Annotated in this window: 103 protein-coding genes, 3 tRNA genes and 2 pseudogenes (1 of these 108 running past the window's edge); 40 read left to right on the top strand and 68 right to left on the bottom strand. The window is 63.5% G+C overall.

All coding sequences use genetic code 11. The features are described 5' to 3' along the window. The 19 genes and pseudogenes from nuoL to tet all read right to left on the bottom strand — a co-directional run. Nucleotides 1–1,212: pseudogene (nuoL, locus tag NVV79_RS14585) on the bottom strand (NADH-quinone oxidoreductase subunit L) (it extends 838 nt beyond the left edge of the window). Between the two features lie 11 nt (nt 1,213–1,223). Further along, nucleotides 1,224–1,532 carry an NADH-quinone oxidoreductase subunit NuoK gene (nuoK, locus tag NVV79_RS14580; protein WP_303992685.1) on the bottom strand — a complete coding sequence of 103 codons (309 nt, stop codon included), beginning with the start codon at nt 1,530–1,532 and terminating at the stop codon, nt 1,224–1,226. 15 nt (nt 1,533–1,547) lie between these two features. Then, nucleotides 1,548–2,156 (bottom strand): NADH-quinone oxidoreductase subunit J, encoded by a 609-nt coding sequence (locus tag NVV79_RS14575; RefSeq protein WP_303990987.1) that lies wholly within the window; start codon nt 2,154–2,156, stop codon nt 1,548–1,550. A gap of 11 nt (nt 2,157–2,167) precedes the next feature. Next, nucleotides 2,168–2,656 (bottom strand): NADH-quinone oxidoreductase subunit NuoI, encoded by a 489-nt coding sequence (gene nuoI / locus NVV79_RS14570; RefSeq protein WP_303990984.1) that lies wholly within the window; start codon nt 2,654–2,656, stop codon nt 2,168–2,170. Further along, nucleotides 2,656–3,753, bottom strand: a complete 1,098-nt coding sequence (nuoH, locus tag NVV79_RS14565; RefSeq protein WP_303990982.1) for an NADH-quinone oxidoreductase subunit NuoH — start codon at nt 3,751–3,753, stop codon at nt 2,656–2,658. Before nuoH ends, nuoI begins: the two co-directional genes overlap by 1 nt. A gap of 9 nt (nt 3,754–3,762) precedes the next feature. After that, the gene (nuoG, locus tag NVV79_RS14560; RefSeq protein WP_303990979.1) at nt 3,763–5,865 is read right to left on the bottom strand and encodes an NADH-quinone oxidoreductase subunit NuoG; all 2,103 of its coding nucleotides are present in this window, start codon (nt 5,863–5,865) and stop codon (nt 3,763–3,765) included. A 4-nt stretch (nt 5,866–5,869) separates the two neighbouring features. Beyond that, nucleotides 5,870–7,177, bottom strand: coding sequence for an NADH-quinone oxidoreductase subunit NuoF (gene nuoF / locus NVV79_RS14555; RefSeq protein WP_056234053.1), 1,308 nt, complete (start codon nt 7,175–7,177; stop codon nt 5,870–5,872). A gap of 11 nt (nt 7,178–7,188) precedes the next feature. Then, complete coding sequence (gene nuoE, locus NVV79_RS14550) at nt 7,189–8,493, bottom strand: NADH-quinone oxidoreductase subunit NuoE (RefSeq protein WP_303990974.1); 1,305 nt, start codon at nt 8,491–8,493, stop codon at nt 7,189–7,191. Further along, entirely contained in the window at nt 8,493–9,686 is a 1,194-nt protein-coding gene (locus NVV79_RS14545) for an NADH-quinone oxidoreductase subunit D (RefSeq protein WP_303990971.1), read from the bottom strand. The genes nuoE and NVV79_RS14545 overlap by 1 nt, the downstream gene beginning before the upstream one ends. Continuing rightward, nucleotides 9,683–10,300: an NADH-quinone oxidoreductase subunit C gene (locus NVV79_RS14540; RefSeq protein WP_303990968.1), complete on the bottom strand. Its 618-nt coding sequence runs from the start codon at nt 10,298–10,300 to the stop codon at nt 9,683–9,685. The genes NVV79_RS14545 and NVV79_RS14540 overlap by 4 nt, the downstream gene beginning before the upstream one ends. A gap of 11 nt (nt 10,301–10,311) precedes the next feature. Beyond that, on the bottom strand, nt 10,312–10,893 hold the full coding sequence (locus tag NVV79_RS14535) for an NADH-quinone oxidoreductase subunit B family protein (protein ID WP_146289136.1): 582 nt from the start codon (nt 10,891–10,893) through the stop codon (nt 10,312–10,314). Continuing rightward, complete coding sequence (locus tag NVV79_RS14530) at nt 10,884–11,249, bottom strand: NADH-quinone oxidoreductase subunit A (protein WP_146289137.1); 366 nt, start codon at nt 11,247–11,249, stop codon at nt 10,884–10,886. The genes NVV79_RS14535 and NVV79_RS14530 overlap by 10 nt, the downstream gene beginning before the upstream one ends. A 366-nt stretch (nt 11,250–11,615) precedes the next feature. Beyond that, nucleotides 11,616–12,194: an outer membrane protein gene (locus tag NVV79_RS14525; protein ID WP_303990961.1), complete on the bottom strand. Its 579-nt coding sequence runs from the start codon at nt 12,192–12,194 to the stop codon at nt 11,616–11,618. A 308-nt stretch (nt 12,195–12,502) separates the two neighbouring features. Beyond that, nucleotides 12,503–13,057: an outer membrane protein gene (locus NVV79_RS14520; protein ID WP_303990958.1), complete on the bottom strand. Its 555-nt coding sequence runs from the start codon at nt 13,055–13,057 to the stop codon at nt 12,503–12,505. 235 nt (nt 13,058–13,292) lie between these two features. Further along, nucleotides 13,293–14,006, bottom strand: a complete 714-nt coding sequence (msrA, locus tag NVV79_RS14515; RefSeq protein ID WP_303990955.1) for a peptide-methionine (S)-S-oxide reductase MsrA — start codon at nt 14,004–14,006, stop codon at nt 13,293–13,295. 166 nt (nt 14,007–14,172) lie between these two features. After that, nucleotides 14,173–14,249, bottom strand: a tRNA-Asp gene (locus tag NVV79_RS14510). Nucleotides 14,250–14,475: 226 nt separating this feature from the next. Beyond that, nucleotides 14,476–14,551: transfer RNA gene (locus NVV79_RS14505), tRNA-Val, on the bottom strand. Nucleotides 14,552–14,699: 148 nt separating this feature from the next. Next, the gene (locus NVV79_RS14500) at nt 14,700–14,972 is read right to left on the bottom strand and encodes an HU family DNA-binding protein (protein ID WP_056234092.1); all 273 of its coding nucleotides are present in this window, start codon (nt 14,970–14,972) and stop codon (nt 14,700–14,702) included. Nucleotides 14,973–15,180: 208 nt separating this feature from the next. Next, nucleotides 15,181–16,380 (bottom strand): Tet(A)/Tet(B)/Tet(C) family tetracycline efflux MFS transporter, encoded by a 1,200-nt coding sequence (gene tet / locus NVV79_RS14495; RefSeq protein ID WP_303990946.1) that lies wholly within the window; start codon nt 16,378–16,380, stop codon nt 15,181–15,183. Between the two features lie 175 nt (nt 16,381–16,555). On the opposite strand from tet, the gene NVV79_RS14490 reads away from it, so the two are divergent. After that, nucleotides 16,556–16,789, top strand: a complete 234-nt coding sequence (locus NVV79_RS14490; protein ID WP_303990944.1) for a hypothetical protein — start codon at nt 16,556–16,558, stop codon at nt 16,787–16,789. Between the two features lie 138 nt (nt 16,790–16,927). Here the strand turns inward: NVV79_RS14490 and lon are convergent, their stop codons facing one another. Then, a complete protein-coding gene (gene lon, locus NVV79_RS14485) occupies nt 16,928–19,360 on the bottom strand; it encodes an endopeptidase La (RefSeq protein WP_303990941.1) in 2,433 nt (810 codons plus the stop codon). 238 nt (nt 19,361–19,598) lie between these two features. After that, complete coding sequence (locus NVV79_RS14480; protein ID WP_303990938.1) at nt 19,599–20,030, bottom strand: Lrp/AsnC family transcriptional regulator; 432 nt, start codon at nt 20,028–20,030, stop codon at nt 19,599–19,601. 117 nt (nt 20,031–20,147) lie between these two features. Between NVV79_RS14480 and rocF the strand changes: the two genes are divergently transcribed. Together rocF and NVV79_RS14470 are read left to right on the top strand one after the other, a co-directional pair. Then, nucleotides 20,148–21,119: an arginase gene (gene rocF / locus NVV79_RS14475; protein WP_303990936.1), complete on the top strand. Its 972-nt coding sequence runs from the start codon at nt 20,148–20,150 to the stop codon at nt 21,117–21,119. 28 nt (nt 21,120–21,147) lie between these two features. Continuing rightward, the gene (locus NVV79_RS14470) at nt 21,148–22,152 is read left to right on the top strand and encodes an ornithine cyclodeaminase (protein WP_303992682.1); all 1,005 of its coding nucleotides are present in this window, start codon (nt 21,148–21,150) and stop codon (nt 22,150–22,152) included. Between the two features lie 116 nt (nt 22,153–22,268). Here the strand turns inward: NVV79_RS14470 and NVV79_RS14465 are convergent, their stop codons facing one another. Then, complete coding sequence (locus NVV79_RS14465) at nt 22,269–23,381, bottom strand: citrate synthase (protein ID WP_303992681.1); 1,113 nt, start codon at nt 23,379–23,381, stop codon at nt 22,269–22,271. Between the two features lie 78 nt (nt 23,382–23,459). On the opposite strand from NVV79_RS14465, the gene NVV79_RS14460 reads away from it, so the two are divergent. After that, nucleotides 23,460–24,539, top strand: coding sequence for a citrate synthase/methylcitrate synthase (locus NVV79_RS14460; RefSeq protein ID WP_303990934.1), 1,080 nt, complete (start codon nt 23,460–23,462; stop codon nt 24,537–24,539). 193 nt (nt 24,540–24,732) lie between these two features. On the opposite strand, the gene clpX is transcribed toward NVV79_RS14460, so the two are convergent. The 7 genes from clpX to NVV79_RS14425 all read right to left on the bottom strand — a co-directional run bounded on the left by clpX (nt 24,733) and on the right by NVV79_RS14425 (nt 31,024). Continuing rightward, nucleotides 24,733–26,010, bottom strand: coding sequence for an ATP-dependent Clp protease ATP-binding subunit ClpX (gene clpX, locus NVV79_RS14455; RefSeq protein WP_303990932.1), 1,278 nt, complete (start codon nt 26,008–26,010; stop codon nt 24,733–24,735). Between the two features lie 173 nt (nt 26,011–26,183). Further along, on the bottom strand, nt 26,184–26,813 hold the full coding sequence (locus NVV79_RS14450) for an ATP-dependent Clp protease proteolytic subunit (RefSeq protein ID WP_303990930.1): 630 nt from the start codon (nt 26,811–26,813) through the stop codon (nt 26,184–26,186). A 235-nt stretch (nt 26,814–27,048) separates the two neighbouring features. Further along, entirely contained in the window at nt 27,049–27,279 is a 231-nt protein-coding gene (locus NVV79_RS14445; RefSeq protein ID WP_303990927.1) for a hypothetical protein, read from the bottom strand. Between the two features lie 124 nt (nt 27,280–27,403). Next, on the bottom strand, nt 27,404–27,799 hold the full coding sequence (locus NVV79_RS14440) for a YciI family protein (RefSeq protein ID WP_303990924.1): 396 nt from the start codon (nt 27,797–27,799) through the stop codon (nt 27,404–27,406). Nucleotides 27,800–27,880: 81 nt separating this feature from the next. Then, nucleotides 27,881–29,353, bottom strand: a complete 1,473-nt coding sequence (locus NVV79_RS14435) for an NAD(P)H-hydrate epimerase (RefSeq protein WP_303990921.1) — start codon at nt 29,351–29,353, stop codon at nt 27,881–27,883. Between the two features lie 157 nt (nt 29,354–29,510). Further along, nucleotides 29,511–30,890, bottom strand: a complete 1,380-nt coding sequence (tig, locus tag NVV79_RS14430; protein WP_303990917.1) for a trigger factor — start codon at nt 30,888–30,890, stop codon at nt 29,511–29,513. Between the two features lie 49 nt (nt 30,891–30,939). Continuing rightward, a tRNA-Leu gene (locus NVV79_RS14425) sits at nt 30,940–31,024 on the bottom strand. 385 nt (nt 31,025–31,409) lie between these two features. On the opposite strand from NVV79_RS14425, the gene NVV79_RS14420 reads away from it, so the two are divergent. The 4 genes from NVV79_RS14420 to NVV79_RS14405 all read left to right on the top strand — a co-directional run bounded on the left by NVV79_RS14420 (nt 31,410) and on the right by NVV79_RS14405 (nt 33,994). Next, nucleotides 31,410–31,748 (top strand): P-II family nitrogen regulator, encoded by a 339-nt coding sequence (locus NVV79_RS14420; RefSeq protein WP_303990914.1) that lies wholly within the window; start codon nt 31,410–31,412, stop codon nt 31,746–31,748. 71 nt (nt 31,749–31,819) lie between these two features. Continuing rightward, nucleotides 31,820–33,229: a type I glutamate--ammonia ligase gene (gene glnA / locus NVV79_RS14415; protein ID WP_303990911.1), complete on the top strand. Its 1,410-nt coding sequence runs from the start codon at nt 31,820–31,822 to the stop codon at nt 33,227–33,229. Between the two features lie 141 nt (nt 33,230–33,370). Further along, a complete protein-coding gene (locus NVV79_RS14410) occupies nt 33,371–33,652 on the top strand; it encodes a type II toxin-antitoxin system RelE/ParE family toxin (RefSeq protein ID WP_303990909.1) in 282 nt (93 codons plus the stop codon). Between the two features lie 45 nt (nt 33,653–33,697). Further along, a complete protein-coding gene (locus NVV79_RS14405) occupies nt 33,698–33,994 on the top strand; it encodes a HigA family addiction module antitoxin (protein ID WP_303990907.1) in 297 nt (98 codons plus the stop codon). A 23-nt stretch (nt 33,995–34,017) separates the two neighbouring features. On the opposite strand, the gene NVV79_RS14400 is transcribed toward NVV79_RS14405, so the two are convergent. The 3 genes from NVV79_RS14400 to NVV79_RS14390 form a co-directional block, all read right to left on the bottom strand. Continuing rightward, complete coding sequence (locus tag NVV79_RS14400) at nt 34,018–34,665, bottom strand: PilZ domain-containing protein (RefSeq protein WP_303990903.1); 648 nt, start codon at nt 34,663–34,665, stop codon at nt 34,018–34,020. Between the two features lie 138 nt (nt 34,666–34,803). Then, nucleotides 34,804–35,460, bottom strand: coding sequence for a PilZ domain-containing protein (locus NVV79_RS14395; RefSeq protein WP_303990900.1), 657 nt, complete (start codon nt 35,458–35,460; stop codon nt 34,804–34,806). A gap of 132 nt (nt 35,461–35,592) precedes the next feature. After that, complete coding sequence (locus NVV79_RS14390; protein WP_303990897.1) at nt 35,593–37,113, bottom strand: ABC-F family ATP-binding cassette domain-containing protein; 1,521 nt, start codon at nt 37,111–37,113, stop codon at nt 35,593–35,595. 484 nt (nt 37,114–37,597) lie between these two features. Between NVV79_RS14390 and NVV79_RS14385 the strand changes: the two genes are divergently transcribed. Both NVV79_RS14385 and NVV79_RS14380 read left to right on the top strand, forming a co-directional pair. Then, entirely contained in the window at nt 37,598–38,617 is a 1,020-nt protein-coding gene (locus NVV79_RS14385) for a hypothetical protein (RefSeq protein WP_303990895.1), read from the top strand. Next, complete coding sequence (locus NVV79_RS14380; protein WP_303990893.1) at nt 38,617–39,228, top strand: hypothetical protein; 612 nt, start codon at nt 38,617–38,619, stop codon at nt 39,226–39,228. The genes NVV79_RS14385 and NVV79_RS14380 overlap by 1 nt, the downstream gene beginning before the upstream one ends. A 395-nt stretch (nt 39,229–39,623) precedes the next feature. Here the strand turns inward: NVV79_RS14380 and NVV79_RS14375 are convergent, their stop codons facing one another. Continuing rightward, complete coding sequence (locus NVV79_RS14375) at nt 39,624–39,947, bottom strand: hypothetical protein (RefSeq protein WP_303990891.1); 324 nt, start codon at nt 39,945–39,947, stop codon at nt 39,624–39,626. A 196-nt stretch (nt 39,948–40,143) separates the two neighbouring features. Between NVV79_RS14375 and parE the strand changes: the two genes are divergently transcribed. The 5 genes from parE to NVV79_RS14350 all read left to right on the top strand — a co-directional run bounded on the left by parE (nt 40,144) and on the right by NVV79_RS14350 (nt 46,719). Next, nucleotides 40,144–42,168 carry a DNA topoisomerase IV subunit B gene (gene parE, locus NVV79_RS14370; protein WP_369684736.1) on the top strand — a complete coding sequence of 675 codons (2,025 nt, stop codon included), beginning with the start codon at nt 40,144–40,146 and terminating at the stop codon, nt 42,166–42,168. 494 nt (nt 42,169–42,662) lie between these two features. Next, nucleotides 42,663–44,156: a DEAD/DEAH box helicase gene (locus NVV79_RS14365; protein WP_303990888.1), complete on the top strand. Its 1,494-nt coding sequence runs from the start codon at nt 42,663–42,665 to the stop codon at nt 44,154–44,156. Between the two features lie 149 nt (nt 44,157–44,305). Next, nucleotides 44,306–45,379: a GGDEF domain-containing protein gene (locus NVV79_RS14360; RefSeq protein WP_303990884.1), complete on the top strand. Its 1,074-nt coding sequence runs from the start codon at nt 44,306–44,308 to the stop codon at nt 45,377–45,379. 89 nt (nt 45,380–45,468) lie between these two features. Continuing rightward, nucleotides 45,469–46,182 carry a transcriptional repressor LexA gene (lexA, locus tag NVV79_RS14355; RefSeq protein ID WP_146289165.1) on the top strand — a complete coding sequence of 238 codons (714 nt, stop codon included), beginning with the start codon at nt 45,469–45,471 and terminating at the stop codon, nt 46,180–46,182. Between the two features lie 324 nt (nt 46,183–46,506). Continuing rightward, on the top strand, nt 46,507–46,719 hold the full coding sequence (locus NVV79_RS14350) for a cold-shock protein (RefSeq protein ID WP_056230464.1): 213 nt from the start codon (nt 46,507–46,509) through the stop codon (nt 46,717–46,719). 250 nt (nt 46,720–46,969) lie between these two features. On the opposite strand, the gene NVV79_RS14345 is transcribed toward NVV79_RS14350, so the two are convergent. The 4 genes and pseudogenes from NVV79_RS14345 to NVV79_RS14330 all read right to left on the bottom strand — a co-directional run bounded on the left by NVV79_RS14345 (nt 46,970) and on the right by NVV79_RS14330 (nt 50,348). Continuing rightward, the gene (locus NVV79_RS14345; RefSeq protein ID WP_303990877.1) at nt 46,970–47,500 is read right to left on the bottom strand and encodes a putative immunity protein; all 531 of its coding nucleotides are present in this window, start codon (nt 47,498–47,500) and stop codon (nt 46,970–46,972) included. Nucleotides 47,501–47,520: 20 nt separating this feature from the next. Then, nucleotides 47,521–48,021 (bottom strand): putative immunity protein, encoded by a 501-nt coding sequence (locus tag NVV79_RS14340; protein ID WP_303990875.1) that lies wholly within the window; start codon nt 48,019–48,021, stop codon nt 47,521–47,523. A 15-nt stretch (nt 48,022–48,036) separates the two neighbouring features. After that, complete coding sequence (locus NVV79_RS14335; RefSeq protein WP_303990872.1) at nt 48,037–48,423, bottom strand: GFA family protein; 387 nt, start codon at nt 48,421–48,423, stop codon at nt 48,037–48,039. Between the two features lie 114 nt (nt 48,424–48,537). After that, nucleotides 48,538–50,348, bottom strand: a pseudogene (locus NVV79_RS14330) (IlvD/Edd family dehydratase). Between the two features lie 275 nt (nt 50,349–50,623). Here NVV79_RS14330 and NVV79_RS14325 point away from each other — a divergent pair. The 4 genes from NVV79_RS14325 to NVV79_RS14310 are packed head-to-tail and all read left to right on the top strand — an operon-like array spanning nt 50,624 to nt 55,004. Next, nucleotides 50,624–51,544 carry a 2-dehydro-3-deoxygalactonokinase gene (locus NVV79_RS14325; RefSeq protein ID WP_303990869.1) on the top strand — a complete coding sequence of 307 codons (921 nt, stop codon included), beginning with the start codon at nt 50,624–50,626 and terminating at the stop codon, nt 51,542–51,544. Between the two features lie 11 nt (nt 51,545–51,555). Continuing rightward, nucleotides 51,556–52,167 (top strand): 2-dehydro-3-deoxy-6-phosphogalactonate aldolase, encoded by a 612-nt coding sequence (locus NVV79_RS14320; protein ID WP_303990866.1) that lies wholly within the window; start codon nt 51,556–51,558, stop codon nt 52,165–52,167. Continuing rightward, on the top strand, nt 52,164–53,036 hold the full coding sequence (locus NVV79_RS14315) for an SMP-30/gluconolactonase/LRE family protein (protein WP_303990864.1): 873 nt from the start codon (nt 52,164–52,166) through the stop codon (nt 53,034–53,036). Before NVV79_RS14320 ends, NVV79_RS14315 begins: the two co-directional genes overlap by 4 nt. 9 nt (nt 53,037–53,045) lie before the next feature. Continuing rightward, complete coding sequence (locus NVV79_RS14310; RefSeq protein WP_303990860.1) at nt 53,046–55,004, top strand: beta-galactosidase; 1,959 nt, start codon at nt 53,046–53,048, stop codon at nt 55,002–55,004. Here NVV79_RS14310 and NVV79_RS14305 read toward each other — a convergent pair. Further along, nucleotides 54,973–55,545, bottom strand: a complete 573-nt coding sequence (locus NVV79_RS14305) for a hypothetical protein (protein WP_303990857.1) — start codon at nt 55,543–55,545, stop codon at nt 54,973–54,975. The two genes, NVV79_RS14310 and NVV79_RS14305, sit on opposite strands and share 32 nt — an antisense overlap. Continuing rightward, nucleotides 55,535–56,344: a ComEC/Rec2 family competence protein gene (locus NVV79_RS14300; protein WP_303990854.1), complete on the bottom strand. Its 810-nt coding sequence runs from the start codon at nt 56,342–56,344 to the stop codon at nt 55,535–55,537. Before NVV79_RS14300 ends, NVV79_RS14305 begins: the two co-directional genes overlap by 11 nt. 35 nt (nt 56,345–56,379) lie before the next feature. Between NVV79_RS14300 and gltX the strand changes: the two genes are divergently transcribed. Together gltX and gltA are read left to right on the top strand one after the other, a co-directional pair. Then, nucleotides 56,380–57,840: a glutamate--tRNA ligase gene (gene gltX, locus NVV79_RS14295; protein WP_303990852.1), complete on the top strand. Its 1,461-nt coding sequence runs from the start codon at nt 56,380–56,382 to the stop codon at nt 57,838–57,840. Nucleotides 57,841–57,987: 147 nt separating this feature from the next. Further along, nucleotides 57,988–59,277 (top strand): citrate synthase, encoded by a 1,290-nt coding sequence (gene gltA / locus NVV79_RS14290; protein ID WP_303990850.1) that lies wholly within the window; start codon nt 57,988–57,990, stop codon nt 59,275–59,277. Here gltA and NVV79_RS14285 read toward each other — a convergent pair. The 13 genes from NVV79_RS14285 to dnaE all read right to left on the bottom strand — a co-directional run bounded on the left by NVV79_RS14285 (nt 59,253) and on the right by dnaE (nt 75,338). After that, nucleotides 59,253–60,425, bottom strand: a complete 1,173-nt coding sequence (locus NVV79_RS14285) for a lipid-A-disaccharide synthase (RefSeq protein WP_303990848.1) — start codon at nt 60,423–60,425, stop codon at nt 59,253–59,255. The genes gltA and NVV79_RS14285 overlap by 25 nt on opposite strands. Continuing rightward, on the bottom strand, nt 60,426–61,235 hold the full coding sequence (lpxA, locus tag NVV79_RS14280) for an acyl-ACP--UDP-N-acetylglucosamine O-acyltransferase (RefSeq protein ID WP_303990846.1): 810 nt from the start codon (nt 61,233–61,235) through the stop codon (nt 60,426–60,428). Further along, nucleotides 61,232–61,708, bottom strand: coding sequence for a 3-hydroxyacyl-ACP dehydratase FabZ (gene fabZ, locus NVV79_RS14275; protein WP_303990842.1), 477 nt, complete (start codon nt 61,706–61,708; stop codon nt 61,232–61,234). Before fabZ ends, lpxA begins: the two co-directional genes overlap by 4 nt. Beyond that, entirely contained in the window at nt 61,705–62,733 is a 1,029-nt protein-coding gene (gene lpxD / locus NVV79_RS14270) for a UDP-3-O-(3-hydroxymyristoyl)glucosamine N-acyltransferase (protein ID WP_303990840.1), read from the bottom strand. Before lpxD ends, fabZ begins: the two co-directional genes overlap by 4 nt. 73 nt (nt 62,734–62,806) lie before the next feature. Next, nucleotides 62,807–64,936 carry an outer membrane protein assembly factor BamA gene (gene bamA, locus NVV79_RS14265; protein ID WP_303990838.1) on the bottom strand — a complete coding sequence of 710 codons (2,130 nt, stop codon included), beginning with the start codon at nt 64,934–64,936 and terminating at the stop codon, nt 62,807–62,809. A gap of 183 nt (nt 64,937–65,119) precedes the next feature. After that, nucleotides 65,120–66,256 carry an RIP metalloprotease RseP gene (gene rseP / locus NVV79_RS14260; protein WP_303990835.1) on the bottom strand — a complete coding sequence of 379 codons (1,137 nt, stop codon included), beginning with the start codon at nt 66,254–66,256 and terminating at the stop codon, nt 65,120–65,122. A gap of 42 nt (nt 66,257–66,298) precedes the next feature. Further along, the gene (locus tag NVV79_RS14255; RefSeq protein WP_303990833.1) at nt 66,299–66,814 is read right to left on the bottom strand and encodes a phosphatidate cytidylyltransferase; all 516 of its coding nucleotides are present in this window, start codon (nt 66,812–66,814) and stop codon (nt 66,299–66,301) included. A 342-nt stretch (nt 66,815–67,156) separates the two neighbouring features. Next, nucleotides 67,157–67,918, bottom strand: coding sequence for an isoprenyl transferase (locus NVV79_RS14250; protein ID WP_303990830.1), 762 nt, complete (start codon nt 67,916–67,918; stop codon nt 67,157–67,159). Nucleotides 67,919–67,947: 29 nt separating this feature from the next. Beyond that, complete coding sequence (gene frr / locus NVV79_RS14245; RefSeq protein WP_303990827.1) at nt 67,948–68,502, bottom strand: ribosome recycling factor; 555 nt, start codon at nt 68,500–68,502, stop codon at nt 67,948–67,950. A gap of 19 nt (nt 68,503–68,521) precedes the next feature. Continuing rightward, nucleotides 68,522–69,241 (bottom strand): UMP kinase, encoded by a 720-nt coding sequence (gene pyrH, locus NVV79_RS14240; RefSeq protein WP_303990825.1) that lies wholly within the window; start codon nt 69,239–69,241, stop codon nt 68,522–68,524. Nucleotides 69,242–69,446: 205 nt separating this feature from the next. After that, a complete protein-coding gene (gene tsf, locus NVV79_RS14235; RefSeq protein ID WP_303990822.1) occupies nt 69,447–70,373 on the bottom strand; it encodes a translation elongation factor Ts in 927 nt (308 codons plus the stop codon). A 72-nt stretch (nt 70,374–70,445) separates the two neighbouring features. Further along, entirely contained in the window at nt 70,446–71,237 is a 792-nt protein-coding gene (gene rpsB / locus NVV79_RS14230) for a 30S ribosomal protein S2 (RefSeq protein WP_303990819.1), read from the bottom strand. Nucleotides 71,238–71,879: 642 nt separating this feature from the next. Continuing rightward, nucleotides 71,880–75,338 carry a DNA polymerase III subunit alpha gene (gene dnaE, locus NVV79_RS14225; protein ID WP_303990816.1) on the bottom strand — a complete coding sequence of 1,153 codons (3,459 nt, stop codon included), beginning with the start codon at nt 75,336–75,338 and terminating at the stop codon, nt 71,880–71,882. 707 nt (nt 75,339–76,045) lie between these two features. Here dnaE and NVV79_RS14220 point away from each other — a divergent pair. The 4 genes from NVV79_RS14220 to NVV79_RS14205 all read left to right on the top strand — a co-directional run bounded on the left by NVV79_RS14220 (nt 76,046) and on the right by NVV79_RS14205 (nt 81,288). After that, entirely contained in the window at nt 76,046–77,776 is a 1,731-nt protein-coding gene (locus tag NVV79_RS14220; protein ID WP_303990814.1) for a SulP family inorganic anion transporter, read from the top strand. A gap of 244 nt (nt 77,777–78,020) precedes the next feature. Continuing rightward, nucleotides 78,021–78,740: a hypothetical protein gene (locus tag NVV79_RS14215; protein ID WP_303990811.1), complete on the top strand. Its 720-nt coding sequence runs from the start codon at nt 78,021–78,023 to the stop codon at nt 78,738–78,740. 66 nt (nt 78,741–78,806) lie between these two features. Next, the gene (locus NVV79_RS14210; protein WP_303990810.1) at nt 78,807–79,553 is read left to right on the top strand and encodes a CPBP family intramembrane glutamic endopeptidase; all 747 of its coding nucleotides are present in this window, start codon (nt 78,807–78,809) and stop codon (nt 79,551–79,553) included. Nucleotides 79,554–79,557: 4 nt separating this feature from the next. Beyond that, nucleotides 79,558–81,288, top strand: coding sequence for a molybdopterin-dependent oxidoreductase (locus NVV79_RS14205; protein WP_303990807.1), 1,731 nt, complete (start codon nt 79,558–79,560; stop codon nt 81,286–81,288). Between the two features lie 56 nt (nt 81,289–81,344). Here NVV79_RS14205 and NVV79_RS14200 read toward each other — a convergent pair whose 3' ends face one another. Genes NVV79_RS14200 through NVV79_RS14190 form a run of 3 tightly spaced genes read right to left on the bottom strand, consistent with a single transcriptional unit; the run spans nt 81,345 to nt 82,773 of the window. Beyond that, nucleotides 81,345–81,917: a dihydrofolate reductase family protein gene (locus NVV79_RS14200; protein WP_303990805.1), complete on the bottom strand. Its 573-nt coding sequence runs from the start codon at nt 81,915–81,917 to the stop codon at nt 81,345–81,347. Then, nucleotides 81,917–82,432: an SRPBCC domain-containing protein gene (locus NVV79_RS14195; RefSeq protein WP_303990803.1), complete on the bottom strand. Its 516-nt coding sequence runs from the start codon at nt 82,430–82,432 to the stop codon at nt 81,917–81,919. Before NVV79_RS14195 ends, NVV79_RS14200 begins: the two co-directional genes overlap by 1 nt. After that, nucleotides 82,432–82,773 (bottom strand): helix-turn-helix transcriptional regulator, encoded by a 342-nt coding sequence (locus NVV79_RS14190; protein WP_303990801.1) that lies wholly within the window; start codon nt 82,771–82,773, stop codon nt 82,432–82,434. The genes NVV79_RS14195 and NVV79_RS14190 overlap by 1 nt, the downstream gene beginning before the upstream one ends. A 251-nt stretch (nt 82,774–83,024) precedes the next feature. On the opposite strand from NVV79_RS14190, the gene NVV79_RS14185 reads away from it, so the two are divergent. From NVV79_RS14185 to NVV79_RS14160, 6 genes are all read left to right on the top strand, one after another. Then, nucleotides 83,025–84,389: an LLM class flavin-dependent oxidoreductase gene (locus NVV79_RS14185; RefSeq protein ID WP_303990798.1), complete on the top strand. Its 1,365-nt coding sequence runs from the start codon at nt 83,025–83,027 to the stop codon at nt 84,387–84,389. After that, nucleotides 84,386–84,952, top strand: a complete 567-nt coding sequence (gene msuE, locus NVV79_RS14180; protein WP_303990796.1) for an FMN reductase — start codon at nt 84,386–84,388, stop codon at nt 84,950–84,952. The genes NVV79_RS14185 and msuE overlap by 4 nt, the downstream gene beginning before the upstream one ends. 22 nt (nt 84,953–84,974) lie before the next feature. After that, entirely contained in the window at nt 84,975–85,940 is a 966-nt protein-coding gene (locus NVV79_RS14175) for an aliphatic sulfonate ABC transporter substrate-binding protein (protein ID WP_303990794.1), read from the top strand. Nucleotides 85,941–86,002: 62 nt separating this feature from the next. Beyond that, a complete protein-coding gene (locus tag NVV79_RS14170) occupies nt 86,003–86,854 on the top strand; it encodes an ABC transporter permease subunit (protein ID WP_303990792.1) in 852 nt (283 codons plus the stop codon). 3 nt (nt 86,855–86,857) lie between these two features. Then, nucleotides 86,858–87,673, top strand: coding sequence for an ATP-binding cassette domain-containing protein (locus tag NVV79_RS14165; protein WP_303990791.1), 816 nt, complete (start codon nt 86,858–86,860; stop codon nt 87,671–87,673). Nucleotides 87,674–87,681: 8 nt separating this feature from the next. Next, entirely contained in the window at nt 87,682–87,870 is a 189-nt protein-coding gene (locus NVV79_RS14160) for a hypothetical protein (RefSeq protein WP_303990790.1), read from the top strand. A gap of 12 nt (nt 87,871–87,882) precedes the next feature. Here the strand turns inward: NVV79_RS14160 and NVV79_RS14155 are convergent, their stop codons facing one another. From NVV79_RS14155 to NVV79_RS14135, 5 genes are all read right to left on the bottom strand, one after another. After that, complete coding sequence (locus tag NVV79_RS14155; RefSeq protein WP_303990787.1) at nt 87,883–88,911, bottom strand: MBL fold metallo-hydrolase; 1,029 nt, start codon at nt 88,909–88,911, stop codon at nt 87,883–87,885. A gap of 102 nt (nt 88,912–89,013) precedes the next feature. Beyond that, entirely contained in the window at nt 89,014–90,261 is a 1,248-nt protein-coding gene (locus NVV79_RS14150; RefSeq protein ID WP_303990784.1) for a multidrug effflux MFS transporter, read from the bottom strand. Nucleotides 90,262–90,297: 36 nt separating this feature from the next. After that, on the bottom strand, nt 90,298–91,791 hold the full coding sequence (locus tag NVV79_RS14145; RefSeq protein ID WP_303990781.1) for an acetyl-CoA acetyltransferase: 1,494 nt from the start codon (nt 91,789–91,791) through the stop codon (nt 90,298–90,300). Between the two features lie 2 nt (nt 91,792–91,793). Next, nucleotides 91,794–92,495: an enoyl-CoA hydratase-related protein gene (locus NVV79_RS14140; RefSeq protein WP_369684734.1), complete on the bottom strand. Its 702-nt coding sequence runs from the start codon at nt 92,493–92,495 to the stop codon at nt 91,794–91,796. A gap of 112 nt (nt 92,496–92,607) precedes the next feature. Then, nucleotides 92,608–94,974, bottom strand: a complete 2,367-nt coding sequence (locus tag NVV79_RS14135; RefSeq protein ID WP_303990779.1) for a CoA transferase — start codon at nt 94,972–94,974, stop codon at nt 92,608–92,610. On the opposite strand from NVV79_RS14135, the gene NVV79_RS14130 reads away from it, so the two are divergent. From NVV79_RS14130 to NVV79_RS14120, 3 genes are all read left to right on the top strand, one after another. Then, nucleotides 94,914–95,699, top strand: a complete 786-nt coding sequence (locus NVV79_RS14130; RefSeq protein ID WP_303990776.1) for a TetR/AcrR family transcriptional regulator — start codon at nt 94,914–94,916, stop codon at nt 95,697–95,699. The two genes, NVV79_RS14135 and NVV79_RS14130, sit on opposite strands and share 61 nt — an antisense overlap. A 180-nt stretch (nt 95,700–95,879) precedes the next feature. Then, nucleotides 95,880–97,139: a hypothetical protein gene (locus NVV79_RS14125; protein ID WP_303990774.1), complete on the top strand. Its 1,260-nt coding sequence runs from the start codon at nt 95,880–95,882 to the stop codon at nt 97,137–97,139. 5 nt (nt 97,140–97,144) lie between these two features. Continuing rightward, nucleotides 97,145–99,163 carry a TRAP transporter large permease subunit gene (locus NVV79_RS14120; RefSeq protein WP_303990772.1) on the top strand — a complete coding sequence of 673 codons (2,019 nt, stop codon included), beginning with the start codon at nt 97,145–97,147 and terminating at the stop codon, nt 99,161–99,163. 75 nt (nt 99,164–99,238) lie between these two features. On the opposite strand, the gene dgoD is transcribed toward NVV79_RS14120, so the two are convergent. From dgoD to NVV79_RS14080, 8 genes are all read right to left on the bottom strand, one after another. Then, nucleotides 99,239–100,387 (bottom strand): galactonate dehydratase, encoded by a 1,149-nt coding sequence (dgoD, locus tag NVV79_RS14115; RefSeq protein WP_303990768.1) that lies wholly within the window; start codon nt 100,385–100,387, stop codon nt 99,239–99,241. Further along, nucleotides 100,384–101,331: a dihydrodipicolinate synthase family protein gene (locus tag NVV79_RS14110; RefSeq protein ID WP_303990766.1), complete on the bottom strand. Its 948-nt coding sequence runs from the start codon at nt 101,329–101,331 to the stop codon at nt 100,384–100,386. The genes dgoD and NVV79_RS14110 overlap by 4 nt, the downstream gene beginning before the upstream one ends. 47 nt (nt 101,332–101,378) lie before the next feature. Next, entirely contained in the window at nt 101,379–102,395 is a 1,017-nt protein-coding gene (locus NVV79_RS14105; RefSeq protein WP_303990764.1) for an NAD(P)-dependent oxidoreductase, read from the bottom strand. Beyond that, nucleotides 102,385–103,062, bottom strand: coding sequence for a GntR family transcriptional regulator (locus tag NVV79_RS14100; RefSeq protein ID WP_303990761.1), 678 nt, complete (start codon nt 103,060–103,062; stop codon nt 102,385–102,387). The genes NVV79_RS14105 and NVV79_RS14100 overlap by 11 nt, the downstream gene beginning before the upstream one ends. Continuing rightward, a complete protein-coding gene (locus NVV79_RS14095; RefSeq protein ID WP_303990756.1) occupies nt 103,059–104,555 on the bottom strand; it encodes a tripartite tricarboxylate transporter permease in 1,497 nt (498 codons plus the stop codon). Before NVV79_RS14095 ends, NVV79_RS14100 begins: the two co-directional genes overlap by 4 nt. Then, complete coding sequence (locus NVV79_RS14090; protein WP_303990754.1) at nt 104,546–105,040, bottom strand: tripartite tricarboxylate transporter TctB family protein; 495 nt, start codon at nt 105,038–105,040, stop codon at nt 104,546–104,548. Before NVV79_RS14090 ends, NVV79_RS14095 begins: the two co-directional genes overlap by 10 nt. An 80-nt stretch (nt 105,041–105,120) precedes the next feature. Further along, nucleotides 105,121–106,089, bottom strand: a complete 969-nt coding sequence (locus NVV79_RS14085; protein WP_303990751.1) for a tripartite tricarboxylate transporter substrate binding protein — start codon at nt 106,087–106,089, stop codon at nt 105,121–105,123. 190 nt (nt 106,090–106,279) lie between these two features. Next, nucleotides 106,280–106,927: a DUF1028 domain-containing protein gene (locus NVV79_RS14080; RefSeq protein ID WP_303990748.1), complete on the bottom strand. Its 648-nt coding sequence runs from the start codon at nt 106,925–106,927 to the stop codon at nt 106,280–106,282. A gap of 129 nt (nt 106,928–107,056) precedes the next feature. Between NVV79_RS14080 and NVV79_RS14075 the strand changes: the two genes are divergently transcribed. The 6 genes from NVV79_RS14075 to NVV79_RS14050 all read left to right on the top strand — a co-directional run bounded on the left by NVV79_RS14075 (nt 107,057) and on the right by NVV79_RS14050 (nt 114,259). Continuing rightward, a complete protein-coding gene (locus tag NVV79_RS14075) occupies nt 107,057–108,625 on the top strand; it encodes an ABC transporter substrate-binding protein (protein ID WP_303990745.1) in 1,569 nt (522 codons plus the stop codon). A gap of 241 nt (nt 108,626–108,866) precedes the next feature. Next, nucleotides 108,867–109,814, top strand: a complete 948-nt coding sequence (locus tag NVV79_RS14070) for an ABC transporter permease (RefSeq protein ID WP_303990742.1) — start codon at nt 108,867–108,869, stop codon at nt 109,812–109,814. 5 nt (nt 109,815–109,819) lie between these two features. After that, nucleotides 109,820–111,598 (top strand): dipeptide/oligopeptide/nickel ABC transporter permease/ATP-binding protein, encoded by a 1,779-nt coding sequence (locus NVV79_RS14065; RefSeq protein ID WP_303992676.1) that lies wholly within the window; start codon nt 109,820–109,822, stop codon nt 111,596–111,598. Beyond that, nucleotides 111,595–112,404: an ATP-binding cassette domain-containing protein gene (locus NVV79_RS14060; RefSeq protein WP_303990739.1), complete on the top strand. Its 810-nt coding sequence runs from the start codon at nt 111,595–111,597 to the stop codon at nt 112,402–112,404. Before NVV79_RS14065 ends, NVV79_RS14060 begins: the two co-directional genes overlap by 4 nt. After that, entirely contained in the window at nt 112,401–113,216 is an 816-nt protein-coding gene (locus NVV79_RS14055; RefSeq protein ID WP_303990736.1) for a FadR/GntR family transcriptional regulator, read from the top strand. The genes NVV79_RS14060 and NVV79_RS14055 overlap by 4 nt, the downstream gene beginning before the upstream one ends. Next, nucleotides 113,213–114,259 carry an osmoprotectant NAGGN system M42 family peptidase gene (locus NVV79_RS14050; protein ID WP_303990733.1) on the top strand — a complete coding sequence of 349 codons (1,047 nt, stop codon included), beginning with the start codon at nt 113,213–113,215 and terminating at the stop codon, nt 114,257–114,259. Before NVV79_RS14055 ends, NVV79_RS14050 begins: the two co-directional genes overlap by 4 nt. Nucleotides 114,260–114,461 lie beyond the last annotated feature (202 nt).

Here is a 114,461-nt window from a genome sequence, read left to right as displayed (position 1 = left end):
CAGCGCCAGCGTACCAACAAGCATCATGGCATAGGTGATCGGGATCTTCTTGCGCAGGCCGCCCATGTTCCGCATGTCCTGCTCATGGTGCATGGCGTGAATGACTGCGCCGGCGCCCAGGAACAGCAGCGCCTTGAAGAAGGCGTGCGTGAAGAGGTGGAAAATGCCCGCCGAATAGGCCCCTGCCCCCAGAGCCACGAACATGTAGCCGAGCTGCGAGCAGGTCGAATAGGCGATGACGCGCTTGATGTCGTTCTGCACCAGGCCCACCGTCGCCGCGAAAAAGGCGGTGATGGCGCCGATGACCAGAACCACGGTCATGGCAAAAGGCGAGGTCTCGAACAGCGGCGACAGGCGCGCCACCATGAAGACGCCCGCCGTCACCATGGTCGCGGCATGGATCAGCGCCGACACCGGGGTCGGGCCTTCCATGGCGTCCGGCAGCCAGGTATGCAGCAGGAATTGCGCCGACTTGCCCATGGCGCCCATGAACAGCAGCAGGCAGACCACAGTCATGGCATCGAGCTGCCAGCCCAGGAACTGCATCACCGGTAAGCCTGATGTGGCGAATTCGCCCGCGGCGGCAAAGGCACCATCGAACGTGATCTGGCCCAGCACCATGAAGGCACCGAAAATGCCCAGCGCAAAACCGAAGTCACCAACGCGGTTGACGATGAAGGCCTTCATCGCCGCGGCATTGGCCGAAGGCCTGGTGTACCAGAAGCCGATCAGCAGATAGGACGCCAGGCCCACGCCTTCCCAGCCGAAGAACATCTGCAGGAAGTTGTCGGCCGTCACCAGCATCAGCATGGCGAAGGTGAAGAGCGAGAGATAGGCGAAGAACCGGCTGCGATGCGGATCGTCGGCCATGTAGCCGATGGAATAGACGTGCACCAGGCTGGACACGGTATTGACCACGACCAGCATGATGGCGGTCAGCGTATCGACGCGCAGGACCCAGCGCAGGTCCATGTCGCCGACCTGGATCCACCGCATGACCTCGACCTTGAGCACGGCGGTATGGCCGTCGACCTCGGCGCCCACCAGGCCGCCGCCAAAGGCGACCGGCAGGAAGACGACCCAACTCAGTACGGCCGAGATGAGCAGCAGCCCCGTGGTGATATACTCACTCGGACGGTGTCCGATGGTACGGCCCAGCAGCCCCGCTATCAGCGCGCCGATAAGGGGCAGGAAAACAATCGCTTGAATCATAGCGGTGGTTCTTAGCCCTTCATCATGTTGACGTCTTCAACCGCGATCGAGCCGCGGTTGCGGTAGAAGATTACGAGGATGGCGAGGCCGATGGCGGCCTCGGCAGCAGCCACGGTGAGGATCAGCAGCGCGAAAATCTGCCCCTGCAGATCGCCGAGCTCGGCACTGAACGCCACCATGTTGAGATTGACCGCGAGCAGGATCAGTTCCACCGACATCAGGATGACGATGACGTTCTTGCGGTTGATGAAGATGCCGAACACGCCGAGCGTGAACAGGATTGCTGCTACGGTCAGGTAGTGACCGAGCCCGATACCCAAGCCCATTTCTGCCTCCTACAACCCTTGACCGCTTTTGACTTTGACGACTTCCAGCGTTTCCGATGCCCGGCGAGCGACCTGATCGACCGGGTTCTGACGCTTCACGTTGCTCTTGTGCTTGAGGGTCAGCACGATGGCGCCGATCATGGCGACCAGCAGCACTGCCGCCGCACCCTGGAACAGGAAGACATAGCGCGTATAGAGCACCTGCCCGATGGCCCGCATATTGTCGACCGTGCCGTCGATCGGCAGTGCCGAACCGCCCGCTGCTTCGGGTGAAATCACGAAGCTGCCGGCCAGCAGCAGCAGTTCGAGCAGCAGCACAATACCGACAATGACGCCGACCGGCGCATATTGTAGGAAACCCTGCCGCATCGAGGCGAAGTCCACGTCGAGCATCATCACCACGAACAGGAACAGCACCGCCACGGCGCCCACATAGACGACGACCAGGATCAAGGCCAGGAACTCGGCGCCGGCCAGCATGAACAGCCCCGAGGCATTGAAGAAGGCCAGGATCAGGAACAGCACGGCATGCACTGGATTGCGCGCCGAAATGACCATCACGGCCGAGACGATCGCAACCGCCGAGAACAGATAGAAGAAGAATAGTGGAAGGGTCATGCTCTTCCCTCTCAGCGATACGGCGCGTCGGCGCTGAGGTTGGCCGCGATTTCGCGCTCCCAACGGTCGCCATTGGCAAGGAGCTTTTCCTTCGAAAAGTAGAGCTCTTCACGCGTTTCGGTTGCAAATTCGAAGTTCGGACCCTCGACGATGGCGTCGACCGGGCAGGCTTCCTGGCAGAAGCCGCAATAGATGCACTTCACCATGTCGATGTCGTAGCGCACCGTGCGGCGTGTGCCGTCATTCTGGCGCGGACCGGCCTCGATGGTGATGGCCTGGGCCGGGCAGATCGCTTCACACAGCTTGCAGGCAATGCAGCGTTCTTCTCCATTGGGATAGCGTCGCAAAGCGTGCTCACCGCGGAATCGCGGGCTCACATGCCCCTTTTCAAAGGGGTAGTTGATCGTCGGCTTGGGGGCGAAGAAATACCGCATAGTCAGGAAGAAGGCTTTCACCAGCTCCGTGAGCAGCAGCGTATTGACGAACTGGGCGGCGCGCATCAGGCCATCCCTCCATGCCAGCCCCAGCCGGTAAGCTGAAGAACGAAAGCAACAATGATGACCATGGCCAGCGACAGCGGCAGGAACAGCTTCCAGCCAATGCGCATCAACTGATCATAGCGGTAGCGCGGCACGATGGCCTTGGCCATGGCAAAGAAGAAGAAGACCACGCTCACCTTGATGAAGAACCAGACAAGGCCGGGAATCCAGGTGAAGGGCGGCAGGTCGATCGGCGAAGCCCAGCCACCCAGGAACAGCACGGTGGTCATGGCGCACATCAGCAGGATCGAGATATACTCACCCAGCATGAACAGCAGGTAGGGCGTGGCCGAATATTCGGTCATGAAGCCGGCAACCAGCTCGGATTCGCCTTCCACCAGGTCAAAAGGAGGCCGGTTCGTCTCGGCCAGGGCCGAGATGTAGAACACGATGAACATCGGGAACAGCGGCAGCCAGAACCAGTTGAGGAAGCTCAGCCACGGCACGCCCAGCAGATGGGCCAAGCCCATTTCCTGCTGCGCCACCACGATATCCGAAAGGTTCAACGAGCCCACGCAGAGCAGCACGGTGATGATGACGAGGCCTATGGAGACTTCGTAGGACACCATCTGCGCTGCCGAGCGGAGCGAACCGAGAAACGGATACTTCGAGTTCGAAGCCCAGCCGCCGATGATGACGCCGTAGACGCCGAGCGACGAGATGGCGAGCAGGTAGAGGATGCCCAGATTGATATCGGCAATGGCGAGCCCCGCATCGACCGGGATCACGGCCCAGCCGGCCAGCGCCAGCGTCGCGGTAATCAACGGCGCCAGCAGGAACAGCACCTTGTCGGCGCCACCGGGGATGATGGCTTCCTTGAGAGCAAATTTCAGCAGGTCGGCAAAACTCTGCAACAGGCCGAACGGCCCGACTACGTTGGGGCCACGGCGGATTTGCACGGCCGCCCAGATCTTGCGGTCGGCCAGCAGGATGAAAGCCGTGAAAATCAGCAGGCCAACGAGCAGCAGCAGCGCCTTGTAGATCAGCCCAACCTGCACGCCCCAGCCAAGGACCGGGATGCCGAGCAGGTAGTCGAGTGCGGAGAGAATAAAGTCCATTGGTCTCCCCTACTCCGCTGCCTGGCGCAAGCCGGCGGCCATCGCGGCGCATTCGCCCATGACGGCGGAGGCGCGGGCAATCGGGTTGCTGAGATAGAAATCTGACACGGCCGAGCCGAACGGCGCCGACTTGGTCTTGATAGCGGCCTTGCCCAGCTTGACCACATCGGCGACCGAACCGGCAGCGATCTGGTCGATCCGCGCCAGATGCGGGAATTCGGCATAGATTGCCGCGCGCAATTGGGTCAGCGAATTGAATGGCAGCGGCTTGCCCATGGCGCCGGAGAGCGCCCGGATGATCGCCCAATCTTCCTTGGCGTCACCAGGCGGGAACACGGCGCGGCTGGTCACCTGCACGCGACCCTCGGTGTTCACATAGGTGCCCGACTTCTCGGTATAGGTCGCGCCCGGCAGGATGACATCGGCGCGATGCGCGCCGGCATCGCCATGGCTGCCGATATAGACCACGAAAGCCTTGCCCATGGCGGGGGTGTCGTATTCGTCGGCGCCGAGCAGGAACAGCACATCGAGTTCGCCCTTGCCGGCCAGCGCGATCTGGTCGGCCGAGCAGACGCCGCCGTCATGCGGCACGAAGCCGATGTCGATGCCGCCGACGCGGCTGGCCGCGTTGTGCAACAGCGCAAAGCCGTTCCAGCCTTCGGCAACATTGGCGCCACTGGCCAGCTTGGCAGCGAGCGCAATCGTATCGCGACCGACCTGCTTGCCTAGCTTGGCATGCGAGACAGCGCCTTCGCCGACGATGATCAGCGGGTTCTTGGCATTGGCGAGAACCGAAGCGAATTCGCCCTTCCCTGCCGCCAGATCAGCCAGCGTCTCGAAGCCTTCGCCCAGATAGGTATAGTCATAGGTCAGGTCCGCACGCTCGCCGATAACGGCGATCGGCAAGCCCTTGGCGCGCCAGGTCTTGCGGATACGCGCATTGATCAGCGACGCTTCCTTGCGCGGATTGGCGCCGATGATGAGGATGGCGTCTGCCTGCTCGATGCCTGCAATACCAGGATTGAAGATATAAGCCGAGCGCGGCATGGACGGGTCGATCCCCGACATGGCCGGACGCACATCGGTCATGCCCGAACCAACAGAGGTCAGCAGCGCCTTGAGCGCATACATTTCCTCGACGGCCGACAGGTCACCGGCAATGGCGCCGACCTTGTTGCCGACCTTCTTGATGCGGGCGGCAACGACGGACAGGGCCTCTTCCCAGCTTGCGGGTTGCAGTTTGCCAGACCTGCGCACATAGGGGCGGTCGAGCCGTTGGCTCTTGAGGCCGTCCCAGATGAAGCGCGTCTTGTCGGAAATCCACTCTTCGTTGATCGCCTCGTTGATGCGCGGCAGGATGCGCATCACTTCGCGGCCACGGCTGTCCACGCGGATGGCCGAGCCGACAGCATCCATCACGTCCACGCTTTCGGTCTTCACCAGTTCCCACGGACGGGCGTTGAAGGCGTATGGCTTGGAGGTCAGCGCGCCGACCGGGCAGAGGTCGATCACATTGCCCTGCAACTCGCTGGTCAGCGCCTGCTCGAGATAGGTCGTGATCTCGGCATCTTCGCCGCGGCCCAAAAGACCCATTTCGGCAATGCCGGCAACCTCGGTGGTAAAGCGCACACAACGCGTGCAGTGGATGCAGCGGTTCATCGAGGTCTTGACCAGCGGGCCAATATACTTGTCCTCGACGGCGCGCTTGTTCTCGGCAAAGCGGTTCTTGTCCACGCCATAGGCCATGGCCTGGTCCTGCAGGTCGCATTCGCCGCCCTGGTCACAGATCGGGCAATCGAGCGGATGGTTGATCAGCAGGAATTCCATCACGCCTTCGCGGGCCTTCTTGACCATCGGCGTGTTGGTGAACATTTCGGGCGGCTCGCCATTGGGGCCGGGGCGCAGGTCCTTGACCGACATGGCGCAGCTCGCCTGCGGCTTCGGCGGCCCGCCCTTCACCTCGACCAGGCACATGCGGCAATTGCCGGCCACCGACAGGCGCTCGTGGTAGCAGAAGCGTGGGATCTCCGCGCCGGCAGCTTCCGCGGCCTGCATCAGCGTGTAGTAGTCGGGAACTTCGACGAGCTGGCCGTCGACCTTGATGGAAGCCATGGCCCTACTCCGCAGCGATCGACGGCACGGCGCCGTCGCTGGTGGACGAATACGTATACTGGTCGATCCGCTCTTCGATGACGTGGCGGAAATTGCGGATCAGGCCCTGGATCGGCCACGCCGCGGCATCGCCGAGCGCGCAGATGGTGTGGCCTTCGATCTGCTTGGTCACTTCGAACAGCATGTCGATTTCGCGCTTCTGGGCGCGGCCTTCGACCATGCGTTCCATGACGCGCATCATCCAGCCGGTGCCTTCGCGGCACGGCGTGCACTGACCGCAGCTCTCATGCTTGTAGAAAGCCGAAAGGCGCCAGATGGCCTTGATGATGTCGGTCTGCTTGTCCATGACGATGACGGCAGCCGTACCGAGGGATGAACCCACTTCGCGCAGACCGTCGAAATCCATCACGGCATTGCGCATCTTCTCGCCCGGCACGCAGGGCACCGACGCGCCGCCGGGGATCACGGCCAGCAGGTTGTCCCAGCCGCCGCGGATACCACCGCAATGCTTCTCGATGATTTCCTCGAAGGTAACGCCCATGGCTTCTTCGAAGGTCGCCGGCTTGTTCACATGGCCGGACACGCACATCAGCTTGGTGCCGGTATTGTTGGCGCGGCCGATGGAAGCGAACCAGGCACCCGAGCGGCGCAGGATTTCCGGCACGACGGCGATGGATTCGACGTTGTTGACCGTGGTCGGGTTGCCGTAGACGCCCATGCCGGCCGGGAACGGCGGCTTGAGGCGCGGCTGGCCCTTCTTGCCTTCCAGCGATTCCATCAGTGCGGTTTCTTCGCCGCAGATATAGGCGCCGGCGCCGTGGTGGACGATGATATCCAGGTCCCAACCGTGGATATTGTCCTTGCCGATCAGCTTGGCCTCATAGGCCTGCTCGACGGCTGCCTCGAGGCGCTGGCGCTCACGGATGAATTCGCCGCGCACATAGATAAAGGCGAGATGGGCATCCATCGCGCGGGCAGCCAGCAGGCACCCTTCCACGAGATGATGGGGATCATGCCGCAGGATATCCCGGTCCTTGCACGTGCCCGGCTCGGATTCGTCGGCATTGACCAGCAGGTAATGCGGTCGACCGTCATTGACCTTGGGCATGAAGGTCCATTTGAGCGCGGTCGGGAAACCGGCGCCGCCACGGCCACGCAGGCCCGAGGCCTTCACCTCGTTGGTGATCCAGTCGCGGCCGGCATCGATGAATTCCTTGGTCCCCACCCAGGCGCCGCGCGCACGCGCACCTTCGAGCGTCCAGTCGCCCTGGCCGTAGAGATTGGTGAAAATGCGATCCTTGTCAGCGAGCACTCTTCATACTCCTAACGCGGCTTCTTGCCGAAGACGCGGATATATTCGGCCTCGCCACCCTTGGCGAGTGCGGCGGCCTGGGCAAGCCAGTTGTCACGGGCCACGCGGCCCTTGAAACTCAGCGAGTCCTCGACCTTGGCGATATCTGCCGCAGTGAACTTGGCCACCTGGCTCCATTTGGTGATGCCCAGCGCATGCAACTTGCTCTCGAGCACCGGGCCAACGCCCGAGATCAGCTTGAGATCGTCCGGCGCACCCTTGGGCGCCTTGAACAGCGGCGCGGCCCCCCCCTTTTCGGCGACGGGGTTCACTTCAGCCGGATCGGCTTTCGGAGTGATACCGGGCTGGGCCTTCTTCTTCGTGCTGGTTGCACTTGCGCCGTCAGCAGGTTCGGACGCTACCTTCTTGCCCGGAGCCTTGCCGCCATCAACCTTGGCCGCCTTGGATTCGGCGCCCGTGGCGTCTTCGCGCATCGCCTTGTTGGGCTTGCCGTTGGCCTTGGCCGACGCGTTGGCGGCCTTGCGCTCGCCTTCGGCCTTGGCCTGAGAAACCTTGGCGGATTTCGGCGTGCCCTTGAGGGCCGGTGCCGCTTCCTCGCTCACATCCTTCGGCTTGGAAGCCGTGGTCGGCGCGGGTGCAGCAGCGGCAGGCGCCGCGGCATCAGCCGGCGGCGGGGGCGGCACGAATTTGGTGCGCTTGGCGCTCGGCGTCTCGAGCAGCGTCGTCCGGCCACCTTCGGCCGCCGAAGTGAGCCGGTCGATCTGCGGACCCGGCTTGATCGTGTCACCCTTGCCGGCGGCAAAGGCATCGACAATCTCCTCGAAACGCTCGGGCGTCAGGTCTTCATAGGTGTCGTGATAGATCGTCACCATCGGCGCATTCACGCAGGCACCGGCACACTCAACCTCTTCCCAGCTCATCGTGCCATCGGCATTGAGATGATGCGAATCGGGGTGAATCTTGGATTTGCAGATGTCGATCAGATCCCCGGCGCCACGCAGCATGCAGGGCGTGGTGCCGCAAACCTGGATATGGGCGCGGCTGCCCACGGGCTGCAACTGGAACTGGGTATAGAACGTCGCCACTTCCAGCACACGGATATAGGCCATGCCAAGCATGTCGGCGATCGTCTCGATCGTCGCGCGGCTGACCCAGCCATCCTGATCCTGCGCCCGCATGAGCAGCGGAATGACGGCAGATTGCTGACGGCCGGTCGGGTAAAGCCCGATCTTCCATTCCGCCCATTTGGCGTTTTCAGCAGTAAAGGCGAACTGGGCCGGTTGAACCGACTCGTCCGCAAGGCGACGCGCAACCATTAGCGATCAACCTCTCCGAACACGATATCAAGCGAGCCGAGGATGGCCGAGACGTCGGCCAGCATGTGGCCGCGGCACAGGAAATCCATGGCCGACAAATGCGCAAAACCCGGCGCGCGGATCTTGCAGCGATAGGGCTTGTTGGTGCCATCGCTGACCAGATAGACGCCGAATTCGCCCTTGGGCGCTTCCACCGCGGCATAGACTTCGCCGGCGGGAACCTTGTAGCCCTCGGTATAGAGCTTGAAGTGATGGATCAGCGCTTCCATCGAGCGTTTCATCTCGCCACGACTGGGGGGAACGACCTTGCCATCGAGCGAGGATACCGGGCCCTTGCCGTCGGCGGCGTTCAGCTTGTCCACGCACTGCTTCATGATGCGGGTCGACTGGCGCATCTCTTCCATGCGGATGAGGTAGCGGTCGTAGCAGTCACCGTTCTTGCCGATCGGGATGTCGAAATCCATCTCGGCATAGCATTCGTAGGGCTGGCTCTTGCGCAGGTCCCAGGCAGCGCCCGAGCCGCGCACCATCACGCCCGAAAAGCCCATATTCCAGGCATCATCAAGATCAACCACGCCGATATCGACATTGCGCTGCTTGAAGATGCGGTTTTCCGTCAGCAGCTTGTCGATATCGTCAAGCGCCTTGGGGAAAGTCGTGCAGAAGGTCTCGATATCGTCGATCAGCGCCTGCGGCAGGTCCTGATGGACGCCGCCGGGGCGGAAATAGGCAGCGTGCATGCGCGCGCCCGAAGCGCGCTCATAGAACACCATCAGCTTTTCGCGCTGCTCGAAGCCCCAGAGCGGCGGCGTCAGCGCGCCCACGTCCATGGCCTGCGTGGTGACATTCATCAGATGCGCCAGCAGGCGCCCGATTTCCGAATAGAGCACGCGAATAAGCTGGCCGCGACGCGGCACTTCCAGGCCCAGCAGTTTCTCGACAGCCAGGGCGAAGGCATGCTCCTGGTTCATCGGCGCCACATAGTCGAGGCGATCGAAATAGGGCACGGCCTGCAGGTAGGTCTTGGATTCGATCAGCTTTTCGGTGCCGCGATGCAGCAACCCAATATGCGGGTCGACGCGCTCGACGATCTCGCCGTCCAGCTCCAGAATCAGGCGCAGCACGCCGTGGGCCGACGGATGGACCGGCCCGAAATTGATGGTGAAATTTCTGACTTCGGCTTCAACAGTCATTGCTTGGCCTTCTCGTCACCGGGCAGCACGTAGTCAGTACCCTCCCAAGGCGACAGATAGTCGAACGAACGATATTCCTGCATCAGCTTGACCGGTTCATAGACGACGCGCTTGCGCTCCTCGTCATAGCGCACCTCGACGAACCCGGTGGTCGGGAAGTCCTTGCGCAGCGGATGTCCGTCAAAACCGTAATCGGTCAGGATCCGGCGCAGGTCGCCATGGCCCGAGAACAGCACACCATAAAGGTCGTACGCCTCGCGCTCGAACCATTCGGCGCCCCGGAACACCCCGGTAATGCTCGGCACGGGCGTCACGTCATCGGCCGAAACCTTGACGCGGATGCGCTGGTTCAGATGCGGGCTCATGAAATGATAGACGACGTCGAATCGCTCGTCGCGCGCGGGATAGTCAGCGCCGCAGACATCGACAAAGCTGATGAACCGGCAACGCGGATCGTCGCGCAGGAAAGTGGCCACGGCCACAATCGCGTCTCTTTCGGCCGTCAGGGTGAGTTCGCCAAAGGCAACTTCCTGCGACAGGATCGCCGGGCCCAGCGCGCGTGCAATGTGCTCGCCAAGGTCCACAAGCGGATCGACCTGGATTACTTCATCCATTCTGGGTGATCCTAGCGTTCGATTGTGCCGGTGCGGCGGATTTTCTTTTGCAGCAACAGTATGCCGTAAAGAAGCGCTTCGGCCGTGGGCGGGCAGCCCGGGACATAGACGTCCACCGGCAAAACGCGATCGCAACCCCGCACGACCGAATAGGAATAGTGGTAGTAGCCGCCGCCATTGGCGCAGCTACCCATGGAGATGACGTAGCGCGGCTCGGGCATCTGGTCATAGACCTTGCGCAGGGCTGGAGCCATCTTGTTGGTCAGCGTGCCGGCAACGATCAGCACATCGGATTGGCGTGGCGAAGCACGCGGCGCCGTACCGAAACGCTCGATATCGTAGCGCGGCATCGACATCTGCATCATCTCGACGGCGCAGCAGGCCAGCCCCGTCTGCATCCACATCAACGAGCCGGTACGGGCCCAGTTGACCAACTGGGAAACGGTCGAAACCAGGAACCCCTTGTCGGCCAACTCGTCCGTAACGTCAGTAAAGAACGGATCGGCGGCGCCGGCCGTCTTGCCGGTACGCGGATCGACGAGACCAGTGGGGCGCGGCGCGACAAGCGTGCCGTTCTGTTCGCTCAATCCCATTCCAGGGCCCCTTTCCGCCATTCATAGATAAAGCCGACGGTCAGCACGCCGAGGAAGATCATCATCGACCAGAAACCGAACCAGCCAACCTCGCGGAAGGCGACGGCCCAGGGGAACAGGAACGCCACTTCAAGATCGAAGATGATGAAGAGAATACAGACGAGATAGAATCGCACATCGAACTTCATGCGCGCATCGTCAAAGGCGTCAAAGCCCGCCTCGAATGCCGAAACCTTCTCCGGATCCGGGTTCTTGACCGCAACGATGAAGGGGGCAATCAGCAGGGCCAGGCCGATAAGGCCAGCCAAGCCAAGGAATATGACAATCGGAAGATAGTCGCTGAGCAGGTCAGTCATGCGGCAGCCTGTTTCTAGTCCGGCCGGGCGACCGGTGCGAGGGTTGCGCAAGCAATTGGGGCGAGCGAACCAACGCAAACATTGATGGCTTGGGCTTAGACCTTTGGCTACGCGGTTTCAAGGGAAAGAAAATATGAGAAGAACAATCATGTATGTTCCGAACAAAACCCGCAATGCCGATAGCGTCGACATCATTCCGGCAGCAACGGCATGCTCGGATTCAGGGGCGTTTTGGAACGGCACGAAAGCAGCCCGAAGACCGGAGCCAGAAACACAAAACGGCGAACCGGGTTAGCGGTTCGCCGAATTGGGTTTGCAAGACGCTAGGTCGGGAGGGCGGCAAGCCGCCCTGCCCGATTGCAAAACTTAGAAGTGGTAGAACACACCAACGGTGGCCTTGGCACCTTCGAAGAAGGCGTCGTTGGCACCGTCGAAGTCGCCCTGGCCAACCAGTTCACCGCGAACGGTGACCGAGTCGGTCACGGCCAGTTCAACACCGCCACCCAGCTGGTACACGCCTTGGTTGAAACCGGTACGGTTGTTGGTACCGAGACCACCGATGGCGTAGACGAGGACCGAGTCGGTCACGACAGCACCAGCACGCAGGTTGGCGAAGAATTCGCCGGTGCTGAAGGCATTGTTCCAGATGTAGTCGCCGGTGACTTCAGCGCCGATCAGGAAGGGATCGACGGGGATGAAGTTCACGCCGACGGCAGCGCCGAGGACGCCCGAAGTCGTGCTGACCGGGTAGCCGGCATAGAGGCTGGCGTCGGTACCGGTGAACTGGCCACCAGCGCGAACACCAACATAGAGACCTTCCCAATCGAAACCGGCAGCTTCATAGATCGGCTGCGGGGTGGTCGGGATGATGAGGTCGGCGGCCTGAGCACCACCAGCGAGCAGCGCGGCAGCAGCCACACCGAGAGAAAGCGAACGTACAAACATATCTTGCACTCCCATAGAGTTAACCGTAGTCGACCGACTAGATGCCTCAGCATAACGCGCGTGACAAGCCTCTGGTCGCTCAAATTCGGCAATGCGGATAACGCCAGATGACCATTTGAGGGCAGGTGTTGCGCCAATGCCGCGCAATTGGCCCAATTTGAGACAAATTTGATCCATCGAGCGCCCCAATGTGGCGACGAGATGCCCCATCTGGCCACGACTGAGTCGCGCCGTCAAGCATCCCCCACCCCAGACAGAAACGGCCCCGCCGAAGCGAGGCCGTTTCCTGGATCGTGATTCTGGTGATTCTAGAAGTGGAAGTTGGCGCCGACCGTGAACTGGTCCTTGCTGTTGGTCCCGTCATTGAGCGGGAAGCCATGCAGATACTGGGCCTCGACCGTGATGCTGTCGGTGACCGCAAGTTCCACGCCGCCACCCAGCAGCAGGTCCTGCTCGTCGGGCGGGCCAAGATCGATGCCGTAACCGCCGGCCGCATAAACCAGCACGTCATCGCTGACCACGAGACCGGCGCGACCGAGAATCTGGCCATAGGTGGTTTCGCCCACGGCATCGCCGCCGGTCAGGCCATGAACGGCCACTTCCGCACCCAGAAGATAGAAGTCGAATTGGGCGTTCACACCGGCCTGGACGCCCAGGCCGTATTGGGTGCCGCTATCGGACCCGTTCTGGGCACCGCCATAGACGCCGGCATAAAAGCCGCTCCAGTCAAAACCGGGTTCCTCGTAGATCGGCATCTCGACCGGGGTGCTGGTGGGGACCGTGATCAGGTCCGCCGCGAAAGCAGTGCCCATCGGGATGGTCGTGGCGAGCGCCGCAAGCGCCATTTTGTTGAACAAGCTCATCGCTGTTCTCCTTGCTACTGGACCGTTCGACTTGATGAACGCAGCGCTATCGTGCCGGTTCCGCCTTGGGTCATGGGGGCTTTTCCCGGAATGCGACCCGATAAATCCGGGTTTCGGGAACAGCCGACAGCAGCGGTTTTGCTCGGGTTTACCGGCAAAAACCCGTCCCTCAGGCGGCCAAAATAGGGCAGCGCCGTCGCGTTGCCGATCGGTCACAGTTCGCCGGGCAAGGCACTTAGAGCATGCCGACAAGCACCGGATCGTCCCGATACATGTCGGGAAACAACGCCTTGAGGGCGGCGATCTTGGGCAGGTCGTTGAACACGATGTAGGGCCAGGTCGGATTGAGCGTCAGGAAATCCTGATGGTACTGCTCGGCCGGGTAGAAGGCCTCGAACGGCTCGATAGTGGTGACGATCGGCCCTTCGAACAGGTCGGTTTCATCGAGCTGGGCGATATAGGCCCGGGCGATCTCGGCCTGCTCGTCATTAACAGGGAAGATAGTGGAGCGATATTGCGTGCCGTGATCGGGGCCCTGGTAGTTGAGCTGGGTCGGGTTATGGGCCACCGAGAAATAGACCTGCAGCAGTTCGCCATAGCTCACGACGGCAGGATCGTAAGTGATTTCAACGGTTTCGGCGTGACCGGTGGTGCCGCTGCCGGTCTGTTCGTAAGTCGCCGTCTCGGCAGCGCCGCCGGAATAGCCGGAAATGGCACGGGTGACGCCCTGCACATGCTGGAACACGCCCTGCACGCCCCAGAAGCAGCCGCCGGCGAAAACGGCGGTGGCCGAGATGCCGGTATCGGTGAGGTCCGTGGCGGGCGGTGGAATTTCGACCGGCGCTTCCTCTGCGACAACTGGCTGATTCCATTGCACAAATGCCAAAGCGGGCAGGACGAGCAGCGCGGCAAGGACGGAACGGCGGCCGGTGGAGAATGAACTGGGCATTTGCAAAACCTCTGCTGAGAGCAAGTTGCAGGTCAGTTCGTTCTCTATGCGCCTGTAGTTACGGCAGATCAGCCGCTTCACGACGAAATGAAGCAGCGACTCCGACCTCGCAGCAAATAGATCAGCAATTTCAGGGATTTGGTCACAAGGCCACTTTCAAGGAAAGTGGCGCGAGAGACGGGGCTCGAACCCGCGACCTCCGGCGTGACAGGCCGGCGCTCTAACCAACTGAGCTACTCCCGCAGCGCGGGCGAACGAGCCGTTCGCGCAACGTGGCGTCCGTTTACCCAGCACCTTGCCCCAAGTCAAGCGAGCAAGTTGGGATCGAAGCGACATTTTCATGAATGTCGAAGCCGGATGTGGAAAAGTGCCTGTGACACAGATGCTAGCGGCAATTGCCTGATGCGGAAGATGAGATTCACGCAAGCGGCGAATTCGTTAGCACACTGTTAGCATCGACAGGAATGGGTGGTGGGCGATGACGGGCTCGAACCGCCGACATCTTCGGTGTAAACGAAGCGCTCTACCAACTGAGCTAATCGCCCGCAGGACCGTAGTCCGCTGCAAGGTGGCCTTGTTATTGCCCCTGCCCGCCAGCGTCAACCGGCAAAAATGAAATGGCCCCGGCGCAATGCGCTCGGGGCCGATCGGTATGCCGATCCCGGGGTCGGTCCTGCCGACCCCCTGACGATCTTAGTTGATCGCGTCCTTCAGGCCCTTGCCGGGCTTGAACTTGGCCTGGTTCGAGGCCGGGATCTTGATCTCGGCGCCGGTGGCCGGGTTGCGACCGGTCGAAGCCTTGCGCTGCGACACGGCAAAGGTGCCGAAACCAACGAGACGGACTTCTTCACCAGACTTCAGCGAGCCGGTGATCGCCTCGAACACTGCGTCCACCGCTTCAGCGGCCTGTGCCTTGGTGATCGTCGCTTTGTCGGCGACGACGCCAACCAGATCGTTCTTGTTCATAGCGTTTCCTCACAGTGAATTGCCCGCCCTCGTTGGCGAACCTTAAAACCCGGCAACCCTTGGTCGATTCTGCGTGAAAGGCAAGGATTTCCGGGGTTTTGACGAGGCCGGACGGTGCAAAGCTGTTAATGGACCGGAAACTGCGCCCCCGCAAGTCCTCGATTGTGGATATATGCCGGTTTTCCGGGCTTTTCTGCCGGTTCCGAGCCTATTCACCCGCCGCGGGAACGGATGAGGGGCGACGCCTGATTCCCAGCATAAGTGGCAGTGCCAAAAGGTAAATTCCCGCTCCGATGATCCAGATCAGACCCGGCCAGGTGCCACGAATGGCAAAATAGGTGAAACTGAAGAAAAGTGGACCGAAAACGGCCGCCAGGCTGACCAGACTCGCCAGCACCCCTTGCAACTGGCCCTGCTTGTCGGCCCCGACCTGAGTCGTGGTGAGTGACTGCAGGGCCGGCATGCCGATGCCGCCAAGGGCGAAAAGTGGCGCCAGCGCAAAGAGAATCCAGCCCTGGGTGGCCAGCCCCAGAATCACCAGCGCCGTGAGCTCACAGGCCATGCCGACCACCAGCGCCCAGCGCTCGCCAAGGCGGGCAACGGCCGGGCCGGTGAGGAAAGCCTGGGCACCGGCATGGAAGACGCCATAAGCGCCGAGCGACAGGCCGATCATCATGCCATCGAACTGGAAGGCATCTTCACTGAACAGCGCCCACATCGTGCCGTAGATGGTGCCGACAAAATTCATGATGACGAAGATGGCCATCAGCGGAATCAGCGCCTTGAATTCGAGCGCCCATTTGAGCGGCTTGAAGGGGTTGAGCGTATCCCAGGTGAACTTGGCGCCCGGCTGCCCCTTGCGGGATTCGGGCAGCAGGAACAGGGCCACGGCGAAATTGACGCCGTTGAGAACCGCCGCCGCGATGAAGGGCGCGCGCACCCAGATGTCGCCCAATATGCCGCCAAGCACCGGCCCGATGATGAAGCCGATACCGAACATGGCGTGGAACAGGCCGAAGCGCCTGGCGCGTTCCTCCTCGGAGGAAATGTCGGTGATATAGGCCGTGGCGACCGCCATATTGGCGCTGGTAATGCCGGAAATGGCGCGACCCAGCACCAGCATCCAGAGCTCGGGCGCAAAGGCCATGATCAGATAATCGATGGCCGCGCCCGCCAGGGATACCAGCAGCACGGGCCGCCGACCGAAACGGTCGCTCAACACGCCGAGAATGGGCGAGAACAGGAACTGGCAGGCCGAATAGAGCGCCAGCATGATGCCCAGCAGCGTCGCCACTTCTGACATGTGCCCGACATCGCGCAGCAAGGCCGGCAGGATGGGAAAGATCAGTCCGATGCCGACGGCATCGAGGGTGACGGCGCCAAGAATGACGATAAGGGCCTTGTTCAAGGGATGCTCCTATGGGCGCCGTCAGCCGGCAAATGGAGGTAGGGCGTTCACGGGCGCGTTACAAGCCCGACATGGTTATGACGAGTGGTGCTGACAGAATTCGACAGGAGCATTTGGTGCGGGGGTGCCCGCGGCGAAACGTGATAGGCCAAGGCGACAGAACCGCGAGGAACCCATGGTGGTCGCCTATATCGTGCAGGGCTTTCAATTGAGGGGGCGTAAGCTGACCCCCGACCAGCCCAGAACGGCCAAGACAGCGGAGGACGCGGTAATTCTGGCAGAACGAATGGCAACGACACGCGCAGGTGTGTTCGCCTTCTCACAGGCAGTAGATATCGAGACAGACACCTATGACGAGCCGAAGGTGCTGTTGCGGCTGGGAGACCTGCCGCCGGGGCTGCCGGAGTAGGCGCGGTTAATTCAGTCGTCTCCCCTCCCCACAAGGGCGAGGGGTGGCTCCACTTGGAGGCAGGATAGCGCTCCTACACAACCCACAAACAAAACGGCGGCCTTTGCGGGCCGCCGTTTTTCATTCAGTTCATGCCGCTCAGTGCGGCAGGCCGGCTGTAGCGTCGTCGCCGGTGTCGACCGTGGTCGAGACCGCCGGGGTGGTTTCTTCGAAGTTCCACTCGATAGGCTCGGGCTTGCGCACCAGGGCGCGCTCGATGACCTGATCCATGCGGGAAACCGGGACGATTTCCATGCCTTCCTTGACGATGTCAGGAATCTCGGCGAGATCGCGGACGTTTTCCTCGGGGATCAGCACGGTCTTGATACCGCCGCGCAGGGCCGCGAGGAGCTTTTCCTTGAGGCCGCCGATGGGCAGCACCCTGCCCCGCAAGGTGATCTCGCCAGTCATGGCGACATCGTTGCGGACGGCGATGCCGGTCATGACGGAGACGATGGCGGTAGCCAGCCCGATACCGGCCGAGGGACCATCCTTGGGGGTGGCGCCTTCGGGCAGGTGGACGTGAATGTCGCGCGTGTCGAACATCGGCGGCTTGATGCCGAAATCGATGGAGCGGGAACGGACATAGGCCGTTGCCGCAGTCAGCGATTCCTTCATCACTTCCTTGATGTTGCCGGTGACCGTCATGCGGCCCTTGCCCGGCGTCATCACGCCTTCGATGGTCAGCAGCTCGCCGCCAACCGAGGTCCAGGCCAGGCCCGTGACCAGGCCAACCTGCGCTTCGGCTTCGATCTCGCCATGCTTGTAGATATCGGCGCCGAGATACTTGGTGAGCTTCTCTTCGTCGATGACCACGGTCTTGACCTTGGTCTTGACGATCTCGGTCACGGCCTTGCGCATCAGCTTGCCGATTTCGCGCTTGAGGTTACGCACGCCCGCTTCGCGGGTGTAGCGCTGGATCAAGGCAGTCAGCATCTCGTCGGAAAGCTCGAACTCGCCATGGGCAAGGCCGTTTTCCTTGAGCGTCTCGGGGATCAGGTGCTGCTTGGCGATCGCGTGCTTCTCCTGCTCGGTGTAACCGGACAGGCGAATGATCTCCATGCGGTCCATCAGTGGCCCGGGAATGTTGAGCGTGTTCGAGGTCGTCACGAACATCACGTCGCTCAGGTCGTAATCGACCTCGAGATAGTGATCGGCAAAGGTGTGGTTCTGCTCGGGATCGAGCACTTCCAGCAATGCCGAGGACGGGTCGCCGCGGAAGTCCTGGCCCATCTTGTCGATCTCGTCGAGCAGGAAGAGAGGATTGGACTTGCCGACCTTCTTGAGCGACTGGATCACCTTGCCGGGCATGGAGCCGATATAGGTGCGGCGGTGACCGCGGATTTCGGCCTCGTCACGCACGCCGCCGAGCGCCATGCGCACGAATTCGCGGCCCGTCGCCTTGGCGATGGACTTGCCCAAAGAGGTCTTGCCGACGCCCGGAGGACCGACGAGGCAGAGGATCGGCCCCTTGAGCGAGCCGGTACGGCCCTGCACGGCCAGATATTCGAGGATGCGTTCCTTGACCTTCTCGAGGCCATAGTGATCCTCGTCCAGGACCTTTTCGGCCAGGACCAGATCACGCTTGACCTTGCTCTTCTTGCCCCAGGGCAGGCCGAGCAGCGTATCGAGATAGTTGCGGACGACGGTGGCTTCGGCCGACATCGGGCTCATCGACTTGAGCTTCTTGAGCTCAGCCTCGGCCTTGGTGCGGGCTTCCTTGGAAAGCCTTGTCTTGGCGATGCGCTCCTCGATCTCCTGGATTTCGTTGGAGCCCTCTTCGCCGTCGCCCAGTTCCTTCTGGATCGCCTTCATCTGCTCGTTGAGGTAATATTCGCGCTGCGTCTTTTCCATCTGCCGCTTGACGCGGCTGCGGATGCGCTTTTCCACCTGCAACACGCCGATCTCGCCTTCCATCAGGCCGAGAATCTTCTGGAAGCGCTCGGCGACCGACACGGTCGAGAGCAGGTCTTCCTTCTCGTTGATCTTGATGACGAGGTGGCTGGCAATGGTATCGGCGAGCTTGGAATGGTTCTCGATCTGCCCGACGGCAGCGACGACCTCGGCCGAAATCTTCTTGTTGAGCTTCACATAGCTCTCGAATTCGGTGGTGGCCGACCGCGACAAAGCCTCGATCTCGGTGGCGTCTTCCACCGGCTCGGGCAGAATGGAGGCCTCGGCCTCGAAATATTCGTCGGTCTGGAGATAGCGGTCGATGGTGGCGCGATGCAGGCCCTCGACCAGCACCTTGACAGTGCCATCGGGGAGCTTGAGCAACTGCAGCACGGTGGCAATGGTACCCGTGGCGTAAATCTGGTCCGGGGCCGGATCGTCGTCCTGCGCATTCTTCTGCGTCACGACGAGGATGTGCTTGTCGTCGCGCATAACCTCTTCAAGCGCCTTGACCGATTTCTCACGGCCGACGAACAGCGGCACGATCATGCCGGGGAAAACGACGATATCACGCAGGGGAAGAACTGGGTAAACCCGGTCCCGGCTGAAGTCGCCAGTGGCGGGGGTGACGTCCGTCATCTCGTATCCTTTCCGGGGCGCGCGAGAGGAAGGAGAGTGGTGCGCGCCCGTTATAGACAGCTCCAAGCGCAAAGGCTGGGCTGATTCCGGTTAATAAATAGGTTCGCCTATGGGCGCCGCAAGTCAACCTTCGCGGTTTTGTGACGGTTAAGACGTGAACGCACAGGAGATATGTGCGAAAGGGCGGGAACAGGGTTGTGCCTTGGCTGCAGGGTGGATGTAGGGATGGGGCACGCCCCTACCCCACGCTCCGCCGCGCCTTCAGCAATATGCTGGTATCCGTCGATGCTATGCCGTCGATCTGGCGGATCTGGCGCAGCAGGTCGTCGAAGGCTTCCACATTGGGCGCTTCGAGTTCCGCCACCATGTCCCAGCGGCCATTGGTATTGTGGAGCTGGCGCACTTCGGGCATGCCCAGCAGGCGTTTCATCACGGCGGCTTCGTGCTTACCATCGACCTCGACCATGGTGATGGCACGGATGCCCTGGCCGGGCGCTGACGCCATGACGACGGTGAAGCCGGCAATGGCGCCGCCCTGCACCAGCCGGTCGATGCGCGCCTTGGCAGTAGCGCGGGAGACGCCGAGATCGAGCGCCAGCTTGTTGACCGGCGTGCGGGCATTGGTGCGCAGCAGGGCGATGAGGCGATAGTCGAGATCATCGAGGATCATTTTGCGCGCCTTGGCTTGGCAGAGTGAGCAATTGACCGCGCAAATCTAGCACTATTCCGGCTTTTCGTACACATGACGGCGCGGCAGGCTGGCCTCATAGACACGAGGAGCTGTCCAATGAGCCAGAATACCGCCCGTTCCATCGACCTGTTCGGTATTCCCAGCGATGCCGGCGCCTCCTGCCGGGGGAGCGGTATGGGGCCGGAAGCGCTGCGCGTGGCCGGGCTGGTGGAGACTCTGGCGACGCTGGGGCATGTCGTGACTGATCGTGGTGACATTACCGGGGGCGATGGGGCGAAGACACCGTGGCGGCTGTCGGACGAGCGCAAGGCGGAAGTATTGACCATCGCGCAGCAGAGCAGCGCGCTGGCCCTGGCAAGCCTTGGCGCAGGGCGGCTGCCGGCCTTTGTCGGCGGCGACCATTCGCTCTCCATGGGCACGATTTCGGGCGTGGCGCGGCATTGCACCTCCGTGGGCAAGCCGCTCTTCGTGCTGTGGGTGGATGCGCATGGCGATTTCAACACGCCGGCGACGTCGGAGACCGGCAATATCCACGGCATGCCGCTGGCGCTGCTATGCGGGGAGCCGGATTTCGGGCCGGACTACGAGGGCGAGTGGCGCGGGCTGGTCGATCCGCGCCATGTCACGATTTTCGGGGCGCGGTCCATCGACCGGCCGGAGCGGGAATTGCTGGAACGGCGCGGGGTCGACGTGATCGACATGCGCCGCATCGACGAGATGGGCGTGGTGGCGCTGATGCGCGAGATGCTGGCGCGGGTGAACGCCGTGGGCGGGCACCTGCATGTGAGCCTCGATGTCGATGCGATCGACCCCGCCATCGCGCCGGGTGCCGGTACGCCCGTGGCGGGCGGACTGACCTTCCGCGAGGCGCATCTGGTGATGGAAATGATCCATGACAGCGGCGCCATGGGCTCGCTCGATGTGGTGGAACTCAACCCCTATCTCGACCAGGCGGGCATGAGCGCCCGCCTCTTGGTCGACCTCACGGCGAGCCTGTTTGGCCGCCAGATCATGCCGCGCCAGGTGGCGCGGATCAGCGAGACTGCAACCAGCATCCAGGGAGGCTGAATTGACGCAATTCATCGGGGTCGAAGACATGAGGAGGCTAGTCCGGTCCACTGGCACAAAGGCCTTTCTCACCCAACTGGCCGACTATGTCAGGTACGACTTTTCGCGCTGGACGGAATTCGAGAAATCCGCCCGCGTCGCCAGCCATTCGAAGGAAGGCGTGATCGAGCTGATGCCAACTTCGGACGGGCGGCTCTACAGCTTCAAATATGTCAACGGACACCCCAACAATCCCAAAACCGGCAAGCTGACCGTTACGGCTTTCGGCGTGCTGGCGGATGTGGCCAGCGGCTATCCGCTTCTCATCAGCGAGATGACGCTGCTGACGGCTTTGCGAACGGCGGCGACTTCGGCCTTTGCTGCCTCGGTGCTGGCGCGTAAGGATAGCAGGGTGATGGCGCTGGTGGGCGCCGGGGCGCAATCGGAATTCCAGGCGCTGGCTTTCCAGGCGCTGCTCGGTATTGCGGAAATCCGGGTCTACGACCCCGATCCCCTGGCAGTGGACAAGTTCATGGCCAATGCCGATGGCTTCGGCATGAGGCTGGTGCGCTGCACTGGTGTCGCCGAGGCGGTTGATGGCGCCGATATCGTTACGGTCTGCACCGCGGTCAAAGGGCGGCAGGCGGTGATCGAGGCAGGTATGTTGCGGCCCGGGATGCATATCAATGCCATTGGCGGCGACTGCCCGGGCAAGACGGAGTTGCATCGGGACATTCTAGATATCGGCAAATACTTCACCGAATTCACGCCGCAGACGCGGGTCGAAGGCGAAATCCAGCAGGCGGGGCCGGATTATCCCGTGGTCGAGATGTGGGAAGTGCTGGCGGGCGTCAAGGACGGTCGGACCAGTGACGCGGAGGTTACGGTTTTCGATTCCGTCGGATTTGCCGTCGAGGATTTTTCGGCTTTGCGGCTGGTCCATGACCTGACGGAAGGCAAGCGACGCATGGTTGACCTCGTGCCGGAGCTGGATGATCCGAAAAACCTTTATGGGGAGCTGGTGGGCGCGCGGCAGGTGGCCGAGGTGGCGTGAACTGGCTTAGTAGACCTCATGGTGAGCTTGTCGAACCATGGGGTCGTGGCACCAGGCCTCCACTCGCTCGACCTCGCGGTTCGACAAGCTCACCATAAGGTCTTTGGGGATACGTGCTATTTCCCCACATAGCGCGCCCGTGGCCGGATCAGCTCGCCGCTGTCGATCTGCTCGATCATATGGGCCAGCCAGCCCACGCAACGCCCCAGGGCGAAGAGGGTCAGCGCGGCATCGTCGGGGAGATCGAACCTTGCGGCGAGCGCGGCCAGGGCAAAATCCACATTGGGCTGTTCGCCGGTGAAATTCGTGGCCGCTTGGCGGAAGGTCCCGTAATCGGGCGGTAGATCGAAGGCGGCCAGCAAGGCGGCGCAGCGCGGATCGCCGTAACGATAAAGTGGGTGGCCCATGCCGGGTACGGCACGCCCCTCGCCCAGCCAGTCACGCAGCGCCTCGGGATCGCCGCCTACATCCTCGACCAGCGCGGCGACGACGCGTGACGCGCGGCCATGGCTGGGGCCGGTCAGGGTGGACAGCGCCGCCAACGTGCCGGCCCAGAGCGACGCGCCGGTGGATACCGCGACCCGTGCGGCAAAGGTCGAGGCGTTGAGTTCGTGATCGGCCAGCAGCACCAGTGCGCGCCGGATAGCGTCGCCTGCATCAGGTCGGTGCCAGGACAACGCCAGGCGCGTGTGAAGGGGTTCGGTGGTGGTGTCGGCGCCGGTCAGGGCCTCGGCCAGCGTGCCGAGCACCTGCCCGGCTTCCGCGGCCAGCATGGCGGGCGCCTGCATGGTTGCTGTGGGCAACCAGGCCTGGTCGGCCAGAGCGGCGAAGGCGGCGGGCAATCCCGGCGCCCTGCCCGTTTCGCCCCGCGTGCCAAGCCGCAGTGGTGCCTGCCAGAGCAGGGTCACCATATCTTCGAGCGTCGCGGTTTCGGCCAGCAGGCACCCGTCGTGGCCGCGATAAAGCAGACGGCCGTCCGAGATCGAGGAAATGGCGGTGCTCAGCACCGGATCGCCCCAATGCATGGCCTGTGCGGCTACCGCTTCCTGCTTGCGCCGGCCTTTGGCCCTTTGCGCCAGGCGGCGCACATCGTCACCGCGATAGAGGCTGCGGCGGCTGTCGGCCGGATCTGGCCGGGCCTTGATCCGGCCGCGACTGACATTGGCATAGAGCGTCTGGGGCTGGGTGCCCAGCAGGGCCAGCGCTTCGCTCGCGGTGAGCCAGTCCATGACATTGATCCAATTGGTCAAGATTGACGTCAATATCAGCATGCCTGACCCTTGCGGCAACAAGCAAGGAGATGACCCATGAAATCTGGTCTCGAGGATGTCGTCGCGGCTGAGACGGTGCTGTCGGACGTGGATGGCAAGAATGGGCGGTTGATCGTGCGTGGGGTATCGCTGGACGATCTGGTGATGACCAGCCGCTTCGAGGATGTGGTGGCGCTGCTGTTCGACGGCTTCCTGCCCAGCCCGCCGGATTTGCGGGCAGCTTTAGGCGCGGCGCGGGTGGCGACGTTCGGGCAACTGGCCGATGCCGGGGCATTGGTGGACTTGCCGCCGGTGGAGGGCGTGCGGGCGCTGCTGGCCCGGCTCGCCGATGGCGACGATTTGCCGACGGCGCTGGAACTGGTTGCGGCGCCGGCCGTGTTCACCGCAGGCCTGCTGCGGCTCAAGGCCGGGCTGGCGCCGATTGCCCCCGATCCGGAGCTGTCACAGGCGGCCGACACACTGCGCATGCTGTGCGGGTCCACGCCGAGCGCGGAACAGGTGTCGGCGCTCGACCGCTATCTGGTGACGGTGGCCGACCACGGCCTCAATGCGTCGACCTTCGCCGCGCGCGTGGTGGCGTCAACGCAGGCGGGGCTGACTTCGTCGGTGCTGGCGGCGCTGAGCGCGCTTAAGGGGCCGCTGCATGGCGGCGCACCGGGGCCGGTGCTCGACATGCTGGATGGCGTGGGAAGGCCCGACAATGCCGACGCATGGATCAGCGCGGCGCTGGCCGACGGCGAGCGGCTGATGGGGTTCGGGCACCGAGTCTATCGCGTACGCGACCCGCGGGCCGATGCGCTCAAGGGCGCGGTGCGGATGCTAGCGGCATCTGGGGCGATCGATCCGGAGCGGCTCGCGCTGGCCGAGGCGGTGGAGGCCGCGGCGCTGAAACAGTTGCGGCAGCGCAAGCCGGATCGGGCGCTGGATACAAATGTGGAATTCTATACCGCGCTGCTGCTGGAGGCGCTGGGCTTTCCGCGCGAGGCGTTTACCTGCGTGTTTGCCATGGGACGCGTGGCGGGCTGGGTGGCGCATGCGCGGGAGCAGGCGGAAACCGGACGGTTGATCAGGCCGATGTCGGTTTATGTGGGGCCGGCGGCTAGGGAAGCGGCGTAAGAGTCTTGGGGGATACCCCCTCCTGGCCTCCCCCTGATAGGGGGAGGAATCCGGCCGGTGATTGGGGCGCGACGTTGCCAAAGCCCCAATGCGGCTCCTCCCCCTATCAGGGGGAGGTTGGGAGGGGGGGGTATCCGCCAAAACAAAAACGCCGGGCGCAAAGCCCGGCGTTTTCAATTCAGTGCAAAAACCCTTACGCCGTGGCGGGGGCGTCTTCCTGCTTGCGTTCGGAATAGATGTAGAGCGGACGGACGTCCTTGCCCTTCACCACATCCTCGCTGATCACCACTTCTTCCACGCCTTCGAGCGAGGGCAGGTCGTACATGGTGTCGAGCAGGATGGCTTCCATGATCGAGCGGAGGCCGCGGGCGCCGGTCTTGCGCTCGATGGCCTTTTCGGCGATCGCCTTGAGGGCGTCCTCGTGGAAGGTCAGTTCGACCTCTTCCATCTGGAACAGGCGCTGGTACTGGCGCACCAGGGCGTTCTTCGGGGCGGTCAGGATTTCGATCAGGGCGGCGATGTCGAGGTCTTCCAGGGTCGCCAGCACAGGCAGGCGGCCGATGAATTCCGGGATCAGGCCGAAACGCACCAGGTCTTCCGGGGCCACATCGGCAAGAATCTGGCCGACGCGACGGTCGTTGGGGTCCTTGACGGTGGCCGCGAAGCCGATGCCCGAGCCTTCACCACGCGCCGAGATGATCTTTTCCAGCCCGGCAAAGGCGCCGCCGCAGATGAACAGGATATTGGTCGTGTCCACCTGCAGGAATTCCTGCTGCGGGTGCTTGCGGCCGCCCTGGGGCGGAACCGAAGCCACGGTGCCTTCCATGATCTTGAGCAGGGCCTGCTGCACGCCTTCGCCCGATACATCGCGGGTGATGGACGGGTTATCGGACTTGCGGCTGATCTTGTCGACTTCGTCGATATAGACGATGCCGCGCTGCGCCTTTTCGACATTGTAGTCGGCGGACTGCAGCAGCTTGAGGATGATGTTTTCCACATCCTCGCCGACATAGCCGGCTTCGGTCAGCGTGGTGGCATCGGCCATGGTGAAAGGCACGTCGAGAATGCGGGCCAGCGTCTGGGCCAGCAGCGTCTTGCCCGAACCGGTGGGACCGATCAGCAGGATATTGGACTTGGAAAGCTCAACGTCCTGGTTCTTGGTCGCGTGGTGCAGGCGCTTGTAGTGGTTGTGGACGGCCACGGACAGCACGCGCTTGGCGCGGAACTGGCCGATGACGTAGTCGTCGAGCACCTTGCAGATTTCCGCAGGGGTCGGCACGCCATCGGAGGACTTGACCATGGAGGTCTTGTTCTCTTCGCGGATGATGTCCATGCACAGCTCGACGCATTCATCGCAGATGAACACGGTCGGACCGGCGATCAGCTTGCGAACCTCATGCTGGGATTTCCCGCAGAACGAGCAGTAAAGCGTGTTCTTCGAGGTTTCGCCGTTCGTTGTCTCTTTGGACATCCTGTCACTCCCGGGAGCAGCGTGCTCCCAAAACTCAGCGGTATCGGAAAAGGTAACGCTGAAGGCATAAACAAAGTCTAAGCCGAAACGATCCTAAAGACCGTTCCGGCTTGGTGCAATTGCGCATGGATCACAGTCCACGGCGCATCGGCAATGTGCTTAACGCCGGCCACTCAGCTCGCGGCATCCGGTACGATGCGCTTTTCCATGACGCTATCGATGATGCCGAAGGTCTTGGCTTCCTCGGGCGAGAGGAAATTGTCGCGCTCGAGCGCACGCTCGATTTCCTCGTAGGTGCGGCCGGTATGCTTCTCATAAATCTGATTAAGACGGCGCTTCAAACCCTCGACTTCCTTGGCATGAATCAGGATGTCGGTGACCTGACCCTGATAGCCGCCGGAAGGCTGGTGAACCATGATGCGCGAGTTCGGCAGCGAGCTGCGCATGCCCGCTTCGCCGGCGGCGAGCAGGAGCGAACCCATGGAAGCCGCCTGCCCCATGACCATGGTGGCCACGGCCGGGCGGATGAACTGCATCGTGTCGTAGATGGAAAGGCCAGCCGTCACCACGCCGCCGGGCGAGTTGATGTACATGGCGATTTCCTTTTTCGGATTTTCCGATTCGAGGAACAGCAACTGTGCCACGATGAGCGAGGCCATGTTGTCCTCGACCACACCGGTCACGAAAATGATGCGTTCGCGCAGGAGGCGCGAATAGATGTCGAAGGCGCGTTCGCCGCGGTTCGACTGCTCGACCACCATGGGAACGAGCGTATTCATGTAGATATCGTGCGGATCCCGCATGTGATGCCCCTTTTGCCGTGCCGGGTCGCGGACCGGGCTGGCAGATTAGTGAGTTGGAACACGATCCCTTCCCGAACGCGGACATCGGGGGTCCGGGGATCATGCCGGAAATCGAATCGGCGCGACGGCCGATTGCAGACTATGCCGCCTTAAGAGCGGGTAAAGGCACAGATAGGCGGCAATGGGGCGCGCTTCAATAGGCGTCGGGCCGCAGGGTGAATGCCGCCCTGCCCGATCAGGCCGAGAAGCTGACCGCCACGCCCTTCTTGCGGAAATAGGCCTGCATCAGCTTGCGGCCCTGGCGGTTGGACTGGGCCAGCTTGGATGGCTCGAACACGGCTTCCTTAGCGCCTTCGCGGGCCATGGCCGCCTTGAGGGCGGCGATATGGGTATCGAGGTCCTCGTTATCAGCCTTGATCGAGGCATAGATATTGTCGATGGCCTGGGCCAGGGTCAGGTCGCTCACGGCATACAATCCTCAGTCGCTTCTGCTGCCTTCAAGACATCATCGGCGCCGGCTTGCCAAGTCTTTTCGGCATGATTTTGTCCGGGCGGAGCGTCGCGCCCCGCCCGGGAATGCTGCGGCCGACCTAGGACAGGCGGAGTTCCGGGCGGGCCTGGCCGGTTTCGCTGTGGCGGTGATCCTCGACCAGCGGCCGGATCTCGAGGCGGCAATGGGCGGCGATGGGATCGTCGTCGAACAGGGCCACGGCCTCTTCCATGTCCCGCGCCTCGAGCAGCAGGAAGCCGCCGACGACCTCCTTGGTCTCGGCATAGGGCCCGTCGACCAGGGACATCTTCAAGCGGCGCCGGTCGATCGTAGTCCCCGCCGCGATATCCGCCAGGGGCGAAGCGAAGAGCAGGTGGCCGGATTGGCGCAGCTTGTGGTCATGCGCGATGGTGGCGTCGTCCACCGCGCGCATCTGTTCGGGGGTAAAGCCGGCAAAGGCGTCCGGGCCGAAATAGGCAAGACAGAGGAATTTCATCTTCACTCTCCATGGTTGAACACCACCGCGACGAGTGGCCATTCACCGGCTCGACTATTTTTTTCGCGTTTATCGACGGATTTACAAGCTCGCCAATACGCCCGGCACCAGCAGGGGCAAATCTTCGCTGATCAGGCCGGGGCCGCCAAAGCGGTTGGCGGCTTCGGCATGGAGCCAGACGGCGGCGCAGGCCGCTTCCCAGCCCGCCATACCCTGTCCCAGCAGGCCTGCAATCATGCCGGCCAGCACATCGCCCGAACCTGCGGTGCCGAGCCAGGCGGGGGCATTGGCATTGATGGCGACGCGCCCATCGGGGCTGGCGATGACGGTATCACTGCCCTTGAGCACGAGAATGGCGCCCGAATGTTCGGCGGCCGCACGGGCCTTTTCCAGCTTGCCGCCGGGAACGTCGCCGAACAGGCGCTGGAACTCGCCGTCATGCGGGGTCATGACCACGGGACGGGGATTGGCCTTGATGGCGGTGAAGAGCGCATCGGCTTGGCCGGCGAAGCTGGTGATTGCATCGGCATCGAGCACGGCGGCGGCGCCGGACGCCAGGACGGCGAGCACATTGTCGCGAGTCGCCTCGCCCATGCCGGCGGCCGGGCCGATGACAGCGGCATTGATGCGCCGGTCGGCCAACAGTTCGGCCAGCGCAGCGATATCTGGAGCGGGCTTGAGCATGATGGCGGTGACATGGGCGGCATGGACCGCCAGGGCGTCCTCCCCTCCGGCCAGCGAGACCACCCCTGCCCCGACGCGGAACGCCGCCATGGCCGCGAGGCGCGCGGCACCGGTCTGCAACGGGCCGCCCGAGACGACCACGACATGGCCACGGTCGAACTTGTTGCCTTCATTGCCGGCTACGGGAATCGACCAGAGACTGGGCGTGTTCTGCCAGGCCGTGGCCGTGATGGACTCGAGCACGGTTTCGGGAATGCCGATCTCGGCCAGCACCACTTCGCCGCAGCGGTCGCGGCCGGGCAGCAGCAGGTGGCCGGGCTTGAGGCGGAAGAAGGTGACGGTCATGTCCGATATCATGCCGGTGCCGGATACGGCACCAGTGGCGCCATGGATGCCGCTGGGCACATCGATGCTGACCACGGGGCGATTGCTCGCATTGACGGCCTCGATAATGGCGGCGAAGTCGCCTTCGACATCGCGGTCGAGCCCGGCACCCAGCAGCGCATCGACGATAAGGTCGGCGCCTTCGATATCCTTGTCGGTTGGGGCCTCGATGCGACCGGTCCACTGCCCGGCCATGGCGGCCGCATCGCCCTTGAGGGCGTCGCGCGCGCCGATGAGGCGAAGCTGGACGGGCCAGCCCTTCTGCTTGAGCAGGCGGGCCACGACGAACCCGTCGCCGCCATTATTGCCGGGACCGCACAGGACCAGCACCGAGCGCTGGTAATAGCGCTCGACAATGGCCTCGGCCACCGCCTTGCCGGCGGCCTCCATGAGCTTGAGCGACCTGACGCCGGCCTGCACGGCGAACTGGTCGGCTTCGGCCATCTGGCGGGGAGTCAGCAGGATATCGGCTTGGGCGATGGTCATGGGATGGTCCCGGTGATGCATTAGGCTGAAAACAAAAAGCCGCCCATTTCTGGGCGGCTTTGAAACTTGCGTCAGCGCCATTCGAGCCCAGCTCTCATGGCCTTCTCTCCTGAAATCGCTCCACTGGAGCGATTTTGCCCTGCGGGCCGGTTCGAAGTTAGTGGTGGTGCTCTTCGGGAACCTCGTCCTCGTCGGCCTGGATCAGCTTGGCGAGTTCGGCGCGGGTCATCTTCTTGTCGGTGATGTCGCCCTTTTCGGAGACGAAATCGACAACCTTGTTCTCGAAGACCGGAGCGCGGAGGCCGGCAAGGGCCTGCGGGTTCTTGCGATAGTAGTCGTAGACCTGCTGTTCCTGACCGGGGAAGCGGCGGACTTCGGCGATGAGCGCCTGCTGGTGCTCTTCCTCGGTGACCTCAACTTCGTTCTGGTTGCCGATCTCGGCGACGACAAGGCCCAGGCGCACGCGGCGCTCGGCGATCTTGCGATACTGCTCGCGGGCGGCTTCCTCGGTCGTGCCTTCATCTTCGAAGGACCGGCCGTGGCTCTGCACTTCGTGCTCGACGCGCTGCCAGATCGTGTTGAACTCGGCATCGACCAGCTGGGCCGGAACGTCGAACTTGTGGCCGTCATCGAGCGCATCGAGAATCTGGCGCTTCATATGCTGGCGGCTCATCGAGGCGAGAGCGGCTTCCATCTGCGTCTTGACCGCGGCGCGCATGGCTTCGACATTCTCGACGCCGAGGCGCTGGGCGAATTCGTCATCCAGCTCGCCCTGGTTGGGGCCATCGACATGCAGGATGGTGACTTCGAACTGCGCCTTCTTACCGGCCAGCTCGTCGCTCTGGTAATCCTTGGGGAAGGTGACGTCGATCTCGCGGGTCTCGCCCTTCTTCATGCCGACGAGCTGCTCTTCGAAGCCCGGGATGAATTCGCCAGCACCGACGGTGAGGTGAGCATGGTCGGAGGTACCGCCATCGAAGGGCTTGCCCTTGATCTTGCCGACGAAGCTGAGGCCGAGACGATCGCCATTCTCGACGATGCCCTCGTCACCCTTGTCGGTATAGCCGCGGTTCTGCGCGAAGACGCGGTTCACTTCGGCGGTGACTTCCTCGTCGGTGATGTCGATGACGGGACGGTCGAGCTTGATGCCGTCGAGCTTCATCAGCGTCACGGGCGGCAGGACTTCATATTCGACTTCGAAGGCCAGGTCGGCCTTGCCGTCGAGCACGTCATTGATGACGGCCTGATCGTCGGGCAGATCGACCTTGGGCTGCGCCGCGGCGCGTTCCTTGCGCTCGTCGAGTGTGTCGGAGACCGTGGAATTGATGGCGTCGGTCATGACTTCGGACATGGCCGAGCGGCCGAACATCTTCTTGATATGGGCCAGCGGCACCTTGCCGGGACGGAAGCCCTTGATGTTGGCCTGGCCCTTGAGCTCTTCGAGCTTGGCGCCAAGGCGCTCATTGAGGGCGGCGGCCGGAATAGTAACGCTCAGCTTGCGCTTCAGGCCTTCATTGAGGGTTTCGGTAACCTGCATTCGGTTTTGTCCCGTATTCATTGGATCGCGTGAGGGCCAAGTCCCTAGGTGGTGCGGGTGAGAGGACTCGAACCTCCACGCCTTGCGGCGCTGGAACCTAAATCCAGTGCGTCTACCAGTTCCGCCACACCCGCAAAAGGACCCGTTGGCCGGGTTGGCGTTGCATCTATATGAAGATGGAAAGCCCGTCAAAGCCTAGCTTGGCGATTTGCCGTGAATGGCGAAAACCATGCAACATGGGCCGATTGCGCGGATTATGAGCGCCGGCTGCTCCGAATGCATCCGGGTGGCGACATAAGCGCCACTCCGCTCGCCACCCCGTCGCCTCCGCTGGACGATTGCACAAAACTTGTGCATCCTGCCGCCGTTTTGGACACTACCCGTCTAACCGGCACCGCCGACCGCATCAGGCCTTTGCAGTAAGTCTTTCGTCATACAGGCATTTTTGGCTTGCTGACAGGCTGGCACAAGCCGTGCATACGGGCTTGCGGTACTCGCATACGACACTTGGAGGCACACATGAAAAAGATCGAGGCTATCGTAAAGCCGTTCAAGCTGGACGAAGTCAAAGAGGCACTTCAGGAGGTCGGGCTGCAAGGCATCACGGTGACCGAGGCCAAGGGCTTCGGGCGCCAGAAGGGCCATACCGAGCTCTATCGCGGCGCAGAATATGTCGTCGACTTCCTGCCCAAGGTGAAGGTCGAGGTCGTGTGCCCCGACGAACTGGCAGAGAAGGCCATCGAAGCCATCCGCAATGCTGCGCAAACTGGCCGCATCGGCGACGGCAAGATTTTCGTCTACCCGATCGAGCAGGCCATTCGTATCCGTACCGGAGAATTCGGCGACGACGCGCTCTAGGGGCTTTCGCCTCGGGCATGGCTCGCCGTGACTACAATCCAAAGCATTCCGTTTAGACAGGGGAATATCTAATGACCACCGGAGCTGACCTCCTCAAGCGCATCAAGGACGAGAACATCAAGTATCTCGACCTGCGCTTCACCGACCCGCGCGGCAAGCTGCAGCATGTCACCCTCGACGTTTCCATCGTCGACGAAGACCTGTTCGAAGAAGGCACCATGTTCGACGGCTCCTCGATCGGTGGCTGGAAGGCCATCAACGAAAGCGACATGGTGCTGATGCCCGATCCGGCATCGGCCTATATGGACCCCTTCTTCGGCGCCTCGACGCTGGTGGTGAACTGCGACATTCTCGAGCCGCTGACCTACCAGCCCTATAGCCGCGACCCGCGCACCACGGCCAAGAAGGCCGAGGCCTATCTGAAGTCGACCGGCATTGGCGACACGGTCGTGTTCGGCGCCGAGCCCGAATTCTTCATGTTCGACGACGTGAAGTATTCCAATACGCCCTACAAGGTCGGTTTCGAAGTCGATCATCCCGAACTGCCGTCCAACAACGACACCGCCTATGAAGCCGGCAATAGCGGCCACCATATCGGTCTCAAGAAGGGCTATTTCCCGGTGCCGCCGCTGGACAGCGCGCAGGACATTCGCGGCGAAATGCTGGCTGCCATGGCCGATATGGGCGTGGTCGTCGAGAAGCACCACCATGAAGTGGCCTCGGCCCAGCACGAGCTCGGCATGAAGTTCGCGCCGATGATCAAGGCCGCCGACGACGTGCAGATCTACAAGTATGTCATTCACCAGGTCGCCAATGCCTATGGCAAGACCGTGACCTTCATGCCCAAGCCCGTCTTCGGCGACAATGGCTCGGGCATGCATTGCCACCAGTCGATCTGGAAGGACGGCAAGCCGCTCTTTGCCGGCGACCAGTATGCCGGCCTCAGCATGGATGCGCTTTACTATATCGGCGGCATCATCAAGCACGCCAAGGCCATCAACGCCTTCTCCAACCCCACCACCAACAGCTACAAGCGCCTGGTGCCGGGCTTCGAGGCCCCCGTGCTGCTGGCCTATTCGGCCCGCAACCGCTCCGCGTCGTGCCGCATCCCCTTCGGCCAGTCGCCGAAGTCCAAGCGCATCGAAATCCGCTTCCCCGATCCGCTGGCCAACCCCTACCTGGCCTTCTCGGCCATGCTGATGGCCGGCCTCGACGGCATCAAGAACAAGATCCACCCCGGCGACCCGATGGACAAGGATCTGTACGAGTTGCCGCGCCAGGAACTGATGCAGATCCCCCATGTCTGCGGCTCGCTGCGCGAAGCCCTGGACAGCCTGGACAAGGACCGCGAATTCCTGCTGGCCGGTGGCGTGTTCGACAACGACCAGATCGACAGCTACATCGAGCTGAAGATGACGGAAGTCGTCAAATTCGAGCAGACCCCGCATCCGGTCGAATACGAAATGTACTATTCGGCCTGAGGCTGACAGATCGGAATGAGAAAGGGCCCCGGAAGGGGCCCTTTTGTTTTGAGGCAGGCTTATTGCCGTATCGCCGTATGATACAAATTCCTTGCAAAATGTATCATGATGAGATACATCCTTCTGTTATCGGAGCGCGGAATGATCGTCTCGTTCAGGGACAAGTCAGTGGAACGATTGGCGGGCGGCAAGGCCCCGAAGGGCTTTCCGGCCGATCTCGTTCGCTCCGCACGCCGCAAGCTCTATATGATCGAGCATGCGCTCGAACTTCGTGACCTGATGTTGCCTCCCGGCAACCGACTGGAAGCCCTGAAAGGCGACAGATCGGGGCAGCATTCCATCCGGATCAACGACCAATGGCGCATTTGCTTCGTCTGGAGAGACGACGGCGCCCATGACGTAGAAATCGTGGACTATCATTGACGATGCCGCATGTCAGTATCTCGCAACAGCCCGAGGAGCAGGAAAATGACCATCCAGTTCGATCCACCGATCCATCCCGGCGAAATCCTGCGGGAAGAGTATCTCGTGCCATTGGGTATCTCGGCGGGCGCGCTGGCCAAAAAGCTCCGTGTTCCGCGCACGCGGATCGAGCGCATCGTTGCCGAGACGCATCCGATCACCACGGATACCGCGTTGCGGCTATCCAGGTTCTTCGACACCACGCCACAATATTGGATGGGGATGCAGGTCACCTACGACCTGGCGAATGAGGCGCCGGTTCTTGCGCAGGAGCTGGAGCAGATCGAGATTCTGGCCGCGTGAGGTTTCCACTTACCTGCCAGCCCTCACTGGACTGGCGGCGCCATCAGAAGTTCGAGCCGGTCGAGTTCCTGCAGGCCGATGAACTGCAGGGCGAAGCCGACATCGAGGTAGCGCACCACGCGACCGACGAGCTTGCCGACGGCCATGGGCGTGCCGAGACCGGGCCAGATATCGGCCGAGACGGCCGCGCCGGACTGCGAGATATCGATGACGAAACACGGAATCTGGCTGCCGTCGGCGAGTGTGAGCAGCGTGCGCGGGTCGCGCGGCAGGATGCGCTTATGCTCCCGCTTGTCGGGAACCTGCTCATGGACGCGCTTCTTCTGCCAGACGATCTTGCCGCCCAGCTTGTTGCGATCGACATCGTTCAGCAGCAGGTCCATGACGAAGCCCGATGGCAGCTTGCGCGTGATCTTGCCGCGCAGGATGCCGAATTCATCGAAATGAGCCGTGACGGATTCACCCTCGCGACCGGTCACCGGACCGACCACCACCGCCAGCCGCGTCGAGATCGAGCAGAGCCGGCAGGCATAGACGGACACTTTGCCATCGTCGCCGACGCGGCGGTCGGACAGCGCATACCGCCCCGCCACGGCACCGATGAACCGGACATCATGCCAATCAAAATGCGACCGTGACGGCGCGGTATCGCCATCGACGCTTTGAAACATGGGTCCCTCGCCCCAATCGTTCCCAATCGGAACGAAACGATAGGGGCTAGTTCTTAAGGACTTCTCCAAATTTACCTGTGAGTTTGATCGCTTGCCGCCGTCGGCGCGCGATCAACTTATCGCATGGTTAGCGGGACCCTACGCAGATAGTTGCGGAACTGCGGGTGGTGGCGCGGACAGGCGTTCTTCGAGCTGGTCCTGCGCGTAAATCTCGGTAAACGCCACGGCAAAGCCGATATCGAGGCGTCGCACGACACGACCGACCATGCTGCCCACCGCCAGGGGCGTGCCGCATCCAGGCAGGACGGAAGCCGAAATGGCCGCCCCCGACCGGGAAATGTCGATGACGAAGCACGGCAGGTGCTTGCCGTCGGCCAGGGTCAACACGCTCCGTGGCAGCCTGGGCAATATCCGCGGATATTCCCGCTTGTCCGGCGTGTGGCTCGTCGCGCACTGCTTCCTCCAGCGAATTTTCGCCGCCAGCTTGTCGCGCCCGTCCTCATCCAAGTCGATATCGAGCACGAAGCCGGTTGGCAATTCGCGGGCGACCCGTGTGCGCAACAGCCCGAAATCCTTGAAATGCGCCGCAACCGTCTCGCCTGTCCTGCCGATAACGGGAGCGACCAGCACGGCTTGGTGCGGTGAAATCGAGCAGAGCCGGCAGGCATAGACCGGCGCCGCTCCATCTGCGGTGGTGTCGCGTCTTTCCGACAATGTGTAGCAACCGTTGAGCGCGCCAATATATCTGACGTCGTCGTGTCGCACCGGCCTGGCCGAAACTACTGCCCCTTGCACTTTCCACCCTCCAAGTCAGACAAGCAAAGGTAGTAGAAATATCTAAACAATTTACGTACGACATAATGCTCAGAATATTCGTAGAACTTTACTTCGGCATTTAGTGCGATCGATCTACGTGAATGCTGAACATCATCCGCGTTCCGCGGCCATTTCGGCGAAATGCGGCTCAGGAGAGTCCACTTCGCGCAGGCGGCTTTTTTCGATCACCAGGAACCGACTGCCCAGCCCGCGCACGAAGCTGCGGTCATGCGACACCAGGATACAGGTGGCGCCATGGGTGAGGATTTCGTCCTCCAGCCGCTCCTGCCCCGGAATGTCCACATGGTTGGTCGGCTCATCCAGCAGGTAGAAATTGGGTTCGAGCAGACGAATAGCCAAAAGACCCAGCCGGGCGCGCTGGCCGAAGGACAATTCGGCGATCGGCCGATCCTGCTTCTCAACGGCAAAGCCGGCCGCCGCGAGCAGGCTCTTGCTGCGCTGGTCGCCCTGGTCAAAGCGGCCGGTAATGTAGCCGAGTGGGGATTCTTTCGCCGGCAGGAAGCTCATGGCCTGATCGACATAGCCGGGCACCACCTGCGGGCTGACGCGGATGCCCGGCGTCTCCGTACCGGTCATGGCGCGGTGGACGAGACCGATGAACTGGGACTTGCCGGTGCCGTTGCGGCCCAGGATGACCAGCCGATCACCCTGGAAGATATGGAGCTTGTCGATGCGGAACAGCTTGTCGCCGACCGGACTGGTGACGTCGACATTCTCGATGGCCAGCATGACCTTGGCCTGGGCGCCGCTATTGCCCAGCCGGATTTCCCCGCTCCGCTCCTTGTGCACCGACAGCACGGCGCTTTCGATCTTCTCGGCGCGCTCGCGCAGATATTTCGATTTCACCGTCAGCAGGTCGCTGCCTGAATTGATGCCGATATTGGTGAGCTTGGCCGCCTGCTTGCGGAGACGGCTGACCTCCTTGAGGTCCTTTTCGCGCTTCGCCTCGGCAGCTTCGTCGGCTTCGGCCAGCGCCAGCCGGGCCTTGCTGTAGGGCAAGGCGAAATAGTGGCTGGCATCGGGCCTGAGGAACAGGGTGCGGTTGGTGGTGGCGTCGAGGAACTGCCGATCGTGGCTGGCGATGACGACGGGGATGTTGCGGGCCGCCTGGTTGATCCAGTTTTCGAGCTGGAACAGCTTGCCGAGGTCGAGATGGTTGGTGGGTTCGTCCAGCAGGAGGGCATCGGGCTGCAGCACCCAGCAGCGGGCGATAAGGGCGATACGCTGCCAGCCGCCACTGAGTTCGGTCAGCTTTCGATGACGCATCGCATCGGGCGTTTCGAACTCGTCGAGCACCACGTCGACTCGCCAGCTGTCGGTGTCACGATCAACAGGCGGCAGGGCCTCGAGCACGGCATCATAGAGGGTAAGGCCCATGCTGGCGGCAGGCATGTCCTGTTCAACATAGCCCACGGTGAGGCCACGTGAGCGCACGATATCGCCTGTCGTCAGCTCCCCCTGCCCGGCCATGGCGCGCAGCAAGGTGGTCTTGCCCCGGCCATTGCCAGCAACGAGACCGACGCGATCGCCGTCGCCGATGACGAAATTGAGGTTGGAAAAGAGAGTGTCAGTGGCCACGAGGCCGGCATTGCGGAGGCTGATGGAGCCCATTGTCTTGTCTCACTGGTGCGGCGCGAGAAAGCGCCAAAATCCTGTCAGGCGGTCAGAGACCGCCACGAAGGGCAAACCAGAATGGGAGAGACAGAAGGGAAAAGTCCGTACCAGTACCGGTCAGCCCTGCAACGTCTGCTGCAGGGCCTGGACAGGGCCGCACTGACGATGATGATCAAATACAATCATGCAGCCCTCCTCTGGTTCGTGTTGGACTGAAGCAATTCATAGCCAAAGCAGCGGCGGAAATCAATTTGCACGAAGCGTATGCGAAAAACCGGTCATTCATTTGAATGATGTGGGCGCTTAAGCAGTCACGTAATTTTGAGCAGATCCACCGTCGAGGAATCCGGCGCCTATGCTCGATCAATTCCGTGCTGCCCGACCCATCCCTCGCGCAGCGGCATTGTGCCTGGCGCTCATTTTCGCCTTTGCCGCGAGCAGCCCGGCCGTGGCTCAGGCGACCTGCGACACGACTGGAGGGTTGGGGCCGGCAACCGCGCCGGGCATATATTCATTTGCCTGCGGGGACGCCGCCGAGGCTTCGGGAGTGCAAAGCACCGCTATCGGCACCGGAGCGGAAACTGGCGGCAGCTCAGGCACGGCGATTGGCAGCTTTGCCGGCTTTGATATGACCGGCACCGGTAATAGTGTAGTGGGCGGTGGTTCGATCAACCCCGATGCAGGTGATGCGGCCCCATTTTTTAGCTTGAATGGCGCCGGTCATCACACGGCCGGTAACGGCAATTCCGCCTTTGGCGCCGGCACAGGCACATATGTGGTTGGGGACGGCAATTCGGCCTATGGCGCCGATTCCGGCCGCTACATTACCGGCACGAACAATACCGCAATCGGCGCGGGAGCCGGCTCCGGCACGTTCGACGACCGTCGCACCATCAGCAATAGCACCTCCATCGGCGCCGGCGCCCAGGCGGTGCGCGACAATCAGATGGCGTTTGGTACTGCCGCCAATACTTACACGATGGCTGGCATCAAAAGTGCCGCAAGCACGGCGGCGCAGGCCGGCGCGACATATCTGGCGACCACCGACGCCAACGGTAACATGGCCGCTACGGCTTTCACCACGGAAGAGCTTGTCGCCACTGTGGGGCAAAGTACAGCCGCCAATATTGCCCAGGACGCGAGCATCGCTATTCTTGCCGATGGCCTTATCGACAACACCAATGCGATCGGCGAGCTCGACGGCCGTGTCGGTGCCCTGGAGAATAACAGTGCGGCGCTGTCAAACCAGATATCGGAAACCCGCACGGAGGCCCGTCAGGGCATCGCTGCCGCCATCGCCATGGCCAATCCCGGCATGCCCTCGGCACCCGGCAAGACGACCTGGGCGACCAATGTCGGCTACTTCAAGGGCGCCATGGCCTTCGGCGGCGCGCTGACCTATCGCTTCGACACCCCTGCCCCCACAGCTTTCAGCCTGGGCTATTCCTATGGCGGCGGCGAGTCACACGCGGCGCGTGTCGGGCTACAAGGCGAGTTCTGATGCGGTTCGGCACCTCGGTAGCCGCTGCGACCTTGCTGATCGTCGCGGGCTGGCTGGTGCCGGCCGAGTTGGGCCGGGTTCTGGCCCAATCGGAGGAGACGGCGCCGGCGGTCGAGCCGGAGCCGGCCAATATCGACCGCAATGGCGTACTGATCCTGGTTCGGACGGCGCTGCTGGCGCTCGACCAGGCCAACAAGACGGGGAACTACACGGTCTTGCGGGACCTGGGCTCACCCGGCTTCCAGGCCAATTCCGCCGCGCAACTGGGAGAAATCTTCGCGAGCCAGCGCGCCAATGGGCTCGACCTGGCTGGTGTCGCCGTGCTGGAACCGCAACTGACCGTGCTGCCGCAAATCCGCGGCGATGGCATGCTGCGCATGGCGGGCTTCTTTCCGTCGGTGCCGACACAGGTCAATTTCGACCTGCTGTTCACCCCCACCAACCGGCAATGGCGCCTGTTCGGCATCTCGATCAATCTAACGCAGGGTGGACCAGTTGCGCCCGAAGCGCCCCTGGCACCTGCCGAAGCGGCGCCAGAGGAACCGCCCGTGGCGCCGGTACCGCAGATACGTGTCCGCCCGGCCGAGGAGGTTGAACCTCAGGCTAGGTAGAACAGTGCGGAAATCAGAACAAGAACCCCGGAACGCGGGGCGGTGAGCTTGGCCAGCCGGTACGCAATACCTGAAAACCCGGCTTGCGGCCAAACACCTGAGGCAACCGAACCAGCAGAGACCTGGTACGCAGAACGAGGATCCCGGTCGGTTCGCATACGGCAACTCCAGACAAAAACCGTATGTGACGGTTCTAGCAGCGTGCCTTTAAGAAAGTGCTTTCAAGAAGCAAATGGAACGTAAATCCGGCGCCCGATCTTGGGACGGGTTTGTATGGATCTGGGCAAGGCTCTCCCGAGACCTCACCCTGAGCGTGTCGAAGGGCGAGGTCGGGCGAGTGGAGGCCGTGTGCCACGACCTCGTGGTTCGACGCGCTCACCATGAGGTCTACTGGCCTACCCCGCTGGGCGCAGTTGGGTGCGGTCCTCGATGCGGCCGGTGCAATAGTTGAAGTCGAGCAGGTAGACCCAGTCGCCGCGGGTGGCCCGGACTTCGACATGCTTGTTTGTCATGACATTGAGGTAGATGTTCGTATAGCCGCGATCGGCCACGGCCTGGCGGACCTCATAACCGCTCATGCAGGTAATGCGTTCGGGGAAGAAGTCGGATTCCTCGTCGCCAAAGAAGATGCCGAAGCTGGCGGACTGAGCCTGGGCGGGAATGGTGACGCTGGTGCCGAGCAGCAGCGCCGCCAGGGCGATGGCGATGGACTTGGTCATGACGGCCTCCGTGTCATTGATGCAATCGGGCAGCATGCCGGATCGGGCTTGAACCCAGGCGAAACCGGCCGTTCATCTGGCGTTCAGCTTTGTGGAGAAAGCCCGGGGCGGCAAGTAGTTCCGGCATGGAGCGACCCGCGACTGGGATATGCTAAAAGGCGGAATTGCCTGATTCGGGCACGAATATGGAATGTGCATGTCGCAAGCAGAAGACCTTTTCGGCGGCGGGGACGAACCCGATCGCCCCAATATCCAGCCTGAACCGGCCAAGCCGGTAGCCAAGGCCGGCGCCAATGCGCCCGGCTCCTATTCGGCTGCCGATATCGAGGTGCTGGAAGGGCTGGAGCCGGTGCGCCGCCGTCCCGGCATGTATATCGGTGGCACCGACGCCAATGCGCTGCATCACCTGTTTGCCGAAGTCATCGACAATTCCATGGACGAGGCCATTGCCGGCCACGCCACCCGCATCGAAGTGCATCTGGGCGAGGATGGGTTCATCACCGTTTCCGACAATGGGCGCGGCATCCCGGTCGAGAACCACCCGAAATATCCCGGCCGCTCGACGCTGGAAATCGTCCATACCGTGCTCCATGCCGGCGGCAAGTTCGATTCCAAGGCCTATGAGACCTCCGGGGGCCTGCATGGCGTCGGCGTCTCGGTGGTCAACGCGCTTTCGGACAGCCTCGTGGTCGAAGTGGCGCGCGAGCAGCAATTGTACCGGCTGGCCTTTTCGCGCGGCAAGCCGCTGGGCGAGATCGAGACCCTGGGCCGGGTGCAGAACCGGCGCGGCGTGACCACCCGATTCCATCCCGATCCGCAGATCTTCGGCGACCACGCGCACTTTTCCGCCGCCCGCCTGTTCCGCATGACGCGAGCCAAGGCCTATCTCTTCGCGGGTGTCGAACTGCGCTGGAGCTGCGACGAGTCCCTGGTGACCGAGGACGCGCCGGCCAAGGCGGTGTTCCACTATCCCAATGGCCTCAAGGACTTCATGACGGCGCGTATCGAGGGCGAGACGCGCATTGTCGACGAGCTGTTCGCTGGCGTTCACGGCAAAGCGGGCAGCCACGGAGCGGTGGAATGGGCCGTCGCCTGGACGCTCGGCGATGGCGGGGTCTCGTCCTATTGCAACACCGTGCCCACGCCCGATGGCGGTACGCATGAGGCGGGCCTGCGCACCGCCCTGCTGCGCGGCCTCAAGAATTATGCGGAGCTGACCAAGAACAGGGGCGCAGCCATCCTCACCGCCGATGATGTCTTCGCCCATTGCAGCGCCATGCTATCCGTCTTCGTGCGCGAGCCCGAATTCGTCGGCCAGACCAAGGACAAGCTGGCTTCGGGCGAAGCCACGCGCCTGGTCGACACGGCCCTGCGCGACGCCTTCGACCACTGGCTGGCCGCCTCGCCCAACCAGGCGGGCAAACTGCTGGACTGGGCCATCGAGCGGGCCGAGGAACGGCTGCGCCGGCGCAAGGAAAAGGAAATCGACCGGGCCAGCGCCACGCGCAAGCTGCGCCTGCCCGGCAAGCTGGCCGACTGCACGCAGACCGCGGCACAGGGCGCGGAACTGTTCATCGTGGAAGGCGACTCTGCCGGTGGCTCAGCCAAGCAAGCGCGTAACCGCGCCAACCAGGCAGTGCTGCCGCTGCGCGGCAAGATCCTCAACGTCGCCGGGGCCAGCCGGGAGAAGATGCATGCCAGCCAGCTCATCTCCGATCTCATCCAGGCGCTGGGCTGCGGCACGCGGGACCGCTATCGCGAGGAAGACCTGCGCTACGACAAGATCATCGTGATGACCGATGCCGATGTCGACGGCGCCCATATCGCTTCGCTGCTGATCACCTTCTTCTTCCAGGAGATGCCCAAGTTGATCGATGCGGGGCACCTTTATCTGGCCCTGCCGCCGCTCTATCGCATCAGCCAGGGCGGCAAGACGCTCTATGCCCGCGACGACGCCCACAAGAATGAATTGCTGGAAACCGAATTCACCGGCAAGGGAAAGGTGGACATGACCCGCTTCAAGGGGCTGGGCGAAATGCCCTTCGCGCATCTGCGCGAGACCACCATGTCGCCCAAATCCCGCACGCTGCTGCAGGTGAAGGTGCGGGACGACCTGGACGCGACCCGGATCAGCGTCGACCGGCTGATGGGCACCAAGCCCGAGGCGCGGTTCGACTTCATCCAGGAAAATGCGGCCTTCGTGACCGATCTGGACGTTTAGGCGCAATATCCGTGCCATGCGGTGAACCCGCTCGGGCAGGTTGGCATACATTCACAGATCGTCACCCTCGGGCTTGACCCGAGGGCTCTATACTTTACCGACGTTCAGCAAGTGCAACACCCTCGGGTCAAGCCCGAGGGTGACGATCGAGTTTGTTGCGCGTCACCAGCAAGGGGCCGCTGCTCCTTGAGAGTGAAGTGGCCCAATTAATCCTAACGCCCGCAAAACCGTTGACAGGCAAGGCCTTTGCGCTATGGTCCGCGCCGCTGGAGCAATTCCGGCTGGACGGTTTGTCATCATGACATCACCCGCCTCTGCCAAACTGCCTCAGGGCCACTCCGTATCTGCACTCGCTGCATCCCGTTCGGTGGCCATCCAGTGGTGGACGTATTCGCATAGCTTTTCCAGTCCACGGCTGAAGACCCCGGCGCACCGTTCGAATGTCTCGGACTGGACCTGGCCCCGGGCCACATTTCTGAGTGGAATTACCTGATTTGACTGATGATTTTTCCGGGCTGGGCCTGTCCACCAAAGTAACCGACGCGGTGACTGCTGCCGGCTACACCAAGCCGACCGAAATCCAGGCGCAGGCTATCCCCCATATCCTGCAGAAAAAGGACGTCATCGGCATTGCCCAGACCGGCACCGGCAAGACGGCTTCCTTCGTCCTGCCCATGCTGACGCTGCTGGAAAACGGCCGCGCCCGCGCTCGCATGCCCCGCACGCTCATTCTCGAACCGACGCGCGAACTCGCGGCGCAGGTCAGCGAGAATTTCGAGAAATACGGCAAGAACCACCGCATCTCGATGGCGCTGATCATCGGCGGCGTCTCCTTCGAGGACCAGAACAAGAAGCTCGATCGCGGCGTCGATGTGCTGATCGCCACGCCCGGCCGCCTGCTCGACCAGTTCGATCGCGGCAAGATCCTACTGACGGGCGTTGAAATCCTCGTCATCGACGAAGCCGACCGCATGCTCGACATGGGCTTCATCGACGATATCGAAAAGATCGTGTCGCGCCTGCCGCCGCGCCGGCAGACCATGCTGTTCTCGGCGACGATGGACAGCCAGATCGAGAAGCTGACCAAGAAGTTCCTCAAGGACCCCGTGCATGTGCAGGTGTCCCGCGCCGCTTCGACCGCCGACACGATCGACCAGAAACTGGTCAAGGTCGGCTCCAAGCCCGAGGAAAAGCGCGCCGCCCTGCGCGAGCGCATCCGCGCTGCCGATGGGCTGACCAACGCCATCATCTTCTGCAATCGCAAGCGTGACGTGGCAACGCTGGCCCGCTCGCTGGAGCGCCACGGCTTTTCCGCCGGCGGGCTGCATGGCGACATGGACCAGAAGAGCCGCACCGAGACACTCGACGCGTTCAAGAACAACCGGCTGACCCTGCTGGTCGCCAGCGACGTGGCCGCGCGCGGGCTCGATATTCCCGCAGTGAGCCATGTGTTCAACTTCGATGTGCCCGTGCATGCCGAAGACTATGTGCACCGCATCGGTCGCACCGGCCGCGCCGGGCGTTCCGGCGTTGCCTATACGCTGGTGGCGCCGGCCGATGGCAAGCATCTCGATGCCATCCTCAAGCTGATCCAGAAGCCGATCGACTATCTGGAAACCGGCAGCAAGGCGACGCAAGCCGCCACCCCGACCGAAGACGGCGCCGAGCGCCCTGCCCGGCCCGCAAGGTCGCGCCGCGGCGGTCCGCGGACCCGTGCCGAGGCCGAGGCCAATGCCACGGCCGAAGCGGCGGCGCCTGCGCCCCGGACACGCCCTGCCGCCAAGGCCGCGCCTGTCGAGGCGGAAGAGCCTGCACCCGAGCCGGCGGCAAAGCCAGAACGCAGCGGCCAGCGCCCGCCGCGCAGCCGCGGCCGGCAGCGCCCGGAAGCCGAACAGCCCGATTCGGACTCGGGCGCCGGCAACTCTCCGTTCGGCAATGACGGTCCGATTCCTGCGTTTTTGCTGCGCCCGACCCGCGCCGCCAGCTAATTTGATCTTATTTCATTGTGCAAGCAGCCGTTTTATTGCTGCTGCACAGTTGTCTTCATTAATACTGGCGCGATATTCATCATTGATGACTCGGCCGCAGGAGATTCAGGAGGCGGCCAGGTCCGGCGCAACCACGCGCGAGGGAAGCTGTGTCGGAACAGGAATTCAAACGCGCGCTCGGCTACGCGAACTCTGCCTTTGACCTGCTCAAGCGCAGCGGGATACCGCCCTATCCGCAATTCTACGAACTGCTCTATACTTACGCGACGGGCGTCAATCCGACGCTGAACAACCGGATCAACGCCATTTTCCGCAATGGCGATTCCCCTTCGGCCAATCTTGCCGAGGCGCTTTACAACGAATTCCTCAAATCCGACGTCAATGACCGGATGTCCAACGTCTCGGAGCGCATGCATGCGCGCATCGAGGCGGTCCATGAGGCCATCGACTCCGCCATGACCACGGCGAATGCCTATTCCGGCTCGCTGCAATCGGCGAGCGGCGACCTGGAACGCGATATTTCCGCCGAGGCGATGAAGGCGCTGGCCGAGCGGCTGCTGTCCGAAACGCGGCGCATGCAGGACACCAACCGGGCGCTCGAGCAGAAGCTGGAAGCCTCGCGCGACGACATTGCCTCGCTGCAGCGCGATCTCGACGATGTCAGGCGCGAATCCCTGCTCGACCCGCTGACCAAGATCGCCAACCGCAAGAGCTTTGATGACGGCATGGAAGCGGCCATTGCCGAGGCTCAGGAAAACGGCACGCCGCTCTGCCTGATGATCGTCGATATCGATCATTTCAAGAATTTCAACGATACTTATGGCCACCAGACCGGCGACCAGGTGTTGCGGCTGGTGGCGATGACCCTCAAGTCCAATATCAAGGGCAAGGACCTGGCGGCGCGCTATGGCGGAGAGGAATTCGTGGCCATCCTGCCCTCGACCGATATCGAGGGCGCGGTGATCGTGGCGGAGAATATCCGCCGCGCCATCCAGGCCAAGGAACTGCTGAAGCGCTCGACCAACGAGAAACTGGGCCGCATCACCGCCTCATTCGGCGTGGCCGCCTACGAGGCCGGCGACACGGCCACCATGCTGATCGAGCGCGCCGACAGGTGCCTCTATGCCGCCAAACATGCCGGCCGCAACCGCGTGGTCAGCGAGAGCGAACTGGAAGCCCTGCAGGTACAACTGCCGCAGATCCAGGACATATCGGCGGCCTGATCTGCACTATTGCAGAGAGTTATTGCAGAACATAACTGGAACACGTATAGTCGTTCTGTCTATGTTCCGATTCTCTCCCCGAGGGGCCAATGCTGACGCGCAAACAACACGAGCTGCTGATGTTCATTCATGAGCGGATGAAGGAAAGCGGCATTCCGCCCTCATTCGACGAGATGAAGGATGCGCTCGACCTGGCATCCAAATCGGGCATCCATCGCCTGATCACGGCGCTCGAGGAACGCGGCTTCATCCGCCGCCTGCCCAATCGGGCGCGAGCGCTGGAAGTGGTAAAGCTCCCGGATTCGATGAACCCCTCGCTCGGCGGCCGCAAGGTGCGCTTCGAGCCGTCGGTCATCGAAGGCAATCTGGGCAAGGTGGCCTCGCCCCCGTCGCGCATTTCGGCGACCGAGGACTATGTGCGCCCGATCTCCATCCCGGTCATGGGCCGCATCGCGGCCGGTACGCCGATCGAGGCGATCCAGACCCATTCCCATACGATCATGGTCCCGCCCGAAATGCTGGGTGCGGGCGAGCATTTTGCGCTCGAAGTGCGCGGTGACTCGATGATCGACGCCGGTATCTTCGATGGCGACACCGTGCTCATCAAGAAGCAGGATGCTGCCAGCACGGGCGAAATCATCGTCGCTCTCGTGGATGATGAAGAAGCCACCCTCAAGCGCTTGCGCCGCAAGGGCAATACGGTGGCGCTGGAAGCGGCCAATCCGGCCTATGAAACCCGCATTTTCCCGCCCGACCGTGTCAAGGTCCAGGGACGCCTCGTCGGCCTGCTACGCAAATACTGATTGCAGGGAGAGAAGCCGGCCTGCGGCACGGAGTGCTGGCGGCTGGCCTGAAAACGGCCGGATCGCCTGGCGTTTTCCGGCAAGTATTCGGCATCTCGTGGCAGGGGAAGGACGGGCAAAGCGCAGTGTTCGCAAACTCTTAGTAGCGTACATCTTGCGGAATGGCGGTTTCCGTGTCACATAGGGGCATACGTTTTCAGCCTAAGTCGGCTGCCTGACGCCGGCGTGTCCGGTCCGTGGCTTCCTTCTCTACCATGCGAACGTTATGTCCCCTTGGCATGTTGCCATCGGATAACCGCTCGTTAAGAGCAAAAGGAAACTATCATGGCCCTCATCACTGGCACCGTGAAATTCTTCAACACCACCAAGGGCTTCGGCTTCATTTCGCCTGAAAATGGCGGCAAGGATGCCTTCGTCCACATCTCCGCCGTTCAGCGTTCGGGCCTGCAGGGCCTGTATGAGAACGACAAGGTGACCTACGAGCTCGAGACCGGCCGCGACGGCAAGGAATCGGCGACCAACCTGACCCTGCTCTAGGCTTCAGGCACAGATGACGAGCGCGCTTCGGCGCTGCTCGCACAAGGACCACCGCGATGTTGAAAACGCGGTGGTCTTTTTTTGCCCGGGATTCGGCGGGAAGTTTGCCGGCGGTATGCGACGCGGAGCCGTGACCACAGGGTCCGCGCCGATCGGAGAAAACAGGGTTCCCGCTTTCGCGGGAATGACCTGGGGGAGTAAGAGATCGGAGCGGGGCGCTGATTGATTCCGCGCCGAGTATCGACCCGCCTTAAGGTATGGCGCGAAGCGCCGTGTCGAGTGTGCGCAGCAATTGGCCGACGCGACCGCTGCCCGGCGGGGCCGGAGGGAACTGGCGGAGCATGCTCAGGACATCCGGAGGTGCCCGCAGCGCGGCACGCTGGATATGGGCGTCGCCGACAGCAGGATCATCGCCTGCCGCAAGCTCGGCAGCTCTTGCGGCATGGGCGGCCGCGCCAAGGATATGTTTTACCTGGGTGGCATTGGGCAGCGGATGCAGATAGGCCGCCGCCGAAGCGGCCATCGCAGCCCGCGCCGCCTGGCTTGCCGCGGCATTGTCCGTCTCCTGCGCTGCCTTGAGCGCCGTCCAGGATGCATCGCGCAGGGCTTTCACTCGTTTGCCACCGCGTGCAAAGGCCAGCGCGGCATCCACCGCGTCGCGCGGGCGGGAATCCGAGGGCGCGGCTTGCTCGAAGAGGGCGAGCACGTCGGCCGCACTTTCGGCCGCATAGGCAGCCACCGCGCGAAGCGCGTCCAGTTCCAGAACGACCTCTCCGGCCATGCCGCCCTCCTGCGCGCCCATCAGCAGTCGAACACAAACCAGCAGGCGTGATTGCGCAACCGCTGGTCATCAAGCACCAGGTCCCGGATTTCATCCGGCAGTTGCCCGCGCTGCCATCGACACTCCCGGCGGCCAGCCTCTTCGCCGGCCGCCGCCTGCACAGCCCGTATCGCATAGGCCGCAGCACCCAGTTCATGCGCCGGCACATGGGCAACCGCCACGGCCTGGGCGGTGGCATAGGCGGCAAATTTCGCAGCGCCGGACACGTCGCGTGCCGCAGAACGGGCAGCGGCGGCCTTGAGCGCCTGGCGCATGGTGATCTCGCCACGCGTCCAGGCATGGTTTTGAGCGATGGCGTGTCTTAGGCGATCGTCACCCGGCAAGGCCGCTTCGAAGAATGGAAAGACATGCTCGGCGCAGGTGGCGGCCCATGTGGCAAGCAGCCGGTGGTCGCGGTCGCTCAGCGTGCCGCCGCGGCGGATCGTGATCAATCTGGGATCGCGGGGTTCGGTAAAAATCATGCTGCTTCGAGCGCCCTAGTCCAGATATTTGCCAGAACCCGCACCATCCTTCTGCCGCAAACGGGCCGCGGAGACCACGGCTTCGGGTAGCAGGCGCGCATTGATGCCGCGCGTGGTGCGGCCGGCGGAACGCGGCGCCCAATGGGTGACGCAGCCGCAATTGCGGCAACGGTGAAAATCCACATGCTTGCCGTTCCAGGCATAGCGGTCGGTTGCGCCGGGCTCGGGCAGGCCGGTGAGTTCGGCCGCGTCATAATAGACCCAGAGCACACCATAACGACGGCACAGGCTGCAGTTGCATTCGACCACCACGCTGGGCGCATGCGGCAGAACGATATTCACCGCGCCGCAATGGCAGCTTGCAATGGGGCCGGTTTGTGCGTCGCCTGTTGGCTCGGTCATGTCGTGTTTCCCGACTGCATTGCCGTGTCTATAGCACAGACGCCGAACCGGTCATGGCGATGCCAAAGCAAAGGGCCCGCACCATTGGTGCGGGCCCTGCACTATTGCCGGCGATCAGTGGTTGTCGCGCGGGACACCTTCGGTCTGGGCGATGCGCTGATATTTCTCGGCTGGCTTGAGAATGGCGCCATCGCCCAATTGGCCGACAATGCCGCGCTGGATTTCCTGCCAGGGCGTCTGGTGCCGGGGGAATTTGTAGCCCCCCGCCGCCTCGAGATCGGCACGCCGTTTGGCGATTTCCTCGTCGGAAATCAAGATATTGGCCTGGCCCTTGTTGAGGTCGATGCGCACGCGATCCCCGGTCTTGAGGATGGCAAGATTGCCGCCGGCAGCGGCCTCGGGCGAGGCATTGAGGATCGAGGGCGAACCCGACGTGCCCGACTGTCGGCCGTCGCCGATACAGGCCAGCGCGTGGATGCCCTTCTTGATGAGATAATCGGGCGGCCGCATGTTGACCACCTCGGCCGCGCCCGGATAGCCGATGGGACCGGCGCCGCGCATGAAGAGCAGCGTGTTCTCGTCGATCTCGAGCGCGGGATCGTCGATCCGGTGGTGGTAGTCCTCCGGTCCGTCGAACACCACCGCCTTGCCCTCGAACATGCCGGGATGGGCCGGATCGTTGAGGTAGCGGTCGCGGAACTCTGACGAGATCACTGATGTCTTCATGATGGCATTGTCGAAGAGATTGCCACGCAGCACCAGGAAACCGGCCTCGGCCTTGAGCGGATTGTCGAAATGGCGGATGACCTTGTCATCCTGGATGGTGGTGGCGCGGCAATTCTCGCCGATGGGCTTGCCGTTGACGGTAGGCGCGCCCTCGCGGATCAACCCCTGCCCCATCAGCTCGTTGACAACGGCCGGCACGCCGCCGGCATGGTAGAAGTCCTCGCCGAGATATTCGCCGGCCGGCTGCAGGTTCACCAGCAGTGGCACCTTGTGACCATGCCTCTGCCAGTCGTCGATATTGAGCTCGACGCCGATATGGCGGGCAATGGCATTGATGTGGATCGGCGCATTGGTCGAGCCGCCAATGGCCGAATTCACCACGATGGCATTGAGGAAATTGTCCTTGGTCATGATGTCGGAGGGCTTGAGGTCCTCATGCACCATGTCGACGATGCGCTTGCCGGTGCGATAGGCCATTTCCTGGCGGTCGCGATAGGGCGCGGGAATGGCGGCCGAACCGGGCAATTGCATGCCCAAAGCCTCGGCCAGCGAATTCATGGTCGAAGCCGTGCCCATCGTGTTGCAGAAGCCGGTCGAGGGGGCCGAGGAGGCCACCAGCTCGATGAATTGCGGATAGTCGATCTCGCCGGCCGCCATCATCTGGCGGGCCTTCCAGACGATGGTGCCCGAACCGGTGCGCTCGCCCTTGTGCCAACCATTGAGCATGGGGCCGACCGACAGCGCGATGGCCGGAATATTGACGGTGGCCGCGCCCATCAGCATGGCCGGCGTGGTCTTGTCGCAGCCGATGGTCAGCACGACGCCGTCGAGCGGATAGCCGTAGAGCACTTCGACCAGGCCGAGATAGGCGAGGTTCCGGTCGAGGCCGGCCGTGGGACGCTTGCCGGTTTCCTGAATCGGATGCACCGGAAATTCGATGGCGATACCGCCCGCCTCGCGGATGCCTTCGCGCACGCGCTCGGCCAGGACGATATGGTGGCGATTGCAGGGGAGAGGTCCGAACCAGTCTGGGCGATGCCGATGATCGGCTTGCCCGACTGCAGTTCTTCGCGCGACACGCCGAAATTCATGTAGCGCTCGAGATAGAGCGCGGTCATGTCCGGATTGTCAGGATTGTCGAACCAGGCGCGCGAGCGCAGTTTTTTGGGCGCCTCGCCGGAGCCATTGCCTGCAGTCATCTCATCTTTCCTCTTGGGTCCGCGGTGCGCGACACTGCCCGCCGTTTGGAGCCGTTCTAACATGGCTTACGCCAGAGTGAAGGCGATTCCGAGTAAAAAATCATACAAATGAGCATCGCACCGCCCGATATTCCCCAACGCCCTGAAAATCTTACCAAACGAGGGGACCCAGCCCATCGATCCGGGCTGTTCTGCAGCGCAGAATCGGGCTGGATGAAACCGCCGTCAGCCTTTAGGGTCGCGCCGCGTCGAGCCTGCCGCGATGAGGGAAATACGTGAGTGAGATCGTAGACTGGGTGGCCGTGGACTGGGGCACCTCCAACCTGCGCGCCTGGGGCATCGGCCCCGATGGCGCGGTGATTTTCGAGAAGACCTCGCCCAAAGGCATGGGAAAGCTGACGCGCGAGGAATTCCCCGCCGCCTTGGCCGAATTGCTCGACGGCGTGGCTCCATCCCGCAGTGGCGCACTCGATGTGCTGATCTGTGGCATGGCAGGCGCGCGCCAGGGATGGCTGGAAGCGCCATATCTCGAAGCGCCGACCGACCTGCGCGGCCTGCTCGACGGCGCAGTCAGGCCGGAAATGCCCGATGCGCGCATCGCCCCCGCCATCCTGCCCGGCGTGTGCCAGAAGGCTGGCGCCGACAATGTGATGCGCGGCGAGGAAACCCAGTTGCTGGGCCTCGCGGCGCTGACGCCGGGCTTTTCGGGCGTGGTCTGCATGCCCGGCACGCATTCGAAATGGGCGCAATTGTCGGGCACCCGCATCGAGCATTTCTCGACCGCCATGACCGGGGAAATGTTCGAAGTGCTGCGCACCCATTCGGTGCTGCGCCACTCGTTGACCGGCGACCTCGACGGACCAGGCCGCTCCGAAGGTTTTGCGGCCGGCGCCGCGGCCGGGCTGGATCGCCCCGAGCAATTGCTGGGCACGCTGTTTCAGGTGCGGGCGGGTTCGCTGCTGTCAGGCCGCCAGCCCGACTGGTGCGCGGGCTATCTGTCCGGATTGCTTGTCGGCACCGAAATCGGCAGCAACCGTCATTTGATCGGCGACCAGCCTGTGCCATTGATCGGCTCGCCTGCATTGAGCGCGCTTTATGCGCAAGTGCTGGAGATGGCCGGCGCCAGGGGCGAGCCCATGGACGCCACCGCAATCGTGCTGGCCGGCCTCAAGGCCGCGCGCAGCTTCGCCGCCTAGGAGTGACTAGTATGGACCACCGCCACATCATCGCCATCCTGCGGGGCATCACGCCGAACGAGACCCTGGATGTCTGCAAGGCGCTCATCGCCGCCGGCATCACCATGATCGAAGTGCCGCTCAATTCGCCGGACGCGCTGACCAGCATTGCGCTGGCCTCCAATACGCTGGGCGACGAAGCCGCCATCGGGGCGGGAACCGTGCTCAGCAAGAAACATGTCTGGGCCGTTTCGGATGCCGGCGGCACCTTCGTGGTTTCGCCCGACACCAACAAGCAGGTGATCGAGGAAACCGTGCGGCTGCAGATGCTGTCCTATCCGGGCGTATTCACCCCCACCGACGCCTTCCGCGCCATCAAGGCGGGGGCCACGGGGCTGAAATTCTTCCCCGCCGAAGTGCTTGGCCCCAAGGGGATCAAGGCGATGAAGGCGGTGCTGCCGCCCGAACTGCCGGTCTATGCGGTGGGCGGCGCCAATCCGGACAATTTCGGCGAATATTTCGCGGCCGGCTGCAATGGCTTCGGGCTGGGCACCTATATCTACAAGCCCGGCATGGACGCCGCCCAGGTGGCCGAGCGCGCCGCCGCTGCCGTTGCCGCCTATGATGCGGGGAAGGCGGCATGAGCGCTACGGCAAGCCTGCTGTTCGACAGCCAGTGCCAATTGGGCGAAGGCCCGATCTGGCATCAGGGCCGCCAGCAACTGTTCTTCTTCGACATCAACGAGCAGACGCTGTTCGCCGTGACCGCCGATGGCGAAGTGGCCGATAGCTGGCTGTTCAACGAGACCGTGGCGGCTGCGGCGGTGCTGGACGACCATATGCTGGTGCTGGCAACGGAAACCGGGCTCAAGGAATTCGACCTCGCCAGCGGCGGCATGAACCGCATCAACGAGATCGAGGCCGACAATCCGGTCACCCGCACTAATGACAGCCGGGTGCATCCCTCCGGCGCCTTCTGGATAGGGACGATGGGCAAGGTCGACGAGGAAGCGCCTGTCGGTTCAGTCTATCACTATCGCGCCGGGGCGCTGACCACGCTCAAGTCGGGCATAAGGATACCCAACGCCACCTGCTTCTCGCCGGATGGACGCGTGGCCTATTGGACCGATACGCCGACCCGCAAGATCCTCAAATGCGCCACCGACCCGGAAACCGGGCTGCCGGTGGGCGAATGGACGCTGTTCGCCGATATCGACCGAGGCTGGCCCGATGGCGCCGTGGTGGATAGCGAGGGCTATCTGTGGAACGCCCGCTGGGGCGGCTCCTGCGTGGTGCGCCATGCGCCTGATGGTTCGGTGGACCGCGTGGTGGAAGTGCCGGTCAGCCAGGTCACCTGCCCGGCCTTTGGCGGGTCGGACCTCAAGACGCTGTTCATCACCACGGCGGCCAAGAATCTGAGCGCCGAACAACTCGCCGCCGAAAAACACGCCGGGAGCCTGTTTGCCGTCGAGGTCGATGTCGCCGGCCAGCCCGAAACGCCCATCACTCTCTGAGATCTCGTCATGACCGCCCCTGCCATCGGTGTCTGCTACTATCCCGAACACTGGTCGGAGGAGGTGTGGGAACGCGACGCGGCGCGCATGGCCGAGGTGGGCATTGCATGGGTGCGCATCGGGGAATTCGCCTGGTCGCGGCTGGAGCCGACGCCTGGCAATCTGACCTTCGACTGGATCATCCGGGCCATGGATGTACTCGGGCGGTACGGGCTCAAGGTCGTGTTCGGCACGCCGACGGCCACCCCGCCCCGCTGGATGCTGGACAAGCATCCCAACATGCTGGCGGTGGACGCACAGGGCCGCCGTCGTGGCTTCGGCTCGCGCCGGCACTATGATTTCAGTCATCTCGGCTATCGGAAAGAGGCCGCCCGCATCACGCGCCTGCTGGCCGATGCCGTGGGCGACCACCCGGCCCTCGGCGCCTGGCAAACCGACAATGAATATGGCTGCCACGGCACGACCTATTCCTATTCGCCGGCCGCTAAAGAGGGCTTCCAGCGCTGGCTGGCGAAGAAATACGGCAGCGTGGATGCGCTGAACCAGGCCTGGGGCACGGTGTTCTGGTCGATGGACTATAACAGCTTCGAGCAGGTGGGCCTGCCAAACCTGCTGGTCTGCGAAGCGGCGCCGGCGCATGAGCTCGATTTCCGCCGCTATGCCTCGGACCAGGTCGCAGCCTTCAACAAGGTGCAGTTCGATATTCTGAAGGCGCGGCGGCCGGACCTGCCGGTCATCCACAACTTCATGTCGCGCTATACCGAATTCGACCACTACGACCTGGCCGAAACGCTCGATATCGCCAGTTGGGACAGCTACCCGATCGGGCACCTCGCCGTCAGCGACGAGCCGGACGAGATCAAGCGGCTCTATATGCGCCAGGGCGACCCTGACAATGCCGCCTTCCATCACGATCTCTATCGTGCCGTGGGCCATGGCCGCTGGTGGATCATGGAACAGCAGCCCGGCCCGGTGAACTGGGCGCAGTTCAACCCCGATCCGCTGCCCGGCATGGCACGGCTCTGGGCTTGGGAAGGCTTTGCCCATGGTGCGGAAGTGGTGACCTATTTCCGCTGGCGCCAGGCACCTTTCGCGCAAGAGCAGATGCATGCCGGCCTGTTGCGCCCCGACAGCGAGCCGGCACCCGCCTATCACGAGGCCATGCAGGTGGCCGAGGAGCTGAAAAGCGTCGGCCTCGATGGCGTGGCCAACAAGGGCCGCGTCGCCATTGTTTTCGACTATCAGAGCGAATGGGCCTGGGAAATCCAGCCGCAGGCTAAGGGGTTCAGCCACGGCGCCCATGTCCGGGCGCTGTATGCCGCCTTCCGCAAGCACGGCATCGATATCGACATCCTGCCGCCCAGCACGACGAGTTTCGCCGGCTATGACATCGTCGCCATTCCGGCATTGTTCGCCTGGAATGACGCTTTGCGCAGGGCTATCACCGAATTCGACGGGCACCTGCTGATCGGGCCGCGTTCAGGCTCCAAGACCGAGAATTTCGTCATTCCGCCCAACCTGGCGCCGGACCTGCCGAGCAACCTGCTCGACGTGAAGGTGGCGCGGATCGACAGCCTCGACCCGGCACTCGATATCGAGGTGCGAGGGAGCGGCGCCATCCGCCACTGGCGCGAGCGCATCGAGACCAGGGCCAATGTGGTGATCGAGGATGTGGATGGCTGGCCGGTGCTGGTGAACCAGGGCAAGCTCTATTACCTCGGCGCCAGCGGCAACAGGGCGCTGGTACAGCGCGTGGTGGACTACCTGCTCGCCGAAACAGATACGCCGACGCTCAACCTGCCGGCGGGTGTGCGTTGCCGCACGCGCAACGGGTTCCGCATCTATGTGAATTACGGTGCCGGGCCGGCGGCGCTGAATGCCGCAGCCGACGAAGCGGGCTATGTGCTGGGCACCGCCAACATGCCGGCGGCCGGCGTCACCGTGGCACGACTCGCCACGGCCGGGTGAGATTGGGAATGGCGGGGCGGATATCGAACCGCCCTGCCCCTGCATTCCAGCGCAGCCAATGCACGCCACCGGCCGCCAGCGCATCGGCATCGATCACCTGACTGCCTTTGCAGGTCACCGGCGCACGGATGCGAGCGATGACGAGGTCGTTCCGACCGCAATCTTCGGCGAAAGCCGCCCCATTGCGGATCACGGCGACCGAGAAACGGTCGGTCGTGGCGATACAGCCCAGGCTGTCGCATAGCATGCCTTCGGCCTTGGCGGCGATCGGCTCCTGATAGTGCTCGCTCCAGACCTCGGTGGCGAAGCTGCCGGTGCGGCCGGTGATCAGGCCCATGCCGGTTTCGGTGCGGAGCGCCACGGCCTGCGTGCTGTCGGCGATGAGGATATCGGGGCGCTGATCGAGGCCGACCAGCAGGATCAGCGGCACGGCCAAAGCGGGGCCGAGCAGCCGCCACCAGGAGTTGAGGAAGGCGAACCAGGCCAGGGCCACAAGGCCGATGACCAGCGCCAGACCGGTCAGCAATGGGTTACCGGTCAATCCCTCGCTCCAGCCCGCAACCAGCTCTGCGCCATCGACCATCCGGTCTATGCCCCCAGCCCATGACGGCCACGAAAGGCGCCTCCACGCCGAAGGGCATGGCGAGAACCGACAACACAGCAAAGGGCATGATGATGAGGCTCACCACCGGCAGCACCAGCACATTGCCCAATACGCCGAGCGGCGCGGTCTGCTGGAAGTGATAGGCCGAGAACAGCAATGTGGCGGTGCCGGCAATGAAGCTGGTCAGCGCCGTGGCCCAGATGGTGGCCCATAGCCGCCGGCCCCAGTTGCGATCCGCAGCGGGCGGCGGGCGCGGCCGGTCGTCGGCCAGCGGGGTAAGCCCCGAGACGACGATGCGGCGAGCTTCCGATGTAGCCGAGACGATCTCGTCCACTCGAGCCTCGTAGAGCCCGTAGGCCGGGCGCGTCAGCATGGTGGTGCCGAACCACAGTCCATGCACGGGCAGCAGGCAGAAGCCGATCCATGCGGCAACCAGCAAGCTTGCCAACGACAGGGTGACCGAACGCCAGAGCATCGCAATGAGCACGGCGAGGGCAATGCCGATGGCCAGCAGCGCCTGCGGCTGCGGCTCACCCGGCAGCACGGCATAGGCGATGAGGCCGGCAATCATGGCAAAGGGCAGCAGCACGAAAAGACGGCGGGTGACGGCGGCGTCGGCAAGGCCGGTGGCGGCCGCCGGCCGCGACCATGGTGCCGGAAGGCGACGGCCCGAAGGCGCCTCTGCCGCCACAGGCGCAAGGCCGGCATTGCGCTCGCGTGTTTCCGCCTCCAGCACCCGCTTTGCCCCCGCCCTTGCGCTCGTGCCGCGCTATGCTACACACGGCTCCGAAATCCTCCAAGCATTCCGGTCTCATGTCCCAGGTCGTTACCCGTTTCGCCCCATCGCCCACCGGCTACCTGCATATCGGTGGCGCCCGCACGGCCCTGTTCAGTTGGGCCTATGCCCAGAACAAGGGCGGCAAGATGCTGCTGCGCATCGAGGACACCGACCGCGAACGCTCGACCGAAGCCGCCGTGACCGCATTGGTCGACGGGCTCAAATGGCTCGGCCTGACCTGGGACGGCGAGCCGATCAGCCAGTTCGGCCGCGCCGCGCGCCACGCCGAGGTCGCCCATGAGCTGGTGAAGATGGGCCACGCCTATTACTGCTACTGCTCGCCGGCCGAACTGGATCAGATGCGCGAGGAAGCCCGCGCTGCCGGCAAGCCGCCGCGCTATAACGGCTATTGGCGCGATCGCGACCGGAGCGAGGCGCCTGAAGGCGTCGCCCCGGTGATCCGCATCAAGGCGCCGCTGTCAGGCGATATCGTCGTGGATGACCATGTGCAGGGCAAGGTCGTGTTCAAGGCCGAGAACCTGGACGACTTCATCATCCTGCGCTCGGACGGCACGCCGACCTATATGCATGCCGTGGTGGTCGATGACCACGACATGGGCGTGACCCATATCATCCGCGGCGACGACCACCTGACCAATGCCGCCCGCCAGATCGTCATCTACAATGCCATGGGCTGGACCGTGCCTGAAATGGCCCATATCCCGCTGATCCATGGCCCTGATGGCGCCAAGCTCTCCAAGCGACATGGCGCGCTGGGGGTGGAAGCCTATCGCCAGATGGGCTACCTGCCCGAGGCCCTGCGCAACTATCTCGCGCGTCTCGGCTGGAGCCATGGCGATGATGAAATCTTCTCGACCGAGCAGATGGTCGAGTGGTTCAGCCTTGATGGTCTCAACAAGGGCGCCGCGCGCTTCGATTTCGTCAAGCTCGAGAATATCAACGGCCACTATATCCGCGAAGCGGCCCCGGCCTATCTCTATGACGTCATGCTGGCGACATCAGCCGAAGTCGGCCGCCAGGCCGATGTCGATGGCCTCTCAGCCAACAAGGACACCGTACTGACCGCCCTGCCCGAATTGCAGCCGCGCGCCAAAACCGTGCTGGAGCTGATCGACCTGGCGCAGTTCATCTATGCGTCACGCCCGCTTGCTATCGATGCCGCGGCGTCGGCGCTGCTGACGTCGGATACGCGGGCCGTGCTTCGGGACATGGCCGAGGTGCTGCGTGGCCTCAACGAATGGTCGGTGCCGGCGATCGACGCTGCCATGCGGGCGCTGGCGGAAGCCAAGGGACTGAAGCTCGGCAAGCTGGCCCAGCCGCTGCGCGCGGCCCTCACCGGACGCACCGTGTCGCCGGGGATTTTCGAGGTTATGGTGCTCATCGGGCGGGACGAAAGCATGGCTCGTCTTGAGGATCAAACAAGCGCTGTCTAGTGCTAATCGGAGGGTAAGCCTTGCTTACCCATTGGTTGCGTCGGAAGGGTAAAAACTGATACCCCTGCGCAGCAGCCATGACTGCCCAGTTTACGGCTTCGAGCGACCGGAATCATGACGGACGCGGAGGCCTTCGAGGAGAGCTCAATGACCGAAAAAGTCGCCAAACTCGTCATCGGGGACCAGACCCACGAATTCCCGGTACTGTCCGGCACCGTGGGCCCGGATGTGATCGATATCAGATCGCTCTACGCCAAGACCGGCATGTTCACCTATGATCCGGGTTTCACCTCGACAGCAGCATGCGACAGCGCCATCACCTATATCGACGGCGACCAGGGCCAGCTCCTCTATCGCGGCTATCCGATCGAACAGCTCTCCGAAAAGAGCAACTATCTCGAAGTCTGCTACCTGCTGCTCTATGGCGAGCTGCCCAACAAGGCCCAGATGGCCGAATTCGAACAGTTGGTGACCCGCCACACCATGGTGCATGAGCAGATGCACTATTTCTTCCGCGGCTTCCGCCGCGATGCCCATCCCATGGCAGTGATGACCGGCGTGGTCGGCGCCATGGCGGCCTTCTACCACGACTCGACCGACATCACCGATCCGCAGCAGCGGGAGATCGCCTCGATCCGCATGATCGCCAAGATGCCGACCATTGCGGCCATGGCTTACAAATATTCGGTGGGCCAGCCCTTCGTCTATCCGCGCAACGACCTCGATTACGCGTCCAACTTCCTCCACATGTGCTTCTCGGTGCCGGCAGAGGAATACAAGGTGAACCCGACCATCGCCAAGGCGATGGACCTGATCTTCACCCTGCATGCCGATCACGAGCAGAATGCCTCGACCTCGACCGTGCGCCTGGCCGGCTCGTCCGACGCCAACCCCTTCGCCTGCATCGCGGCCGGCGTGGCCTGCCTCTGGGGCCCGGCCCATGGCGGCGCCAACGAGGCGGCGCTCAACATGCTCAAGGAAATCGGCACGGTCGACCGCATTCCCGAATTCATCGCCCGCGCCAAGGACAAGAATTCCGGCTTCAAGCTGATGGGCTTCGGCCACCGGGTCTACAAGAACTTCGATCCGCGCGCGACCGTGATGCAGCAGACCGCCAAGGAAGTGCTGGACCTGCTGGGCGTTCACAACAATCCGACACTGCAGGTGGCCCAGGAGCTCGAGAAGATCGCGCTCGAGGACCCCTACTTCATCGAGCGCAAGCTCTACCCCAATGTCGATTTCTATTCGGGCATCATCCTGGAAGCCATCGGCTTCCCGACCTCGATGTTCACCGTGCTGTTCTCGGTCGCCCGCACCGTTGGCTGGATCAGCCAGTGGAAGGAAATGATCGCCGATCCGCAGAAGAAGATCGGCCGCCCGCGCCAGCTCTACAATGGCGACCCGGCCCGCGACTACGAGGCGCTCAGCGCCCGCTGATGCCAATGAGCCAGGACCCGCTCTGCCGGGTCCTGCCGCGGAAAGTCAGCCTCGCCGCTTTCCATCAGAGCTGAAAGCTCGCCAAAGGCCACGATCTGGTCCTGGCGGGCTTTTTTGTTGTCCAGCAGCGTCTGGACCGCGGCCAGCATGGCGCCGGCATCGGGCTCGTTCTGCACCAGTTCGGGCACGGCGCGACGGCCGAGAATGAGATTGGGCAGCGATATCGGCGGACGGCCGTGATTGTCGTAGATGCGTGCCTGGTGCGGGTCGAGCACATAGGTCACGACGACGGGCACCTGCGCCAAAGCCAGCTCCAGCGTCACCGTGCCGGACACGGCCAGCGCCAAGGCGGCCTGCCGATAGATATCGGCTCGTGCCGCGCGGTCGGAGACGATACGCACCGGAACCGGCCAATCGGCAACCTCGCGTGTCAGGCGTTCATGCAGCCCCGGCAGGGTCGGAATGACCACGCCATCGAGGACGGAATGGCTGCCGATCTGTTCCGCAACCTGCCGGAACAGCGGCAAATGACGGCGCAATTCGCCGTCGCGGCTGCCGGGCAACAGCACCAGTGGGCCGCGCTCGGCCACATCGCGGGTCAGCCGCTCCGCCAGCGCAGGATGGCCGACATAGCAGGTGGGCGGACCATCGAGGCGCTGCATGACCGCCGGCTCGAAAGGCAGCACGGCCAGCACTTCCTCGAAGAGCGGCTTGAGCTTGGCGGCGCGCTGCGGCGCCCGCGCCCAGACTGATGGCGCGACATAGAGGATGAGTTTTCCTTGGTAGCCGAGGCGTTTCAACCGCTTGGCCAGGAGCCGCGAAAAGTCCTGGGAATCGACGAGTATGACAATGTCGGGTTTGGCAGCCTTGATGGCGCGCGCCGTCTGTTCGAGACGCCAGAGCAGCAGCGGCAGGCGCAGCAGCACATCGGTAACGCCCATGACCGCTAGGTCACGCATCGGAAACAGCGAGCGCAGGCCGAGCGCCTCGAGCTCATGGCCGCCGACGCCAATGAAAGCCAGCGGCACGCGCTGCTGCAGGCGCGCGACGAGGTCGGCCGCAATGCGGTCGCCCGACGGCTCCCCGGCGAGAACGAAGAGCTTGAGATGCTCATCCCCCGGTTGCCCAGCGCCTGCCGGAGCACTCATCTAGTCGACATCGTGGCCGTTGCGCGGCAGCAGGATCGGCCGATCCGAGGCGGCGGCGATGAAGGCGACCACGTCCTGCACCAGCGGGTCATTCTTGAACAGTTCGGCGGCATCCTCGACGCGTTCGCGCAAAGTGCCCTCGCTGGCAAAGATCAGGCGGTAGGCGGCACGCAGGCGATGGATCGCCTCGCGGTCGAACTTGCGGCGCTTGAGGCCGATCAGGTTGAGCCCGGTCAGCGAGGCGCGATTGCCGACGGCCATGCCATAGGGAATGATATCGCCATCCACCATCGACGCAGCGCCGACAAAGGCATGCGCCCCGACGCGCGTAAACTGATGGACGACGCACATGCCGCCGAACGTGACATTGTCGCCGATCTGGCAATGGCCGGCGATGCCGACATAATTGGCCATGATGACATTGTTGCCCAGGATCGCATCATGCGCCACATGGGCGCCGGCCATGATCAGGCAGTCATTGCCGATCCTGGTCACCATGCCGCCGCCTTCGGTGCCGGGATTGATCGTGGCCGACTCGCGGATGACGCAACGCTCGCCGATTTCCACCCGGGAGGCTTCGCCGTGATATTTGCGGTCCTGCGGCTCGTGACCGATCGAGGCGAAGGGGAATACCCTGCTATCCGCGCCGAGTTCGGTATGACCATCGATCGACACATGCGAGAGCAGTTCGACATTGTCACGCAGCACGACATTGTCGCCGACAATGCAATAGGGACCGATCTTCACCCCCTGGCCGAGCTGTGCGCCCGAGCCGACGATGGCCGTCGGGTGAACGATCGGAGAGCTCACGAATCCGCCCCGACAATCATCGCGGTGATCTCGGCTTCCGCGATGATTGCTCCATCAACCATGGCCTTGGCCTCGTAGCGACCGACATTGCGGCGGCGCTGGATCTTGGCGATATGGAACTCGATCGTATCCCCCGGCCCGGCCGGCTTGCGGAACTTGGCCTTGTCGACGCCCAGCATCAGGACGATGTTTTTCTTGCCGGTGCCGGAATCGTGCTTGATGACGATAGCGCCGGCCGTCTGGGCCATGCCCTCGATGATCAGCACGCCGGGGAACACCGGGTTCTCGGGGAAGTGGCCCTGGAAGATCGGCTCGTTGAACGTCACGTTCTTGATCCCCACCGCCGTCTCGTCACGGTCGATCCTGATGATCCGGTCGATCATCAGGAACGGGTAGCGATGCGGCAGGCTCTTCAGGATCTCGGCAATGCTCATTGCCCCGAGTTCAGTGCTGACTGGTGCGCTCTCGGTCATCCCCGCTTGTCCCCCTTGGAAAGTTTCCGCATCGTGGCGATTTCACGCCAGAAATCTCTTATATCCTGCGCCGGTGCACCGGCAAGCTTGCTGCCTGGCGGCCAGTTCTTGGTCACCGCGGCGCGGCCATGCACGACCGAACCGGCGCCGATGGTCAGGTGACCCGACGTGCCCACGCCGCCGCCCATCAGCACGCCATCCTCGACAATGGTCGATCCCGACAGCCCGCTCATCGCTGCGATGAGGCAGGAGCGGCCGATCTTGCAGTTGTGGCCGATCTGCACGAGGTTATCGATCTTGGTGCCTTCCCCGATCATGGTGTCGCCAAGGGCGCCACGGTCGATGGTGGAATTGGCGCCGATCTCGACCCGATCCTGGATAAGCACCCGGCCCAGTTGCGGCACCTTGCGGTTGGACCGCCCGAAATCGAGCCAGCCGAACCCCTCGGTGCCGATGCGGACGCCGGAATGGATTACCACTTCATTGCCGATATGGGCGCAGTCGATGGTGCAATTGGCCGCGATAATGCAGTTGCGGCCGATGGTGACGCCGGCGCCGATAACGGTATTGGCCCCGATAACCGTGCCACGGCCGATCTCCACGCCAGGCCCGACCACGACATTGGAGCCGATCGACACGTCGCGCTCGAAGACCGGCGCACCCAAGTCGTCCCGGCCGGAGGCAATAATGGAGCGGGTATTGGAGGGATAGAGGTGATCGAGGATATCGGCGAATAGCTGGTGCGGCTTGTCGACGGCAATGGCCAGGCTGTGGGCTGGCACCATCTCGCGCAAAGCCGGCAACACCAGCACCGCGCCGGCTGACGTGGCGCGCAGCTCCTCGACATAATCGGTATGCGCCGCCAGAGCCAGATCGCCCCTGCCCGCCAGATCGAGCTCGGTCACGCCCTCTATCGACAGGTCCGCATTGGCGAGGCCGGCCAGCAGGTCACGACGATCCAGGGCAGTCAGAATGGCACCGATCGTGGACGGGCCGGCAAAACGATGAAAACGGGTGTCGACCATCAGTGTCACTTAAAAGAATTGAGCCGCGGTGCATGCCGCCCGCGGCTCAATGAACTGTCTCATGCCACGACGGCTAGAACAAGGTGGACATGGTCAGCTGGAAGACCTGAGTCCGGTCCGAGGTCGACTTGTTCAGCACGTGAGCGAAGTCGCCACGCAGCGGGCCGAACGGGCTGTCCCAGATCAGCGAGGCGCCGATCGAAGTCCGCCATGGCACGTCGATGCTGCCAGGGTCGATCGCATTACCGTCAAGGCGCGGCGTATTCACGCCATCAACCCAGGCAGCATCCGCCCAGACCGCACCGCTGAGGCCATAGCTCTCCGGTACGCCCGGCAGCGGGAACTGCACTTCGGCCGACACGCCGGCATAGGCCACCGCACCGAGGAATTCGCCATTCGGGCCATTCACGATACGCGGGCCAAGACCACGGCCCTCGAAACCACGAATAAGCTGGGAACCGGGGCTGAAGGCTTCCACCGAGTGGACACCATTGCCGCTCAGATCGTTGATGATACCGGCCTGACCACGAACACTGGCGACAATACCGCTATCCTCGATGAGAGGCATGAAGTAGCGCGCCCGCGCCTCGGATTTGATCAGGCTGTGATCCCAGCCGATATACTGCTGCGTAAAGGTGGCCAGCAGACCCTCGGTCGGCGACTTGTTATCGTCGAGGCTGTTCCAGGTCAGCGTATAGCCGATGAAGCCCTTGTAGAACTCATGGCCATTGACCACGAGCAGCGAGTTATCGGGATCCTTGTCGACAATGACCTTGCGCTCCATGCCGGCAAACACGGTGCCGGACAGATCGGCCGTCAGTGGGATGCCAAGGCGGAACTGGCCACCGGTCGCCTGCGAACCATAGAAGCCGGTCGAGGTTTCCTCGGTGATGCGATGATAGACATCGACGCCAGCCGAAACCTTGAGGCCCATGAAGCGGGGCTCGGTGAACGAGAAGTCGAAGGTACGGCCGGCCTGCGAAGCGCCGATGGCAGCACGCAGATACTGGCCGCGACCCAGGAAGTTCCGCTCGGTCAGCGAGACTTCGCCCAGGATACCGTCGGTGGTGGAATAGCCGGCGGTCGCGCCGTATTCACCCGTGGACGTTTCCGTCACGGCGATATTGATCACCACCTTGTCGGGCGCCGAGCCCGGGCCTGTGGTGATGTCGACAGCCGAGAAGAAGCCGAGGTCGTTGATATGCTCGCGACCACGCACCACCAATGCACGGTTGAAGGGGTCGCCTTCGGCGAACTCCAGCTCGCGACGGATGACGAAGTCACGCGTCTTGGTATTGCCGGTGATGTTGATGCGCTCGACATAGAGCCGCGCACCTTCGTCCACGAGATAGGTCACGTTGAACGTGCCGTTCGTCACGTCGCGATCGAGCCGCGCCCGGACGTCGACGAAGGAATAGCCCTGGACAGTGGCTTCGTAGGCCATGTCCTCGATCGAAGCCTGCAGGTCGCTGGCGGAATAGGAACTGCCCTTCCCCGTCTGCACCGTGCCCCTCAGGGCGTCGGTGTTGAGGCCCGCAATGCTGGTCTCGATACCGACATTGGAGAATGCGTACTTCTGGCCTTCATTGATGGTGAAGTTGATGAAGTAGGCATTCTTGCTGGCGTCATATTCGCCGACCGAGGTCACCTGGACGTCGGGATAGCCGCGATTGGCGTAATAGAGGCGAATGCGCTCGCGATCGACCGCAAGCTTGCGCTCGTCATAGCCGTCATCCTTGAACAACCAGCTCAGAATGCCGGTTTCCTTGGTGAGCATGGTGCTCTTGAGGCTGTTGGCGCCAAAGGCGTTGTTGCCGGTGAAGTTGATCGCCGCGATACCCGCGCGATTGCCTTCATTGACGGTGAAGATGACACGAACGCGACCATCGCTGGTCGCTTCGGTCCGCGCCGTCACGGAAACGGAAAGGAACCCGTCGCGGTCATAGGCCTGGCGGATACTCTCGATATCCGCGGCCACACGCTGCTGGGTGAAGATGCCGGAGGCCGACACATCGACCATGGCGAGGAGCTGGTTGTCGGAAAAGCGCCGGTTGCCCTCGAAGAGCACCGCACCGACCAGTTGTTCCTGAGCCTGAGCAGTCACAGCGCCAAGAAGCGGAATGCTGGGGCCAGCGAGCGGCGCTGCACCCAGAATCGCAAGCGCCAGAAAAGCGCCGCGCATCAGCTTGGTGGGATGGATCATATTATTATTGCCTCTGCGACCGGGCCTGAGGAATCGCCATGCACAGCGCTCCCCCAAGCTAACTCCATTGCACCGTTTTACCGTCTTTTTAACCAAGGACAAGGCGGAAGCCTCGACGCGGTTAGCAAATGATTGGTGCTCTTGTATTCCTGCAACACCTCACAAACCTAGGTTAACCGGGTGTTAACGCAGGATTCCGAAGTAGGCGAACAGTGTGTCGTTGAACAATGTGAACACCATGAGCGCAAGCACCAGGGCAAAGCCGAAGCGGAACCCCATTTCCTGCACGCGCATGCTCAGCGGACGTCCCCTGACAGCTTCAACCAGATAGTACAGAAGGTGCCCGCCGTCGAGCATGGGAACCGGCAAAAGGTTGAAAATACCGATATTTAACGAAAGCAACGCGGTGAGATTTATGAGCGCGACAATGCCGAGAGTCGCCACCTCCCCCGAAACCTTGGCCACTTTGACCGGCCCGCCCAACTGCTCGACATCGCCGCGCCCGACGAAAAAGTCGCCCAGGAAGGCGGCTGTGCGCTGGATGATGAAGCGAATCTCCTCGACCGTCATGCCGATCGCCTCGACTGGCCCGGGCCGATAGAGCGTCACGTCGGTTTCCGCGACATCGCGGCTCACCCCGACCCGGCCGATCCGCTGGATATTGCCGAAACGGTCTTCCACCTCGACGGCCTCGGGCACCAGGACGATGGTTTCGGCGGCGCTGCCGCGTTCGAGCTCTATGGTAACGGGCCGTTCCGGACTGGTGGCTACCAGGCGCTGGAAATCCTCGAAACCGTGTACGGCATAGCCATCGACGGCGATGATGACGTCGCCGGCCTCGAGCCCGGCCGCCTCGGCCACCGAGCCGGCGATGACTTCGCCGACCACCGGGGGAATGGTGTAGCGCCCATAGCCCAGCAGCAGGGCGTAGAGAATGAGGAAGGTCAGGATGACATTGGCCAGCGGACCGGCCACGACGACGGCAATCCGCTGCCACACATTCTTGTTGGCGAAGAGGTGCGGTGCCAATGCCGGGTCCACCTTGGCCAGGGCATCCGGGTCGGGAACGCTGGCGGCGTTCATGTCACCGGCAAAGCGCACATAGCCGCCAAGGGGGATCGCCGAGATTTTCCAGCGCGTGCCATGCCGGTCATTCCAGCCGATCAGCTCGCGCCCGAAGCCGACGGAAAAGGCGTCGATCGCCACGCCATTCCAGCGCGCCACCAGGTAATGCCCCATTTCGTGCACGAACACGATGACCGTCAGCACGGCCAGGAACGGCACGACATAGGACAGAAGCCAGTAGAGAAAATCGAACATGGGCATCCTTGCGTCAGCGAATGCGGCGCCTGCGCGCCATCGCTACCAGTAGAGCAGGCCTTCGGCCACCGAGCCGTAGCCGGCATGCAGCGCCCCGACCAGCAGCACCAGCAAAACGCCGAATGTTAGGCTGTCCAGCCGGTCCATCAACCCACCATGACCGGGGATGATGTCGCCGCTGTCCTTGATCCGGAAATGCCGCTTGATGGCACTTTCGCTGAGATCGCCCAACTGGCCAAGCACGCTGATCGTCGCAGACAGGATCAGGCCGATCCACCAAGGAGAATCGGTGGCCACGATCCAGACCAGCAGCCCTGCCCCGGTGCCCAAAGCCAGCCCGCCCAGCGCCCCCGACCAGGTCTTGGACGGTGAGATGTCGGGCGCCAGCTTTTCCCCGCCGATCTGCCGTCCGGTGAAGAAGGCCGCCGAATCGGTCATCCAGACGACCGTACCGAGATAGACCCCGGCCCAGACGCCGGTCAGCGTATCGCCACGCATGGCCAACGCCGCCACGATGATGGCGCCAAAGGTCACCAGCCCGAGGATACGCCACAGCACCCCCCTCCCCGCGCATGCCCACGGCAACGGCGCAGGCCAGGGCAACGACCGAAATGGTGCCCAACGGCCCGAACAGCGGATAGATGACGCCGGAAACGGCCAGCAGCCCTACCAGCACCATGCCGGCCGGGGTCAGCGGCGCGCGGGAAACCATGGTTTCCCATTCGCGATAGGCGCCGGCAAAGACCGCGCCTACCACGGCGGCAAACACATAGCTGCCGATGTAAAGGGCGGTCGCCGTCAGCGCGATAAGGACCAGGGCAGAGACGAGACGAGGCCCCAGATCGGACCAGCTACGGCGGCGACTGACGACAGGATCTGACGCGGGATCGCCTGGACTGCTCACGATCGCTCCGCCTCGATGCCGCCAAAGCGCCGGTCGCGCCGCGAAAAGGTCTCCAGCACGCGGATGAAGCTGGCTTCGCCGAAATCGGGCCAGTTCTCATCGACAAAGACGAATTCGGCATAGGCTGCCTGCCACAGCAGGAAATTGGAAATGCGCTGCTCGCCGCTGGTGCGGATGATGAGATCGGGATCGGGCAGGCCCGCCGTATAGAGCGCCGCCGCGATCGTATCCTCGGTAATGGCCTCGGGCGCCAGCCGGCCGGCCGCGACCTCAGCGGCGATCCGGCGCGTCGCCTCGGCGATTTCGGCCTTGCCGCCATAGTTGAAGGCAACGATCAGCACGAGGCCGGTATTGGCCTCCGTCTTGGCTTCCACGTCATCGATCAGGCGCACCAGGCTGGGCTCCAGCCCGGTCCGGCTGCCGATGATGCGCACCCGCACATTATTGCGGATCAGATTCTGAAGGTCAGACGCAACAAACCGACGCAGAAGATTGAAGATAAACGATATCTCATCTTTCGGCCGCGTCCAGTTCTCGGATGAGAAACTGAAGACAGTCAGATGCGGCACGCCGTAGGTAATGCAGAGTTCGACCAGGTTGCGGAGCGCCTTGACGCCCTCGATATGGCCCTCGGTGCGACGCTTGCCCCGCGCTTCGGCCCAACGGCCATTGCCGTCCATGATCACGCCAAGATGCATCGGAATGCGCAGGCGCGGGCGCGGCGCAATGTCGTCGGCAATGGCTGGATCGATGGACATCTACGCCCTCCCGGCGCAGTTCGGCCGGCCTAGACCTGCATGATTTCCGCTTCTTTGGCCGCGACGACCTGATCGATCTCGGCCACGGCGGCGTCGGTGGCCTTCTGCACCAGATCGGACTGCACGCGGGCATCGTCCTGGCTCAGATCGCCATCCTTCTCGGCCTTCTTGAGCGCATCCATGCCGTCTCGTCGGATGTGGCGCACCGCGACACGGGCGGCCTCGGCATAGTTATGCGCCACTTTTGCCAATTCCTTGCGACGCTGCTCGTTGAGCTCGGGCAGCGGCACGCGGATGATCTGCCCCTCGCTCATCGGGTTGAGGCCCAGGCCACTGTCGCGAATGGCCTTTTCGACGGCATTGGCCATCTGCCGATCCCAGACCTGCACGCTCAGCATGCGCGGCTCGGGCACGGTCACGGTGGCAACCTGGTTCAGCGGCATGCGCGAACCATAGGCCTCTACGGACACCGGCTCCAGCAGGCTGGCGCTGGCGCGCCCTGTCCTGAGGCCCGTCAGTTCATCGCGCAGCGAAGCGATGGACTTCTGCATGCGGTTTTTCAGGTCGGGGAGGTCATAGGCCATATCAGTCGTCCTTTAGATTCTAGATCGGCTTGCCGACGCGGGTCGAGCGGGTGGTTCCCGCCAGCACACCCGCCAGGCCCGCAGCGTCGTCGAGAGCATACACGATTATCGGCATGGCGTTGTCACGGGCAAGGGCAAAGGCCGCAGTATCCATCACGCGCAGATTCTTGCCGATGACTTCGTCGTAACTGACGGTGTCGTAACGCGTGGCATTCGGATTCTTCACCGGATCCTCGGAATAGACGCCGTCGACCTTGGTGCCCTTGAGCACGACATCGCAGTCCAGCTCGATGGCGCGCAAGGTGGAAGCCGTGTCGGTGGTGAAGAATGGGTTGCCGATGCCCCCGCCCAGCACGACGACATAGCCCTCTTCCAGCGCCAGCTTGGCGTCGCGCGCGGTGAAGGTATCGGCCACCGAAGGCATGGAAACGGCGCTATAGGGCTTGGCCTTGGCGCCCTGGCGGGAAATGGCATTGCTGAGGGCCAGGGCATTGATCATGGTGCCCAGCATGCCCATCAGGTCGGCCGTCACCCGGTCGGTACCGTCGGCGGCGCCGGCCATGCCGCGGAAGATATTGCCGCCGCCCACCACGATGGCGATCTGCACGCCGCTATTGGCGACATCGGCGATCTGCTTGGCCACGGCCTGCAGGAAAGGCGGCTCGATCCCGAAGGAATTGTCCCCTGCCAGCGCCTCGCCCGAAACCTTGAGGAGAATGCGTTTGTAGGCAGGCGCCATCGGCAAACCCCTTTGACAAGAACATGGATGGGGCACCGAATCCGGCGGCACCCGGCAGACCCTATGGCAAAATCGCCTTCAAAAGAAGGCGTGGCACCATCGGAACGTGAATAACGGCTGGGTTTTTGCGCTCGATCCCGCCCAAATCATGGCCGCCGGGAGAGCAACGGACAGGCCCGTAGGCCTGCCCGCAGAATAGTTGGTATTACTTCACGCCGGCCGTGGCGGCGACTTCGGCGGCGAAGTCCGTCTCGGCCTTCTCGATGCCCTCGCCCAGCGCATAGCGCACGAACCTGGTCAGCGCGATCGGGGCACCAACGTCCTTCTCGGCATTCTTGATCGCATCGCGGACCTTGGTCTCGCCATCGATCACGAAAGTCTGCGCCAGGAGCGTGACTTCCTCGAAATACTTGCGCATGCGGCCATCGACCATCTTTTCGGCGATCTCGGCCGACTTGCCCGATTCCTTGACCTGCTCGAGGATGATGGCGCGCTCGCGGGCGACAACGTCCTGGTCCAGTTCTTCGGGCGAAATCGCCTGCGGCTGGGCAGCGGCGATATGCATCGCGAGCTGCTTGCCAAGGGTGCTGAGCGCAGCCTTGTCGCCGGTCGATTCGAGCGCCACCAGAATGCCGATACGGCCGAGGCCGCCCTTGACGGAATTGTGGATATAGCTCTCGACCACGCCATCGCTGACCGAAACGACTTCGGTGCGGCGCAGGTTCATGTTCTCGCCGATCTTGGCGATAGCTTCGGTCAGTTCGGCCGAAACCGAATGGCCCGAACCGGGGAACGGCATTTCGCCGAGCTTGACCACATCGCCATCGGCATCGAGCGCCAGCTTGGCAACGCTGCCGACAATGTCCTGGAACTGCTCGTTGCGGGCAACGAAGTCGGTTTCCGAGTTCACTTCGACGACGGCAGCCTTGGTGCCTGATGTCGCGACGCCGACCAGGCCTTCGGCAGCCACGCGGTCAGCCTTCTTGGCGGCCTTGGCCAGGCCACGCGTGCGCAGCCAGTCGACCGCAGCTTCCATGTCGCCATTGGTTTCGGCCAAGGCCTTCTTGCAGTCCATCATCCCGACGCCGGTCGAGTCGCGGAGCTGCTTGACCATTCCTGCAGTGATTTCCATGGGTTCACCTCTTGGCGACCCCGTTGCAGGGGTCGCATTGGTTCAAATCAGAACGAAATACGCGAAACGCGCTTAGCTGGCGGCTGCCGGAGCTTCGGCGGCCGGGGCTTCATCGGTCGGCAGCTCTTCGGCCGGCGCGGCGTCGGAAGCACCGAGATCGGCGCCGAGCGCCGACGACGAACGGCCGATGCCGTCAATGGCAGCGCGGGACACCAGCGAGACGTAAAGCTCGAGGGCGCGCGACGCGTCGTCATTGCCGGGGATGGCATAATCGACGGTGTCGGGGTCGCAATTGGTGTCGACGATGGCCACGACCGGAATACCCAGGCGACGGGCTTCCTTGATCGCGTTGGCTTCCTTGTTGGTGTCGATGACGAACAGGAGCGACGGCAGGTTGCCCATGTCCTTGATGCCGCCCAGGTCACGCTCGAGGCGTTCCTGCTCGCGGCTCATCATCAGGCGCTCCTTCTTGGTGCGCAGGGCCAGGTCGTCTTCGCTCATCGATTCGAGTTCGCGCAGGCGCGAGATCGAGTTCGAGATCGTCTGCCAGTTGGTCAGCGTGCCGCCGAGCCAGCGGGAATTCACATAATACTGGGCCGACTGCTTGGCGGCATCAGCCACCAGCGGCGCAGCCTGGCGCTTGGTGCCGACGAACAGCACGCGGCCGCCATCGGCAACGGTGTCGGACACGAGCTGCAGCGCGCGGCTCAGGGCCGGCACGGTCTGGCTCAGGTCGAGAATGTGGATGTCGTTGCGAACGCCAAAGATGTAGCGCTCCATCTTGGGGTTCCAGCGGTGCTTCTGGTGACCGAAATGGACGCCTGCTTCGAGCAGTTGACGCATAGAAAAATCGGGCAGTGCCATGATGGCTGCTCCTTGTTTACCGGTTGATGCCTCCACGAAGCCTTGCGACGGTTGCCCGCCACCGGATGGCTTTTCGATTGCTCGAAACGCCTGCCTCGTGTGTGAAATCGCGCTGACACGCAGTCAAACGCAGGGGCGATATAGGGGAAGAGCGGGGGAAACGCAAGGGACGTGCGCAAGCGCCGCCTGCGATGCGGTCGTCATGGATGGGCGTACCCCGAGACGGCTGACGCCCCTGAGTAATTTAATAGTGAGACGTTGACCGCCTCGGGGTGCCGGTTTTTGGAACTGTACGGGGGGTCGCGCACACGCTTCCGCCCGGACTCGGACCTGTGCGAGCAGCGAAGCCGCACCCGGCCCCCTCCACCACTGTTCGCCTGCAGGCCGCCCATGCGGAGGGATGGGAGGAGTATGCAGGAGGATTTGGGGAGGGGGATAAGATGGATAAATCCATTGTCGCTTCCCCAACTACCATTTCATCCCGGCCTTGAGCCGGGATCCATCCTGAGATGGTGGGGCAGGTGGTCGGACGATCCACCTTGCGGCCGTGGCGCGATCTCAAGATGGATCCCGGCTCAAGGCCGGGATGACACCGAGGGTAGGATTGGATCGTGCCACTCACCGCGCATGGCAGCCGTCAACTCAGTGTAGCCTTACATCCGTCACGCCATCCAGCGCCTTGATGCCACCAGCGACTTCGGCCGTGATGCGGTAGGCGCCCGGCAGCTCGATTTCGTATTCCCTTGCCCCGCCGTCACGGATGACGACGAAGTTCACCTTGCCCTCCCCGCCCCGCTTGAGCTGGGCGTTGATGGGGCCGAGCGCCTTGGCGTCGGCGGCAAAGACCGTGAGGCGGCGCTCGATCGTGTCTTCGATGCCGTCGATGGCCTGGGCCGAAAGCAGGCGCAGGCTGATGCCTTCGGCACGTTCGTCGGCGCCGACCTGGAGGATCACCGACTTGCCGGGCTGCAGCAGTGCGCCGAACTCGTTGATCTGCTCGGAAAAGGCGATGACTTCAAAGCTGCCGGTCTGGTCCGACAGCGTCAGGATCATCATCGGCGTGCCCTTGCGAGTGCGGCGATCCTGCCGTCCGCTGATCGTGCCGGCCAGCCGCCCGGCCGAAGCCCCATCCTTGACGGCACGCTCGAAATCGCCCCAGCGCTGCACGCGCAGCTTTTCGAACAGGTCCGCATAGGCGTCGAGCGGATGCGCCGACAGGTGGAAGCCGATGGCCGACAGTTCGCGGTCGGCCCGCTCGGTGGTGGACCAGGCCGGCACGCCAGCCGGCAGGCGGATCGGCTCGGGCTCGCCCATGTCGAACATGTTCCACTGGCCCTCGTTGCGCTCGGTGGTGAGCGAGTGAGCCATGGCCATGACCGCCTCGATGGCGGCGAAGGCCACTTCGCGGCTCGACACGATGGCGTCGAACGCGCCGGCATTGGCCAGCGTTTCCAGTGTGCGCTTGGAGAGAATGCGCGGATCGACCCGGCGCGCGAAATCGCCGAGATCCCTAAACGGAGTGTCCCCGCGCGCCTCCACGATATGCTCGGCCACCTGCCGGCCGACACCCTTGACGGCGCAGAGGCCATAGAGAATGCGCTTGTCCTTGACCGAGAACACCACCTGGGAGGTGTTCACGCAGGGCGCGACCAGCTCGATATCGTGGCGCTTCGCCTCGCTGCGGAATTCGGCCAGCTTGTCGGTATTGCCCATGTCGAGCGTCATCGAGGCAGCGAGGAATTCGTGCGGGTGATGTGCCTTGAGCCAGGCGGTCTGATAGCTCACCAGCGCATAGGTCGCCGCGTGGCTCTTGTTGAAGCCGTAATTGGCGAACTTGGCGAGCAGGTCGAAAATGGTATCGGCCTGGCTTTGCTTGAGACCATGGGCCACCGCGCCCTCGCGGAAACGCTCGCGCTGCGCATCCATCTCGGACTTGATCTTCTTGCCCATGGCACGGCGCAGCATGTCGGCTTCGCCTAGCGAATAGCCCGACAGGAGCTGGGCGATCTGCATCACCTGCTCCTGATAGACGATGATGCCGTAGGTCTCGTCGAGCACCTTGGAGAGCTCGGGATGGGGATATTCCACCTCTTCGCGACCGTGCTTGCGGTCGTTGAACAAGGGAATATTGTCCATCGGGCCGGGGCGGTAGAGCGCCACCAGCGCGATGATGTCCTCGAAGCGGTCGGGCTTCATGTCGACCAGGGCGCGGCGCATACCGGCGCCTTCCACCTGGAACACGCCGAACGTGTCGCCCTTGGCATAGAGGTCGTAGGTCGGCTTGTCGTCGATCGGGATATCTTCGATGCGGAGATTGCCCCCATCGAGATTCACCATCTCGACGGCATATTCCACCGTGGTCAGCGTCTTGAGGCCGAGGAAGTCGAACTTGACCAGCCCCGCCGCCTCGCTCCACTTCATGTTGTACTGGCAGACCGGCATGTCCGAACGCGGATCGCGGTAGAGCGGCGCCAGATCCTGCAGCGGCCGGTCGCCGATGATGATGCCGGCGGCATGGGTCGAGGCGTGGCGGAACAGCCCTTCCAGGTTCCGGGCGATGGCAATCAGGTCCGCCACCGTCTCGTCCTCGTCGGCCATGGCCTTGAAGGCCGGAACCTCGTTCAGCGTGCGCTCGATGGACCACGGATCGGCCGGATTGGCCGGCACCAGCTTGCAGATGCGGTCCACCTGCCCATAGGGCATCTGCAGCACGCGTCCGACGTCACGCAGCACGGCGCGCGCCTGCAGCGTTCCGAAGGTGATGATCTGCGCCACCTGCTCGACGCCGTATTTCTGCTGGACGTAATGGATCACCTCTTCGCGGCGATCCTGGCAGAAGTCGATATCGAAGTCCGGCATCGACACGCGTTCCGGATTGAGGAAGCGTTCGAACAGCAGATTGTAGGCCAGCGGATCGAGGTCGGTAATGGTGGTGGCATAGGCCACGAGCGACCCGGCGCCCGAGCCACGGCCCGGTCCCACCGGAATGCCCTGCGACTTCGACCAGCGGATAAAATCAGCCACGATAAGGAAGTAGCCGGGGAACTTCATCGACTGGATGATGCCGAGCTCGAATTCCAGCCGCTCCCAGTACTCCTCCGCCGTCTTGCCCGGCGCCGGGCCGGGACTGGCGAGGCGCGCCCGCAGCCCCTCCTCCGCCATGGCGCGCAAAGCCGCGGCTTCGGCGGCCACGGCATCGGCATCGCTGAGATCGGGCGCGGCGGCAAATTTGGGCAGGATCGGGCTGCGCGTGCGCGGCCGGTAGGAGACGCGGCGGGCGATTTCCACCGTCGAATCCAGCGCTTCGGGAATGTCCGAGAACAGCTCGGCCATCTCGGCGCGGGTCTTGAAGTAATACTGGTCGTTGAGCTTGCGCCGCTCGGTCTGGGCCAGCACGGTACCGCCGGCAATGGCCAGCAGCGCATCATGCGCCTCGAACTCCTTGGCGGATTTGAAGAAAGGCTCGTTGGTGGCGACCAGCGGCACGCCCTTGCGATAGGCATAGTCGATCAGGCGCGGCTCGACGGCAGCCTCCTGCACCCGGCCGTGGCGCTGCAATTCGATATAGAAGCGGTCGCCGAACAGCTCGGCCAGCCGGTCGAGCCGGCGGATGGCATTGGCGTCCTGCCCATGGGCGAAAGCCATGTCGATGGCGCCTTCCGGCCCGCCGCTGAGGCAGATGAGGCCTTCGAGGCTGTCGCGGGTCAGCCAGTCGAGCCTGGCTCGCGCCGTGCCGGAGCCATCGCCCTGCAGATAGGATTGCGAGACCAGCCGCGAGAGATTGGCGAAGCCCGCCTCGGTCTGCGCCAGCAGCACGACGCTGGATTTGCCCGCCCAGGCGATATGGCCGCGCTCGCTGATGCGCTCCTCGGCGGCGGCGAAGTCGATGGCCAGTTCCACCCCGGCCAGCGGCTGGATGCCCTTCTTGCTTGCCTTCTCGGAAAATTCCAGCGCCCCGAACAGGTTACCGGTATCGGCAATGCCCAAAGCGGGCTGGCTGTCCTCGGCCGCGAGCTTGAGAATCGTCTCGAGCTGAAGGGCACCCTCCAGCAGGGAATAGGCCGAATGGACGTGAAGATGAATGAAGCCGGGACCGCGCATGATTGCCCTTTATGACCGGCCCAGGGCGCGGTTGATACCGCTGCCGGGCCGCAATCCACAGGCCAGAGCCTTATGCGACTTGATGAAATCAAGTCGCCGGCTCCGATTCTTTGTGTCGCATCGCCTTTACGGAAAACCGGTTCCCACTTTTCCGGGCGATGCTCATCGTCACACGAGTCGGGTCAGCACATCCATCCAGGTCAGCGAGCCGACCGTGAAGGCGCCGAGCGTGACGAATGCGGCGAAGTCCTTGATGAAAGTGAGCATCTGCATCTCCCGTGTTGCTATAATGTTCTTATAAGTTCGTCTTTTGTTCTTGTCTATCTGTGATGTTCGGGAACAGCGGGGATTGGGCGGAACTGGTTAGCAAAGTGTTAGGAAACGTTCACGGACTGTTAGCATCGACGGGCCGCATGCGTGAATCGGCGGCACCCCGACAATGGCGGAAAGGCGACGGCCTCGGCACGAGGGCAAACGCCACGACGAGCCTGGACGACACATCGCCGCCGGACTACCGAGCCACCTGCCGGCCATGCGGCACGCCATACCCTTCATTTTCCGCCCCGGCCGGGCTATGGAACGTCGAGCCCCGCCCCGCGTGCTGAGTCTGGCTGTGCGGCGCGGCCGATCCGCCACCTGTCGCGGCGTGACCGCCGACCTATTGCTGCCGACGATCCGCCGCCTTTCCCCGAAAGGCGCCTGTCCATATGGACCGGACTAATCCCGCTGCCGACCGCCCTGCCCGCGCGAGCTTCGCCGACCTCTATACGCCCAAACTGGTGACCGTGCTCCGTGAGGGCTACGGGCTCGCCGACCTGCGCACCGACGCCATTTCCGGGCTCACGGTCGCCGTGGTGGCGCTGCCGCTCTCCATGGCCATTGCCATTGCCTGCGGGCTGACGCCAGATCGCGGGCTCTATGCCGCCATTGTCGGCGGCTTCCTGATTTCGCTGCTGGGCGGCAGCCGCTTCCAGATCGGCGGCCCGGCCGGGGCCTTCATCGTACTGGTCGCCACCACCGTGGCCCAGCACGGGGTCGACGGCATGCTGCTGGCGACATTCATCGCGGGCCTGATCCTCGTGGCCATCGGGCTGCTGCGGCTGGGGACCTATATCCGCTTCATTCCCTTTCCGGTGACGGTGGGTTTCACCGCCGGCATCGCCGTCATCATCTTTTCCAGCCAGATCAAGGATCTGTTCGGCCTGACCCTGGCCGAGGCTGAGCCACCGGAATTCGTCGAGAAGCTGCATGTGCTGTGGCAGGCCGCCGGCACCTTCAATGCCGCGGCCCTGCTGATCGCCGTCATCAGCATCGCAATCATTGTCGGCCTGCGCATGGTGCGGCCCAAATGGCCCGGCATGCTGGTGGCCGTGACGGCAACCTCGCTCATCGTCGCGCTGTTCAACCTGCCGGTCGAAACCATCGGCACGCGGTTTGGCGGCCTGCCCAACTCGCTGCCGGCCCCGGCTTTGCCCGATTTCTCGCTGGAGAAAATCCAGGCGGTGCTGCCGAGCGCCATTGCCTTCGCCCTGCTCGGCGCCATCGAGTCACTGCTCTCGGCCGTAGTGGCTGACGGCATGACCGGCCGGCGGCACCGCTCCAACAGCGAACTGGTGGCGCAGGGCGTGGCCAATATCGGCGGCGCCATCTTCGGCGCCATGCCAATCACCGGCACCATTGCCCGCACCGCCACCAATATCCGCGCCGGGGCGCGCGGCCCGATCTCGGGCATGATCCACTCCGCCTCGCTGCTGGGCTTCATGCTGGTGGCCGCGCCGCTGGCCAGCTATATCCCGCTGGCGGCCCTGGCGGGCGTCTTGGCCGTGGTGGCCTGGAACATGGCCGAGCGGCACCAGTTCGTCAGTCTGCTGCGCGCCTCGCCCGGCGATGCGCTGGTGCTGCTGGCGACCTTCCTGCTCACCGTGTTCCGCGACCTCACCGAAGGCATTCTGGTGGGTTTCTCGCTGGGCGCCATGTTGTTCATCGGGCGCATGGCCCGGAGCACCGGGGTGGAGCGCCATTCGAGCCTGGCCGCGCCGGACCTGCCCGATACCAGCAATGGCGAGCGCCGCCCCTATGACCCCGCGGAAGCCAGCGACCCCGATGTGGAAGTGTTTCGCATCACCGGCGCCTTCTTCTTCGGCGCCGCCTCGGCCATCGGCGCCGTGCTCGACAATGCGGTGGGCCAGCACAAGGCGCTGGTGCTCGATTTCGCCGCCGTGCCCTTCCTGGATTCCACCGCGGCCCATACCATTGCCGGCACGGCCGAAAAGGCGCGCGACAAGGGCATTTCCCTGACCCTGACCGGCACGTCGCCCGTGGTCCGCAAGGCGCTCGAAGCCCATGGCGTGCAACCGCCGCTGGTGGCCTACAAGGCCGACATCGAGCTGGCGGTGGCCGAAATCAAGGCGGCAATAGCCGGGACCGAAAAGGCTTGAGCCTCAGCAATCGGTGCGGATCGGACGCAACAGTTGCTTCCGATCCCCGAAAGCTGTCCCAGCCAGATCGAGGTGCTGGTCGCCGCCAGGAGTCCCGCCGTATCGACCGGCGCCTTAACTGGCTTTGCCTTGGGCAAGCAGGCGTTGCGGTTCGATTTGCCGAAAAGGCGCGCGATCTCGGTTGGTCCTGGGGATCGAGACATCGCATCCATGGTCCATTTCCGCTTTGCCGCCACTTCGGAAAGTGACACAGTCCGAGTGTGTTTTTGACTGGCGCAAATGGAGTTCACGCAATTTCATCAAGGTCGGCATCCTATCAGCCCTTCTGATCGGTTCAGCGCTCACACCGGCATTGGCGCAGGTTCATACTGAGACAGTCAGATTCCCCCGCGGCAGCTCTGGCACGACCATCGAGGGCAGCATTACCGGTGACGAAAGCGTCCGCTACAGCGTCGGCGTATCGGCGGGCCAGGTGATGGATGTGCAGCTCGATACCGATAATGCGAGCAACTATTTCAACATCACGGCCCCGGGCGCCAGCCAAGCCCTCTATAATGGCTCGATCTCGGGCAATGGAACATCATTCGTGGTGCCATCGAGCGGCAACTACATCGTCGACGTTTACCTGATGCGCAATGCCGCGCGCCGGGGTGAAACGGCCAATTATGATCTGACGTTCTACGTCGAAAACGCTGCGGTGCAACAAACCACGCCAGCCGCACCGCGGCCGGTAACGCCGCCTTCCAACGGCACTCCATCGCAACTCGACATGAGCCAGATGCCCCGCTTTTGCGCCGGCGAGGCCTCGGCGGAATTTGGCGTGCGTCCGCAGGAGATAACCGTCAACGCGGCGTTCCAGAGCGGCAGTCGTTATGTAACCCAGGGCTATTACGACCGCGATGGCGAGACGACCTTCTTCAATTGCTGGTTTGCCCTTGATGGAAGCTTCGATTCGCTGAACTAGTCGAAGGTGAGACAGCCTCCTCATCAGGGGAGTCTTGTTCGCGTAATTCGCTCAGCCTGGGGGCACATGGGCACGACGATTGACTATCCATACTACAACGGCAGCCCCGTGGAGATAGGGCCGCTCGGCTGGCTGGCCATCGTGGCTGCGGTCGGTGTCGCTTTCACCCTGCTGATAACATTGCCCTTCGCAACGTTTCCGCTCAGTCTGATCACGCCCATCGTCTATACCGGCCTGCCATTATTGACATTGGCTCTGGTCAGCGGTGGCCACCAGAATGCTTTGTTCCGGCGTTTCGGCCTGAAGGAATTCGGCCTGGCTATCGGCTTTGGGCTCCTGACCCTCGCCGCGTCCTTCGCTGTCGGTCTGGTGCTTTTCCAGATCACTGACATGAGCGCCAATCCCACCGCCGGCGTTCTTGCCAAAATCGGGGGTGTGGACCTGGTGGCGTTTCTGGTCCGCACCGCCATCCAGTTGGTCGGCGAGGAACTGATGACCATCCTCCCGCTGCTCGCCATACTCTGGCTCTGTGTGCGCCATTTCGGCCTGTCGCGCCGCGTCGGCCTCGTCATCGCCGTCATTCTGTCGACGGCCTGGTTCGCTGCGGTTCACTTGCCGACCTATAACTGGAACTTCATCCAGTGCTTCGGGGGCATCGGTACGGCGCGCCTCGTCCTCACCGCCGCTTTCCTTCTCACCCGCAATCTGTGGGTCTCGGCCGGCGCCCACGTCGTCAATGACTGGACGGAATTCTTCCTGCCCATGCTGCTGGGCGGCCTTGCCGGGCATGTTCCCATCGGCACAACTGGCTAAATCCATGACTGCTGCGCCGAAGCCGGAGCACGACCCCCTCGCCAAATCCCTGAGCCCGGCCGATGACCGGGTCAGGCTAAATCACTGGCTGCCTCCAAGATCTGGAACGCTGCCCCATATCCGGATCGGCAGACGCTGGTTCAACCTGCTCTGGCTGCTGCCGATTGGCGCGGCCCTGCTTTTGATCATGATCGCATGCGCCCAGGCCTTGCGCGAACTTGCGAGCGTCGAGGCGTTCCTTGCCACCTATCCCGGGGTGGCATCTTCAACGCCACCAGTGACGTCGGGCTTTCCCTGGTGGCTGAGGCTGCAGCATTTCCTCAACATGTTTTTCATGCTGTTCATCATGCGGGCAGGCCTGCAGATCCTCGCCGATCACCCGCGCCTCTACTGGAAGCGTGACAGCACGCCTGGAACGGAATGGTTCCGGTTCCAGTCCGATGTGCCAAAGGACAGGGTGTGGACCGCCAAGGACGACGCGGTCACCTTGCCGACCTGGCTGGGCATTCCCGGATTGCGGCATACTCTTGGTCTGGCGCGCTGGTGGCATTTTTCCGTCAACCTGCTCTGGCTGCTGAACGGCATCGCCTTTTATGCCCTGATTTTTGCCACCGACCAGTGGCAGCGGATCGTCCCGACGACCTGGGAGGTTTTTCCCAATGCGCTGTCGACCGCCATCCAATATGCCTCGCTCGACTTTCCCGCCGAACAGGGATGGACGCGGTATAACTCGCTCCAGCAACTTACCTATTTCGTGACCGTCTTCATTGCGGCGCCTGTCTCGATCGTCACGGGGCTGCTGCAGGGACCAGCCATTTCGAACCGGCTCGGCTGGATCGGCAAGGTTATCAACCGTCAGGTGGCGCGCTCTATCCACTTCATCTCGTTCCTGTGGTTTGTGGCGTTCATCCTCATCCATGGCGCGCTGGTCTTGATCACCGGCCTGCGCGCCAACACCAACCGGATGTTCGCCGGCCTCGATGATGGCTCCTGGACCGGCTTCTGGCTGTTTCTCATCGCCATGATGATTCTCGCCACCTGCTGGCTCTGGGCGTCACCCTTCACGCTCAACAATGCCCGCCTCGTGCAAAAGATTGGTCGCGTCATGGTCGGCTGGCTCAAGGGCCTGGCAGAATGGTTCGATCCGAGATCGCAACTGACCGAGAAGGATATTTCCCCCCACTTCTGGCCCAACGGGACCATGCCCAATTCCGCGGAATATGATGCGCTCGTCGCGGGCAATTTCGAGGGTTACCGACTGAGGATCGACGGCTTGGTCGATAATCCTCAAACCCTGTCGCTTGCCGAGTTGAAGGCCATGCCGAGGCAAGACCAGATCACCACGCATTTCTGCATTCAGGGCTGGTCGGGCGTCGCCAAATGGAGCGGTGTTCCCATGCGCCACATCCTGGAGCTGGTGCAGCCAAAACCCGAAGCGCGCTATGCCGTGTTCTATTCGCTGGCGGATGGCAGCGATGGCGGCCGCTACTACGACGTCCACAAGCTCGGCAACATGCGCCACGCATTGACGCTACTCGCTTACGAAATGAACGGGCAGCCCTTGCCGGTGCTCCATGGCGCGCCATTGCGGCTGCGTTGCGAGAACGAGCTCGGGTTCAAGATGGTCAAGTGGATCGAGGCCATCGAGTTCGTTGAGGATTTCAAGGACCTTGGTGCCGGTCAAGGGGGCTACAACGAGGACCATGAATTCTTTGGATATCGCATGCCGATCTAGGCCAAGCGATATCGCCGCCCGGCGCCAGATGCCGGTTCAAGGTCGCGGCTCACGCGTTACCTTCTAGGCTCATAGCGCAGCGCCACGGCGCCCGAACTGAGTTCCTTCCGGTCGATGAGCTTCAACTCGACATATTTGGAGAGCCCGGCAAACAATGTGGGCCCATGGCCGGCAAGCCTGGGCTGCACGACGAATTCGTACTCATCGATCAGGCCCAGCTCCGCCAGCGCCAGCGGGAGCTTCACGCCGCCTGTGAAAAGCGCCTTGCCCGGCTGCTGCTTGAGCTTCTGTACCGCCTCGCCCAGGTTTCCGCTCACAAGCTCCGCATTCCAGTCGACCCGGCCGAGCGTGCTGGAAACGACGTATTTCTTCATCGCGTCGATGGTGCGCGCGAAAGGCATTTGCCAGTCGGCCGGCGGCGTGGTCCGCGTAGCCAGCCGCCACGCGCCTTCCATCATCTCATAGGTGGTGCGGCCGAACAGCAGGGCATCGGCCCGGGCGATGGTCTCGGTGGCATGGCGATGCGTTGCCTGCAACTGTTCCCGCAGCAGTGTCTCGTCGGTTGGCACGGCATTGTGGTGGACGCAGCCATCGAGCGTGACGTTGATGGAGTAGAGAAGAGGTCGCATTACGGTCGTTGCTCCTTTGCTGCCCGTGCCGCTATGGCCAGGTCAAATCGCTGCAACTGGCTGGTCAGTCCGATGATGGCGCCGCGCGTCATCTCGGCGTCCGGGTGGCGATCGGCCGTCAGGACCATCCGGACGCGCCCGGCCTCGGTGTGGAGCTCGACCATCATGTCGTAGGGATACGACTCGACGCCCGGCACGAAGTCGATGTCGAAGCGAATCCGCAGGCGCCGATGGGGCACAATATCGACGAATCGACCGCTCACCCGCGCCATCGATGGCCTGTTGAGGTTCGCCATATAGGCGACCTGCTCGGCACCCACCGCCGTCATCACATGATCGAAGGTACCACCGACCCGCAGATCGAGGACCGACACCTCGAAGCGCATGCCCTCGGGCGCGAACCACTGCTCGAGCCCTTCCTTCGTCGTCCACAGCGCCCAGACGTCCTCGATCGACGCGTCGTAGACCCGCTCCAGCCTGATCGTACCCGCCCTGGGCTCGCTGGCCTGTACCATCACTTCTTCCCCTCGTGTTGCCGCGCGCCGGACTTTCGCAGCAAGGCGGCGTCGAACCGATCGAGCCGGCCTTCCCAAAGCTTGCGATAGGTCCGCACCCATTCGTCGATCGCCTGGAATGGCTCGGGCCGGAGCGAATAGAGGCGCCGCGCGCCATCGGGCCGCATCGTGACGAAGCCCGCTTCGCCCAAAATTCGCAGGTGCCGCGAAACGCCGGACTGATCGATATCGACGGCGCGAACCAGGTCACCCACGGCCTGCTCGCCATCCGCCAGCGCTGCGACGATGCGAAACCGCGTGGGGTCGGCCAATGTCTGGAATATGCTCTGTTGCATCATCATACATATGTATCTTCATGCATATTTTAAGTCAAGCCGCTTCGGCCGCTTCGCCATTGACCTGTTCGCCGAACAGCATCTGGCCGTGGAAGGCTTACCCCGAAAATCAGCACCTGCCGGTCCGGCGCATGGGAAAACACAAAACTGCAAAGCGGGCCAACAAGGCAAAAATCTATACTCGACTAAACCACTAGAGTTAGCGCCAAATGAGGGTGCGCTCTCAATGGGCGCGGCTAACAGCGAGAGGTCGAGAGATGAGCGAGACAACCCGGAAGATACGACTCGGCGCCTTCATCATGGCAACGGGCCACCACGTCGCGGCCTGGCGTCACCCCGATGCCCAGGCCGATGCGGGGCACAATATCGATCACTATCGCGACCTGGCGCAGACGGCCGAAAAGGGCCTGTTCGACCTGGTCTTCGTGGCGGACAGCCCAGCCGGCTGGGACGGCGACAAGGACCCCGAAATCCGCTCCCGCGTCAGCCATTCCGCCCATTTCGAGCCGGTGACCCTGTGGTCGGCGCTGTCGCAGGTGACCAGCAATATCGGCTTCGTCGCCACCGCCTCGACCACCTATGAGGACCCCTATCTCCTGGCGCGCAAATTCGCCTCGCTCGACCATATCAGCAAGGGCCGTGCCGCCTGGAACGTGGTGACGACAGCCGCGGACGTGTCGAAGAATTTCTCCATCGCCGGCCACCCCGCGCATGCCAATCGCTACGAGCGGGCCGAGGAAGTGGTCGATCTCGTGCTCGACCTCTGGGACAGCTACGAGGACGATGCGCTGATCGTGGACAAGCAGTCGGGCATTTTCCTTGACCCCGGCAAGGTCCACAAGGTCGACCACCACGGCCAGTTCTTCGATGTCGCCGGGCCGCTCAATGTCGCCCGCTCGCCGCAGGGACGGCCGGTCGTCGTGCAGGCCGGCGCCTCCGAGGCCGGGCGGAACCTGGCCGCCCGCACTGCCGAGGTGATCTTCACTGCCAACCAGACTTTGGCCGACGGGCAGGAATTCTATTCCGACATCAAGGGGCGCCTCGCCAAATACGGCCGCCGGCCCGAGCAGTTGCTGATCATGCCGGGCCTGTTCCCGGTGCTTGGTGGTACCGAGGCCGAGGCGCAGGAGAACTACGAGTTCATCCAGTCGCTGGTCCACCCCTCCATCGCCTGGGGCATCCTCAAGCAATATTATGTGGGCGTCGATCTCTCCGGCTATTCGCTGGACGATGTCGCCCCGCCGCTGCCGACCGATACCGAGCTCAACAAGAGCCGCCTCAAGCTGGTCTCCGACCTCGCCAGCACCGGCCTCACCCTGCGCCAGCTCTACCTGTCGCTGGCCACCGCCCGCGGTCACCGCACCTATGTCGGCACGCCCGAACAGGTGGCGGATGCCCTTGAGGACTGGTTCGTCAATGGCGCGGCCGATGGCTTCAACATCATGCCGCCCGTGCTGCCCACCGGCCTCACCGATTTCGTCGAGCAGGTGGTGCCGATCCTGCAGAAGCGCGGCCTCTACCGCACCGAATACGAGGGCGCGACCCTGCGCGAAAATCTGGGGCTCGAACGCCCGGTCAACCGCTTCGTCGCTCGCGCCAGCCAGCAGCGGAGTGCATCATGAGCCAGCTTCATATCGTCGGCTTTGCCGGTTCGTCCTCGCTGCCCTCGCGCACCAAGAGCCTGGTCGAGACCATCGTCGAGACCACGGCCCAGCGCAGCGGCGCCCGCACCACCATCTATGACCTGGTCGATATCCACCCTTCGCTCGGCGCCACGCTCGACCCGCGCCAGGCGCCGCCCGACCTGGTGGACCTGATCGACACCATCACCAATGCCGATGCGCTGGTGGTCGGTTCGCCCGTCTACAAGGGCACCTATACGGGCCTGTTCAAGCACCTGTTCGACCTGATCGACCCCAAGGCGCTCAAGGACAAGCCGGTGGTGCTGACCGCCACCGGCGGCAGCGAGCGCCATGCGCTGGTGGTCGATCACGGGTTGCGGCCGCTCTTCGCCTTCTTCTCGGCCGACATCCTCTCGACCGGCATCTACGCCACCGAAGCCGATTTCGCCGACTACCAGCCGACCAGCGTCAATCTCAAGTCCCGCATCGAGCGGGTCGTGGATGAACTGGGCTGGCGCCTCGCCGCCGTCCGCAATGCCGATCTCGTGGCGCAGAGCGCCTGACCTTTCCCAACGGAGCCTCCCCATGTTTACCCGCAGACAGACCTTCCCCCTCTTTGCCGGCGCCGCTGCCGCGCTCGCCCTGCCGACAACAGGCCGCGCGCAGGACACAGCCACCGAATTCCGCATCGGCTGGCAGAAGGGCGGCACATTTGCCCTCGCCAAGACCAGCGGCGCCATCGAGGCGCGGCTCGCCCCGCGCGGCATCTCCGTCACCTGGGCCGAATTCACCTCCGGCCCGCCGCTGCTCGAAGCTTTGGGCGCCAATGCCATCGACTTCGGTTCGACCGGCGACGTGCCGCCGCTCTTCGCCCACGCGGCCGGCGGCGACCTCGTCTATGTCGCGGCCACGCCGGGGAGCCTCGATGGCTCGGCCATCCTGGTCAAGCAGGACTCGCCCATCCAGTCGCTGGCCGATCTCAAGGGCAAGCGAGTGGCCTTCAAGCGCGGCTCCAGCTCGCATAATTTCATCCTCGCCGCCCTGCGCAGCGCCGACCTGACGCTGGCCGACATCACCCCGCTCGATCTTGGCCCGCCCGATGCCGCACCGGCCTTCGCCAACAACCAGATCGACGCCTGGGTCATCTGGGATCCCTATTACGCCATTGCCGCGCAGGACCCCGAGACCCGCGTGCTGGCCACGACCGAGGGGATCGTCGATTCCTGGGGCTTCCTCCAGGCCAATGGCGCCTATGCCAGGGACAACCCGACCATCGTTGCAGAAGTCATCGACGAACTGCGCAAAGTGGGTACGGCCGCGCAGTCGGACCTCGACGCCACCGCCGAAACCATCTCGGCCTCGACCGGCGTGCCGGTGCCGATCACCCGCATCACCCTGGGCCGCAAGGGGGCCGACCTGGGCGCCATCCAGTCGCTCGATGAAGAGGTCATCGCCTACCAGCAGGCGCTGGCCGACACCTTCTTCGCCGAGAAGATCATTCCGCGCCAGCTCACCATCAGCGACATCGTCTGGTACCCGCCCGCGCTCTGAACCTGCCGCAACCGATGGGCCGGCATGGTGCCGGCCCATCCTCGCATTCACCGGAGGCCGACATGACCCTCGCTGCTGAACTCGGTAAGCCCATCACCCTGCCCACTGGTCCGCGCATTCCCGCACGCCGCCGGGCGGTGCAGATATCGCCGTCCGCCCTGCTGCCCTTCCTGCTGCCGCTTGCCGTCGTCCTGCTGTGGCAGGCCGCGACGTCATTCGGCTGGATCACCAACCGGCTGATGCCGGCGCCCATCCAGGTGGTCTGGGCCTTCTGGGACAAGCTCGTCACGGGCGAGCTGGCCGTCAATATCCAGGCCAGCGCCCTGCGTGCCATTTCGGGCCTGCTGGTCGGAGGCTCCATCGGCTTCCTGCTCGGGCTTGCCAACGGCATATCGCGGCTCAGCCATGCCCTGACCGACACCACTTTGCAGATGCTGCGCACCATTCCCAACCTGGCGCTGATCCCGCTGGTCATCCTCTGGTTCGGCATCGGCGAGGAGGCCAAGCTCTTCCTTACCGCGCTCGGCGTCTTCTTCCCGATCTACCTCAACACGCTGCATGGCGTGCGCAATGTCGATCCGCAACTGATCGAGATGGGCCGCGTCTACGGCATGAATGGCTGGACCCTGTTCCGCAAGGTCATCTTCCCCGGCGCCCTGCCCTCCATCTTCGTCGGCCTGCGCTTCTCGCTCGGCATCATGTGGCTGACGCTGATCGTCGCCGAATCCATGGCCGCTTCGTCGGGCATCGGCCACATGGCCAATTCGGCCCGCGAATTCATGATGACCGACGTGGTGATCCTGGCGCTCGTCATCTACGCGCTGCTCGGCAAGCTGGCCGACGTCATCGCCCTCACCCTCGAGCGGCTGACCCTGTCGTGGAACCCCGCCTACCAGAAACCCGTGAGGACCTGAGCCATGACCCCGTCCATCCGCACCAAGAATGTCTGGGGCCGCGATATCGAGCCAGAATACGAGACCCGTTCGCCCCGCCAGCGCCGCGACGAACCCGGCGTCGGCATCCGCATCGAGGGCCTGTCGAAGAGCTTCGACGACGTGCCCGTCCTGCACGATCTCGATCTCGAGGTTCCCGCCGGCCAGTTCCTCGCCATTGTCGGCAAGAGCGGTTGCGGCAAGAGCACTTTGCTGCGCCTGCTGGTGGGGCTCGATACGCCCACTTCCGGCCATATCGGCTTTGTCGGACCCGATGGCGCCGAAACCGAACCCAGCGCCCGCATCGTCTTCCAGGAGCCGCGCCTGCTGCCCTGGGCCAGCGTCATCGACAATGTCATTGTCGGCCTGGGCGAAGGCGTCAACAAACGCGAGGCCCGTCGCCGCGCAGAGGCCGCCCTGGCCGAGGTGCAACTGGCCGAAAAGGCCGGCGAATGGCCCTCGCGCCTGTCCGGAGGCCAGCGCCAGCGTGCGGCCCTGGCCCGGGCGCTGGTCAGCCAGCCGGGCTTCCTCGCGCTCGATGAACCGCTGGGCGCCCTCGACGCGCTGACCCGCATCACCATGCAGGCGCTGATCGAACGGGTCTGGCGGGAACAGGGCTTCACCGCCCTCTTCGTCACCCACGATGTCGGCGAGGCCGTTGCCCTGGCCGATCGCGTCATCGTGCTCGACGAGGGCCGTATCGCGCTCGATATCGCCATCGATCACCCCCGCCCGCGCCAGCGCGGCGCCGCCGATCTCGCCGAGATCGAGGGCCGCCTGCTCAAGGGCATCTTCAAATAGGAGTCGCCATGTTCTCCCTGTTTGGCATTCTCAAGCCGCGCACCGGCCAGCCTGTTCCCAGCGAGGAGGCGCCGTTCAAGCGCTCGTTCTTCGGCGCGCCAGTCGATCCGGCGGCAGTGCCGGTGGCAGCCGAAGAAGACGCGCTCTACCTCACCGGCAAGCGCCCGGAACCACCCGAGCGGCCGCCGCACAAATAAGGCGGTCCGGGGTCAGGCGGGGCCGAACCGATAACGGCCTTCCGCATCAAGGAAGCGCTGCGCCCTTCCCTCCGCAACGAGGCGGTTGAGATGGGCAAGCGCTTCGGTGAGGGCCAGGACAAGGCCCACTCCCGAAGGGATGCGACCAAACAGGGGCATCAGCACGTCACAGGCCAGGCTTGCCGTGCCGAGCGTTTGGCTGACCGATCGCAAGGCCTTGTCGTGGTGATCGGCGATCTCGGTAGCCCGCAGCCCGGGCTGTCGAAAGACCGGGCCATGCCCCGCCAGCGCTAGCAGGTCCTGGGGCATGGCGACGGCGGCGTTAAGGTAGTCGAGATAGAGGCCAAGCGGGTCGCCTTCGGGATCCTCGGCATCCACGCCGACATGGGGCGTGATCCGCATCAGCAACTGGTCGCCCACCAGAGCCAGCCGGGCTTCGTCGCTGACGAGAATGGCCGGCCGCGGTGAATGGCCAGCGCCGGTCTCGATGCGCCAGCGCAGCGCGCCGATGGCGATGGTCTCGCCCGGCGTCAGTATCTCGCAGCGATCGGGCAGCCCGGAGCTGAAACGGCCCGGCCGTCCGCCGGCCATCGCCGCCAGCGCTTCGGCGCCCATGCCGCAGCGATGCAGCAGCTCGGTGAAGGGGCCGCGATCCGCACCTGCCGCATCGATGCGCTTGGCCAACTGCCATTCGATATCGGTCATGAACAGGGGCGCATCGAACCGCTCCTGCAGCATGCCCACCTGCCCGATATGATCAGGGTGGAAGTGCGTGCAGATGATGCGCGTCACCGGCAAGGCAAGGTCATCGAGGATCACCTGCCACTGCGCCGCCGTGTCCGGATCGGCGAAGCCGGTATCGACAATGGCCCAGCCGTCGCCGTCCCGGAGTGCCCAGATATTGACGCCGCCCATCGGTGCCCCGGACGAAACGATGCGGTACCACCGCACATGCTCGCCGATATGGATGCATTCGCCCTGGCCCGGGCCGGCCCCGAGGGGATAACGAGAATTCAGGTCGGGGGCAGCATCATCTCGCATGATCAGGCAGACCGGTTGGGACGGATGGAGGTTCTAGACGCCATCCGTCTGCAATCGTCAACCTCCCGGGAGCCGGGATAGAGGCGTTGGAATAGGCTGCGATCAGTCATCCGCCGGTGACCGCAGGATCAATGGCGGATTCACCGCGACGCGACGGAACTTCAGCCGGTAATAGGTGAAGGCGAGGCACGACATTGCCGACATGCCGACACTGGCCGCGACCAAAGCGAGCACCGGATCGGGTGCGAAGCTGGCAAAGGTGCTGACCAGCAGGCCGGCGGCCATCTGAAGGAACCCCATGAGGGACGAGGCCGTGCCGGCCATCCTGGGAAAGGGCGCCAGCGTCGCCGTGGTCATCGCCGGACCGACAAAGGCATTGCCGAAGGTCAGCAACGCAATCGGCAGCATCACGGTGAGATAGCTGGGCGTGAAGATGAGCGTATTGAGCAGCAGCACACTTGCTACGGAAACGATCAGTAGGCCGGGCAGCACCAAAGCCATGGCGCCGACACGGTCCATCAGCCCCCGAACCACGATTGCCCCGGCAAAGTAGCCGCCCCATTGCAGCAGCATCCCAATGCCGAACTCGCTCGCCGACATGCCGATCCGTCCCATGAGCACGAAGGGCAGCAGCGTAGACTGCGCGTAGAAGATGCCAACCGCGCCGGCCACCACCGTTGTGGTGGCAAGGAAGGAGCGGTTCCGGATCAGTACGCCGTAATTGGTGAGCAGCGGTGCGAGCCGGAAGCTCGGGCGCTCGACCGGCGCGGTTTCCCGCATGCCGATCAGCATGGCAACGAGCACGCCACTCCCCATCAGAAACATGAAGACGAAGGTCGACTGCCACCCCCAGAAGGACAGGATGAGGGCGCCAAGAGTGGGGGCAAAGGCCGGACCGACCGCCAGGATGATGCCGATGAGATTCATGATGCGCGAGGAATCGTCTCCCTCGAATACGTCGCGGATGACGGCCCGCGAAATGACCGCTCCCGCCGAGGCTCCCAGTCCCTGCAGCACGCGCCCGGCGATGAGAATCTCGACCGATGGCGCCACCAGGCAGATGAGCGTGCCGAACAGGAACAGGCCGATGAAGGCCGCCGTGACCCCACGCCGCCCAAGTGCATCCGAAATCGGGCCGGCCAGCAGTTGGGCAAAGGCAAATCCGGCGTAGTAGGAGGTCATGGTGAGCTTCACCATGGCCTCCGTGGTTCCCATAGCCTCGACGATGCTGGTCATCGCCGGAGAATAGAGGGTCATCGATATCGGGCCGATCGCGATGAGGAGCGCGCCAAAGAAGCTGACGCGCGCTATGCTCATGACCGGCCGTGGCGCCGCAATGACGTCCACCATTTAATGCCCCCTGGGCTACTGGTTTTCTGCCGGCGCCTATGCGCGCTGCCAGATCTGGTCGCCGTCGGGGCCGGCCACGATGGTACCCGAAGACCCCACCGGCTCCGCGGCCCCGCTGACCAGGAAGGCGATGCCTTCGCTGTCATTGGCCGGGACCTTGGCCAGGGTGCGCTCACCATCGGGCGTTCGCGCCACCACCACGCCGAAGCGAGGCGACCCGTCGCGCTCATAGAGCACGGTATAGGTCTCGACCGTTGCCGGCCCATGGTAGCTTTCGACGACCTGCGGCACCGCGCCACGGGCATTGTCGGCCTCGGCCTGGAAGTGGAAGTCCTGCGGGAACTGCGCCCCCGCGAACGGCTCGGTGGACAGGGCGATGGTGTGGTTGTGCGTGGCAATCCCGCCATTAGCGAACAGCAGGCCGAAACGCCCGCTCTGGCGCAGCTTGTGGACCATGCTGACCACGGCATGCGCCATATAGTTTCCAATCGGGCCACCCCCGAATGTCAGGCCGCCAAACACCGTGGCCGGCTTCTCCAGCGGCCAGTTCAGCACCCGGCGCGCCATTTTGGGAACGGTGGGGAAGCAGCTATAGAGTTCGACATGGTCCAGATCGTCGGCTTTGAGCCGGTTGAGCTCGAGCGCGCGATTGATGGACACCGCCATGGATGGCGATCGGTCATACCGGTCGCGGCCAAGCGGGTCGTCGGGCTCGTGCCCCGCGGCGCCGAGGCCGACATAGATGATATTCTGTTCCGGCACGCCGCGACGACGGGCCTCGGCCAGGCTGGTGACGATATAGCCAGCGCCCTGGTTGACCGAACTGTTGGCCACCATCAGCTTGTTATAGGGATGGGAAATGGGCCGGTTGTTCTCGGACGGCGTCTTGATCTCGTCCGGCGTGGCGCCGCGCCGGATCCAGGCGCCTTCGTTGCCAGCAGCGACCTGCGCGAAGCGGGACCAGATAGCGGCGCTTTCGTCCTGCCCTTCGGCCAGGGTCTGTCCATAGGCAGCGCGACTGGCATTCTCGTAGAGCGGATAGAGGTCGACGGGGCCAACCAGGCCATAGCGCTTGCGGAAGCTCGGCGCACGCTGCATCGACGATTCACGGACCGAGCTGAAGCCGCCATTGCCCTTTTTGACAAAATGCGCCGCCGTCCGCAGGGCCTCGCCGCCGACAACGGCCGCCACTTTGGCCTCCCCGGCGCCAATGGCATTGGCCGCCTCGTTGAGCAGGAAGATCGGGCTGTCGCCGCTGGCCATCGAGGTGGTCGTGCGGTGCCTGGGGTTCGCCCCGATGCGCGCGCTCAACGGGCCGGTGATTTCGCCGAGCTGCGGCCAGGATATCTGGTCCACCGTGCCCAACCAGTCGATATCCCCAAGCCAGCCACCGCCGGCATCGGTATCGGCGCGGCGCAGCGCCTGCTCCATGAGGCCCAGCGAGTCGAGACCATCATCGGGATTTTCGGGGCGGTCATTATATTGTCCGACCCCAACGATGACGGGCATGTGTTCTGCATCCATGGCCATGATTAGCGTCCTTTCCAGACTGGCGTGCGTTTCTCGGCGAAGGCGCGCGGCCCTTCCTTGGCATCCTCGGACGCCATGACGACCCGGGCCTCGGCGGCGCTGCGCGCCCAGGCGTCGTCATCGGACGGAATCCTGCCATCGATGATGCCGAGCGCGATCCGCTTGCTGGCCTGCACCGAGATGGGAGCGTTGACGGTGATGCGCGCGGCAAGAGCCAGCGCCGCATCCAGCAGTTCGGACAGCGGCACGACGACATTGACGAAGCCGAGTTCCCTGGCGCGCTGGGCCGTGATGGGTTCGCCCGTCAGCAGCAGTTCCATGCCGATCTTTTTGGGCAATTGCTCGATGATGCGGAACGTGCCGCCGGCACCGGCATAGATGCCGCGCTTGACTTCGGGCAGGCCGAAACTGGCGCTGTCGGCGGCGACGATCAGGTCGGCGGCCAACGAGATTTCGGTGCCGCCGCCCAGGGCAAAGCCGTTCACGGCGACGATGACGGGCTTGCTGATCGGATGCGAAACAAAGCCGGCAAAGCCCCAGGCCTGCTGGGCCGGATCATCCGGCCGCAGGTTCTCGCCGCGCGACACCGCCACCAGGTCGGCGCCGGCACAGAAGGCGCGATCGCCGGCTCCGGTCAGGATGACGGCCCGGATTTCCGGATCGTGCTCGGCCTCCTCCAACGCCGTGCCGACGCCGATATGCACTGCCTTGTTGATGGCATTGCGGGCCTCGGGGACGGTTCAGCGTGATGATCATCACGTGTTCGCGGCGCTCCACCAGCACCGCCGGTTTTTCTTCAGACATGTTGTTCTCCTCTCATTCCGCCGCGATGGGCTCTTCAATCGGCTCGAGCACGCCGGCAGCGACCAGCCGCTCGGTCTCGGCGCTGGTCAGGCGCAGCCAGTCGCGCACCACTTCAGCGGTGTGCTCTCCCATCAGCGGCGCGGCGCGTGTCGGTGGCTCCGCTAGGTCGTGACTGACCACCGAGTGCCGCTCCACGAGGTAGCTTTCGGGGATGTGCGGGTGCGATTCCGTGCGAAGAAGCGAGCGCTGACCGAAGTAGAACTGCTCCATCAGGTCATGGACGCGGAACATCGCGGCCGCCGGCACACCGGCCTGCTGCAGGATGGCCATGGCCTCGTGAGGGGTCTTGTCGGCAAGCCACTGCCGCAGTGCCGCCTCGATATGCTCCCGGTGGGCAAGCCGCCCATCCCGGGTGTCGAGGCGTGCATCTCCCAGCACTTTGGACCATCCGGTAATAGCATTCAGCGCCCGCCAATCGGCATCGCTGCGTATGGTCACCACGCACCACTCGTCGTCGCCCTTGCAGGGGAAGACACCCCAGGGCGCATCGGTCGGCGTGAGCGGAAGCTCCTCGCCCACCATGGCGATCTGCTCGCCCATCTGGTTCAGCATGATTTCGGCCTGCGCGATGCTGACCCGCCCGCCCCTGCCATGCCCCAGACGGGCGATCAGCATGGCCAGAATGGCAACCACGCCGATGCGCGCGGCCGTATGATCGGGATAGATCGTCACAGAGTCCGAATAGCTTTCCGGATCGTCGGGATAGCGCCAGAGGGCGGTCAGGCCGGCATTGGCACGGACCAGGGGACCATAGCCCATGCGGCGACTCCACGGTCCGGTGGGGCCGAACGCCGAGCTGTCGACCATGATGATTTCAGGATTGATCTTGCTGACCACGTCATAGCCCAGCCCGAGAGACTCCAGCGTCCCCGCCTTGAAGTTGGAGAGAATGACGTCCGCCTTCTCGGCAAGCCGCAGGAACAGCTTCTTGCCTTCCATATCCTTGAGGTTGAGCCCGAGGCTCCGCTTGTTGCGGTGGCCGGCAGCGAAGCCCATGGATAGCGGCTCGCCATTCAGCGTCTGGCGGCCCCCGTCCGGGAAGGCCTTGGCCTCCACCTTGATGACGTCGGCACCGTAATCGGCGAGCAACCGCCCCTGTTCGGCGCCCACCACGATGACCCCAAGATCGAGCACGCGGATGCCTTCCAGCGGGCGCCGGCCGGGTTTTGGACCCTGGCGATGCGCCCCGAGCGGCTTGCCACCGATCTTGACGCTGTCGGCACCGCGCGCTGAAACACCCTTTGGCGGCCCCATGCGCCGGCCGTTGATTTCCAGGGCTCCGTTGGACATCTGGATCGTGCCGCCGAAACCGTCGGCAACCGTTGTCAGCGCCTCACGCGCCCGCATGTGCTCGGTGGCAACCGCTTCTTCCAGCGAGAGCACGGCGCCAATCGGGACACCGAATGTCTCCCCGGCAATCTCGAGTTCCTTCCGGGTCATCGTGCCGAAATGGGCAGCGATAGCCTGGGTCAACGCCTCCGATTCACGCCGGACCTTCGTGTTGTTGAAGGCAGGATCGGCAAATTCCTCGGGGCTCCCCATCAACCTGTGGAGTGATTGCCACTGGCGGGGCGAGAGGACGCAGATGCGGACCTTGCCGTCAGCACAATCGATAATGGGGTAGAGCTGTCCCCTGGGCGGGCGATCGCGCGGCATGTCGCTCGGCCGGCCACCCAACGTGGCGCTGCCGCCAATGCCAAAACCGGGATCGAGCGCCTGCGAGACGCCGTCAAGCGCCGAGAAATCCAGCCAATCCCCCCAGCCGGTGCGGAGACGGTTATAGTAGGCGAGCAGCACGGCGAAGGTGGCCTGGGTGGCCGCCGTGGCATAGGCCAGTTGGCCTGGCGGCAGCAGGGGCGCCCGCCCCTTGATGCCGGAACGCGCCAATTCGCTCGACAGGGCGTGAAGCACTGGATCGGTAGCCTGATAGCTGCTGAACACGTTGTCCCGGCCGAAGTCGCTGACCGAAAGCACCGTCAGCGTCTGGTAGCGATCGCGAATGTCGCCGATGTCCAGATGCACGTCGGCATTGGCGGAAGCATCCTCGATCAGGATGTCGGACCGGGCTATCAATGCATCGAGGCTGGCGCGTCCGCGCGGCGTATCGAGATCCAACAGAACGCTGTGCTTGCCGGCATTGCCGACCGCGAATTCGATTTGTCGACGCCGGTCATCGGCGCCCGGGCGTGCGGAGGCGGCTGTCTCCACCAACACCACCTCCGCTCCGAGCTCGGCGAGGGTCCGGCCGATTGCGGCCAATGAACCTTTCACCAGGTCAACAACGATCAGGCCGGCAAGCGGCCGCTCAGTCCGCTGCATTGCGGATCCTCCATCCCTCACGTAAAGTTTCGTCCAGGTTTTTTATTACGGACGATTACCGTCTAAAATACGCAGTTGGAGGTTCGATGCAAGAGGCATCTGAAGAATTGCGCGTATCGGATGAACCGCGCCGTCGTGGACGTCCTCGCGACACCAATATCGAAGACAAAGTCTTCGACGCCGCGATCGCGATCTATTCGGATGCCGGCTGGGCGGGATTCAACTTCGACGCGATCGCCAAGCAATCGGGGGTCGGCAAGGCCGCCATCTATCGGCGCTGGGCGACTCGCGAGGATTTGCTGCGCGAAACCTTCGCCCTGCGCTGGGACCCGATCGCGCTGATCGATGAGGGTTCGATCGAGGCGGACCTGATCGCGATGATCAAGCTGATGCTCGATCGCTTCCTGGGAACACGCGGCGGAATCGTGCTCAACCTGCACGCCGACACGCGCCGCTATCCCGAAGTGCGGGAAGTTGCCTTCAACCTGGGCGCCGTCACGGCGTCCCGCCAGGCCAAGATTTTCCAGCGGGCAATCGACCGCGGCGAATTGCCGGCCGGCGTAGATCTGCAGATACTGGAAATGGCGCTGTCAGGCACGGTTCTGAACCGCATCGTGCGGGCGGGCAATGGCCTGATGCCACTGGATAATTTCAATGCAGACGACTTCGCCAAATCGCTCGCGACATTCCTGCTGACGGCCGCCGGCGCCCCAGCCAAGTCCTAGGTTTTCTCGCCCTGCCCCGACTACGACCTTCGTCGATACTCCGCGTTCGGATTGCGCACACTCTTGCCATATGCTCGCTCCGGAGTATTATAGACGCCATTCGTCCGTAAAAGATCGCCGCGAGGAAAGACGGTCAAAACAGGACATAGCCCTGTCGCGCCTACCGGGGAGGAGACCCGAATGTTTGCCGAATTCAAACGGCGGTCGCAGCACATGCTGCCCGCCATAACGACTTCTATTGCCTTTTTGCTGTCGACCACTGCGCTCAGCTATGCCGCCGGGCTGCCCTATGGGGCGGCCAAGGAAGACTTTATCGCCGCCCTGGCAGACATGGATCCGGTGGAACTGGTGATGCAGGTGACCGGCAGCCCGGGTGATGAGAACAGCCTGGCCTCGGAGCAGTATGTTGCGGCCGTGACCGAATGGTCCGGCGGGAAAATCCAGGGCAAGGTCGTCTACGGAAACGCCATCCTGGCTGGCAATACCGCACCGGCGGTGGCCGATGGCCGCATCACCTTCGGCGGCGTCATCGCGCAATACGACCCCTCGAATTTCCCCATCAGTGCGGGGTTGGTCGATCTTAGCTTCGTCTCGAATTCCTCCCCGATCGCCGGGGCGCTGCAGACCTGGGGCACCCTGATGGAGGCTTCCGGCACCGAAGAGGCCATCGAAGAGCAGCGCGACTATGGCGTCGAGCCGCTGTTCATCCAGGGCGGCACCACCGCCAGCGGCCTGTTCTGCACCGAACCTCGCAACGATGTGGCAAAGCTTGCCGGCGTACAGACCCGCGCCGGAGGGCTGATCCATGGCCGCGAGGTGGACGCGCTGGGCGCCTCGGCGGTCTCGCTGCCCTATAGCGAGATGTTCGAAGGCCTTCAGCGCGGCATTATCGGTTGCGCGCTCACATCCATCACCACCGCCAAGGTCGCCGGCATCATCCCGCTGGCGCCCTATCACGCGCTGGCGCCGGCAAATACCGGCTTCGGGCTGACCACGACCAATATGGCGTTCGATATCGTCTTCTGGGAAGAAATTCCGCTCGAAGCCCGCCAGCTCCTGTGGGACCTGTCCAAGGCCTATATCCGGCAGACCATCCTGGCGAGCTGGACGCAGACCCAGGTCGGGCTGCAGGACATTGCCGATGCCGGCGGCGAAGTGCTCGAGCTTTCGCCGGATGCCGCCGAGCGGCTTGTAGCCGAAAATAGCAAGGTTCTCGAGGAGATGCGGTCCTTCCAGCATTTCGGTGATGGAAACGCCGTCGTGGAGGGCTTTCTTGCTGCCGCCGACAAATGGGAAGCGATTGTCGCCGAACTCGGATACGCCGAACTGGACCCCGGTTGGGCCAATTTCGGCGCCTGGTACGAGCCGGGCAAGGTTGACATCGACCCGTTTGTCGATCGCCTGTTCGAAGAAATCCTGCTGCCGAACCGACCGGAGTGAGCGCAATGAACACGGCAGCAAGCTCGGAGGTGACCATCGTCGATTCGCGACGCTGGTACCTCGAAACTCTCGTGACGCTCATCCAGGTTGCTGCGGTGTTCGGCGTGTTGCTGCTCATGGCGCACACGCTGGCAAACGTGGCAGGCCGCTACTTCTTCAACACGCCCCTGCGCGGCACCAACGAGATCGTGGCCTTCTGGTACCTGCCGCTGATTGCCTTTCCCGGCTTTGTGGCGGCACAGGTTCTCAATCGCCACATCTCCGCAAATATCCTGTTCGATGTGTTGCCCAAGCGAAATCAGCGCGAAGTTGCCATTGGCATCGCGTTGATCGGGGCGGCACTATGCGGGACTTTTGCCTACTACACCTTCCAGGAAGCGCTGCACAGCATGGCGCAGGGACGGCACGTGGTTGGCACCAGCGCCGTTATCGTCTGGCCGACCACCTTCCTGCCGCCCATCGCCTTCGGCTCGCTTTGCGTGCTGTTCCTCATGGAAATGGCCAACTTGGTTATGGGACGGGCCATCCAGAAAGACCAGGAACAGCTGGAACTGGAAAAGCTCGGTATTGCCGAGGAGCAGGCAAAGCCCCTCGAGGCATCGGCGGGTCAGCGCTGGCTGATCCGGGCTGCTATTCTTGGGGCAATCGCCCTCTGCCTCGTCGCGATGTTTGCCTTCGAGGCCAAACAGGTCATCGCGCTGGGTGCGGTTGGTCTCATGCTCGTGCTGCTGTTCCTCAAAGTGCCGGTAGCTTTCTCGCTGGCCGGGCCGGGACTGCTCGGCCTGTGGGCCATTCGTCCGCGCGCCGTGTTCACCATGCTCGAGAACCATCCGTTCGATTCGGTGGCGAACTGGACGTTCAGCGTGCTGCCCATGTTCATCTTCATGGGTATCCTGCTCTGGAAGTCAGGGCTCACCGCCCAGATGTATGTCGCAGCCCGGGTCTGGTTGAAATGGCTTCCCGGCGGCCTTGCCGTCAGCACCAACGCGGCGGGCACCGGCCTGGCGGCGGTGAGCGGCTCGACGCTGGCCACCACCTACGCCCTCGGACGGATCGGCATCCCGGAAATGTTGCGGGCCGGCTATGACCGCCGCATGGCCATCGCCTCGATCATGATTTCGGGCCTGCCGGGACAGTTGATCCCGCCCAGCACCGCGCTGGTCATCTATGCCGGCATCGCCGAGGTTCCCATCGGACCGCAGTTGATGGCCGGCATCATCCCCGGCCTTTTCGTAGCCTTCGTCTTCAGCATGGCGCTCATTCTGGCGGCGATGATCTGGCCAAACCTGGTCGGTGGCCGCCGCAAGGATGACGGCGAGGTCATCACCTGGTCCCAGCGCTGGACCTCGCTGACCAGCATCTGGCCAATGCCTCTGCTCATCGGCATCGTGCTCGGCGGCATGTTCGCCGGCGTGCTGACCGCCACCGAAGCCGGCGCGGCCGGCGCGTTCGGCGCCCTGATCCTGACGATCATCATCAAGGGGAAAGCATCGTGGCGAACCATTGTCGATGCCGGCGTCGATACGATCATCACCTCGGGCGCCATCTTCCTGCTGCTGATCGGTGCCCAGATCCTGTCCAACCTGCTGACACTGTCGGGCCTGGCTGACGGCTTCGCCGATTGGGTGAGCCATGCCGGCTTTGATCGTGTCACCTTCCTGCTGATCGTGCTGGCGGTTTACCTGCTGCTCGGCACGTTCATGGAAAACCTGCCGATCATGCTGCTCACGGTGCCGCTGCTGATCCCGATCCTGGGCGACCTCAATGTGTCGCTCCTGTGGTTCGGCGTCTTCTGCGTGTTCATGGGCGAACTGGCCATCCTGACGCCGCCGGTCGGAATCCTGTCCTTCGTGATCCACGCTCTATGTCAGGAAAAGGAGATCAATCTCGGCCAGAAGATCACGCTGAACGATGTCATGTCGTCCGTGTGGTACCTGATGCCCATAGCGGTCCTGGTGGCCGTGCTGCTGATCTTCTTCCCCGATCTCGTGACCTGGCTGCCCGATCAGATGTCGATGCGCTGACCGAGCGAATGCCAACGAAACCCCCGGTTCAGGCCGGGGGCTTTTTTGTGAAAGGGACGCGGGCACGGCGCACGATCACCACTCGGCGATGGAGCCGTCCTTGTGCCGCCAGACCGGGGCGCGCCAGCGGTGGCCGGTCTGGGCCGCGCGGATGACGGCGTCCTCGTCCACCTCGATGCCCAGGCCGGGCCCCCGGGGGATTTCCAGCATGCCGTCGGCGAAGCTGAAGCCATGTCCGGGCTGGGTGTAATCACCGAGATCGCCCTGCTGGTTGTAATGGATGCCGAGGCTCTGCTCCTGGATGAAGGCATTGTGGCAGATCGCGTCCACCTGCAGGCAGGCGGCCAGCGCGATCGGCCCCAGCGGGCAATGCGGCGCGAAGGCGACGTCATAGGCCTCGGCCCAGTGCCCGATGCGCACCATCTCCGAAATGCCGCCGACATGGGCCGTATCCGGGTTGATCACCTGGGCGGCGCGCAGCTCGAACACGCGCTTGAAGTCGTAGCGGCTGTGCATCCGTTCGCCGATGCAGAGCGGGATCGACGTGGCGCGCGCCAGATCCGCCATCGTCTCGACCATGGTCGAAACCACGGCATCCTCCACGAACATCGGGCGCAGGGGCTCCAGCTCCTTGAGCAGCACGCGTGCCATGGGGGCATGCACGCGACCGTGGAAGTCGAAGGCCAGGTCCATGCTCGTGCCCACGGCCTCGCGCAGCTCGAACAGGTTGCGGATGATGCCGTCCACCTTGGCGTAGCTGTCGACGATCTGCAGCTCCGAGCAGATATTGAACTTGCAGGCATCATAACCCTTGTCGCGCAGCGCCAATGCGCCCTCGATCAGCTTCTCGGGCCGATCGCCGCCGATCCAGCAATAGGTGCGCACCTTGTCGCGCACCGGCCCGCCGAGCAGTTCGTGGACCGGAACGCCGAGCGCGCGGCCCTTGATATCCCACAGCGCCATGTCGAGCCCGGAAATCGCGCTCATCAGCACCGGCCCGCCGCGATAGCAGCCATTGCGATACAGCATCTGCCAGATGTCCTCGATCCGGCGCGGATCGAGCCCGATGACGAAATCGGCGAGTTCGGAAATCTTCGTCGCCAGGGTCTCGGCATGGCCTTCGAGCACCGGCTCGCCCCAGCCCGATATGCCCTCGTCGGTTTCGACCTTGAGGAAGAGCCAGCGTGGCGCGACAAGGAAAGTGCGGAGTGCGGTGATCTTCATGGCTGCGAACCCTGCTTTTGCATGTCGAGAAGCGAGGCCAGCCGCGCGTCCCAGCCGGAGGTATCGACCCCCAGCGCGCGCGCATGGCCTTTCAGCGCTTCCAGCCCGAAGGCGGTGGGCGCCATGGCGCCGGCGCGCTGGTGGAAGGCGATATCGTGGCGCAGGCAGAACAGCAGCTTGCCATAGGTCGTCAGCGCCTCGAGCGATTGCAGCACAAAGGTCGCCATCGGCAGCACGCTCCGATAGACCTCGCGTGCTTCCTCTTCGCGCCCCGCGCTCATGTGATCCCACAATGCGACGAGGTAATCGGCATATTCGGGCGCCGGAATATTCCCCGCGACCCCTGCCCGCATGCAATCGACGAGCTCGATCCCGCCCCGTCCGGACAGAACCTGCGCCCGCCCGCCAAGCCGCATGACGAGTTCGGCGGTTTCGGTCGCCGAAACCTCCTGCTTCACGCCCATGACGCGTGGATAGCGTGTCGCCAGATCGGCGATGGCCTCGACACTCAGCCCGACCCCGATGAATTGCGGCATGTTCTGCAAGGCCACCGGCATAGACGAGGCTTCCAGCACGCGCGCAAAGGCTGCAACGAGATCCGTCTCGTTGGTCGCGCTGGCGGGTGGCTGCAACACCACCCAGTCGGCGCCGGCAGCGGCAGCGTGATGAACGCGTTCGATCTGCTCGTCCGGCGTCTGCGCGAATATCGTCACGCCGAGCGGCACCCGTCCGGCAATATCCTCGACATTCCATTCGACGACCTGCCGCTGCTGGTCGTCGCTGAGGAAGCGCACCTCGGTGGCAAGACCGAGCGTGGCGATCCCCACGGCACCCTGCGCGATGCAAACCTCGATCTGGCGTCGCATGGCCTGCCGGTCGAGACCGCCCTCGGCATCGAACAGGGCATAAACGATGGGATGAACACCCCTCGGCAACAGCGACACTCTTTTTCCTCCTGATGCGGCGCGTCCTAACGGACCGCCGGAATGGATCACGCCTCGCGCGTACCCGTGGCAACGACGTTGAGCAGCGGATCGCCGGCCGCCGCTCGCCGCAGATTTTCCGCGATGACCGCAACGCGCCGGGACGCGGTGCCTTCGGTCCATCCCGATACATGCGGTGTCATCACCACATTCGGCAGGGCGGCAAAATTGAACCGCGACGGGGCGGGATCCGGATCGTCGAGCCGTTCCGGGTAGCAATACCAGACGTCGATCACCGCGCCGCCCAACCGGCCGCCAGCGAGTGCCTCATAAAGCGCCTCTTCGGCGACGACAGGGCCGCGTGCCACATTGACCAGCACGCCATCGGCCCCGAGCGCGTCGAGCGCGTCCTTGCCGATCAGGCCTTCGGTCTGTGGCGTCAGCGCCGCCGCGACGACAGCGAAATCGCATTGTTCGAACATTGTCGGGATATCGCCAAGCGCAAAGCCCGTTTCGACCTGATCATCGAATGCCGACGCGCTCCGATTGGCTGCCAGCACGCGCACGCCCAGCGCCTTCAGCATTCGCGCCAGCTCGCGCCCGATGCCGCCATAGCCGACAATGCCCACCGTCGTGCCGCGCAGTTCGCGATGCGGCGCGGCTCCGAACCGGCTCGAACGTGCCCACGACCCGGCGCGAAATTCTGCATCGGTTTCGCGCAGCCGGTGGCACCAGTCGAGCAGTTGCGTCAGGCAATATTCGGCAACGGCGATCTCGTGCCCCGCCACATTGGCGATGCTGGCCGAGGCCGGCACATGCTCGACTCGGACACCGTCCCAGCCGATCCCCGGCACTTGCAGCAGCTTCAGCCCCTGTGGCAGCGGCAAGCCTTCGACCGTGCTGACCGCAACCACCGCGTAGGCGCCGCCAAGCGCCTGCGCAGTCGCGTCGGGGTCGAGATCGGCCGGCACGTGCACGGTTTCAAAGCCGTCTCCGAGCAGAGCCTGCACCTGGTTCCGCCGATCGGCGAAGGCGGTGCCGTAAAAGGCGATGCGCCGCGGCGCGAATACCGGGTCAGAAGGCACGCGGCCCTCCCATCGTTGAATAGATCTGCTTGAGCGCATCGACCGCATCGAGCAATTCATCGAGCGCCATGATGCTGGCCGGAACATCGCCCGCCACCACCGCTTCGATGAGCCTTTGGTGCGTCGGTCCCGTCACATTGAATCCCGCGCCATTGGCCCGCCCCAGCGCAAATCCCATGCGCCGGCTGACGCTGTGCAATGGCTGGGCGACCTTTGCCGCCACCGGATGCCGCGCCGCCGCATTGAGCGTCTGGTTCAGCAGGTTGTCGGTGCGAATGAAGGCCAGCGCGTCGCCGCGATCCGTCGCGTCCTGGAACGCGGCCCGCAGGCTGTCGAGCTTGCGACGGTCCCGATCGTCGGAATAGCGCGCGGCGCGCTCGACGATCAGCCGCTCGACATGACGGCGCACCTCGAGCGTCATCACGATCACCTCGAAGTCCATCGGCGCGATCAGGATGCCGTTGCGTGGCAGGATTTCGATCAGGAAGCCCTGCGACAGGCGCAGCAGCGCCTCGCGCACCGGCGTGCGGCCGAAACCGGTCAGGTCACACAATGCACGCTCGGTCACCCGGCTGCCCGGCGCCAGTTCCAGCGTGACGATCTTTTCCTCGATCACCTGGAAGGCGGCATCCGCCAGGCTTTCGGTCAGATAACCGATGGCGCTCATGCGGTTCGCGCGCCCCGGGCCTTGCCCCAGATGAACATGACCACGGGCGTGACGCAGATCACCAGTGTCAGTGCCGCCAGACCCATGGAGAGCGGACGCTCGACAAAGGCGAAGACATCTCCACGCGCCCGGATGAGGGAGTTGAGGAAGGTCTCCTCGAGCATTGGTCCGAGGACCAGGCCCAAAATCGCCGGCGCCAGCGGATACTGGTACTTCTCCATCACAAAGGCCACGAGCCCGAGGATCAGCATGGTGACGACGGCGAAATGCGTGTTTTCGACGGCGAAAGCCCCGATGATGCAGAAGGCGAGTACTGCCGGCATCAGCATGTAGCGGGGCACCCGGATCATGCGCTGGAAGGCGCTGGTCGCCAGCAGGCCGAGCGGCACCATCAGGATATTGGCGATGAGAAACGCCATGAAGACCGTGTTGATCAGCAATGCGTTCTCGATGAAGATCGTCGGTCCGGGATTGAGGCCCTTGAGGAAGAAGACGCCGATGATGATCGCGGTCAGGCTGTCGCCGGGAATACCGAAGACGGTCGCCGGGATCATCGCACCGCCGACCGCGGCATTGTTCGAGGTCGTCGCCGCAACCAGCGCATCGGGAACACCCTTGCCATACTGGTCGCCGACCTTGGAAAAGCGCTTGGAGATCGCGTAGGAAATATAGGCGGCAATATCGGCGCCGGCGCCGGGAATGGCGCCGATCACCACGCCGACCACGGAGCCCTGCACCACGTCGCCCTTGAGGCGGCGAAGCGTCGAGCCGACGCCGGACAGCAGGTTGCCGAGTGCCTGGATCGGCGGGGGCGCGATCTCGCGCGGAGCCAGCGCATAGCGCAGCACTTCGGGGATGGCGAACATGCCGATCAGGACCGGAATGAAGGCCAGGCCGCCCACAAGATTGCCGTTGCCGAAGGTCAGGCGCAATTGCCCCGAAACCGGATCGAGGCCGACCTGCGCGATGGCGAGGCCGAGCATCAGGCTGATGCCGCCCTTGTACCACTTGCCGCCACTCACCGCGACGGCGGCCGTCAGGCCGAGGCAGGCGAGCCAGAATTTCTCGTAGCTGGAAAATTGCAGCGCGATCCGGGCAATGGCGGGGGCCGCACCCATGAGCACCAATGCACCGACGACACCGCCGATAGCCGAGCAGATCACGCAAAGACCCAGGGCCAGCCCGCCCTGCCCCTTGCGCACCATGAGGTAGGAATCATCGACATAGGCCGCAGAAGCCGGTGTGCCGGGAATGCGGAGCAAGGCGCCCGGCAGGTCGCCGGCGAAGATCGCCATGGCCGCCAGCGTCACCACGCCGGCCAGCGCCGGCACCGGATCGAGGAAGAAGGCGATCGGAATGACCAGCGCCACCGCCATGGATGCGCTGAGACCCGGGATGGCGCCCATGGCCAGGCCATAGGCGCTGGCCCCGAGCATGATGAGCATAACCTGCGGCGTCAGAAGCTGCAGAAACGCCTGACCGATTATCTCCATGTCAGAACACCCGCATAATTGGTCAGCACGCCCCATGGCAGGGTAACGCGCAGCACCTGGTAGAAAACAATATGCAGAAAGGCCGTCAGCCCCAGGCCCAGCAGTATCGAGCGCCCCAGCTTGCCGGACGCGACGAAGGCCAGCCCGCCCACGATGATCGGCATGGTCAGCAGGAACCCGAGGACGGGTGCAAGGGCGACATAGATCAGCGGCGCCGCGCCAAAGACGGCAAAGAGGATGATCCGGTGCCGGTCGAGCGGCTCAGGAGGCTCTTCCTCGCTCGCGCCGACCTCGACAGCCGGGCTGCGCACGGCATCGAATGCGGCAAGGGCAGCCAGGGCGATCATGATCCAGCCCACAATGGTGGGAAACAGCGCCGGACCGAACTCGATATGCGCTACCGGCGCCAGGCCGGCAGTATTGACGATGATGGTGGCCCCGAGCAGCCCGAAGCCACCCGCGACACCCAGTTGACCGAGTTGCATCGCCGTTCCTCCTCAATGCATTTTGCCAGTCGGCCCCGCCCAGCGGGCGGAGCCGAGGCATTTCGCCATTACAGGCTGCGTTATAGACCCAGAACGCGAACCAGTTCACGGACGCTGGTTTCTTCCTCGGCCATGAAGGTGCCGAAGTCGGCGGCATCGCGCCAGCGGAGGCCGAAGCCGCGATCGGTCATGGCGCTCTGGAACTCGGGATCATTGTAAACCGCCTCGAGCGCCGCCGCGAGCTTGGCCGTCACCTCCTCCGGCAGCCCGGCCGGGCCGACCAGGCCACGCCATGCGCCGAGTTCGAGCACCATGCCGGTTTCTTCCTCGAGGGTGGGGATGTCGGGGAAGGCTTCGAGCCGTTCCGAACCGAACACGGCAAGACCGCGCACCAGGCCGGATTCGATCAGCGAGCCGGCTTCGGGCACCGAGCTCGGCACCACGTCGAAGCCACCGGCCACCATTTCCTGCAGAGCCGCTGCGGCGCCCTGGCCGGAAATCATCCGCACCTGCGAGAGATCAACGTCATAGGCATCGAGCAGCGAGGCGAAGGCCAGCGGCCAGGACCCGCCGCAGCCGCCACCGCAAGCGATATCATAGGCGCCCGGATCGGCCTTGATGGCATCGAGTGCCTCGGTGATGTTGGCCCATTCGGACTCCGTACGGACGTGGAAGCCGGCCGGATCGAAGTTGAACTGACCGATCGGCGTCATGTCGGCGGCGTCGAAGTCGCCCTGCCCCATCGGGCTGTAATGGGCGAAATTGTAGATCACGCCGAGCGTGTAGCCATCCGGCTCGGCCGTCGTGATCGAGGTAAAGCCGACGACACCGCCGCCCTGGCCCTGATTAACGACATTGACGGGCTGGCCGAGCTGCTGCTCAAGCCCCAGCGCCAACAGACGGGCGGTCGCATCGGTGCCACCACCGGCACCGGCGGGCGCGATCAGCGTGATCGGCCGATCCGGCCATTCCTGGGCCATCGCCGGCATCAGCGCAGCCAGACTCACAGCCAGCACGATACCGGCGCCAAACAGATTCACAGACTTCATCTCAGGCTCCTCCCTTTTTGATATGCGTTGATATATCAGATCGAAAGACGACGTCAACCTGGCGCGGACAGGCGCGATTGCACAAGCGGTGGATACCGCAGGATCAGAGGAAGCTGTGGGGTCGCACGTTTCGAATGCGCAACGCGGTTGAGAGCTGATCCGCGAAGGACCGACGGCTCAAACCACTCGGCTAGCCGCGCCGACGCGGCACGGTCGCAAAAAAATCAGCGTACGACCCCGAGACAGCCTGCTCGAACAGAGACTCGATAGCGGCCATGGGGTCCTCGGAAAAATCCACCCGCAGGTCGATATCGGCAAAAGCCTGGTCGCCATGAACGCGCAGGGCGGCGGAGCCGATACCACGGCTGTCACCGCCGGCAGCGGCGCCCGCGATGAGAGCCTGCAGCAGGCTGGAGGCAAAGCCACTACTTTCCAGACTCTGCCGGTAACTGGCCAACATGTCCTTGAGCACGTCGGGACCGGTCAGCATGTTCCCCGCAACCGCCACGCCGTCACCGGTCAAATGCCCGGCATAGGGCACGCACTCGCTCCCAGTCCAGCCATCCACCCGGCCGGCACGGTCGACCACGATGATCTGGCGGCGCTCCGCTTCGGCATCCCTGGCCAGCGCAGCGCGCAAGGCGGCCTCGGCCGGCTGGCCGTCGAGCAAGGCCAGCGTGTCGATGGCCAGATAGGGATTGGTCATGGCCTGGGTCGCCGCCGCCCCGAAGCCGCGTCGTGTATGGGGGACCAGAGCCCCCACCATCGGCCCCGCCGTCGCCGTGGCAACGCCAAAGGCACCGGTTATGGGGTCGCGGGCGACGATGGAAAAGGTCATGCACAATCCTCTACACGGCATTTATCATCATAAATTGACAGATGCGCAATTTATGATGATAAATTATCCATGCTCTTCTCCCACGGTCCCCACCGCGAGGCAAGGGCGAGGGAACGCAAGGAGGATTCAATGACCCGCAAATGGAAAAGCATCGCGCCGTTGCTGCTGGCCGCGACCGCTCTGGCTCTCGTCTCGCCCGCCATGGCGCAGACGCCCCCCAATATTCTCGTCGTCGGCCAGATCGCCGAACCGGCATCGCTCGACCCGCATATCTCGACCGCCGCCAATGATTTCCGCATCGCCGTCAACATCTATGACGGCCTCGTGCGCAACACGCCCGGCACGCTGGAAATCGAGCCGGCCCTCGCCACCGACTGGACCATTTCCGAAGATGGCCTCGAATATACGTTCAACCTGCGCGAAGGCGTCACCTTCCACGACGGCACCCCGTTCAATGCCGAGGCGGTGAAGTTCAATTTCGACCGCATGCTGGACGAAAACCACCCCTTCGCCTCGACCGGCCCCTTCCCGCTCGCCTTCTTCTTCTCGTCGGTCGAAAGCGTCGACGTAGTGGATGACCTCACGGTCAAGTTCACGCTCAACGAGCCTTTCGCGCCGTTCATGTCGAACCTGGCCTCGCCCACCGGCCTGATCGTCTCTCCAGCAGCGGTCGAGCAATATGGCGCCGATTACGGCCGCCATCCGGTCGGCACCGGCCCGTTCAAGTTCGAGGAATGGCAGTCCAATACCAGCGTCGTCGCCTCGCGCAACGATGACTATTGGGATGGCGCGCCCGCGCTCGAAGCGGTCATTTTCCGCCCGATCACCGACGCCAATACCCGCGTCGCCGAAATGCTGTCCGGCGGCATCGACGTGCTGCTCGAAACCCCGCCAGACAACGTCGCCCAGTTCCGCGACGACGCCAATTACCAGGTCGTCGAGGCCGTCGGTCCGCATGTCTGGTACGTCATGCTCAACGCCAAGGACGGCCCCTTCGCCGATGTGCGCGTGCGCCAGGCGGTGAATTACGCCGTCAACAAGGAAAGCCTTGTCAACGATGTGCTCCAGGGAACCGCAGACGTTTCCGCCGGCCCGATCCCGCCGGCCTTCAACTGGGCCTATAACGAGGATGTGACGCCCTATCCCTATGACCCGGAAAAGGCCAAGGAACTCCTTGCCGAGGCCGGCGCCGAGGGCGCTTCGCTCACCTTCCTCGTCACCGAAGGCGGCTCGGGCATGCTCGATCCAGTGCCGATGGGTACCGCCATCCAGGCCGATCTGGCGGCTGTCGGCCTCAAGGTCGAGATCAAGACCTATGAGTGGAACACCTTCCTGTCGGAAGTGAATCCCGGCCTCGAAGGCAAGGGCGACATGGCCGAGATGGCGTGGATGACGTCCGATCCCGACACCCTGCCCTTCCTCACCCTGCGCACGGCCGCATGGCCAGCCGAAGGCGGCTTCAACTCGTCCTATTATTCCAATCCGGAAGTGGACGAATTGCTCGACCAGGCCCGCCTTTCCACCGATCCGGCCGAGCGCGGCGCCCTCTACAAGCAGATCCAGGCCATCACGCATGAAGACGCGCCATGGCTGTTTGTGGCGAACTGGAAGCAGAACGCCGTCGTCACCAGCGCCGTGGGCGATTTCGAACTGCAGCCCGACTTCAGCCTGGTGCTGCGCGACGTGACCAAGCAGTAGGTTGCCCTTGCCTGCCCTCCTCCTTTGGGGAGAGGGTTTACCTCGGACGTCTGGGCGCTTCCCTTCTCCCCTCGTGGGAGAAGGTGCCCGAAGGGGATGAGGGGGCTGCGGAGCTATCCGCCAGCATTGAAGCATGGGATAGCGCAGCCCCCTCACCCCACAAGGGGAGAGGGTGACCGGCTCCTGACTTCTCCTCCATGAGAGGAGGGTGCCGACTGATTGCGAAAAGGAGGACCAAGAAATGCCCGCCTATATCGGCAAGCGCCTCCTCGCCGCGATTCCCGTCATCCTCGGCCTCTCCATCATCGTCTTCCTGGTGATGAAGCTGATCCCCGGCGATCCGGCGCAGGCGCTGCTCGGCTCCTATGCCACGCCCGACAATGTCGCCCGCATCAATCGCGCCCTCGGCCTCGATCGCTCCTGGCCCGAGCAATATGTCATCTGGATCGGCAATCTGCTGCAGGGCGATTTCGGCCGCTCCTACATTCTCAACCGCCCCGTGCTCGATGAAGTTCTCGAACGCTTCGGCGCCACGCTGATCCTCGCCGGCGCGTCGCTCGTCATCTGCTCCGTCCTCGGCATTCTCGCCGGCATCGTCTCGGCCGTGCGCCAGTTCGGCTGGACCGACCGCATCGTCACCTTCTTCGTGCTGATCGGCATTTCCATGCCGGCTTTCTTCCTTGGCCTGGTCTTCATCCTGTTCTTTGCCGTGCAGTGGAAAATGCTGCCCGCCTCGGGCATGTATGCCGTCTATGGCGGCGGCGACCTGCCCGATCTCCTCCGCCACCTGATCCTGCCCGCCGCGACCCTGGCCATCGTCGCCACCGGCGTCGTCGCCCGCCTCACCCGCGCCGCCATGCTCGAAGTGCTACGGCAGGATTTCATCCGCACCGCCCGCGCCAAGGGCCTTTCCGAAAACACGGTCATCTACCGCCATGCTTTCCGCGCCGCATTGGTCTCGATCATTCCGGTGCTGGGCATCCAGGCCGGCTTCGTGCTCGGCGGCGCCGTCTATATCGAAACCGTGTTCCAGTGGCCGGGCCTGGGGCAGATGCTGGTGAAAGCCGTTTCCACGCGCGACCTGCTGCTGGTGCAGGGCGGCGTGCTCATCGCCGCCACCGTCTATGTGCTCGTCAACCTTCTGGCCGATGTCGCCCAGGCCATGCTCGACCCGAGGCTCAAGGCATGACCAACATGGCAGCCACCACCCCGCCCCCTGCCCGCAAGCGCCGCAGCAACTGGCAATTGCTGATGGCAAACCGCCTAGCCGCGGCGGGCCTGTTCCTCTTCGGCTTCATCGTGATCGTGGCATTGCTGGCGCCCGTCCTGCCCTTGCCCAACCCTGATATCACCGACCAGCCCAATCGCCTGCTGCCGCCATTCAGCGCCGGCCACCTGTTCGGCACCGATCATCTCGGCCGCGACATCCTCTCGCGCCTCATCTGGGGCACCCAGGTCTCGCTGCTTGTCGGCATCAGCGCCACCGCCCTCGCGGCGCTCTTCGGCTCGCTGATCGGCCTCGTCGCCGGCTATGCCCGCGGTGCCACCGACAGCGTACTGATGCGCTTCGTCGATATGCTGATGGCCTTCCCCTATATCCTGCTGGCCATTGCCATCGTCGCGGCACTCGGCCCAGGCCTGCTCAACGCGCTCTACGCCATCGCCATCGTCAATATTCCGTTCTTCGCCCGCAATATCAGGGGCGTCACCGTCTCGATCCGCAATCGCGAATTCGTCGATGCCGCACGCCTTTCCGGCAAGGGCCACGCCGCTGTCCTCTTCACCGAGGTGCTGCCCAATGTGCTGCCGGTCATCGTCATCACCATGTCCACGACAGTGGGTTGGATGATCCTCGAAACCGCCGGCCTCTCCTTCCTCGGTCTCGGCGCCCAGCCGCCGACATCCGATCTTGGCTCCATGCTCGGCCAGGCCCGCGCCCAGCTCTTCACCGCCCCGCATGCCTCCATCGTGCCCGGCATCATGATCTTCATCCTGGTCATGAGCATCAACCTGCTCGGCGACGGCATCCGCGACGTGCTCGACCCGCGCCTGCGCTCCGGTGCGCTCGACCGCCCCATGCCGGTTACCCGCATTGCCCGCAAGACCAGGCCCGCCCCGACCCTGCCCGATGCGCCGGCTCTGGTGGTCGAAAACCTCTCGACTGGCTTCGACACCGGCGATGCCATCACCCCGGCGATTCGTGACGTCAGCTTCCGCCTCGGCAAGGGCGAATGCCTTGGTCTGATCGGGGAAAGCGGCTCCGGAAAGTCCGTCACCGCCCTGTCGCTCATGGGGCTCGTCGCCTCGCCACCGGGCGTCATCACCGATGGCGCCGTCTATATCGAGGGCAAGGACGTGCTGTCCCTGCGCGAGCAGGAACTGATCGGCTTGCGCGGTGCCCGCGTCGCCTATGTCTTCCAGGACCCGCTGACCACGTTGCACCCGCTCTTTACGGTGGGCGAACAGATCGCCGAAGCCATTCTGGCGCATGACCCGATCGGCAGGCAGGCCGCCCATTCTCGCGCCGTTGCCCTCATGGAGACGGTGGGCATCCGCGATGCCGCGAGCCGCGCATCGGCCTATCCGCACGAACTGTCCGGCGGCCAACGCCAGCGCATCGGCATTGCCATGGCCCTCGCCAACGACCCCGATATCATCATCGCCGACGAACCCACTACGGCCCTCGATGTCACGGTTCAGGCCCGCATTCTCGAGCTGCTGCAACAGCTCCGCCGCGAGCGCGGCCTCGCCCTTCTGCTCATCACGCACGATTTCGGCGTCGTCGCCCAGGTCTGCGACCGCGTCGCCGTGATGAAGAATGGCGAGATCGTCGAACAGGGCGACACCCGCGCCATCCTGCGCGATCCGCAGCACGACTATACCAAACGTCTCATCGCCTGTGTGCCGGAGCTGGGCGAAGGCCATGGCTTCCTCGACCGCGTCCGCCCGCTCTTCGCGGAGGCACGCCCATGAGCGACAACGCCGTTGAAATCCGCGACCTGGTCAAGACCTTCGGTGGTGGCCGCAGCCTTTTCGGCCGCGAGGCCAACCAGGTCCAGGCGGTCCGCAGCATTTCCCTTGATCTCAAGCGCGGCGAAACGCTGGGCATTGTCGGTGAAAGTGGCTCGGGCAAATCCACGCTGGCCCGCATGCTGGTCGGCCTCGAACGCCCGACAGCGGGCACCATGCTCATCGACGGCAAGCCATGGGCCGAACTGGCCTCGTCCGGCTCCCGTGCTTTCGGCCGCACCATACAATATGTGTTTCAGGACCCGGTCGCTTCGCTCAATCCACGCAAGACCATCGGCGATATTCTCGACGTGCCGCTGCGCCTGCTGTGCCGTTACGACAGCGCCAAACGCAGTGCCCGCAAGCGCGAACTGGTCGATGCCGTGCAGATGCCCGCCGATACGCTCGACCGCTATCCGCACGAATTTTCCGGCGGCCAGGCCCAGCGTATCGCCATTGCCCGGGCGCTGGCTGCCGAGGCCCGCATTCTCGTGCTCGATGAGCCGGTCAGCGCCCTCGACGTCTCCGTGCAGGCGCAGGTCCTGTTGCTGCTGCAACAGCTCCGCGACGATCTTGGCCTGTCCTATCTCTTCATCAGCCACGATCTGGCCGTGGTCGAATCGATTTCCGATCGCGTCGCCGTCATGTATCTCGGGGAAGTGGTGGAAAGCGGCCCGGCAGCCCAGCTTTTCGTCGACCCGCAGCATGACTATACGCGGTCGCTCATTGCCAGCGCGCCGCGCCTCACCGCATCGGACAGCGCGATATGAGCCTGCATGACCCCATCGACCCACCCGCCGGCGCCGGACGTCCGCGCCGCAAGCGCACCGATGAAATCGTCGATGCCATCAAGCGCATGATCGTCGAGCATGGCCTTGGGCCCGGCGATCGCCTGCCGCAGGAGCGCGAGCTGATCGCCCAGTTCGCCGCCAGCAAGGGCACCGTGCGCGAGGCGCTCAAGGCGCTCGAAGTGCAGGGGCTGATTTCCGTGCGCACCGGCCCGGGCGGCGGCGCCTTCATCGAACGCATGTCAGAAGGCCGGGCCATGAGCCTGCTGTCCAATTTCCTCTTCGCCAAGAACCTCTCGATCGCCAATATCTACGAGATGCGCAAGGTGCTGGAGCCGCAACTGGCAGCCAGCGCCACCCCGCATATCGACGAGGCCGGCCTCAAACGCCTCGAAGCCATCATCCGGATCTACGACCACGAGCCGGCCGATGCGACCGAGCGCTGGAACCAGCGCATGGCCGAGCTGGATTTCCATGGCGTCGTCGCAGAATATTCCGACAACCCCATCCTCGCCTTCACCTGCCGGTTCCTGCAGCGCCTGCTCAAGGAACTCACCATCGCGCAGGACATCTATGTCCAGCCCGAGCCGGTTTCCCGCGCCAGCGGCATCCGGCATCAGCGCGACCTCATCGCCGCCATGCGGAAGCGTGACCCCGCTGCCGCAGCGGCTATCCTCGCCGCCCATATGAGCGAAGCCGAAAAGCACATGCTGGGCCTCCAGGCTAGGTTGGCGGATCGCTTCCTCAGTGAGGAAGCCGCTCCGGCACCCGCCAGAAAGCGCCGCACCGCATGATCGACCAGGACTATCTCCTCGACCGCCTGCTGCAACTGGTCAACACCCCGAGCCCTGTCGGCATGACCGGCCGTGCCGTAGCCCTGGTGGATAGCTGGCTGCGCGACCTCGGCTACGCACCCAAATACACCAGGCGCGGCGTGCTCTATGTCGAAGTCGGCGGCGGCGCACCCAAGCGCGCCCTGGCTGCCCATCTCGATACGCTCGGCGCCATGGTCACCGAACTCAAGCCCAATGGCCGTCTTGCTTTGCGCAATACCGGCACCTGGGCCGCCCGCTTCGCCGAAGGCGCCCGCGTCACCATCTTCACCGACACTGCCGAATATCGTGGCACCATCCTGCCGCTCAAGGCCTCCGGCCACCGCTTCAACACCGAGGTCGATACCCAGCCTGCCGACTGGGACAATCTCGAAATCCGCGTCGACGCCATTCTCCCCGACCGCGCTGCCCTGATCGCCGCCGGCTTCAATGTCGGCGACATGGTCGCGGTGGACGCCCAGCCAGAAGTGGTGGACGGTTTCATCGTCTCCCGCCATCTCGATGACAAGGCCGGCTGCGCCGCGCTGCTCGCCGTTCTCAAAGCCGTCGCCGAAGGTCAGGTACAGGTCGCCGTGCCGTTCCAGGCCATGTTCACCATCGCCGAGGAGGTCGGCATCGGCGGCACGCATGGCTTCGGTCCCGAGGTCGAGGAACTGCTCGCCATCGACAATGCCGTCACGGCGCCGAACCAGGCCTCGCGCGACGATGCGGTAACGATCGCCATGCGTGATCGCCAAGGCCCGTTTGATGCGCAAATGACAAGGTCAATGCTAACAGTCTGTCAACGCGAAGGCATCGAGTGTGAACGCGACACCTTCCGTCATTATCGCTCCGACAGCGCCGCTGCCGTCGAAGCCGGCTGGGACATCCGCGTCGGCCTCGTCTGCTTCTCCCTCGACAGCTCCCACGGCTGGGAACGCACCCACATGGCTTCACTGATCGCACTGAGCAGGCTGCTGGCCGGCTATCTGCAATCCGACCTGACCTCGGCAAGCTGGCAGTAAAGCCATCTTTCTCACCGACAAAAAAAGGCCCGGATCGCTCCGGGCCTTTTGCTTCAGTTCTTGTCGGCCGTTGCCTTGGGCTTCTTCGGCTTCGGCAGAGCCTTGGGCTTGGCCGGGCGCGGCGGCACGGCCACCAGCTCCAGCTTGGCTTCGGCCCCCTCGCCCACCACGGCCACGGTCACCGTGCCGCCATTGACGAGTT

This window comes from Devosia ginsengisoli, from assembly GCF_024707105.1.
Taxonomy (GTDB): Bacteria; Pseudomonadota; Alphaproteobacteria; order Rhizobiales; family Devosiaceae; genus Devosia; species Devosia ginsengisoli_A.
Note: the sequence above shows the minus strand (reverse complement) of the source record. Positions and strands in the feature narration are given on the sequence as shown.

What these genes read in the sequence shown, in the direction of transcription:
- NVV79_RS14575 (WP_303990987.1), bottom strand. Translation starts at nt 2,156, where the DNA reads ATGACCCTTCCACTATTCTTCTTCTATCTGTTCTCGGCGGTTGCGATC.
- nuoI (WP_303990984.1), bottom strand. Translation starts at nt 2,656, where the DNA reads ATGCGCGCCGCCCAGTTCGTCAATACGCTGCTGCTCACGGAGCTGGTG.
- nuoH (WP_303990982.1), bottom strand. Translation starts at nt 3,753, where the DNA reads ATGGACTTTATTCTCTCCGCACTCGACTACCTGCTCGGCATCCCGGTC.
- nuoG (WP_303990979.1), bottom strand. Translation starts at nt 5,865, where the DNA reads ATGGCTTCCATCAAGGTCGACGGCCAGCTCGTCGAAGTTCCCGACTAC.
- nuoE (WP_303990974.1), bottom strand. Translation starts at nt 8,493, where the DNA reads ATGGTTGCGCGTCGCCTTGCGGACGAGTCGGTTCAACCGGCCCAGTTC.
- NVV79_RS14545 (WP_303990971.1), bottom strand. Translation starts at nt 9,686, where the DNA reads ATGACTGTTGAAGCCGAAGTCAGAAATTTCACCATCAATTTCGGGCCG.
- NVV79_RS14540 (WP_303990968.1), bottom strand. Translation starts at nt 10,300, where the DNA reads ATGGATGAAGTAATCCAGGTCGATCCGCTTGTGGACCTTGGCGAGCAC.
- NVV79_RS14535 (WP_146289136.1), bottom strand. Translation starts at nt 10,893, where the DNA reads ATGGGATTGAGCGAACAGAACGGCACGCTTGTCGCGCCGCGCCCCACT.
- NVV79_RS14530 (WP_146289137.1), bottom strand. Translation starts at nt 11,249, where the DNA reads ATGACTGACCTGCTCAGCGACTATCTTCCGATTGTCATATTCCTTGGC.
- NVV79_RS14525 (WP_303990961.1), bottom strand. Translation starts at nt 12,194, where the DNA reads ATGTTTGTACGTTCGCTTTCTCTCGGTGTGGCTGCTGCCGCGCTGCTC.
- NVV79_RS14520 (WP_303990958.1), bottom strand. Translation starts at nt 13,057, where the DNA reads ATGAGCTTGTTCAACAAAATGGCGCTTGCGGCGCTCGCCACGACCATC.
- msrA (WP_303990955.1), bottom strand. Translation starts at nt 14,006, where the DNA reads ATGCCCAGTTCATTCTCCACCGGCCGCCGTTCCGTCCTTGCCGCGCTG.
- NVV79_RS14500 (WP_056234092.1), bottom strand. Translation starts at nt 14,972, where the DNA reads ATGAACAAGAACGATCTGGTTGGCGTCGTCGCCGACAAAGCGACGATC.
- NVV79_RS14490 (WP_303990944.1), top strand. Translation starts at nt 16,556, where the DNA reads ATGGTGGTCGCCTATATCGTGCAGGGCTTTCAATTGAGGGGGCGTAAG.
- lon (WP_303990941.1), bottom strand. Translation starts at nt 19,360, where the DNA reads ATGACGGACGTCACCCCCGCCACTGGCGACTTCAGCCGGGACCGGGTT.
- NVV79_RS14480 (WP_303990938.1), bottom strand. Translation starts at nt 20,030, where the DNA reads ATGATCCTCGATGATCTCGACTATCGCCTCATCGCCCTGCTGCGCACC.
- rocF (WP_303990936.1), top strand. Translation starts at nt 20,148, where the DNA reads ATGAGCCAGAATACCGCCCGTTCCATCGACCTGTTCGGTATTCCCAGC.
- NVV79_RS14470 (WP_303992682.1), top strand. Translation starts at nt 21,148, where the DNA reads ATGAGGAGGCTAGTCCGGTCCACTGGCACAAAGGCCTTTCTCACCCAA.
- NVV79_RS14465 (WP_303992681.1), bottom strand. Translation starts at nt 23,381, where the DNA reads ATGGACTGGCTCACCGCGAGCGAAGCGCTGGCCCTGCTGGGCACCCAG.
- NVV79_RS14460 (WP_303990934.1), top strand. Translation starts at nt 23,460, where the DNA reads ATGAAATCTGGTCTCGAGGATGTCGTCGCGGCTGAGACGGTGCTGTCG.
- clpX (WP_303990932.1), bottom strand. Translation starts at nt 26,010, where the DNA reads ATGTCCAAAGAGACAACGAACGGCGAAACCTCGAAGAACACGCTTTAC.
- NVV79_RS14450 (WP_303990930.1), bottom strand. Translation starts at nt 26,813, where the DNA reads ATGCGGGATCCGCACGATATCTACATGAATACGCTCGTTCCCATGGTG.
- NVV79_RS14440 (WP_303990924.1), bottom strand. Translation starts at nt 27,799, where the DNA reads ATGAAATTCCTCTGTCTTGCCTATTTCGGCCCGGACGCCTTTGCCGGC.
- NVV79_RS14435 (WP_303990921.1), bottom strand. Translation starts at nt 29,353, where the DNA reads ATGACCATCGCCCAAGCCGATATCCTGCTGACTCCCCGCCAGATGGCC.
- tig (WP_303990917.1), bottom strand. Translation starts at nt 30,890, where the DNA reads ATGCAGGTTACCGAAACCCTCAATGAAGGCCTGAAGCGCAAGCTGAGC.
- NVV79_RS14420 (WP_303990914.1), top strand. Translation starts at nt 31,410, where the DNA reads ATGAAAAAGATCGAGGCTATCGTAAAGCCGTTCAAGCTGGACGAAGTC.
- glnA (WP_303990911.1), top strand. Translation starts at nt 31,820, where the DNA reads ATGACCACCGGAGCTGACCTCCTCAAGCGCATCAAGGACGAGAACATC.
- NVV79_RS14410 (WP_303990909.1), top strand. Translation starts at nt 33,371, where the DNA reads ATGATCGTCTCGTTCAGGGACAAGTCAGTGGAACGATTGGCGGGCGGC.
- NVV79_RS14405 (WP_303990907.1), top strand. Translation starts at nt 33,698, where the DNA reads ATGACCATCCAGTTCGATCCACCGATCCATCCCGGCGAAATCCTGCGG.
- NVV79_RS14400 (WP_303990903.1), bottom strand. Translation starts at nt 34,665, where the DNA reads ATGTTTCAAAGCGTCGATGGCGATACCGCGCCGTCACGGTCGCATTTT.
- NVV79_RS14390 (WP_303990897.1), bottom strand. Translation starts at nt 37,113, where the DNA reads ATGGGCTCCATCAGCCTCCGCAATGCCGGCCTCGTGGCCACTGACACT.
- NVV79_RS14380 (WP_303990893.1), top strand. Translation starts at nt 38,617, where the DNA reads ATGCGGTTCGGCACCTCGGTAGCCGCTGCGACCTTGCTGATCGTCGCG.
- NVV79_RS14375 (WP_303990891.1), bottom strand. Translation starts at nt 39,947, where the DNA reads ATGACCAAGTCCATCGCCATCGCCCTGGCGGCGCTGCTGCTCGGCACC.
- parE (WP_369684736.1), top strand. Translation starts at nt 40,144, where the DNA reads ATGTCGCAAGCAGAAGACCTTTTCGGCGGCGGGGACGAACCCGATCGC.
- lexA (WP_146289165.1), top strand. Translation starts at nt 45,469, where the DNA reads ATGCTGACGCGCAAACAACACGAGCTGCTGATGTTCATTCATGAGCGG.
- NVV79_RS14350 (WP_056230464.1), top strand. Translation starts at nt 46,507, where the DNA reads ATGGCCCTCATCACTGGCACCGTGAAATTCTTCAACACCACCAAGGGC.
- NVV79_RS14345 (WP_303990877.1), bottom strand. Translation starts at nt 47,500, where the DNA reads ATGGCCGGAGAGGTCGTTCTGGAACTGGACGCGCTTCGCGCGGTGGCT.
- NVV79_RS14340 (WP_303990875.1), bottom strand. Translation starts at nt 48,021, where the DNA reads ATGATTTTTACCGAACCCCGCGATCCCAGATTGATCACGATCCGCCGC.
- NVV79_RS14335 (WP_303990872.1), bottom strand. Translation starts at nt 48,423, where the DNA reads ATGACCGAGCCAACAGGCGACGCACAAACCGGCCCCATTGCAAGCTGC.
- NVV79_RS14320 (WP_303990866.1), top strand. Translation starts at nt 51,556, where the DNA reads ATGGACCACCGCCACATCATCGCCATCCTGCGGGGCATCACGCCGAAC.
- NVV79_RS14315 (WP_303990864.1), top strand. Translation starts at nt 52,164, where the DNA reads ATGAGCGCTACGGCAAGCCTGCTGTTCGACAGCCAGTGCCAATTGGGC.
- NVV79_RS14310 (WP_303990860.1), top strand. Translation starts at nt 53,046, where the DNA reads ATGACCGCCCCTGCCATCGGTGTCTGCTACTATCCCGAACACTGGTCG.
- gltX (WP_303990852.1), top strand. Translation starts at nt 56,380, where the DNA reads ATGCTACACACGGCTCCGAAATCCTCCAAGCATTCCGGTCTCATGTCC.
- gltA (WP_303990850.1), top strand. Translation starts at nt 57,988, where the DNA reads ATGACCGAAAAAGTCGCCAAACTCGTCATCGGGGACCAGACCCACGAA.
- NVV79_RS14285 (WP_303990848.1), bottom strand. Translation starts at nt 60,425, where the DNA reads ATGAGTGCTCCGGCAGGCGCTGGGCAACCGGGGGATGAGCATCTCAAG.
- fabZ (WP_303990842.1), bottom strand. Translation starts at nt 61,708, where the DNA reads ATGACCGAGAGCGCACCAGTCAGCACTGAACTCGGGGCAATGAGCATT.
- lpxD (WP_303990840.1), bottom strand. Translation starts at nt 62,733, where the DNA reads ATGGTCGACACCCGTTTTCATCGTTTTGCCGGCCCGTCCACGATCGGT.
- bamA (WP_303990838.1), bottom strand. Translation starts at nt 64,936, where the DNA reads ATGATCCATCCCACCAAGCTGATGCGCGGCGCTTTTCTGGCGCTTGCG.
- rseP (WP_303990835.1), bottom strand. Translation starts at nt 66,256, where the DNA reads ATGTTCGATTTTCTCTACTGGCTTCTGTCCTATGTCGTGCCGTTCCTG.
- NVV79_RS14250 (WP_303990830.1), bottom strand. Translation starts at nt 67,918, where the DNA reads ATGTCCATCGATCCAGCCATTGCCGACGACATTGCGCCGCGCCCGCGC.
- frr (WP_303990827.1), bottom strand. Translation starts at nt 68,502, where the DNA reads ATGGCCTATGACCTCCCCGACCTGAAAAACCGCATGCAGAAGTCCATC.
- pyrH (WP_303990825.1), bottom strand. Translation starts at nt 69,241, where the DNA reads ATGGCGCCTGCCTACAAACGCATTCTCCTCAAGGTTTCGGGCGAGGCG.
- tsf (WP_303990822.1), bottom strand. Translation starts at nt 70,373, where the DNA reads ATGGAAATCACTGCAGGAATGGTCAAGCAGCTCCGCGACTCGACCGGC.
- rpsB (WP_303990819.1), bottom strand. Translation starts at nt 71,237, where the DNA reads ATGGCACTGCCCGATTTTTCTATGCGTCAACTGCTCGAAGCAGGCGTC.
- dnaE (WP_303990816.1), bottom strand. Translation starts at nt 75,338, where the DNA reads ATGCGCGGTCCCGGCTTCATTCATCTTCACGTCCATTCGGCCTATTCC.
- NVV79_RS14220 (WP_303990814.1), top strand. Translation starts at nt 76,046, where the DNA reads ATGGACCGGACTAATCCCGCTGCCGACCGCCCTGCCCGCGCGAGCTTC.
- NVV79_RS14210 (WP_303990810.1), top strand. Translation starts at nt 78,807, where the DNA reads ATGGGCACGACGATTGACTATCCATACTACAACGGCAGCCCCGTGGAG.
- NVV79_RS14205 (WP_303990807.1), top strand. Translation starts at nt 79,558, where the DNA reads ATGACTGCTGCGCCGAAGCCGGAGCACGACCCCCTCGCCAAATCCCTG.
- NVV79_RS14200 (WP_303990805.1), bottom strand. Translation starts at nt 81,917, where the DNA reads ATGCGACCTCTTCTCTACTCCATCAACGTCACGCTCGATGGCTGCGTC.
- NVV79_RS14195 (WP_303990803.1), bottom strand. Translation starts at nt 82,432, where the DNA reads ATGGTACAGGCCAGCGAGCCCAGGGCGGGTACGATCAGGCTGGAGCGG.
- NVV79_RS14190 (WP_303990801.1), bottom strand. Translation starts at nt 82,773, where the DNA reads ATGATGATGCAACAGAGCATATTCCAGACATTGGCCGACCCCACGCGG.
- NVV79_RS14185 (WP_303990798.1), top strand. Translation starts at nt 83,025, where the DNA reads ATGAGCGAGACAACCCGGAAGATACGACTCGGCGCCTTCATCATGGCA.
- msuE (WP_303990796.1), top strand. Translation starts at nt 84,386, where the DNA reads ATGAGCCAGCTTCATATCGTCGGCTTTGCCGGTTCGTCCTCGCTGCCC.
- NVV79_RS14175 (WP_303990794.1), top strand. Translation starts at nt 84,975, where the DNA reads ATGTTTACCCGCAGACAGACCTTCCCCCTCTTTGCCGGCGCCGCTGCC.
- NVV79_RS14170 (WP_303990792.1), top strand. Translation starts at nt 86,003, where the DNA reads ATGACCCTCGCTGCTGAACTCGGTAAGCCCATCACCCTGCCCACTGGT.
- NVV79_RS14165 (WP_303990791.1), top strand. Translation starts at nt 86,858, where the DNA reads ATGACCCCGTCCATCCGCACCAAGAATGTCTGGGGCCGCGATATCGAG.
- NVV79_RS14160 (WP_303990790.1), top strand. Translation starts at nt 87,682, where the DNA reads ATGTTCTCCCTGTTTGGCATTCTCAAGCCGCGCACCGGCCAGCCTGTT.
- NVV79_RS14155 (WP_303990787.1), bottom strand. Translation starts at nt 88,911, where the DNA reads ATGCGAGATGATGCTGCCCCCGACCTGAATTCTCGTTATCCCCTCGGG.
- NVV79_RS14150 (WP_303990784.1), bottom strand. Translation starts at nt 90,261, where the DNA reads ATGGTGGACGTCATTGCGGCGCCACGGCCGGTCATGAGCATAGCGCGC.
- NVV79_RS14145 (WP_303990781.1), bottom strand. Translation starts at nt 91,791, where the DNA reads ATGGCCATGGATGCAGAACACATGCCCGTCATCGTTGGGGTCGGACAA.
- NVV79_RS14130 (WP_303990776.1), top strand. Translation starts at nt 94,914, where the DNA reads ATGAACCTTTCACCAGGTCAACAACGATCAGGCCGGCAAGCGGCCGCT.
- NVV79_RS14135 (WP_303990779.1), bottom strand. Translation starts at nt 94,974, where the DNA reads ATGCAGCGGACTGAGCGGCCGCTTGCCGGCCTGATCGTTGTTGACCTG.
- NVV79_RS14125 (WP_303990774.1), top strand. Translation starts at nt 95,880, where the DNA reads ATGTTTGCCGAATTCAAACGGCGGTCGCAGCACATGCTGCCCGCCATA.
- NVV79_RS14120 (WP_303990772.1), top strand. Translation starts at nt 97,145, where the DNA reads ATGAACACGGCAGCAAGCTCGGAGGTGACCATCGTCGATTCGCGACGC.
- dgoD (WP_303990768.1), bottom strand. Translation starts at nt 100,387, where the DNA reads ATGAAGATCACCGCACTCCGCACTTTCCTTGTCGCGCCACGCTGGCTC.
- NVV79_RS14100 (WP_303990761.1), bottom strand. Translation starts at nt 103,062, where the DNA reads ATGAGCGCCATCGGTTATCTGACCGAAAGCCTGGCGGATGCCGCCTTC.
- NVV79_RS14095 (WP_303990756.1), bottom strand. Translation starts at nt 104,555, where the DNA reads ATGGAGATAATCGGTCAGGCGTTTCTGCAGCTTCTGACGCCGCAGGTT.
- NVV79_RS14090 (WP_303990754.1), bottom strand. Translation starts at nt 105,040, where the DNA reads ATGCAACTCGGTCAACTGGGTGTCGCGGGTGGCTTCGGGCTGCTCGGG.
- NVV79_RS14085 (WP_303990751.1), bottom strand. Translation starts at nt 106,089, where the DNA reads ATGAAGTCTGTGAATCTGTTTGGCGCCGGTATCGTGCTGGCTGTGAGT.
- NVV79_RS14080 (WP_303990748.1), bottom strand. Translation starts at nt 106,927, where the DNA reads ATGACCTTTTCCATCGTCGCCCGCGACCCCATAACCGGTGCCTTTGGC.
- NVV79_RS14075 (WP_303990745.1), top strand. Translation starts at nt 107,057, where the DNA reads ATGACCCGCAAATGGAAAAGCATCGCGCCGTTGCTGCTGGCCGCGACC.
- NVV79_RS14070 (WP_303990742.1), top strand. Translation starts at nt 108,867, where the DNA reads ATGCCCGCCTATATCGGCAAGCGCCTCCTCGCCGCGATTCCCGTCATC.
- NVV79_RS14065 (WP_303992676.1), top strand. Translation starts at nt 109,820, where the DNA reads ATGGCAGCCACCACCCCGCCCCCTGCCCGCAAGCGCCGCAGCAACTGG.
- NVV79_RS14060 (WP_303990739.1), top strand. Translation starts at nt 111,595, where the DNA reads ATGAGCGACAACGCCGTTGAAATCCGCGACCTGGTCAAGACCTTCGGT.
- NVV79_RS14055 (WP_303990736.1), top strand. Translation starts at nt 112,401, where the DNA reads ATGAGCCTGCATGACCCCATCGACCCACCCGCCGGCGCCGGACGTCCG.
- NVV79_RS14050 (WP_303990733.1), top strand. Translation starts at nt 113,213, where the DNA reads ATGATCGACCAGGACTATCTCCTCGACCGCCTGCTGCAACTGGTCAAC.